Here is a 115,343-nt window from a genome sequence, read left to right as displayed (position 1 = left end):
CCGCTCCACCGAGCATATTCTAGGCACCGCCGGCCATCTGATCGCCCATAATGAAGGGCGTCTCGGCAAGACCCTGTTCACCGAGCGCAGCAGCCCCGACGATGAGAAGGTCGTGGTGCATGCGGCCTGGGATTCCGAAGAGGAAGCCCGCGCCGTCGGTGAAGAAATCGAGCAGCTTCAGCGCAAGAACCACAAGCTGAACGACATGGCCATTCTCGTTCGCGCCTCCTTCCAGATGCGCGAGTTCGAAGACCGTTTCGTCACGCTTGGCCTCAATTACCGCGTCATCGGCGGTCCGCGCTTCTACGAGCGTCTCGAAATCCGCGATGCCATGGCCTATTTCCGCCTTGTCTGCCAGCCGGCCGACGATCTGGCCTTCGAGCGCATCGTCAACACCCCCAAGCGCGGCCTAGGCGACACGACCATCCGCAATCTGCATGATTACGCCCGCGCCCGCGACATTCCGATGCTGGCGGCAGCGACCGACATCATCGAGACCGACGAGCTGAAACCGAAGGCGCGCAAGGCGCTGTTCGACGTGGTGCAGGATTTCCGCCGCTGGCAGGGGCTTCTGGAAAACACCGAACACACCACGCTTGCCGAGCAGATCCTGGACGAAAGCGGCTATACTGCCATGTGGCAGGCCGACAAGACGGCGGAAGCGCCCGGTCGGCTGGAAAACCTGAAGGAACTCATCCGCTCGATGGAGGCCTTCGAGAGCCTCCGCGGTTTCCTCGAGCATGTCGCGCTCGTCATGGATGCCGAGCAGAACGAAAATCTCGATGCCGTCTCCATCATGACGCTGCATTCCGCCAAGGGGCTGGAATTCGACACCGTTTTCCTTCCCGGTTGGGAAGAAGGTCTGTTCCCGCACCAGCGGGCGCTGGACGAAGGCGGCCGCTCCGGTCTGGAGGAAGAACGTCGTCTAGCCTACGTCGGCATCACCCGCGCCAAGAAGCTATGCCATATCTGGTTCGTATCGAACCGGCGTATCCATGGTCTGTGGCAATCCACCCTGCCCTCGCGTTTTCTCGATGAACTGCCGCCAGCGCACGTGGATGTCGCGGCATCCGACAGCAATTACGGTGGTTACGGCGGACGCGGCGGTTATGGCCAGTCCCGTTTCGACAAGGCGGAGCCCTTCGCCAACAACTACTCCACCCCCGGCTGGAAACGTGCCCAGGCCAACAAGTCCGACGCGACCCGCGATAACTGGGGCACACGCTCCGGCCATGCGGTCGAGAGGATTGGTTATGGCGAAAGCGGCCCCCGCGCCCGCACGATCGACGGCGAACTGGTGGCCAAATCGGTTGCCGACACACCGTCGAAATTCGTGGTCGGAGACCGCGTTTTCCATATCAAATTCGGCAATGGCAACATCTCCGCCATCGAGGGTAACAAACTGACCATCGATTTTGACCGCGCCGGACAAAAGCGTGTGCTGGATGGATTTGTGGAAAAGGTTTGATTCGACAACTATGAGTGTGCGAATGCAGTTTTTTCCATAGCCCCCGTCACGCCGTTGCAATAAAGGAGTTGCAACAGGGTGCAGAAACCGGGCGAGGACTGCTTTGCATATTTTACCGAAAAGCGGGCGCAAGCTTGCCGTTTTCCTGATCAATATGGACAGCGCCACCAAGCGCCTCGAGGACATGAACGCACGCCTCGACGCCATCGGGCTGAAGGCAGAGCGGGTCCCGGGCGTCAATGGCCGTGAACTGAATTATCCTATCCCGGAATTCAGCGAGCTTTCCTACATGCTCATGCATGGCCGCCGCACCTCGCCGCCGGAAATCGGCTGCTATCTCAGCCATGTCGCCTGTGCCAACAGGTTCATGGGCAGCGATGCCGATATCGCGCTCATTCTTGAAGACGATGTCGTCTTCGAAAAGGATTTCCTGGAAGCGATCGACGAGGCGATAGTGAACGGGAGCGACTGGGATCTGCTTCGGCTGACCACGGTCAGCAACGGTCGCAAGTTTCCGTTCCGCAAGCTCGTTAGCGGACGCTCACTCGCAATTGCGTTGACGCGGGAAAAGGGTTCGGGCGCATATCTCGTCAACCGCCGTGCCGGCAAATGGATCTCGAAGCTGATCCCCATGCGGCTTGCCTACGATATTGCCTTCGACCTGGAATATCTCGCCGGCCTGAAGGCAGCCTTCATTTACCCACTCTGCGCCACGCAGGATGCGGACGGGGAAAGCCAGATCCAGAACAATCTGCGGATATACCGTCTGCCCCGCTGGCGCTACTTCACCGTGCTGCCCTACCGCACTTTTCTGGAAACCAGCCGTTTCCTCATGCGCAGCCTCCGGTTTGCCGTTGCCAAGCTGACCGTTGCGCTGGAGCGCCGCAAGGGCAAGACCGTTCCCACCGGCAATTGACTGCGCTGGCTTACACTTCGCCGGGCGTGAACCCAACCAGATAGACCGCCGCGATCACAGCTGCGAGAGTGAAAATCGAAATGACGAAAATCGTCATCCGGTTCAAGGGTTTGCGCGTCGTTTTCTTCATGGTGGAATAATGCGAAGCGCGCGTACTGGTTCCCTACGGATTGTCAGCTTTTGCCTGCGGTAACCTGTGAGACAGGTAATCCCGCATCTGCTCCATTGCCTCGTCGCGCGTCAAACCACCGGACTGCAATCCTGAGCGCAACCAGAGGCCGTCGATAAGCGAAGTGATCCCAAGCGCGACAGTTGCGCAGTCTTGCCTCGGCACGAGATGCACCAAAGCCGACAAAAGATTGGAGCGCATCCGCGCATGGATCACCTTCTGGATCCTGGCGAGCTGCGGCTCGCGCGGAACCTCGGCGCAAAGCGACAGCCAGGCGTGGCAGATCGAGGGCTGAAAGAAGCTCTCGTCGAAATTCGCCTCGATAATCGCATCGAGCCGCTCACGCGGACTGACCGCCCGATTGAGGCGCGCCACCACGGCCTCCTTCAGCTTCACATTGGCTTCGCGCATCGCGTGCTCGAATAGTTCCTGCTTGTTGGCGAAATAATGCAGCACGATGCCTTTCGAGGCGCCTGCCTGTGCCGCCACCCTTTCAAGCGTGGCACCCGCCATTCCCTCACGCTGAAGAACTTCGAATGCAGCCCGCCTCAGCTCCGCCCGGCGAATATCGCTTATCTTGGTCAGTCGCATCTTTGTCTCCTTGCGTGAGCAATATTGACAAATTTTCCGTAAAGATCAATTATTGTCCCACCGGTCAATCTAATGACCCAATAGACAAAAAAGGTGGAACAATGAAAAAATGGGCAGGTGTTTTTTCGGCCGCGATGGTTTTGACAACCGTCGGCACTTCCGCGCTCGCATCGGATGCTGAAACTTGCAAGGTTGTGCGACTGGCCGAACCCGGCTGGAACGATCTTGCTTTCACCACCGGCATCGCCATGTCGCTGTTGAAATCACTGGGATATGAGCCGCAAAGCCAGCTTCTCGGGATCGACGTCATCTACACGAGCCTGAAGAGCAAGGATCTCGACGTCTTTCTGGGCTATTGGAACCCGGCAATGGTGAACTACTACAAGCCTTACAAGGAAGACGGATCGGTCGAAAAAGTCCGAACCAATCTGGTGGGCGCCAAATACACTTTCGCGGTTCCGACCTATGTTTGGGATGCCGGCGTCAGGGATTTCTCCGACCTGCAAAAATTCGCGGACAAGTTCGACAGCAAGCTCTACGGCATCGAACCGGGCTCCAACCAGTTGATGCTGGATGCCGTCAACGATCCGGCACTGGGACTGCACAATTGGGAAGTGGTCGAGTCCAGCGAACAGGGCATGCTTTCGCAGGTAACCCGTTTCGCCCGCAACAAGTCCTTCATTGTGTTCCAGGGGTGGGCGCCGCACCCGATGAACAGCAAATTCGACATCAAGTACCTGACGGGCGGCGATAAATTTTACGGGCCCGACTTCGGCGCTGCCACAGTCGATACGCAGGTACGCAAAGGCTACCTACAGGAATGCCCGAATGTGGCGAAGCTGCTCGATAATCTCGCATTCGACGTGGAGTACGAGAACAAGGGCATGGACTATATCATGAACGGTGGAATGTCCCCGGAAGACGCGGCAAAGCAGGCGATCAAGGATGAGCCGCAACGACTGGACGCTTGGCTGAAGGGCGTATCGACGTTCGACGGGCAGGATGGTCTCACTGCCGTAAAGGCGGGGATCGGCCTGTGACGGCAATATTGCAGGATGATTGGGAGAAGCGGAAGCAGTATGTAGAATTGCCCCGCGGTCGCCAGCTGGCTTTCATCGACACCGGCGGTCCGGGCCCAGTCCTGCTGATGCTGCATGGTTTTTCGGACACCAGCCGCAGCTTCTCCATGCTTGAGCCTTTTTTCAGCGAATACAGGCTCATCGTCCCTGACCTGCCCGGACACGGGGTTTCCTCGGCGGGACAGAGCCTGCATGTCGCTGATTTCGCCGAAACGGTCGATCGGTTTCTAACGCTCCTGGGTATTTCACGGCTGTTTCTGCTCGGCCACTCCATGGGTGCGATGACCACTATCGAACTTGCCGCCCGGCGAGGCGACACGATCCGGGCTCTTGCCCTCATCTCGGCAACGCTTGAGCCGGATTTTGGCGCGGAAAGCCAGTTGACCAGAGATATTCTCGCACTTCGGGACCCGATCGGACCCAATAGCGGCTTTCTGCGCGGCTGGTATTCGTGCAGTCAGCCAGTCGACGATGATTTTTTGTCGAAAATGAAACAGGATGCCGCCAACATGCCGGCTGCCATCTGGCATGGCGTCGTTGAGCGCTTTGCGGATACAAACCTGCATCACAGCGCGTCCAGAATAAAAAAACCGGTACTGTGCCTCGCCGGTTTCGAAGACCCCCTTTTCGGCGCGTCGCATCGTCGAAAATTGGCCGCCGCCTTTCCCGAGGCTCAAACCGTTACGCTCGATGGGCATGGCCACAATCCGCATTGGGAAAACCCGAAGGGCGTATCCACGCTGATCGCCGATTTTTTCGCGGATGTTATGTCAGACTGCGCTAAGTAAGAAGGTGGAGTGCGCTGGTTGCACATGTTTCTGGAAACAACTGACAAATCGATTTCGATTCAGGTGCCGATGTTGTAACGCTTCGCTGAATAATCATATTTTGGCTGGCCATGACAGAAACGACCCATCCCCGCCTGAACCCGTTGCACCTTGCCGCCGCCTTCGCAAGCGGCTGTCTTCTGACATTGATGGTGCATTTCAACGGCCAGCTTGCGCATTACGGAAACGCACTTTTCTCCTCCTGGACTGCACATGGCACCGGCACGGTGGCGGCGCTGATCTATCTCGCGATCATGCGCCCGAAGACGGAGGCGGGTGCGCTGGCCAAACCGAAGGCGCCGCTCTGGGCCTATTGCGGTGGGGTGATTGGTGCGGCCATCGTCATCCTCACCTCCACCGCCGTCAATTCGCCGCTTGCCCTCTCCGGCACCATCGCGCTCGGGTTGGGCGGACAGGTGATCTTCAGCCTTCTGGCCGATTTCTTCGGCCTGTTTGGCCTGCCCAAGCGGCGGCCGGATTTGCGTGACATGGCGGCGGTGGCACTGATTCTCTGTGGCAGCGCACTTATTATCCTTGTCGGGAGAACGGCATGATCGTCTGGATAGCCATGGCGTTTACCGGCGGCGTCTTTGTGGCACTGAGCCGTCAGGTCAACGGCCGCCTCAGCCTGTCGAACTCACCGCTGATCGCCTCGTTCTGGAACCATATCGTCGGTTTCGGGGTATTGACCGTCATCGGCCTCATCGTCGGCGGCCTCATTCCGCCGGGCGCGGCCGACGCGCCGTGGCTTGCCTTTATCGGTGGCCCCATCGGTGTTGTCTTCATCGCTTCGGGAAGCTGGCTCATCCCCCGCATCGGCGCGGTCAATACCGCACTTCTCGTCATCAGCGGCCAGATGGTCTCAAGCGTCGTGCTCGACTTTTTCAGCGATCAGCCGCCGAAACTCTGGGCGAGCGCACTCGGCATTCTGCTGATTCTCGCCGGCATGGTGCTGACCCAGCGACGCGGCCGCTAGGGCATTTCTCCGGTAAAAATGTGCAGCGGTTGTACGTCCGGGAAAGCGTAAATCAGGTATCGCTGTCGCGTGAGAACATGCTGAGCAGGGTCTTGCCGCCACTCTTGCCACCGCTGCTTGCGAGCGTCGGGCGACCACCATTCAGCTTCGGCACCACGACCATGCGTTTGACTTCGCCACGTTTGAAGGCCGCAAGGAACCGGGAGTAATCCCGGAACACAACGCAGCCATTCGATTCACCGCGTTTCGCCAGCATGTAGGTGTGGGCGAGAAGACCGTCGCGGCCATGCGGATTGACGCCATTTTCCGGCGTCAGACGGATTGCTTCGACGCCATGGAACCGCGCCTCGCGCATCGTCAGACGATAGCTGGAGGGCGGCGTCGAGCCGCGCATTCTCACATGAACATAGTCGGGGTTGTCGCGCATCTTGCCGATGCCCGAATGTGCCTCGAGCTTTTCGCCGTTCGGCATATGAACCAGGCCGGAGGAAATATCGTAGATCGCCGTGCCGTTGCCGCGATCCGGCCACGGAACCGCATCCATCTTGCTCGGCTCGCGCACCGGATTATCAGGTTTTGCAAAGGCGAGCATGCCGGCCGTGCCCTGCCGCGGCTGCTGGGGTGCACGCGCAGGCACCGGCGCATCGAAAGCAGGTGCGGAAGCAACGGCTGCCGGGTGTTCATCGGTCTTCGCTAGAACGGCGGGGCGGGGTGATGGCTCCACCGTTTCGGCAGCCGCAACCTCGGGCCGGAAGCTTGGCAAAGGGACGTCGTCCGGAAGCAGGCTGCTCGCCTCTTCCTCGATCTGCGGGCGCCCTAATGCCACTTCAAATGCCGGATGTTGCGATGCGGCGCTCTGATATGCGACCTCTGTTGTGCGTCCAAGCGCCGAATCGACAATGGCGGAGGGCCGCAGCGCTGCAAGTTCCTTGACTGTCGCCTGCCCCTTCGCGTTCGTAGCCGCGCCAAAACGCTCGCGGAACTCCTTCTCGCCGATTTCGGGCATGATGCCGGCAAGGCGAACCGCCTTCTGCGGGCCATGGCTGTGGTCGCTCAGACGGGAAAATTTGCGGACGTGGATATCGCGTGCGGCTGCGCCGGAAATCGCAGCCTCGCCAGACTCCAGCCTCGCCACCAGCGTCTTCTCAAACTGCCCGACACCATGCGATGCGGCCGCCATCGTGTGAAGCGAGGCGAAGGCAGCGAAGGCGAACAGACCGGCAAAGGCACCACCGCCAAGCAGAGCGGACATTCGGCCAAGAGAAAAGGATTTGCCTCTCTTGAGGCAAGACGAACCGGCAAGACCGGCGCCATTATAAGCCGCAGCAGAATACGCCATGATACTCGTTACTCGAACCGTTCACGCACACCCGGGCAAAGCCGGAGGGATTTTGGGGCATCCGAACAGCGGGCGGACACCCGGCCGATTTCGGAACTGACTGGTTCGAAGCATGACGAATTATGGTAACCAAAGTGTTTACGAGTCCCTGCAAAAATAATTCGTTAAGGTCTGCGCATTATCGGGCGAAGGCAAAACAATGACTTGCGCGGGCTGGGCATGCATCTGCATCGCCTTTTCCCGGAAAATGCCCCGCAGGGCGTCATCGGCCTTTAAAGTTTACGTCGCCGCATCGTCAGGTAAATTCCGACTTTGCCGGAAATTTGCTGTAAATGCGGCAGGACTGCGACGGAGCAAATCTATGCCATCAGCCGTCAAGCACATACAAAGCTGGTAAGGGCACTTGATCCGTTGCTGCCGGCTTGGCATCCTGCCGGAAATAAGGGAGGCAAATCATGAAGGCGCTGCTGCTCATCGATATCCAGAACGGCTTTTGTCCGGGCGGTAATCTGGCTGTTGCCGATGGCGACCGGATCGTGCCCGTCGCCAATGCCCTGATCGACAATGGCGGTTACGATCTGATCGTCGCCTCGCAGGATTGGCACCCGGAAAATCACGGCAGCTTTGCCTCGCAGCATGTCGGCAAGAAGCCGTTCGATATGGGTGAACTCTCCGGCAAACCGCAGATGATGTGGCCGGACCATTGCGTGCAGGGCACGCCGGATGCGGAATTCCATCCCGACCTCAAGACGGAGGCTTTCGACTATATCCAGCAGAAAGGCGAAAATCCCGCCGTCGACAGCTATTCCGCCTTTCGCGACAATGATCAGGGCGCAACGACAGGCCTTGCCGATTATCTGACGCGCCAAGGCGTAACCCAGCTCGACATATGCGGGCTCGCCACCGATTATTGCGTCAGTTTCTCGGTGCTCGATGCCCTCGACATGCTGCCTGGCGTCAAGGTCCGTTTCATCGAGGATGCCAGCCGCGGCATCGATCCCCAAGGTATACAGGCGTCGATTGCGGCCATGCGGGAAAAAGGCGCGACCATCCTCAAAAGCCGCGACATTTTGCGCGACTGAGGGCCGGTCATCGCAGCCTCGGCTTCTCCAGCACGTCGATATCGCCTGCCGCATCCTCCAGGCGCCGCAGGATCGCGGCATGCGCATCCTTGAGCCCCTGATTGTAAAAGACATATCCGACTTCTTCGGCCAGAAAGTCGACGAAGATTTCCGCCTGCAGCAAGCCGATCTCGGTTTCGGTCTCCCGAGCCAGATACTCCCGAACACGCGCGGCCAGCACTGCCCTGTCCTGCTTCTCCAGCATTGATCCTCCATTATTCAATCGATTGGGCGGGGAGCAAAAACCGGGTGAGGCCTTCCGTCCGACGTCGCGTATAGGCGTTACCGTAACGGAAGCTTCAAGGGAATCAATCGATCCATTCATGCAATTTGTTTGCCAGCCGGCCGGGACGGCGATAGAGCGGCGGGCAAGGAGTTCCTGAACAATGTCCAATGCAGATTTCCGCGAAGGCCTCAAAAGCGGCTTTCCGATAGCCCTTTCCGCCGCTCCCTTTGGCGCGCTGTTCGGCGCGGTCGCGGTCGATAACGGGCTGAGCGTCGCCGAAGCGACGATCATGAGCGGCACCGTCTATGCCGGTGCCAGCCAGCTGGTCGGCATCGAATTATTCGGCCAGAAAGTAGCCCCCTGGCTGATCGTGCTATCGGTCTTTGCCGTCAATTTTCGCCATATTCTCTATTCGGCCGCCATTGCCAGAATGATAACCAACTGGACTTTCCTGCAAAAGGCCATCGGGTTCTTCGTGCTGGTGGATCCACAATTCGCCGAGTCGGTCAGGAAATACGAAAACACCGGCGTGGTCGGTTTCGCCTGGTACATGGGCTTCGCCACGCCGATCTATATTCTGTGGCTGGTGATGACCATTGTCGGCGCATCGCTCGGCAATCTCGTCGGCGACCCGAAAGCCATCGGCCTTGATGTGCTGTTGCCGATCTATTTCATGGGCATGGTTTTGAGCTTCCGCCAGCGGGAGAATTTTTACCCGGTGATGCTGGCAAGCGCTCTTGGCGCAACCGTTGCCTATCACATCGTCGGCTCGCCCTGGCATGTCAGCCTCGGCGCGCTTGCCGGCATTCTCGTTGCAGTCGTCTATCCGCCGAAACCAACCGGCGAGGCCAATTCTGAAAGCAAGGTGGAAACGCCATGAGCGATCTGCTGCACGCCGACACGCTGATCCTGATCGCGCTCGCCACCGTCGCCACCTATCTTACCCGCATCGGCGGTTATGTTCTGATGACGCGGATGAAATCCATCCCGCCGCGCATGGAGGCGGGATTGAACGCCGTTCCCGTAGCGGTTTTGACGACCCTTGTCGCACCCGCCTTTTTTGAAGGCGGATACGAGGTGAAGATCGCCATGGTGGCCGCTCTTCTGGTCTGCCTGCGTTTCCCCGGCCTGACGATGCTGGCCATTGGCTGGGCCATCGTCGTCGCCATCAGGCACTTTTCTCTCCTTTAAGCGTTCCGCGCCAGAGGCTGCGTGGCCGCAACAAGCCACGCTTTCACCTCTTCATCCGCGATCAAAGGCGAGAGCTTTTCCAGAACGCCGGCGTGATAGGCATTCAGCCAGTCCAGTTCGTCGTCGGTCAAAAGTGCCGTGACGACCAGCCTGCGATCGATAGGGCACCAGGTCAGGGTCTCGAAGGACAACATCGGCTGATCGCCGCCCGCGACTTCCGCCGCCTCGCGCACATAGATCAGGTTTTCGATGCGGATGCCAAAAGCGCCGGGGCGGTAATAACCGGGCTCATTCGACAGAATCATGCCCGGCAGAAGTTCCTGCGTCGAAAGCCGAGAAATACGCTGCGGCCCTTCATGCACCGAAAGATAGGAGCCGACGCCGTGGCCGGTGCCATGAGCATAATCCGCACCGGCCTTCCACAGCGCGATACGCGCCAGGGGATCGAGATCGCAACCGCGCGTTCCCTTGGGAAACCGTGCGTCGCTGATGGCGATCACGCCCTTCAGCACCAGCGTGAAGAAACGCCGCTGATCTTCCGGGACATTGCCGATTGCCACGGTGCGGGTGATGTCAGTGGTGCCGTTGACATATTGCGCGCCGGAATCGACGAGAAACATCTCACCATCGCCAAGTGTCCGGTCCGTATCGGTGGTGACGCGATAATGGATGATGGCGGCATGTTCGCCCGCGCCCGAAATCGTATCGAAAGACACGTCCTTCAGAGGATTCTGGAGAGACTGCCCCACTTTGGCGCGCGCAGCCTCCAGCGCCTTCACGGCCGCGATTTCGGTAACGCTGCCCGGTTGCTGACGATCCAGCCAGCACAGATATTCAACCATAGCCGCGCCGTCCTGCACATGTGCCGCTGCCGAGCCGGCAAGCTCCGCCGCGTTCTTGCACGCGCGCGGCAAGCGGACGGGATCCGCCTCCTCGATCAAGGTGCCACCCGCCGCCGTAATCGCCCCTGTCAGCGCCACAGGCGTCAGATCGGCGTCCACCATGACGCGGCCCTTGGCGCTGGCAATGGCGTGCAGACGATCGGCGATATTCGATGGCGGCAATTGCGTCGCCAGCTGTGCCAGATAGGCCTCGGCCTCGATACCGGTCTTGCGTTTGTCGAGAAAAATATCGGCCTTGCCATCCGCATAGATGATGGCGCGGGCAAGCGGATGCGGCGTGTGCGGCACATCGTTGCCGCGAATATTGAAAATCCAGGCAATGGAAGACGGATCTGTCACCAGCAGGGCATCGGCTCCCTTGGCCGACACCGTCTCTGCCAGCGAGGCGATCTTTTCCTTCGCCAGCTTGCCGGTGAAGGCTTCCGGCTGAATGACGACAGGCTCCAGCGGTTCTGACGGGCGGTCATGCCACAGGGCATCGAGTGGGTTGTTTTCGAGCAGGACGACGGAACCGCCCTTCCCCGCAAGCGCCTTTTCCAACCGCTTCAATTCAGCGCCGGTATGCAGCCACGGATCGATCCCGAGCCGAAAGCCCGCAGCCCCGTGCTCCGACAACCAGACGGAAGGCGGGGCACCGACCAGATCACCACCGCTGAACACCGATTGATCGACCTGCGACTTCAACTGCGTGGTATACCGGCCATCGACAAACACCACCGCCTCTGCGCGCGCTACCAGCGCAATGCCGGCAGAGCCGGTAAATCCGGTCAGCCATGACAGACGCTCAGATGATTCAGGTACATATTCGCCCTGATATTCATCGGCACGCGGCACCAGGAAACCATCGATACCAAGGGCGTCGAAACTGGCACGCAGCGCCTCGACGCGGGCCTTGCCGAATTGCGGCGCGGATTTGTTTTCGAAGGTCTGGAACATGGGCATCTTTCGGGAACTGTCATGAGGAAAGCGGTCGGTAACGCCGTCAAATCATTGGCGCGCAACGACAATGCCATGCCGACAAACCCGGTTTCAAGCCATATGTGCCATCAACCATTACGACAGGCGCGCGCGCGCTGCCATTTACCCCAAAGGCCGAGAAAAGACGCCGCTAAATTGAGCAATTTTCCCTAAATAAGTAATATTGAAAAGCCGCAGACATGTGAAAAACGCATACCTACCTTGAGGCAGGCCCCCTAACCAAACAAAAACACATCGCTTATCTTCAAGCCAACACAGCGAGAGACACACTCTCCTGGCAAACAAGGATTTGAAGCAATGGCAAAATCTTTCCTCCGCACCGCTTTCGATCGCGTCATTGAAGCACGCGAGCGTCAGGTCAGCCGTCATGTCAACGCAGCCCTGCTCAACCTCGACGACAAGTCGCTCGAAGCGCTCGGCATGAACCGCGCCGAACTTCGCCGCACCGCAAAGTCCAGCTACGTATTCTGATCACTTCGGGCGCGGCGATCCTCCCTCCACCGCGCAGGAACAGGAATACGTCGACCCGCTTGAGCGATTCTCCTCCAATATGCTCGCGGGTTTTCAGGCGGCGCGAAAGCGCCGCCTTTTCTTTGTCCGGAAACGGATGCTGCTGAAGCGTCAGTCCTTGCGCAGATGCAGCGTGACCCAGCCATTGCGCCAGATGGTGCGGACGTGGGAGAGCCGCGCGCCATTATAGGCCGCAAGCACCTTCCAGCGCTGCGATGCGAGAATTCCCGACAGGATGACGGTGCCGCCGGGCGCCAGATGCGTGACAAGCTGCGGCGCCATCTTGATGAGCGGCCGCGCCAGAATATTGGCGATGATGAGATCGAACGGGCCGTATTTGCGGAAAGCGTCTGAGTGGAAACCCGGAGCGGTTTCAAGCGCCAGCCCGGAGACTATGCCGTTCAGCCGCACATTCTCCCTGGCAACGCGCACCGCGATGGGATCAATGTCCGTTGCGAGTACCGGAATATGGCGCATCTTGCGCACGGCAATTGCCAATACACCGCTGCCGGTGCCGAGATCGAGCGCATTGCGCACGGTCCGCGCCCGCAGAACATCCTCGATCATCTCAAGGCAGCCCGCTGTCGTGCCATGATGGCCGGTGCCGAAAGCCTGACCGGCCTCGATCTCGATGGCCAGATCGTTGGGCTTGATCTTATCGCGATCATGCGCGCCGTGAACGATGAAGCGCCCTGCCCGTACCGGTTTTAGCCCCTCGAGCGATTTGGCGATCCAGTCGATGTCGGGAACGATCTCCTTTTCGATGGCGAGGCCGGGAAAGGCGGGAGCCAGCAAGGTGTCGATGCGCTCGCGGAATTCGTCTTCCTGCTCGGCCATCAGGTAAACCGAAGCTTCCCAGATGTCGCGTTTCTCATCCACCTCGGTGGTGGCGATCGCGACATCCTCCTCGCCGAAATAGTCCGACATGAGATCGAGGATTTCACCGGCCTTGATTTCGGTCGTGGTGACGTAAAGTCGGATTTCGCTCACGGCAGGCTGCTTTCTCTAGCTAAGGTTCTTAAGGCTTGCCTTTGCCACAAAACCTCCGCCAGTCCAATAAGCCAGGCACAATTATGCCGTCTCGTTCAGCCCTTCAGCAGATTCTGGAGCTTCTGCTCGGCAACATCGGGGTTCTCGCCATAGGCGATGGTGCCGGAAAAACGACCATTGGCGTCAAGCAGGATGACGGAAGCCGTGTGATCCATGGTGTAGTCACCATTCGGATCCTTGTCATCGACCGGCACCTTCTTGGCATAGATGCGATAGCCTTTCAGCGTTTCGGCAATCTTGTCGGCCGGACCGGTGATGCCGGTGATCCGCTTCGAGACGTTGGAGACATATTGCTGCATGAGCTCAGGCGTATCGCGCTCGGGGTCTACGGATACGAAATAGGCCTGCAGCTTGTCGCCGGCTGGGTCTACCTTCTCCATCCAGCCGTTCAGCTCGAACAACGTCGTTGGGCAGACTTCCGGGCAATGGGTGAAACCGAAAAAGAGCGCTGTGGGCTTGCCCTGAAACGCCTTTTCGGTGATCGGCTGACCGTTCTGCGCCGTGAGTTCGAACGGCACGCCATAGGCCGTTTCCACCATTTCCTCACGGGTCTTCGTCATTTCGAGCGTCAACCAGCTGACGACACCGACAAGAACGACCACCACGGCCCACAATACGATGCGAATATTTCTCATTGTCCTAATCCTACCCCCGAAGGCCGGCCGCATGACGTGGGCCTCCATCGTCTGATAACGAACAGCGGTGGCGACGGCAAATCAACTGGGCGTATTTGCGTAAACCGCGCTGATTTGTCACAAAGCCGGGACGGGACGGCAGATTACAGACACCAGGCGATGCCGCTTTGCACGGCGGAGAGGAAAATATCCGTGCCGTGTCGCACCCAGCCATCGAAGGCGAGAAGCACGACGGCAAGCGAGGCCGCTACCGCAAGGCTTGCAAGAATAAACTTCAGCGGATTGGCAACGATTGCGTTCATGCGTCTGTTATAACCTGTTTGCACCAGCACGAAAACCGCCAAAATACTGGGTTTTGCGAGCGCGGCACCGCCAATTGTTAGGGAAAGTTTAAAATCTTGCTGTGCAATATGGCCATAGCGGTTTTTAAGTTCCGACATGATGTCTCCCGGTCCATTCCGGCCACCGCATAAAGCTCAATCATGCATGGGCCTGCCTAAGAGCCGCCAGAGGAAACCTGCCGTCATGTCCAACGCCATCAAGCAATCCGGCGCATATCTCGAAATCGTTTCCTTCCATCTCGGCGGTCAGGAATTCTGCATCGACATCATGGCGATCCGCGAAATCCGCGGCTGGGCACCGGTTACCCCGATGCCGCACACGCCGCCTTATGTTCTCGGCCTCATCAACCTGCGCGGCGCCGTCATCCCCGTCATCGACATGGCAGGCCGCCTCGGCATGAAAATGACCGAACCCTCCGAGCGCTCCGCCATCATCGTCACCGATATCGGCGGCAAGCTCGTGGGACTTCTCGTGGAACAGGTCTCCGACATGATGACCATCCGCTCCGAAGACCTGCAGCCCGCGCCCGACATCATTCCCGAAGAACAGCGCAACTTCTGCCGCGGCATCGTGGCGCTGGAAAAGAGCATGGTGTGCTTCCTCAACCTCGACACCGTGATTGCCGACGAGCTGGCGCGCGAAGCGGCTTAATAGAGCCGGTGGGGTTTTGATAATATAACGCGCAGGTTCCACAGCTTGCCCTGAGGGGTACGGCAGGGTCGGAAACCTCTCCTCCGTCATGCTCGGGCCTGTTCCGAGCATCTAAAACCTATCGATTTTACGATACGTGATTGTATCCTCGGGACAGGCCCGAGGATGACGTCGCGGGTGAATTATGGTGTCAGCAGTACCAAGGGCAAAGCCTCAAGGCTTGCCCTTTTCCCACGTCACCTGCTGGTTATAGAGAGGCACCGTCGAAATCGCCATCTTGGCCGAGCCATCCTTCAGCTCGCGCGCATGGACCAGATAGATCAGCGTGTCATTCGCCTTGTCGTAAACGCGACTGACGACCAGCTTCTTCCACACCAGCGACATGCCCTGCCGGAAAACCTCTTCACCGCCCTTCGACAGATCGATATCACCGATTTCGACCGGTCCCGTCTGGCTGCACGAAATGGCGTTGTTGGAAGGGTCCTCAAACCAATTGCCATTTTTCAGCCGGTCGATGACGCCACGATCGAAATAAGTGACATGGCAGGTCACGCCCTTGATCTTGGGATCGGCAATCGCCTCGATGACGATATCGTTGCCGATCCAATCGACACCGACCTTACCGACGACCTCCGAATGCGCAACCGTCACCGGAAACAACACCAGAAAGCCTGCAAACAAACCCGAGAGCGTTTTCATCGTCATCGCATGTTCTCCGTTATGCTACTTCAGACATAGGTGTGGGGAACGGTTACGCAACCCGCGAGACAACACGTTTTTTCATGCTGCAAGGCTGATAGCCCGTGGAAGTGAGACGGCCGGCAACCATGCCGATCTTTTCCGGCAGGTCGCGGATATGGTCAACGCGCAACGCCCTGGCCGCCGCAATCGATGCCGCAGCGCAGACGACAGCATCTTCGGCGGCGTTATGGTGCACGAAACGCAACTGAAGGTGATGGGCAATCACATTCAGCTTGTGCGACGCCAGCTGCGGCCAGACATGGCGGGCAATCTTGACGCTGCACAGATAGGAAAGATCAGGATAGGACTGCCGGTATTTATCGAAGGAAGCCCGCATGACGCTGAAATCGAAGGCGGCATTGTGGGCAATCATCGTGGCGCCGTGGAAATCGTCGATGAATTCCTCCATCACATCAGGGAATTCCGGCGCATCCTCTACATCGGCAGGGCGAATACCGTGCACGGCAATATTGAAGGGCGAGAACCGCATGTCCTTCGGCCGGATGAGCCGTTCCTCGACGCGAACGATCTCACCGTCTTCTATCCACGCAAGCCCGATGGAGCAGGCGCTACCCCGTTCCTCATTGGCGGTCTCGAAATCGATGGCGATGGTTTTCAAGAGTGATTCCCGTTGTTTCATTCCGGCATAGACCGGATTGGCGTCAAAGAGAACCGGCTTCGGTAGATCCCGCTTCCGCAAGCATCCAGTCAAGCAGCCTCACAAGATCGGGATTATCAAGCATGCGCCGTGGATAAACCAGGAAATAGGCAAGCGTGCTGGCAATGTCCGTGCCGAAGGGAGCTATCAGCGCTCCCTCGGCAAGTTCGCGGGAAACAAGCGATCGCCGCGTCAGCGCAACACCATGCCCGGCCTTGGCCGCATCCAGCGCGCCGTTGCTGTCGATGAACACGGTGCCCCCGGAAGCATCGACCTCTGTAGCGCCCGCCGTTTCCAGCCAGCGCCGCCACTCGTTGCGGTTTTCATCGTGCAGAAGCGGCACGCATTTCAGATCACCGGCCACCCGAAGCGGGCCATATTTTTCAAAGAGTTGTGGTGAGCAGACCGGCAAGGTGCTGTCGTCTATGAATCGGATGCTTTCCAACCCTTCATAGCGACCAAAACCGTGACGCACGGCCAGATCGACATCGTCCCTTGAGAAATCCACCAGCCGGTTCGTCACGCTGATACGAACATCCACTTGCGGATGTTGTTGCTGAAAGCCGGGCAATCTCGGCATCAGCCATTGCACCGCAAAAGTTGGCGTGCAGCTTAACGTTAAGACCGTAATCTCTGATCGCGCCGTCAGTTCCGCCGTCGCCTCGCGCATCATCCGGAATGCGGTGCGAAGGGAACCGTAATACCGCTCCCCTTCCCTCGTCAGCTGGATGCTGCGCGGCTTGCGGACAAACAGCTGCACGCCAAGGCGGGCTTCCAGCTCCCGGATTTGCAGGCTGACCGCGCCGGGGGTGACGTTCAACTCGTTGGAGGCAAGCGTGACACTGCGGTAGCGCGCCGCAGCCTCAAAGGCCTGCAATCCTTTCAAGGAAGGGAGTTCTGCAACCATGGTTTAGCTGAGCTCAATTATCCGACGAGAAACTATCGTTTGAAAACAACATAATATGAGGAGTAAATAGATGCAACGGGCGCGGACGGAACCAAGATTGCCAGACGACTGATTGAGGTAAACTCAACCGATATCGGGTGGCTGAACGTGGCGTTCTCTGTGACTATTTCAATTTTCCAGCGGTGGGAGAGACGAAGGTGGCAATACAAAAACAGATGGATGCCAGCGAATGGGGGATGCTTGTGGCGCTCTCGCTGCTGTGGGGCGGATCGTTCTTTTTCATCGGCATTGCCGTCAAGGAACTGCCGCCGGTCACCATCGTCACGCTGCGTGTCAGCCTCGCTGCCACGGCACTGCTGATCGTCTGCCGCATCATGGGCCTTCATCTGCCACGGCAATGGGCCGTATGGCGCGCCTTTTTCGGCATGGGCCTGCTCAACAATATCATTCCCTTCTGCCTGATCGTCTGGGGCCAGACCCATATTGCCAGCGGGTTGGCCTCGATCCTCAATGCGACGACGCCGCTCTTTACCGTCATCGTCGCCCATTTCCTCACAGCCGACGAGAAGATGACGGGCAACAAGCTGGCGGGTGTTCTCATCGGTTTTGCCGGCGTGGCTACGATGATCGGCCCGGCAGCCTTTGGCGGTGCGATCTCCGGCCTCTGGGGTCAGATTGCCATTCTCGGCGCAGCTATCTCCTATTCTTTCGCGGGCATATTCGGCCGCCGCTTCAAGGCCATGGGCGTGCCGCCACTGATGACCGCCACCGGCCAGATATCGTCCTCGACACTGATGCTGATCCCCGCCGCGCTCCTCATTGACAAGCCTTGGACGCTTGCCATGCCGAGCCTCGGCACCTGGGGCGCACTCATCGGTATCGCGCTCTTGTCCACGGCCCTGGCCTACCTCATCTTCTTTCGCATCCTTGCAACTGCCGGCGCCACCAATCTCGCGCTCGTCACCTTCCTCATTCCCGTCAGCGCCATCCTTCTCGGTTCGCTCATTCTCGGAGAACAGCTGGAAATCAAGCACTTCGCTGGAATGGCGATGATTGCCGCCGGCCTTGCCGCGATTGACGGCAGGCTGCCGGCAAAACTAAGAGATTTCCTGCGCAAGGCACCCGCTTGACAGTGACAGTTCGTAAAAGCATTCTCGCCATCATGATCGCTATCAAAACGACGACCACCCGCCATATGACGATGACCGGTCAACCGGCAGGGAAAGGCATGTCCGCGCACTGAGCGATCAACATCCACCCCTGCCGATAAGAGCAGGGGTGTCACGCCTGCTCCGAACGCGCCACAAGGAGACAGGCCTGAACATGAAACCAGCGGATATTACAAACAAGCCATTTGATCTGAAGGACGTTGTCCTGCGTGCGACCCGGCTTGAAGACGTCGAAGCCTTGACGGAAATGCTCAACCTTCCCGGCGTCCGGCACGGCACCCTTCGGCAGCCTTTCCAGACGATTGAAAAGACGAGAAAATCGATAGAAAACCGAGCCCCTACCGACATCGTCATCGTCGCGGAGTGGCACGGAAAACTCGTTGGTAACGCCGGATTATACCGCAGAGCGGGCAGACAGTACCATGTCGCCGATCTTGCGATGTCCGTTCACGACGATTTCGCCGGAAAGGGCGTCGGTTCAAGGCTTCTGACGGCACTCATCGACGCGGCCGACAACTGGCATGATATCCGCCGCATCGAACTGAATGTCTTCACCGACAATCTCGCCGCCCTCCGGCTCTATGAGAAACTCGGTTTCGAACGCGAGGGCACCTTGCGCAACGATGCCTATCGCGACGGCAAATATGTCGACGCCTACGTCATGGCACGTCTGCGCTGATGTTTCAGGCGGACAAATGATCGGCAATCACTTCCCGAATGGTCCGACGTGACCATTCGGCCAGTTTCTCATCACGTCCACGTTGAGCCTCAAGCGTGATCAACGCCTTCCACAGCGCCCAGCCGCGCCCGCGTTGCCATGTGGCATCGTCGAGATCCATCGCCAGGCGAAAGACGTTCCGGCTTTCGGCGTCGAGCACGTTCCATGCCAGAATGAGATCGGAAGAGGGGTCTCCGACGCCGGAACTGCCGAAGTCTATGACGGCTGAGAGGCGGCCATCTCTCACCAGCAGATTGCCTTCGGCAATATCGCCATGCACCCAAACGCCCTGGCCCTGCCAGCTGCTCGAAAGAGCAAGCTGCCATATTTCCATGGCCAGCCTCTGATCGACCTCATCGGCAAGGCGCAACGTCGCCGCCCTCGCCTCGCGGTCATAGACTGCAAGCGACCCACCGCGGTGGAAATTGTGCTCGCCCGCAATTGGACCATCCGTCGCATCGATGCCCTGCAGGGGTTTCAAAAACGCTGCTACGTCGACGGCTATTGTTGCGAGATTTATATGCCCAAGATGCAGGGCGAGAGGCTCGCCATCAAGCCAGCCATAAACGGACCATGGAAACGGATAATCTTGTCCCGGCTCACCAATCGCCAATGGCTTTGGGATCGGAAGAGACAAAAGAGGCGCAAGCTTCGGCAGCCAGCGATGCTCCTTCTCCACCTGTGCCACATAGCGGCCAGCGCTCGGCAGGCGAACGAGCATATCATCACCAAGGCGGAAGCTGCGATTATCCCAGCCGCTCAGTTCCACCGGCCTGAGATCAAGCCCCGCCCATTGCGGAAACTGGCTCGCGATCAGAGCCCGCACCTGCTGCGCCGAGATAACGATGCGGTCATCCATGTCCCGTTCCCCGTTTCAGGATAAGACCCATAGCGGCGCAAAACAACGAGGCGATGACGGTGCTTCAGCCACCGATCAGCGCCAGCCACTCGTCCTCGTCCATGGTCTGAACGCCCAGCTCCGCCGCCTTGGCAAGCTTGGAACCTGCCCCCGGCCCGGCCACCAGAATATCCGTCTTCTTCGATACGGAACCGGCCACCTTCGCGCCCAGACTTTCCGCACGGGCCTTGGCCTCGTCGCGCGTGAATTTTTCCAGAGACCCGGTAAAGACCACCGTCTTGCCCGCCACCGGGCTGCCTTCGGTCGAGGGCTTCTCGGCCTCCTTCGGCCGCAGCTCCCGTATCAGCCGGTCGATGACATCGAGATTGCGCGGTTCCTTGTAGAATTCGATGATGGCGCGCGCCACGACCTCGCCGATGCCATCGATACTGTTGAGTTCGGCCCAGGCATCGCTCGCCGGGTCGGCTGCCGCCTTCATGGCTTCCTCGAAATGCTCATAGGTGCCATAGGAACGCGCCAGAAGCTTCGCCGTGGTTTCACCGACATGACGAATGCCGAGAGCGAAGATAAGCCGATGCAGATCGATCTCGCGGCGGGCATCGATGGCATCGAACAGTTTCTTGACGCTGACCTTGCCGAAACCATCTATGTTTTCGAGCTTGGTAAGATGCGATGCCTCCTGCCGCGCCTTCAGCGTGAAAATATCAGGCGCGGTCTTGATGGAAAAGGCCGGATCCTCGCTTTCGAAGAAGAAATCGATCTGCTTGGTACCCAATCCCTCGATATCGAAGGCATTGCGCGAAACGAAATGTTTCAGATGCTCGACCGCCTGCGCCCGGCAGACGAAACCGCCGGTGCAGCGCGTGACCGAATCGAGCTTACCGGTTTTTTCGTTGCGCTCCCGCACCGCATGGCTGCCGCACACAGGACATTTCTCCGGAAACGCATATTTCACCGCCTCAGCCGGGCGCTTCTCCAGAAGCACATCCAGCACCTGCGGAATGACATCGCCTGCACGCTGCACGATGACAGTATCGCCAATGCGGATATCATGATCCTCGGGCCGAATGCGCTCGCCGCTATTGCCGATACCCTCGATGTAATCGGCATTGTGTAGCGTCGCATTGGTGACGACGACGCCGCCGACGGTAATCGGGGTGAGACGCGCAACCGGTGTCAGCGCGCCGGTGCGCCCTACCTGGATTTCAATGTTCTCGACCGTGGTGAAGGCCTGCTCGGCCGGGAACTTGTGAGCGGTGGCCCAGCGCGGGCTGCGCGAACGGAAACCAAGCCGTTCCTGAAGGTCCAGCCGGTCGACCTTGTAGACCACGCCGTCGATATCGTAATCGAGATCGGGTCGCGCGACGCCGATTTCATTATAATGTTCAAGCAATTGTTCGGCAGAGGTGAATCGCTTCATCAGCGGATTGACAGGGAAACCCCATTCCCGGAATTTCTCGACGATACCATATTGCGTGTCGGCAATCCGCGTCGGCTGGCCGCCATTGGAAACCTCGCCAAGCGCATAGGCAAAGAACCGCAGCTTGCGTTTCGCCGTCACATTGGCGTCAAGCTGGCGCAGCGAACCGGAGGCCGTGTTGCGCGGGTTCACGTAGGTCTGCTTGCCATCGGCCTCCATCTGGGCATTGAGCGCCATGAAGTCGCTCTTGGCCATATAGACCTCGCCGCGCACCTCCACCACATCGGGTACATCGGCAGGCAGCTGGTTCGGAATTTCCTTGATGGTCTTGATATTGGCGGTGACGTTCTCGCCCGTCGTGCCGTCGCCACGTGTTGCCGCCGTCTTAAGCTTGCCGTTCTCGTAGCGGATGGACATGGAAAGTCCGTCGATCTTCGGCTCGGCGGTAAAGGCAATCGAATCATCCGGCAGGTGCCCGAGGAAGCGATAGACCGAACTGACGAAATCGCGCAGATCACCTTCAGAAAACGTATTGTCGAGTGAAAGCATCGGCCGCGCATGCACGATGGGCGCGAAGGTGGGAAGCGGCGTGAAGCCGACTTTCTTCGACGGGCTGTCGGCCCGCACCAGCGCCGGGAAAGCCGCCTCTATGGCATCGTTGCGCCGCTTCAGCGCATCGTAGTCCGCGTCCGAAATTTCCGGCGCGTCCTTGCCATGATAAAGCGCATCGTGGCGGGCAAGCTCGGCTGCCAGAAATGCCAGCTCGGAAGAGGCCTCAAGCTCGGTCAGGTTTTCGACGGGAATCTGGTCTTTCGACATGGAAGAAGCCTCACGGATGAATCTGCAATGCTTTTAGCGAATTATTGGCAAACGCAAAACCATCCTCGCTTTTCAACAGGCGGTAATCCGCTATTCTGAGCATCCGGATGAAACAGAAGCCGGAGCCCCCATGGAACTCACCACCCTCATTGCCTTTGCAGCAGCCTTCTTCGTGTTCGCGGCCAGCCCCGGCCCGGACAATATGACGATCGTCGCCCGCACCATCACCCATGGTGCCGCCTCCGGCCTCGCCTATGGGGCCGGAACCGTGGCAGGAATATTGATATTCCTCACGCTTGCAGCCTTCGGCCTGTCGATCCTCGCCGCCGAAATGGGAACGGTGATGGCGGTGCTGCGCTATGGCGGCGCGGCCTATCTCATCTGGATGGGCTTCAAACTCTGGACAGCGGAACCTGTGGTTCCCGGTCTGCAACCCATGAATGGCCGCCATAGCCTTCTTTCGATATTCGCCACGGGAACCGCGCTCAATCTCGGAAATCCGAAAATGCCGCTCTTTTACGTGGCATTGTTACCGAACGTTGTCGGCGCCTCGCTGACGGTCGATCACCTTCTGGCGCTGGCATCCGTCATCGTCGTGGTGGAGGCGGTTGTGATCGGCGCTCATGTGGTTCTGGCTGTGCGGGCAAGAAAGCTGCTTCGTGAGCCAAGAATCGTCCGCAGGGTGAACCGGGCGGCGGGCGGCGTCATGATCGGCTCCGGCGTGGCGGTGGCCGTCAGCCGTTAATCCTTGGCGGCAAGCAGGCGGGCGGCGGCAGCCCTCGCCTCATCTGTCACCGAGGCACCGGCAAGCATGCGGGCGATTTCTTCGGTGCGATGTTTCGGCTCCATGGTAGCGACACGCGTGGCGATGCGCTCGGTGCCGTCGCCGGAGGGGCCTTTGGAAATGAGAAGATGTGTGGCCGCCCGCGCGGCCACCTGGGGCGCGTGGGTGACGGACAGAACCTGCACGGTTTTCGACAGACGACGCAGCCTCTGGCCAATGGCATCTGCCACAGCGCCGCCAACGCCCGTGTCGATTTCGTCGAACACCAGTGTCGGTGCCGATCCACGATCAGCCAGCGCGACTTTAAGCGCCAGCAGGAAACGGGACAATTCGCCGCCAGAAGCGACTTTCATGATCGGGCCGGGCCGCGTTCCAGGATTGGTCTGAACGTGGAATTCCACGATGTCGATACCGTCAGCCGTCGCTTGCTCCGGGTCGGAGCTGACTTCGACGGTAAAACGTGCCCGCTCCAGCTTGAGCGCCGGAAGCTCAGCCATGACAGCTTCGGAAAGCGCATTTGCCGCATTGCGGCGTTTTTCGGAAAGCGATTTGGCCGCGTGGTCGAAATCGGCTTTCACAACGCCGAGATTGGCTTCAAGTTTGCCGAGCTTTTCTTCGCCCGCATCGAGGTCGGCGAGATCCGCGACCATTTTTTCCGCAAGCGCCGGTAGATCAGGCACCGCGACATTATATTTGCGTCCGGCGGCGCGTAGCGCAAACAGCCGTTCCTCCACCCGCTCCAGCTCGCGTGGATCGAACTCGGTGCGGCGAAGTGCGGCTTCCACTTCCATCTGCGCGTTGGAAAGGCTGTCGAGCGCGGCATCCAGCAATTGCACAGTGTCTTCCAGCAATCCCGGCGCCTCGTGGCTCTTGCGTTCCAGGCGCCGCATCATGGATGCGATCATGGGCACTGGCGAGGCGTTGCCGTTCAGGAACTCGCTCGCTTCGGCGATATCACCGGCAATACGTTCGGATTTCTGCATCACCGCCCGACGTTCGGCAAGCTCCTCCTCCTCGCCGTCGCGCGGCGAGAGCACCTCAAGCTCCTCGACGGAGGAACGCAGATAGTCCGCCTCTCGGGCAGCAGCCTCAACCTTGGCACGATGGGTTTTCAATGCCCGCTCGGCGTCCTTCCATGTGCGGTAGAAACCCTGAACGGCACGGGCATCTTCGCTCAGCCCGGCAAAAGCATCCAGCAGCGTACGGTGGGCATCGGTATCGACAAGGGCGCGGTCGTCGTGCTGGCCGTGAATTTCGACCAGTAGCTGCCCCAGCTGACGCATCATCTGCACGCTGATGGCCTGATCGTTGATATAGGCCTTGGTGCGTCCGTCTGCGGATTGCACGCGGCGGAAAATCAGGTCGCCATCGTCATCCAGACCGTTTTCGCGCAGGAGATGCCGTGTGGGGTGGCTGTTCGGAACTTCGAAAGTGGCAGTGACCTGCCCCTTCTCTTCCCCGTGGCGCACCAGACCGCCATCGCCGCGGCCGCCGAGGGCCAGCGACAGGCTGTCAAGCAGAATGGATTTGCCCGCGCCCGTCTCACCCGTCAACACGGAAAGGCCCGCCTCAAAGCCGAGGTCGAGCCTTTCAATCAGAACGATGTCACGAATCGAGAGCTGGACCAGCATGGCCTATGCCCTGTCTCAGGCGCCGATAAGCTTCTTGCCGGCGCGCGAAATCCAGGACCCCTTGTTTTCACGCGGCTCCAACCCACCGCCCTTCAGCAGCTTGTAGGAATCCGCATACCATTGGCTGTCGGGATAGTTGTTGCCGAGAACGGCGGCAGCAGTCTGCGCCTCGTCGGAAAGACCCATCGCATAATAGGATTCCGTCAAACGGGCCAGCGCTTCCTCGATCTGGTTGGTGTTCTGGTATTGCTCGACGACGATACGGAAACGCGAAACGGCGGCGAGATATTCCTTGCGCTCAAGGTAATAACGGCCGACCTGCATTTCGCGGCCAGCGAGCTGGTCGCGGGCGAAACGGATTTTGGCCTGCGCGTCAGCGACATATTCCGAATCAGGGTAGTCGTTGACCACCTTGCTCATCGCCTCGACCGTGCGCTGCGCGGCGCGCTGGTCCTGCGTCACGTCGGAAATCTGCTTCGAATAGGCAAGACCGATCATGTACTGAACGTAGGCGGCATCCTTGGAGCGCGGATATTGGCGCAGGAAGCGGCTGCCCGACGCGATGGCCACGTCGTTCTTGTTGGTGCGCGTGGCGATGAAGGTCTGCATCACAAGCGCCTTCTGGCCCCATTCGGTGAAGGGATATTGCTTGTCGATCGCCTCGAACTTGCGCGAGGCCTCCGTCATGTTGCCGGCGTTCATGTTGGCAAGCCCCTGCTTGTACAGAACGTCTGGCGGATCGGTCTCGACGCCGAGCTTGGTAATGTCGATATCCGGATCGGACTGGCAGGCCGTGACGGCAACACTCGCACCGACCAACATCAACGAAACGGCGATCCCCCGCATCGTACCCTTCATTGCACCAGACCCTACATGCTTCATTCGACAGTTCCCACTTCCCGCGCAAATACATAAGCATCGGCTTTGCACTGGCGTTTCTAGCCATAAAAGCATCTGCAGGGCAACGCAATGATGATGCATTAACGCATTTTTATGGCATCGGCCCATGCAATCGCATGAATATCAGGCGGTATGACAAAACATCCCGCCCCTCATCGTGAAAAAGCCGCCCCGAAACGGAGCGGCTTTTCCTGTCAATCAATAGCCTGCAAACAAACTCAAGCGGACCAGGGTGCAAATTCCGGCATGTTGACCGGAACGAATTCGCGGGCACGTACCTGGTTGCGGGCGGCCGGAGCCTCCACGATCTCATAGGCCGAGCGGTCGCTCAGCAAAGCCTTCAGCGCGTTGGCATTGACCTTGTGGCCGCCGCGATAGGAGCGATAGCAACCGATGAACTGCGCACCGGCAAGTGCCAGGTCGCCCACGGCGTCCAGCGTCTTATGGCGAACGAATTCGTCCTTGGCATAACGCAGGCCTTCCATGTTGATGACGCTGTTGTCATCGGAGATGACAACAGAGTTTTCAAGCGAGGAGCCGAGTGCGTAACCAGCAGCCCACAGGCGCTCCACGTCACGCATGAAGCCGAAGGTGCGGGCGCGCGAAAGCTCGTTCTTGAACGTATCCGCCGTCAGGTCGCCCTTCCAGGACTGCTTGCCGATTAGCGGCGTGTCGAAGTCGATATCGACCTCGAACCGCGTGCCGTCGTAAGGGCGGAACTCCGCCCAGGACGCACCCGAATCGATGCGCACCGGCTTGATGACGCGGATATAGCGGCGCTTCACACCAAGGTTCTTGATGCCAGCCGATTCGATCGCATCGATAAATGGCGCAGAGCTGCCGTCCATGATCGGCACTTCCGGACCGTCGACCTCAACGACGAGGTTATCGAGGCCCATGGCGTAGATGGCAGCCATGACGTGCTCGACCGTTGCCACTGACTGGGATAGCGAGCGGCCGAGCACGGTGCACAGATCGGTATTGCCGACATTGGAAGACACCGCCTTCAACTCGGTTACGCTGCCATTTTCATGAAGGCGCTGAAACACGATGCCCGTTCCTGCTTCTGCGGGCTGGAACGTCATCGAAGCCGGATTGCCGGAATGCACGCCAATGCCCTTGAGCTGAACAGCATTTGCGATAGTCGTCTGAAATCCGAGCAGTCCGATAGTCATGCGTATATGCCTTGTTTTGAAAACCGCGCCGTATATTCAGCGCCGTTCAAGTTTTTCAAGCCGGTTTCAACAACCGGCGAGGTCAATGTTTTCCCTTACCCAGCCTCATACATACGCACATGAAAGTGCCAGGACAAATCACTGTTCGTTTCGGATTGTTACACGCACAAGCCATTGAAAAGATGAATTAATTTACTGTTAATAACGCACAATAAAACAAAACGCCCGGGTCGTGTGACCCGGGCGTTTGGAGAGGCGAACGGAATCGCTGTTAGTTGGACTGGCGACGCAGGAAGGCCGGAATTTCCAGCTGGTCGTCGTCATGGTGGCTTGCCGAAGAAGGCGTCGCACGACCGTGATCGTCAAGCTGGCCACGACGCGGAGCGTAGAGGCTGGCTTCCGGCGAAAGTGCGCGGCGCTGCTGCGGCGCCATGCTCGGCGCATCCATCATTTCGGAAGGAACTTCTTCCTCTTCGCGTCGGCCAAGCGAGTTGGTGATGCGCTTCAGAAGACCCATCGGACCACGCTCTTCCTGGGCTGCAGGAGCTGCGTGGGCACGGTGATCCATCTCGGCCTTCACGACCGGCGGAAAGTCTTCAACCTTCGGCATGCGGACAGGCTCGGGCTGGCGGGCAACAGGAGCCTGCTCCTGATAGACCGGAGCCTGCGGCTGCTGCAGACGCGGAGCGGCAACCTGTTCCGGCGCGTGATAGACCGGTGCCGGGGCAACCGGTGCCGGAGCAGCCTGCTGAACCGGCTGGGCCGGACGGAGAGCTGCCGGTGCTTCAGCCGGAGCGGATGCAAACAGCTTGCTCTGCGGACGGAAATCCTGAGAGGGCTGCTGGTGTGCTGCGAAACCAAGTTCACGTTCCATTTCGGCTTCCGCCGAACGGATGGTCTGGGCGATCTGGTCTACGGTCTTTGGTGCCTGCGATACTGCTTGTGCAGGCTGAACTGCGGCCGGAGCGGGAGCAACGGCCGCGGAAGGACGGATAAGCGGCTTGGCGGCTGCGGCGCGCATATCGGCAACGTTCTGTTCGCCAACGCCCGCAACGCGGTCGATGCCGGTCGCGACGACGGAGACGCGGATGAGACCTTCAAGTGCCTCGTCGAAGGTTGCGCCGAGGATGATGTTCGCATCCGGATCGACTTCTTCGCGAATACGGGTAGCCGCTTCGTCTACTTCGAACAGGGTAAGATCGCGACCGCCGGTGATGGAGATCAGGAGGCCCTGTGCGCCCTTCATCGAGGTTTCGTCGAGCAGCGGGTTGGCGATTGCCGCTTCCGCAGCCTGCATCGCACGGCCCGGACCGGAAGCTTCGCCAGTACCCATCATTGCGCGGCCCATTTCACGCATGACCGAGCGAACGTCAGCGAAGTCGAGGTTGATGAGACCTTCCTTCACCATCAGATCGGTAATGCAGGCAACGCCGGAATAGAGAACCTGGTCAGCCATGGCGAAGGCATCGGCAAAGGTCGTCTTGTCGTTGGCAATGCGGAAGAGGTTCTGGTTCGGAATGACGATCAGCGTATCGACGGACTTCTGCAGTTCCTCGATGCCCTGTTCGGCAAGACGCATGCGGCGACCGCCTTCGAAGTGGAAAGGCTTGGTAACGACGCCGACCGTCAGGATGCCCTTGTTGCGGGCAGCCTGTGCGACGACAGGTGCAGCACCGGTGCCAGTACCACCACCCATGCCGGCAGTGACGAAGCACATGTGGGTGCCGTTCAGGTGATCGATGATCTCATCGATGCATTCTTCAGCGGCGGCGCGTCCGACTTCCGGCTGGGAACCGGCACCGAGACCCTCGGTGACGTTGACGCCGAGCTGGATGACCCGGTCTGCCTTCGTCATGGTCAGAGCCTGTGCATCCGTGTTGGCGACGACGAAATCGACACCCTGGAGGCCAGCCGTGATCATGTTGTTGACAGCGTTACCGCCACCGCCGCCCACACCGAAAACAGTGATGCGTGGCTTCAGCTCGGTGATATCAGGCTTTTGCAGCTGTATCGTCATTTTACCATTCCTTCTTTCTCTGGCCGCATCGCCCCGCTGGCCGATTCTTGAAAACTCAACTTGGAAACCTCAGGCTCACGCCACGAGGCTACTCAGAAACTCTCTTTCAGCCATTGCCCTACCCGGGCTATCCGGCCGCTACCCGTACCAAACGGCGAGAACATTCCGCCTTGCGCCGCATGAATTTCGATGTCCGCCACCTGCGGATAGATCATCAGTCCGCATGCGGTTGAAAATGCCGGTCCCTTTGCCGCAACCGGAAGACCCGCAACCCCCATGGGGCGGCCGATACGAACGTTGCGGGCAAGAATGCGCCGTGCCGTTTCCGGCAGCCCCGTCAGCTGGCTCGCGCCGCCCGTCAGGACAACACGTTTGCCGACGATGGGACTGAAGCCGGACTTCTGGATACGATCACGGATCAATTCCAGCGTCTCTTCGATACGCGCCCGCACGATGCGGGTAACAAGTGCCCTTGAAACTTGCGATGGTTGATCGCGATCATCTTCGCCAATCGGCGGGATCGAAATCATGTCGCGCTCATCCGCGCCATTCAGCAAAGCCGAACCATGCACCACCTTCAGTCTCTCCGCATCTTCGATTCGTGTCGAGAGGCCTCGTGCAAGATCTGTCGTAACGTGATGACCGCCAAGGCCGATCGCGTCGGTATGAATGAGACGGCCTTCGGCGAAAACCGAGATCGTCGTGGTGCCGCCGCCCATGTCGATGGCGGCACAGCCAAGCTCGACCTCGTCATCGACCAGTGCCGCAAGACCGCTGGCATAGGGCGTCGCCACCATGCCCTCGACCGAAAGATGCGCACGATTGACGCAAAGCTCGAGGTTCTTCAGCGCCGTGCGTTCGACAGTCACCACATGCATGTCGACACCGAGAAGATCGCCATACATCGACAGCGGATCACGAATGCCGCGCTCGCCATCCAGCGAATAGCCTGTTGGCAGCGAATGCAGGATCGCCCGGTCCTGACGCATGGACTGCTGGCTCGCCGCCACCAGAACCTTGCGCAGGTCGCTTGCTTCCACTTCCTGTCCGCCGAGATCGATGCTCGCGGTATAGATGTCGCTTGCCAGCCGGCCGGCGGAAACATTGACGATCAGGCTGTCGACGGTCAGGCCCGCCATGCGCTCGGCCGCATCCACCGAAAGACGGATCACGCCTTCGAGCGCGTCAAGATCGGCGATCACGCCGGATTTCACACCGCGCGAGCGCTGGTGACCAATGCCGATGATTTCCACCTTGTGGGTGCGACCCGGCAGGATTTCGCTTTCCTGGCGCGGCGTCAGCCGTCCGATCATGCAAACGACCTTGGTCGAGCCGATGTCGAGCACCGAGACGATGTGGCTGCGCTTGGAAGACAGCGGCTTCAGGCGAGGCAGACCGAAATGGGAAGAACCAAAAAAGCTCATGTGTTCTTCTCCGCTTTCTTGAGTGCCTTCGTGCGTGCATCTACCGCCGTCTGGCGGCGCTCTGCTGCACCTTCGGTCAACTGGATCGTGGTGCGGTCCGTCAGACGCAGATCGACGGCAGCGACATCACGCGACAGAACCTTTTCCTCGAGATCGAGCCGTGCCAGCAATTGCAGTGCCTGCGGCAGGTTCTCTTCCGGCAGCTTGACGACGATGCCGTTGTCGAGATGCAGATCCCAGCGGCGGCCGGCAATGCGAACATAGGCGCGAACGCGGTTGCGAATTTCCGGCCAATCGGCCAGTTGCGCTACGAAACCGGCAGCACCCGTTTCCGCGTCACGTCCGACGAAAAGCGGCAGGGCGGCAAATTTATTGTCACGCAGCGGCGCGATCACGCTGCCGCTTTTTTCGATCAGCGACAGTTCCGTGCCATGCTGCCAGATGCCGAAAGCTTCACGCTCCTTCAGGCGAACCTCAACCGTCTTCGGATAGACCTTGCGGATATCGACATCTTCGACCCAGGGAAGCTGGACGAGCTTGCGGCGGGCCGCATCGATATCAAGCGCAATCAGGGAGGTGCTGCCGTCTAGGCCGAGAAGCTGGAAGACTTCGATTTCCGATGTCTGCAAATTGCCGGATACCTTGACGTCCTCAACCGCAAAACCGGCGGCCGAGGTCGTGGTCTGGGTGACGATATTCGTATGTCCGCCAAGCGACATGCCGTAAAGCCCGATCACCGCGTAAAAGGCAACAGCCGAGATCGTGCCGGTATGGGCGGGAATGTGGATGCGTCCGGTCGCAAGGCTGACACCGAAACGCACGAAACGACGCAGCGGTCGCGGCAGCACCCTGCGATCGTCGGCATTTGCCGTCGCCACGAATTGCTCGCGCTTTTTTGCCGTCGACTTTTTGCCGGTCACCGCAAACACGAAGCGTCCTCCACCATCCAGCTGACAAGGTTACCAAAGGAGCGGCCAGCATGGGCCGCCATTTCCGGCACCAGGGAGGTCGGCGTCATGCCCGGCTGCGTATTCACTTCAAGCCAGATAACTTCGCCATCTTCTGAGAAGCGGTCGTCGTAACGAAAGTCTGAACGGCTTACGCCACGGCACCCGATCGCCCGATGCGCCATAACCGCCAGTGTTTGAATTTTTTGGTAAATTTTTGGTGAAATTTCTGCCGGAATGACATGCTTTGAGCCACCGGCTGCGTATTTAGCGTCGTAATCATAGAAATTGTGACCCAGCGGCACCACTTCCGTCACACCTAGCGCCTCGCCGTCGAGCACGCCGCAGGTCAGTTCGCGACCATGGATGTAACGCTCGACCATGACGTGATCGCCGTAACGCCATTCGGACGAGGTAAGGATTTGCGGCGGATGCGACTGGTCTTCCTTGACGATCACCACACCGAAGCTCGAGCCTTCGCGCACCGGCTTCACGACGTAGGGCGGCGCAAGCGGATGTTCGCTGGTGAATTCGAACCGGTTCATGACGCGTTCGTCAGCCACCGGAATGCCGGCAGCCGCAGCCACTTTCTTGGCCTGCGCCTTGTCCATGGCAAGTGCAGAAGCGAGCACGCCGGAATGGGTATAGGGAATGGCGAGATATTCGAGAATGCCCTGAATGGTGCCGTCTTCACCGAAGGGGCCATGCAGCGCATTGAAGGCGACATCCGGGCGCAGCTCGCCGAGTACGGCGGCGATATCGCGCCCCACATCGACCCGGGTGACCTTGTACCCCTCGCCCTCAAGGGCGAGCGCGCAAGCGTTCCCGGACGAGAGGCTGACCGGCCGCTCCGACGAAAACCCACCCAAAAGAACAGCTACGTGCTTGCCGCCCATCGATACCTCTGACACCAAATCTCCGCTACGATCCGCACCGGAACCAACCGAATTTGACGAACGGTGATTCTGGCACATGATCCTTGAGATCAGTTAAACGCCATTAAGGTTAATGAATCGTTTACTTTCGTTAACCGCCGCGCCCAACATGCCAGTTCCATTAAAGAATCAGCATCGATCCGAATTACCTCCTTGGAATCAGAGAGTTGGACGGATTGCAACATGCAGGTTTTCAATGATCGGAAATAGAACGAGGGTGCCGCACACTTCTATCCCTGATAAAGACAAGGCGAAAATGTTAACAGATGACGCTTTTCCCCAGCGAAAATTATCTGACGTTTCAGCGTTTTAAATCCGTCGCCTGAATCAGTCTCTCAATCTTGAGACTGCGTCCTCGCACACGCTGCGGTCCCTGTCGCACCAGCCGATCACATTGTGCGCATTATTTCTTTTTTAGCATTCCAAAAGAACAAAAATTGCGTTAACGCAGTCAATGCCTCCCAAGGCATGACATGCAATCATCCAAAAATGGGACCAAAACCATGACTGACGCGATATCTCCGGTATCGCCGACAGCTGGCAATTCGAACGTTGTAAAGACAAATTCGCCTGCACGAGTTCTCACTGCCAGCCTGGTCGGCACGACCATCGAGTTTTTCGATTTTTACGTTTACGCCACGGCCGCAGTGCTCGTGTTTCCGACATTGTTCTTCCCGAACAATGATCCGATGACGGCACTTCTGGCATCCTTCGCCACCTTCTCCATCGCCTTTTTCGCCCGCCCGCTCGGCGCCGTCGTTTTCGGCCATTATGGTGACCGCGTCGGCCGTAAAGCTACGCTTGTCGCCGCTCTGCTGACCATGGGCGTATCGACGGTCGTGATCGGCCTTCTGCCGTCCTATGAGACAGCCGGTGTTCTGGCACCTCTGTTGCTGGCGCTTTGCCGCTTCGGTCAGGGCTTCGGTCTTGGCGGAGAATGGGGTGGCGCGGTCCTGCTGGCCACGGAAAACGCTCCTCCCGGCAAGCGCAGCTGGTACGGGATGTTTCCGCAGCTCGGCGCGCCCGTTGGTCTGTTCCTCTCCTCCGGCGTCTTCTGGATCCTGCTGCACTTCATGTCGCAGGAAGCGCTTCTGAGCTGGGGCTGGCGCATTCCCTTCGTCGCTTCGATCATCCTGATCGCGGTTGGCATGTGGGTTCGTCTGTCGATCACCGAAACGCCAGCCTTCCAGAAGGCGATCGAAAAGGAAGAACGTGTTGCCGTGCCGGTCGTGGAACTGTTCCGCAACCACAAGCGCAGCCTCGCGCTCGGCACTTTCGTAGCGTTGGCTACCTTCGTGCTGTTCTATATCGGTACCGCCTATCTGCTGTCCTACAACGTCAAGGTTCTGAAAATCCCGTTCCTCGACGCACTCGAAGTGCAGATCATGGGCTCCATCGTTTTCGGCATCTTCATCCCGATCGCCGGCAAGCTCGCTGAGCGCTTCGGCCGTCGCGAAATCCTGATCCTGACGACGGTGCTGATCGGCCTGTTCTCGTTCCTGCTTCCTACCCTGATGACAGGCGGCGAAGGCTCGATCTTCATCTTCGCGGCCCTTGCGATGACGCTGATGGGCATGACCTACGGCCTGATTGGAACGGCGCTTGCCGCCCCCTTCCCGACAAGGGTGCGCTACACCGGCTCGTCCATCACCTTCAACATGGCCGGCATCTTCGGCGCATCGCTGGCACCCTACATCGCCACATGGCTGCAGGTGAATTACGGCATGGGATATGTCGGATATTACCTCTGCGTATCCGCCCTCATCACGCTCGCCTGCATTCTTCTGTCCCGCAAGGATGAAGTCTGAGCGACAGGCCACTAAAAGATCGGGGCCGCGAAATTACCTTTCGCGGCCTTTTTTCGTCTGTGATGATCCTCAGGCGATAATTTGACGGCCACCTTTCGCGCCCGACGAACAGATGCGATTACGCCCGCTACGTTTCGCCTCGTAGAGCGCCATATCCGCATTGTGCATGACCTTCTCGAAAATCTCCCTGTTCCCGCGCAAGGCCACACCTATCGAGATGGTGGTACTGATCTGCAAATCCTGAAAATGAACCGTTGTCGTCGCGATCTTCTCACGGACGCCTTCGCACTGTTCCAGGAACCGGTCCGGGGCAAGGGTGTGGACGACGACAAACTCTTCACCGCCCATCCGCGCCACATGAGCGGCTTCATCGAAACCTTCCCGAATTGTCTTGGCAACACTGGAGATAACCATGTCACCAGCCAAATGGCCGTAGCTGTCATTCACGGACTTAAAATGATCAATGTCGATAAATGCGACGCAATACGGCGTGCTCAGGTGAACGCAATTCGAATAAAGACCTAGCCGGTTGTGAAGACCTGTCAGAGCATCAGTCTGGCTGAGCTGCGCAAAACGCTCGTGTGACTGGATCAGTAACTGCATCTGCCTCGCATTGAGCCAGCAAATTAAGAAACCGACGGTGAAAGAGATTGTCGTACTAAGGACCAGGCCGATTGTGAGCCCATTGCTCAAGTCCGAGACCAGGTCCAACTGCGCCATCGTCAGGATCGCAACGACACAGATAACGGCGGCTATGGAAGCGATCAGGCAAGCCAATCGAAATGATGACTGTACCGGGTCAAGCCGACGCCATCCATCCGGTGTCGCCACGGTGAATGTCGTTATCGCGACGAGTTCGCTTAAAAAACGTGACAGCTGTCCGCTTACGCGATCGGCAATGAAAATGCTCATAAATATCACCCAAGCAGTAGAGTGGCGCAACGCTGCCTCTCCCGTAATCTAAATACTGCTTATAGATAAAAACTATTGATCGACCGTTACCCGTCGCCAAGGGTGATATGAAACAAAAACTCCTGGCCGCTTGGTGCTGCCAGGAGAGATATAAAACGGCTAACGCAGTTGCTAATGGCAATCGCGAGGCATCGCAATTTTCAGGCGCCGAGGAAGGGCTCCACTTCACGACCCGGCATGAATAGGCCAAGCCGTTTGATTTCCCACTCCAGCCGAATGCCCGACTTCTCGAACACGCGCTTGCGAATGGTCTCGCCCAGATATTCCAGATCGTAACCGGTCGCATGGCCGGTATTGATCATGAAATTGCAATGCAGCGATGACATCTGCGCACCGCCGATGACCAGACCGCGACCGCCCGCTTCGTCGATCAGCTCCCAGGCGGAATGACCTTCGGGGTTCTTGAAGGTTGATCCACCGGTCTGTTCACGGATCGGCTGCACGGTTTCGCGGTGGTGACGCACGGCGTCCATATCGGCGCGGATCTTCGCGCGGTCTTCCGGATAACCCTCAAACAGGGCGCCGGTGAAGATCAGACCAGCATCGGCGCCGGAGTGGCGATAGCTGTAATCCATATCCGCATTTGAGAGCACATGCTGGTTGCCCTGACGGTCCACCGCATAAACCTCCACGACACGCTCACGCGTTTCACCGCCGTTGGCGCCCGCATTCATGCGCAGAGCGCCGCCGATGGAGCCGGGAATACCGTAATAGAAATGGAAACCGCCAATGCCATTATCCATGGCCATCGCGGCAATATGCTTGTCCGGGCAGATCGCGCCTGCCTTGATGCGGTTTTCACCCGAAAGCTCCACCGAGCCGAAACCTTTGGCGGAAAGACGGACGACGACACCTGGAATGCCGCCATCGCGCACCAGAAGGTTCGAGCCGACACCGACCACGGTCAACGGCACGTCCTCCGGCAGGATTTTCAGGAATGTAACCAGATCGTCGGTATCGTGCGGCTGGAACATGACTTCCGCAAGACCGCCGGCTCTGAACCACGTCACGCGGTCCATGGGCGCATCCGGTGTCAGACGTCCCCGCAATTCCTTTACCCCGTCGCCGAGCCTCCCCAGCAATTTAACCCCATCGACCTGTCTCATTCAGACTTTCCTGATATGCTCTTCAATTCCGAAGGCAGCGCTGCCGCCCATTGCGTGATATTTCCGGCCCCCAAGAGAACCACGAAATCGCCCGGATTCGCAATGCCTGCAACCACTGACGCGAGATCTTCCCGTTTTTCGAGAAAACGGGCATCGCGATGGCCGGCAGCCTTGATTGCGGAGACCAGCGCTTCCGAGCTTGCGCCCTCGATCGGATCTTCGCCCGCTGCATAGACCGGAGCAAGAATAATCGTATCGGCATCGTTAAAACAATGCGCGAAATCATCGAACAGGCTGGAAAGGCGGCTGTAGCGGTGCGGCTGGTGCACGGCGATGATGCGGCCCTTGCAGGCTTCGCGCGCAGCCGCGAGCACAGCCTTGATCTCAACCGGATGGTGGCCGTAATCGTCGAAGACCTGCACGCCATTGGCTTCGCCCGTCAGCGTGAAACGACGCTTGACGCCGGCAAAGGAGGCGAGGCCCTTCTTGATGTCCGCTTCCGAAATACCGAGACGATTGGCGACGGCAATCGCGGCCGCTGCGTTCGAAACATTGTGGCGACCGGGCATCGGCAGGACGAGGTCCGTGAAGGAGAATATCTTGCCGGTGCGGCGCCGGCGAATTTCCACATCGAAGATAGACCGCGTGCCATCGATGCGCACATTCGAAAACCGCACGTCGGCCTGTGGGTTCTCACCATAGGTGATGACCTTACGGTCTTCGATACGCCCAACCAGAGCCTGCACCTCGGGATGGTCGAGACACATGACGCCAAAGCCGTAGAACGGAACATTCTCCACGAATTGCCGGAAAGCAGCGCGCACGGCGTCGAAATTGCCGTAGTGGTCAAGATGTTCCGGGTCGATATTGGTGATCACGGCCACATCGGCCGGAAGCTTCAGGAATGTGCCATCGGATTCATCGGCCTCCACCACCATCCACTCGCCCTCGCCCATGCGGGCGTTGGTGCCATAGGCGTTGATGATACCGCCGTTGATGACGGTCGGGTCGAGATTGCCGGCTTCCAGCAGGGTCGCGACCATCGAAGTTGTGGTGGTCTTGCCGTGCGTGCCACCGATGGCAATGGCGTTGCGGAAACGCATCAACTCGGCCAGCATTTCGGCACGGCGAACGATCGGCAGGTGTTTTTCCCGCGCGGCGATCAGCTCCGGATTGTTCTTCTTGATCGCGGTGGAAACGACCACGACCTCGGCATCACCGAGATTATCCGCCGTGTGGCCGACGAAGACCTCGATGCCCTTGTCGCGCAGGCGCTGCACATTGGCGCTGTCGGCCTGGTCGGAGCCCTGTACGCGATGACCGAGATTGTGAAGCACTTCGGCAATGCCGCTCATGCCGATCCCGCCTATGCCGATGAAATGGACAAGGCCTATGGCTTTCGGCATCTTCATGCCTCAACTCCTTCAATGTTCTTCTTGAATTCCTGTACGGACTTTCCGCTCGCAATCGCCTCGACCAGATCGGCCAGTACATCCGCCGCGTGCGGTTTTCCTGTCGCCTTGGCCGCCGCCGCCGTTGCGGACAACCGATCCGGCTCGGACAGCGCCGAGGACAGAAGGCCGGAGAGCTTCTGCGGCGACAGTTCCGACTGCCTGATAACGCTTGCACCGCCGGCTGCCGAAAGCGCTGCCGCATTGGCCGCCTGATCGTGATCCAGCGCATGCGGATAAGGCACGAGGATCGAGGGTCGGCCGATCACCGAAAGCTCCGATACCGTCGACGCACCCGAACGGCTGATGACCAGATCGGCCTCACCGATGCGGGAGGCCATGTCGCCGAAGAAAGGCGAGACATCCGCCTTCACGCCCAGCTTCTGATACGAGGAGATCACACTGTCCTTGTCTTCGGGGCGCGCCTGCTGGGTCACGACGATGCGCTTGCGCTGTTCGTCCTTCAACAGGCAGATCGCCGCCGGAACCGCGCTGGAAAAGAACTGCGCTCCCTGGCTGCCGCCAAAAACCACGAGCTGGAACGTCTCGCCGGTCTGCGAAGGCGTATAGGGTATCTCTGACGCCGCCAGCACCGCCGGGCGCACGGGATTGCCGGTCGCAACCGTCTTGTCGGAATATTGGCCGTTGGCGGGCGGCAGAAAACCACCGGCAATCGCCTTCACACGGGCCGCCAGCGCCTTGTTGGCTCGACCCATCACCGCATTCTGCTCGTGAATGATCGATGGCACACCAAGCCCGGTCGAGGCAAGCAGCGGCGGCACGGTGGGATAACCGCCAAAGCCGACGACCGCAACCGGCTTCAGCTTCGTGATCAGCCGGCGCGCTGAACGCAGCCCTATCCACAGCTTCCACAGCGAACGCGCCACGGAAATCGGGTTTTTCGAACCGATGGTGGCGGATGGAACGACGTGAATCTCTTCCGCCGGAAACTTGCCCGCATAACGCTCGGCGCGGCTGTCGGTGACCAGATGCACCTGATAGCCGCGCGCTTTCAGCGTGTGCGCCAAGGCCTCGGCTGGAAAGACATGGCCGCCGGTACCCCCGGCGGCGAGCAGAACAATACCCTTGCTCATGATCATTTACTCCGCAGGAACGCCGGAACCGACGCGGAAGAAGCTGCGCTCCTGCGCCCTCTTTTCCGGCCTGTGGCGTGTCAGCGCCAGAAGGAAGCCTGCCGTGACGCAGATCGCCATCATCGACGAACCACCATAGGAAATCAGTGGCAGCGTCATGCCCTTGGCGGGCATCAGCTCCAGATTAACGCCGATATTGATCATCGACTGCATGCCGATCTGCAGGACCAGACCGGCCACGGCAAAGCGGCAGAAATCGTCTTTTTCCCTGAAGGCGTGCGAGAGGCCGCGCAACACGATGAAGGCGAAGATCGCCACAAGGAACATGCAGAAAACAATGCCGAATTCTTCCGCCGCCACCGAGAAGATGAAGTCGGTATGGCTGTCGGGAATGATACGCTTGACGATGCCCTCACCCGGGCCGCGACCGAACCAGTCGCCACGAATGATCGCCTCGCGCGCCGTATCCACCTGGAAGGTATCACCCTCACCGGTCCAGAAACGGTCGATACGGCCGGCGACGTGCGGCAGGAGCAGATAGGCGGAGACGATGCCGAGAACGCCGAGGCCGCCGAGCACGATGATCCAGAACCACGGAACACCGGCCATGAAGAACATGCCGCCCCACACCACCGATGTCAGGATGGTCTGGCCAAAGTCGGGCTGGGCAATCAGAAGTGCCGCCACGATACCGAAGGTGATGATAGCAAAGAGGTTACCGGGAATTTCGGGGTGGCGCGCACGTTCGGCAAACAGCCAGGCGCAGACAATGACGAAGGCGGGTTTCATGAATTCCGATGGCTGGATCGAGAAGCTGCCGATGGAAATCCAGCGCCGTGCACCCTTGACCTCGATACCGAAGAACAGCGCGAAAATCATCATCAGCAGCGACGCGATCAGCATCATCACCGCCACGCGCCGGACCTGACGCGGCGACAGGAAGGAAAGACCGATCATGATCGCCAGCGAAGGCACCATGAACATCGCCTGACGTTCCACGAAGAAGAAGCTGTTGAGACCGATGCGTTCGGCAACCGCCGGCGATGCCGCAAATGACAGCATCAAGCCGATGCCCATCAGCGCGATGAACGCCGCCAGAAAGAAACGGTCGATGGTCCAGAACCATTCCGCGACCGGACCGCGATCAACTCGGCTTACCATGGCCTCAGCCCCCTTTTCCAGAGTGAACGAGCATCGTCACGCCATCGAGCGCCGCAACCTGCGCGACGAACGAATCACCTCTGATTTCAAAGTTCTTATATTGGTCGAAGCTTGCGCAAGCCGGGGATAACATCACAATACTGCCGGCCGTCGCATCTTTTTCCGCATCCGCCGCCGCATGCTGCACCGCCTTGTCCAGCGTGCCAGATATTTCATAAGGCACGGCTTCGCCGAGCGTCGCTGCAAATTCCGCCGCCGCCTCGCCGATCAGATAAGCCTTGGCGATGCGCGGAAACAGGGGCGCAAGGCTGGCAATGCCGCCGGCCTTTGGCAGACCGCCCGCGATCCAATAGATGCGCTCATAGCTCGACAAGGCCGGTGCTGCGGCATCGGCATTGGTTGCCTTGCTGTCATTGACGAAAGTGACATTGCCGCGCCGACCGACCGGCTGCATGCGATGTTTTAGGCCGGGGAAGGACTTGAGACCTGCGCGAACGTCCTCTTCGGAAACGCCGACGGCAAGGCATGCGGCAATTGCAGCCGCTGCATTCTGGGCATTGTGGCTGCCGCGAAGCGTCTGGATGCCGTCGAGATCGACCAGCAGCGAGGACTTGCCCCCATGCGCCCGCAGGATGCGGCTGCCTTCGGCATAAAGACCTTCGGAAACGACATTGCGCTTGGAAATGCGCTCCACCTTCACGCCGGCACGCTCGATGCGGTCGGCGATCAGCGTGGAATAGCTGTCATCAACGCCGACAATTGCCGTGCCACTGCCCGCCACAAGCCGTTCCTTGACATCGGCATAATGCTGCATGGTGCCGTGCCGGTCGAGATGGTCGGGCGTCAGATTGAGCAGAATGCCGGCCGTCGGATTGATCGTCGGCGCCAGATCGATCTGGTAGGACGAGCATTCAACGACATAGAAACGTTGCGCTTTCGGCGGATCGAGGCTCAGCACGGCAGTGCCGATATTGCCGCCGAGTTGTGTATCGCGGCCCGAAGCCTTGAGGATATGGGCAATCAGTGCGGTCGTCGTGGATTTGCCGTTCGTGCCGGTGATGGCGATGAAGGGGCAATCCGGCGCATGTGCCCGGCGCTCGCGAATGAAAAGCTCGATATCGCCGATAATCTCGACGCCCGCCGCCCGGGCAAGATCGACCGACCAGTGCGGCTTCGGATGCGTTAGCGGCACGCCGGGTGCGAGCACGAAAGACGAAAAGGAATGCCAGTCTATCGTTCGAAGATCAGCCGTCGTTATCCCTTCGGCCTCAGCCTTAGCGACGCTGTCGGGATTATCGTCGAAAGCAACGACATCCGCCCCGCCGGCAACCAGCGCCCGGGCCGTGACAAGGCCCGAACCGCCAAGCCCGAAAAGCGCGACCTTCTTACCTCTGAACGACGAGACCGGGATCATCGCTCACCTCAGCTTCAGCGTAGCAAGGCCGAGCAGCGCCAGACCGACGGAAATGATCCAGAAACGGATGACCACCTGGCTTTCCGTCCAGCCTTTTTTCTCGAAATGATGGTGGATGGGCGCCATCAGAAAAACGCGCCTGCCGGTGCGCTTGAACCAGAAAACCTGGATGATGACCGAGAGCGTTTCCATCACGAACAGGCCGCCGACGATGACCATGACGATCTCGTGCTTGGTGGCGACAGCGATGGAGCCGATGAGGCCGCCTAGCGCCAGCGAACCCGTGTCACCCATGAAGATGGCGGCGGGCGGCGCGTTGAACCACAGGAAGCCGAGGCCAGCCCCGACCACCGCGCCGACGATTACAGCGAGCTCACCCGTTCCGGGCACGAAGTTGATCTGCAGGTAATTGGCGAAAACCGCGTTACCGGCGAGATAGGCAATCACGCCGAAGGTGGCGGCTGCAATCATGACAGGTACGATGGCGAGACCATCGAGACCGTCGGTCAGGTTAACCGCATTGCCGGCGCCGACAATCACGAAAGCACCGAACAGCACGAAGAAATAGCCGAGATTGATCACGAGTTCCTTGAAGAACGGAAAGGCGATGGAGCTTCCGAGCGTGCCGCCATGCGGTGCGGAAGCAAGCGCCACCTTCATCATGAAGAACACGGCAATCGCGGCAATCAGGAATTCGATGCCGAGACGGGCTTTGCCGGAAAAGCCCTTGTCGCTCTGCTTCGTCACCTTGAGATAGTCGTCATAAAAGCCGATAGCCCCGAAGCCGAGCGTCACCATCAGAACGGCGACGACGTAGACGTTCGACAGGTCACCCCAGAGCAGCGAACCGCCGAGAATACCGGCAAGGATCATCAGCCCGCCCATGGTCGGCGTGCCAGCCTTCTTGAAATGCGTCTGCGGCCCGTCGGCGCGGATTGGCTGGCCCTTGCCCTGGCGCACGCGCAGCGAATTGATGATCGCCGGTCCGAAAAGGAAGACGATCAACGCAGAGGTGAACATCGCCGCACCCGCCCGGAAGGTGATGTACCGGAAGAGGTTGAAGACTTGAATTTTATCCGACAGTTCGACGAGCCAGATCAGCATAATTGCCCTTTCAAAAGGCTATTTCAGACTTGGCGTTCCGTCTCGGGGAATGCCGGATACTTGTCAAGCAGTGCCGCGACAATCTTGCCGAAACCCAGCCCAAGTGACGATTTTACCATCAGCGCATCGCCCGGTTGCACCCATTGCAGGGCAAAATCGGCAAGTTCAGCTGTCGTCGGGAACCAGATGACAGTTACACTGTCCGGAAGCGCATCGCGAAGGGCGGCCATCGCCTCCCCAGCCAGCCAGACATGTTCGATACCACCGGCTAGCAGCGGCCCCGCCAGTTCCTCGTGTAGCTGGGCTGAGAATTCACCCATCTCCAGCATGTCGCCGAGAACGGCAACGCGACGGCCATAACCCTGCGTTTCTGTTTCCGCAAGCACGGCAATCGCCGCCCGCATGGAGGCGGGGTTGGCGTTGTAGCTCTCATCGATCAGCAGGAAGGAACCGCTTTCAATCGTCAGTCGATGGCGCTGTCCGCGCCCCTTGACTGCCTCGAGCGTTCCGAGCACCTCGAAAGCGCGGTCGAGATTGGCGCCGGTGACGGCAACAGCGCCAAGCACCGCCATGGCGTTGTCGGCAATATGCCTGCCGGGAATGTTCAGGTGCAATTCGCTCGTTTCGCCGTTCAGGATCGCCCAGATGGTCGAGCCCGTGGACGTGCTTTCGAAATCGGCCAGCCGGAAATCGGCCTTGGCATGCTGCCCGAAGGTCAGGATATGCTCGATACCCTGGTCCTGCGCCGCTTCTTCAAGTTGCTCGAACTGGGCGTTGTCACGGTTGAGGATGACGAAGCCGCCCTCCTCCAACCCTTCGAATATCTCCGCCTTGGCGCTTGCGATCTCTTCTATGTTCTTGAAATTGCCCAAATGAGCTGGCGCAATGGTGGTAATGATCGCGACATGCGGACGTACCATCTTGACCAGCGGACGGATCTCGCCGGAGTGGTTCATACCGATTTCGAAAACGCCGAATTCGGTATCGGCGGGCATGCGCGCCAGCGTCAGCGGCACACCCCAGTGATTGTTGAAGGACGCCACCGCCGCATGAACCCGGCCCGAAGGCGCCAGTGCCTGCCGCAACATTTCCTTCGTCGTCGTCTTGCCGACAGAACCGGTCACCGCGATGATCCGCGCCGTGGTCCTTTCACGCGCCGCAATGGCGAGCTTGCCAAGCGCCGCGAGGACATCCTCCACGACGATCATGGGCACGGTCAGGCGGCCGAGGGCCGGCAGCTTACCTTCGGCGACGACCAGCAGGCCCGCACCATTGGCGACAGCAAAACTCGTATAGTCATGGCCGTCGACCCTATCGCCCTTGATGGCGAAAAATGCTTCACCAGCCTTCACAGTCCGGCTGTCGATGGAAATGCCGGTGATACCGGTCGGCAGGTTCCCGACGGGACGCCCTGCCGTGATGGCGATCATGTCGGCGACTGTCCATAACCAATTCAAATCTTCAATCCTTCCAGCGCGGTACGCACCTGTTCATGATCGGAAAACGGCAGCGTCACGGAACCGACGATCTGCCCCTCTTCATGCCCCTTGCCCGCGACGATCAGCGTATCGCCGTTCGAAAGCAGCGACACCGCATGACGGATCGCCTCTGCCCTGTCGCCAATTTCCAACGCACCCGGCGCAGCCGCCATGACTTCGGAACGGATCGTTGCAGCGTCTTCCGAGCGCGGATTGTCGTCGGTAACGATGACGATGTCGGAAAGACGTGTCGCCACTTCGCCCATGATCGGGCGCTTGCCCTTGTCACGGTCGCCGCCGCAGCCGAAGACGGTGATGATGCGGCCGGAGGTGAAGGGCCTGACCGAGGTCAGAACATTTTCAAGCGCATCCGGCTTGTGGGCATAATCCACATAGGCAAGCGCGCCGTTCTTCGTCTGGCCCACAAGTTCCAGGCGACCGGCAGCACCGATCAGCTTTTCAAGCGCCTTCATGGCCGTTGCGGCGGAAACGCCGGTGGACATGGCAAGACCGGCAGCGACGAGAGCATTGGCTACCTGAAAATCGCCGGCCAGCGGAATGTCGACTTCGTGGATCACGCCGTCATGGTGCACTTCGATCAGCTGCTTGTGACGGAAATGCTCTACACGCTTCAGCGTCAGATAATCGCCCTTCCGGCCAACGGTGCGCACATTGAGGCCTGCATCCGCGGCGGCGCGAATGGCCTTATCCGACCAAGGATCGTCGGCAAAAATGACGGCCGGCGCGCCTTTTTCCATCAGCGTGTCAAACAGCCGCATCTTCGCGGCCATGTAGTCCTCGATGGTCGGGTGATAATCCATGTGATCACGGCCGAGATTGGTGAAACCGGCCGCAGCGAGCTTCACGCCGTCAAGGCGACGCTGGTCGAGGCCGTGGCTCGAAGCTTCCATGGCTGCATGGGTCACGCCTTCGGCAGCAAGCTCGGCGAGAAGCGCATGCAGCGTCACCGGATCCGGTGTGGTAAGCGCGCCATAATCTTCGCGGCCGGGAGCGATGACACCCGTCGTGCCGATCTGGGCGGCGGCATGGCCAGCGAAAGCCCAGATTTGTCGCACGAAGGAGGCAACGGAGGTCTTTCCCGCGGTGCCGGTAACGGCGACCATGGTTTCCGGCTGTTTTCCATAAAAACGGGAAGCGGCGAGCGAAAGGTAGAGGCGCGGGTCAGTGACAGCAAGGACCGGCACATCGGCATCCACCGCATGCCCGGAAACGACGGCAACCGCACCCTTGGCGACCGCGTCCTTCACATAGGCCGCGCCATCCGCCTTGGTTCCCGCAACCGCCACGAACAGGCTGCCGGGCGCAGCCTTGCGGCTGTCTGCGGTAATTCCCCCGATTTCGATTGCCCCTACCTCAGACAGGAGCAATTCATTCAATTCCGGAAACGCCGTCCCGGATATATCTCGCAAATTCATCGACTGTGTCCGTCTTGTCCCCCCGGCGCGATTCGCCGGAACACCATAAGCTCTAACAATCAATAAGACACGAGCAAGGCCGAGCCATCCTTGCCGAACTTCGGCTTCACGCCCAGCACTGCCGCTGTGCGGCTGATGATATCGTGCACCATCGGCGCAGCCGAGGTGCCTGCAAGTGCCGCGCCATTGCCCTTGTCCGTCTTCGGTTCGTCGATGAAAGAGAGCACCACATATTGCGGGTCGTCCATCGGGAATGCCGAAAGGAAGGCATTGAAGTTCTTGTCATGCACATAACGGCCATTGACGACCTTGTCAGCCGTACCGGTCTTGCCGCCGACATTGAAACCGTCGACGCGCGCATTACGGCCAGAACCGTTGACACCGTTCCATTCGAACAGGAAGCGCATATCCTTGCTGGCGCCGGGCTTCAGCACCTGTTTTGCGACCTGATCCGCCTGTTCGCGCGTGCGTGGCAGGAATGTCGGCTCGATCAACTTCCCACCATTGACGAGCGCGGCACCGGCAACTGCTGTCTGCAACGGCGTTGTTGAAACGCCGTGGCCGAATGAAATGGTGATCGAGTTGATCTTCTTCCATTCGCGGGGCTGCGAAGGCAGCGCCACTTCAGGCAGCTCGGTCTGCATGCGCGTCAGAAGGCCAAGCCGCGTCAGGAATTCCTTGTGTCCTTCGGTACCCACGGTGTCGGCGATTTTTGCCGTACCGATGTTCGACGAATACTGGAAGATTTCCGGCACCGAGAGCATGCGGCCCTTGCCGTGGAAGTCCTTGATGGTGAAGCCACCGATGCGGATCGGATAACGCGCGTCGAACATATCGCCCAGGCGGACGCGACCCGAATCGAGACCCATGGCAATGGTGAAGGATTTAAAGGTGGAGCCCATTTCGAACGTGCCGTTCGACATGCGGTTGAGCCATCCTTCCTTGGCACCTTCTGCCGGGTTGTTCGGATCATAATCCGGCACAGAGGCCATAGCGAGCACTTCGCCGGTATGCACATCCAGAACCACAGCCCCCGCGCCGATCGCCTGGAACTTGGTAATGGCCGAGGTCACGACTTCACGCACGATGGACTGGACGCGTAGATCGATGGAAAGCTTCACCGGCTCCAGCGGCTGATCGCTGGTCATGCCGAGCGCCGTCAGATCGGCCAGTCCCTGGCTGTCGACGTAACGTTCCATTCCGGCAACACCGCGATTGTCGATATTGACGTGACCGACAACATGGGCAGCTGTTGGCCCGCCAGGGTAGAAGCGGCGTTTTTCCGGGCGGAAACCGACACCGGGAATGCCGAGCGCCAGGATCTGGCTCTGCTGCTTCGGCGTCAACTGACGGCGCAGCCACTGAAAGCGCGAATTGGAGGAAAGCTTCTGATAGGTGCCGCGCTGGTCGAGATCTGGCAATACAGTGCGCAGCTTCTCGATGGCTTCGTCGATATCGACGATGCGATGCGGCTCCGCAAACAGCGACACGGTGCGGATATCAGTCGCCAGAACCTCGCCGTTACGATCAAGAAGATCGGGACGCGACGCCATCAGCCGGTCGGCAGGGGCAATGCTCGAAACCGTTTCCTGCTCTGCAAGGCCATATTGCACCAGACGGCCGCCCACGACGCCGTAAAAGGCGATGAAGCCGAAAATGATGAGACCGACGCGGCTTTTCGCCTGGGCCGCCCTCTTCTTGCGAGCGCCCTCGAAAGCAGCATGGTCAGTATGAATGCCGGTGGTGCTGGCGGAAAAGTGAGCCTTGCTCTTCAGAACCATGACGCGGGAGAGAAAAGACATCAGCGGTCCACCGATCCAGTTATGGTTTCATCCATTTCGCCATCTTCATCGCCTGCGACAGCGGCGACGGCAGGAGCCGGAGCCGCCGTGGGACGGGAAACACGCGCCCGCGGTGTTGGAACAGGAGCGCCATTGGCGGCAATCTGGCCGGCGGGCGGTGATTTCTTCTTGGCAGCTCCGCCAAGCGTAGCGCCCGGCTTGGAGCCGTTGACGGCGGCGGCGATGACATCCGCAACGCTCATGCCTTCCGGCTCGGGCGGCTGCGGCAATTGCGAGCGCAGCATCGGCAATTCCCGCGGCTGCGCCAATTGTGTCGGCAGCGTCGGCGAAAGGCCAAGCTCGTCCTGATAGGCATTCACGAGACGATGAAGGCGGTTCGGCTGCGTCAGCAGTGCCCAGTCGGCCCGCAAAAGATCGATCGTGTCTTTTTCGAGCTTGATTTCGGTCTCAAGCTTGCGGACCTGTTCCAACTTGAGATCGGTCTTGTGCTTGATCGAATAGGTCACCACCGCCGCAGCGACCATGACCCCCATCAACACGACATCGAATGTGCGCAGCATATCAGCCTCCCATCTTTTCAAGGCTGGCGAGATCGGGAAGTTCGAAAATTGAAAAATCTGCCGCCCGGGCAGGTGCCGCCGTGCGCAGGCCGGCGCGCAGCTTGGCCGAACGGGCCCGCGGATTGATCTCCGCCTCCTCGTCGCTTGCAGCGACCATCGGCTTGCCGATATTTTCGAAAATGGCGGGCTTGTCCTCCACCATCGGCAGATGGCGGGAACCCGCCGCCTTTCCGGAACGTTCGGAGAAGAATTTCTTGACGATGCGGTCTTCGAGCGAATGGAACGTGACGACAACCAGCCGGCCGCCGGGCTTCAAAGCCCGCTCGGCAGCAAACAGGGCCTGCGCCAATTCTCCGAGTTCGTCATTGACGAAAACGCGCAGCGCCTGAAACACCCGTGTTGCGGGATGGATCTTGTCTTTAGCCTTGCGCGGCGTAACGATTTCAATGAGGCCCGCCAGATCACGCGTGGTGCGGAATGGCTCTTCCGCCCTCCTCTTCTCGATGGCGCGGGCGATGCGGCCCGGCTGCTTTTCCTCGCCGAGAAAACCGAAGATGCGGATGAGATCGCCGACCTTGGCGCGATTGACGACATCCGCCGCCGAAACGCCGGAGCTGGACATGCGCATGTCGAGAGGACCGTTCTTCTGGAAGGAAAAACCGCGCTCGGCCTCGTCTATCTGCATGGAGGAAACGCCGATATCGAGAACCACGCCGTCAAGACCGCCTTCCGGCGCGTGCCTTGCCAGATCGGAAAATTGCGATTGAATGAGGGTAAGCCTGCCGCCATTTGCAGCAACCATGGCCTGGCCGCCGGCGATCGCGTTCGGATCGCGGTCAAGCGCGATGACATTGGCACCTTGATCGAGAATTGCCTGGGTGTAGCCACCGGCGCCGAAAGTGCCGTCGAGGATGACCTTGCCGGATGCGGGTTCGAGCGCAGCGATCACTTCGCGAAGCAGGACCGGGATGTGACGCTGAGGTCCCTCACCGGCATCAGAAGATCGCCCGCCAGAATTCGCCGCCATTCCGTGTCCCCGTCCTATGCGGGGCGTGCAGCCGAAAAACCGCGCCCCGCTCTTGCTGCCGCCTGCGCCGCCAAAAACGCCTGCGGTTGCCAAAGCTGAAAATGATCCGCTCGTCCAACGAAGGTGACATCCGTGGATATGCCGGTAAATTCCCGGACGAAATCCGTCACCATCAACCGACCTTCCTGATCGAGCTTCATGAAAACGCCGCCGCCGTGTACCAGCAGCGACATTGCGTTCGCCTCCGGCGAGAAGGCATCCATGGACGCGATCTGCCGCTCGTAGCGCTCCAGCAAATCCGGACCGCCGACACTGATTGCCGGAAACGCGAAATCCTGAAGACAATAAAGCTCCTGAATCCCACGCTGTGCCAGCACCGAACGAAACGGAGACGGAACCGAAACGCGCCCCTTGGCGTCGATCCTGTTCGTTACGTTCGATAAAAAGCGGTCCATTACTCAACTCGCCAAAACCGCATTCCGCAAAGCGAATCATCCGCCCCACAGACAACACCGGTACGCACGACACATCGCCAAGCGTCAGGGCGACATGCCCTGCAGCAGCCCGTTGCAGGCTCCTCACTCGTTTCAGCGATTGCGGGTCAAAAACACGACCCAGTGTGGTGTGCATTTGGGATACCATGGGACACTATGGGCGTCAATGGGAGAAGCCGGCACGATACCGACTCCGCATCGGAAATTCATAAGCCGTTAAGTTTAACGAATGGTTTACTTCGCACCCCATGATGCTTTTTCACGGCACACGAAGGCACGGTAAAACCACCGTTTTTCTGTTTTAAAACAATGAAATGGATATTTCCTGCCGCGGCGCTCGCCTGCGGAATGGAAAAGAAATTCGCCAGTTGGCCTGTAAGCCGGGTTCTGTATGGCTCCGGTTTGACCCGGAACGTGGCAGCCATTCATCTGGGACGGCATTTGCATGCCGCCTCTCGCAACCCACCCGGATGACGGGCCCGGAAACCGGCTGTAGACGAAGGCTTTCGCCCGCGCCCCGTGTCATCCCTATTCGGTCTTGCTCCCGGTGGGGTTTACCTTGCCACCACTGTCACCAGCGGCGCGGTGGGCTCTTACCCCACCCTTTCACCCTTACCATGCCAGGCATGGCGGTTTGCTCTCTGTGGCACTTTCCCTGGGGTCGCCCCCGCCGGACGTTATCCGGCACCGTATTTCCGTGGAGCCCGGACTTTCCTCACCTTACCGTCTTTCGACATTGGTAAAGCGCGGCTGCCCAGCCAACTGGCATGGCGTCAATACCCATGTTCTTTGGCGAAAGCCACCGAAAAGCGTAACGGAAGATCAAAGAAATGCAGGCTTGAAATCCGTTGCATAGGCGTCGTTGTAAATTTTTCCATCCCGCAGCAACAGGGCGCCTAACCGCCCGATCTCGTCGGAACTCTTGGCCGCCGTACCGTTGCCGCCAGTCAGAACCGCAATGCGCGGTGACGTCGTAAAGCCGATGGCCGGATAACCGCCCGGCGTTTTGGACACCACGCAGGCGGCCGTGGAAATGCGCGACCGGTCGATGGATGGCACCAAGGTCCCGACGATGGCAGAGAGATGGTCGCGAACGCTTTCGCGCCCGCCGGAACGGAACCATGCGCGAATTTCGGGATCGCTATCGAGCTTCTTATCATCGGGATCGCCGCCGATTTTCAGATAGAACCTGCCATCGGGATAACGGACGGGCGGCAGGAGATAGACATGTTTCGTCGTGTCGCGCGGCTCGTAAATCAACGACGGCATGCCCGCATATTGTCCCAGCTCCGCCTCCTCTACCTCGAAGAAGGCGACGGTGCGCGCATAGACATTGAGAGCGACGGGCTGCGGCAACAAATCCTTCGTGATCGAGAAGCCACCCGCAGCGACCAGCACCCGGTCTGCTGTATAAACCGCACCCGAGGCCGTCTCGACGCGTGCACGGCCAGCCTCTTCCCGCGTCGAGACGACTATATCGTCGATGAGCGTAACGCCGGCTTTGTCTGCCAGAACGCTCTGCGCCTTCACCAGCGCGCGCGGATTGACGTAACCGGCATTGTCCTTTTCGAACACGCCCTCGCAGCCCGGCTCGAAGGAGAAATAGGGAAAGGCGCTTTTCAGACCTGCGTCGTCAAGCATTTCCGTGGAAACCCGCAGACGCGCCGCTGCCTCACAGACGTTGTCGACAAAGGGATTGTCGCCACCGCGTTCAGGCCCAACCATCAGACAGCCGACGGGAGCGTAAAATTCCACGCCGCTCCTTGCCGCGATGTCGGTGTAGCGCGCGATCGAGCGGTTGGCGAGTAGCGCCCAGTCCGCATCACCATCAATGGTGCGGGTAATGCGCGCCTCGTCATAATGGCTGGCGAAAACACCCGGATGTGACTTGATGTCGGCAGGTTCACCGGGCCCGATCAGGGCCACACCTTCGGTGTTTTCCGCCAGATGGCGGGCGGCGGCAGCACCCATCATGCCACGACCGACAACGATATATTTGAAATGTCCCGACATGCCGCCCTCTTCGCCTCAACCCGCTCTAGTACAGCTGCGATTTTGTAGCCGCTTCGCTGCTGAATGTCAGATAAAAACCGGCGACATTTCGGCGGCAAAATCACTCTCGGTCAGCTGGCCATCCAGAAGCAGCACTGCGCCTAGCCGCCCGATTTCGTCGGAAGACTTGGCGGAAACGAAATTGCCACCGGTCAGAACCGCGATATTGGAAGATTGCGTATAGCCGATATATGGATAACCGCTACGGGTAATGGATGCGACGCAGGAACCAGAGGTCACGGGGCAGCCCGCAAGTTCCGGCATGAGCGATAGTGCCCGTTTCGTCAGGAATTCCACTTCGCCCGGCGTGCCGTCGGAATGAAACCAGCCGACTGCTTCGGCCAGCGTTTCCAGCCTGCCCTTTTCGCTCTCACCGCCGATCTTCAGATAGACCTTGCCGTCGGGGTAACGCACAGGCGGCAGAATATAGACGATATCGTCCTCGGTCTCCGCCAGCACGATGGTCGAGGGCATAGAGCCGAAGAGGGCCTGCCTTGCTTCGTCGAGTTCGAAAAACACAATGGTGCGGCCCGTTGCCGCCATATCGACCGGGGAAGGCAGAAGATCAGCCATGTTGGTGAAACCGCCAGCGGCCACTATGACCTTTTCGGCCGTGTGTACGGCCCCTTCCCTGGTGGAAACTTCCACTCCTTGGGAGGTATCGCGAACATGCGCCGCCGTCTCGCGGATCAGTCGCGCGCCCTGCGCAGCAGCAATCGTGCATTGCGCCCTCACAAGCGCACGCGGATTGACGTGGCCGGCATTCTGCGCCTCGAAGTAACCGTCGTGATCCGACGGCAGGGAAAACATCGGGAACCGGGCAGCCAGCGCATCGCTTCCGATCGTTTCCACGCCAAGACCGAGACGGTCGGTCGAGACCAAGGCTCGCGAAACGTAGTCTCCGGCAAGCCCCTTGCCGTTTCCGGTAAACAGACAGCCCGCTTCGGTGAAGAAACGGATGCCGCTTTTTGCTTCGATCTCGGCATAGCGCCGGATGGAGCGTTGCGCCAGCTCCGCCCAGACGGGATCGCCATCGAAACCACGGGTGATGCGCGCCTCGTCATAGTGACTTGAAAACACACCGGTATGGGTCTTGCGATCGGCGGGTTCATCCGGCCCGATCAGCGCCACGCCATCCGTTTGCGCCGAAAGGTGCCTCGCTGCCGCCGCACCCATCATTCCGGCACCGACCACGATATATTTGAAATCCGGCATGTCATGCTCCGCATCAGGTTTGCTCCTGACTACAGCATGCACGCATAAACCGGAATCGATTTTCGTGACGTCCGAAACATGCCGCGCAAGAGCGTGCAGCGGTTTTGCAATAACGAGATGCGATAAAACGAGGACTTAAAGCTTATCGCCAATCTGAAACATCACGACACGCTTGAGCAAAGGACCTCAGCTGGCCAGAAGCGCCTGGACCTTGCCGCAATAACGCTTGGACACCGGGTTCATGCGGGTGGCGCCGTGGCCGGCATTGTAACGCAGGATCGTGCTGCAAACCTCACCGCCGCCAAGCTGGTGTGCGGTTGCCAGATATTGCATGCCCCAGCGAATATTGGTCTCGGGGTCGAAGAGGGCTTTGGTCGTGCCGCGAAAGCCCATCATGCGCGCCGTTGCCGGCTTGATCTGCATCAGCCCGACCTCGCCTGCGCTGCCGCGAGCCCTAGGGTTGAACTTGCTTTCGACAGAAACGACGGCATGGGCCAGATTGGTGGGGACGCCGTAACGCTTGGCATATTTGACGATCAGATCGGAATAGTCGTTCTTGAGCGACGAAGGCAGGCTCTTTTCGGGAACGGGATAACCGGGCGTACGGAAGAAGGTCCCCAGCGTCACGGTTTTGGTCTTGACGTCCTCGTCTTTGGCAAAAGCAATCCCCGCCTGCGAAACGAGCATAGCAACGCCCGCTGCGACAGCAACAAAAACTCTGTTCATCGGTTGAAATAGTCTCCAGATCGGATAACCGGAACAATGAAACGATAAAAACGTCCAGCGCGCGGAAAGTCGATTACGACCTTCTACCGTCCAGTCTCCTTGATTGATATTGACGGCAAGCTCCCCTGAAGAACAGCACCGCGTCCACTGCGGCTCTTAGACTTCCTCAATGCGGATTAACTGTGGCACAACAAAAAAATCGACTTGCGCGACCGGGAAACGGGGAAGGCTTTTCCAGAAACGGCGTTCAAACGGCCGAAAATTTCGGAAGGCTGGCAATCAGCCGATGCAGCGTGTCGATCGTGGAAAAATCCGCGATACCATCCACCAGCGCCGGGCGGAAATGCCGCTGAAAGGCGGCCACGGCACCTTCTGTTTTTTCGCAATATGCGCCTGTTATTTCAACGCCATATCCGTAAATGGATAGCATGGACTGGAGCGCTTCCACTGGCTGGCCGTGATCGCCGCGCTGAAAAAAACGTCCGCCGCGGATCGGCGCTGGCTCTACCCAATGACCGACACCGTGCCGCGACAGGATGTCCCATGGGAATTTTTCACCCGGATCAACCTTGCGGATCGGCGCCACATCGGAATGCGCAAGCACCCTTTCAGGGGAGATAGACCACCGCTGGCCGCAATCGCGACACAATTCGATGACGGCAGCCACCTGTTTTTCCGGAAATTCCGGCAGGCCGCCCGGATGGCCCTGATTGGCGATTTCAATCCCGATGGAGCGGGAATTGATGTCCGCCTCCCCCGCCCAGCTGCTTTTGCCCGCATGCCAGGCGCGGCGAGTTTCCGCAACAAGCTGCATGACACGCCCGTCTTCAAAAACGAAATAGTGGCTGGAGACCTGGCTTTCGGGATTGCAGAGCCACGAAAGGGCGCCATCGGCGGTCGTCATGCCGGTATAGTGCAGGAGGATGATATCCGGGCCTGCCACGCCCTGTCTTTCGCCATGGTTGGGAGAAGGCGCAATGGTTGCGCCCCCGAAATCCGGGTTGAAATCCGGCAGAAATTCACTCATGCGACGCGGCGTTCTTTCTCGATGGCCTCATAGGCGGCATTGAGAGCCGCCATACGCTCATTCGCGGCAGCGTGCAATTCCATCGGCACACCGCGCGCGATGAGCTTGTCCGGATGGTGCTCGGCAACCAGCGAACGGTAACGCTTGCGAATATCCAGAAAGTCGTCCGAGGGCGAAACGCCAAGCACGCGATAGGGATCGCGCCCATCCATATGGACGTGGCGTGCCATGATCGTTTCGAAATGATCTTCGGTAATATGGAAGATTTCCGCGATACGGCCGAGAAACGCCAGTTCCCGCTCGTGGATCAAGCCGTCTGCCTTGGCGATGTGGAACAGGCCATCGATGACGCTTTCCAGCATCTCGCAATTGTCATGGCCGGAGCCGCAAAGACCGGCAAGACGCTCGGCATAGGCCTCGTATCCCGCAACGTCCTGGCGTGCGAGATTATAAAGGCGGGCAACGTTTCTGGCCTCTTCTTCAGGAAAATCGAAAATCTGCCGGAAGGCGCGCACTTCGGCATCGTTCACGACACCATCGGCCTTTGCCATCTTTGCCGACAGCGCGATAATGGCCACGGAAAAAGAAACCTTGCGGCGGGTCTCCGGATCTCCCTCGAAAAGGGTGCGGATCGCCTCTACCACGCGACCGAGCGTGCTGCCTGCCGCGTCACCGATCGCGCCGAGCAGCCGTTCCCACAGGGATGAAATATGCAAACAGGCGAAATCGAACATCATGACGCCAAGCATGACGGCATATCGCCGTGAATGCAATATGCGCGGCGCCGCTGCGGCATTAACTTTTATTCATTTTTGCGACAGTTTTTCTTCAGGAGCAAGGGGGCGGCAAACGGGAGAGCAACGGTTTTCCACAGACGGCGAAGCCTGGTGCAAGGTTGGAGGCGATTGAAACGATTATATTCGGCTTCTTTGCCCAAGCTGCTGAAAAACCGCGAGAAATCGGCATTTTTCGTGATAAATTCACTTTACACCTACACGTGGCTGTCGCATCCCTTTGCCAGACATATCTTTCTATCCAAGCAAAGGAGAGCCACGATGGCCAAACAGAAAGTCGCAATGCTGACCGCGGGTGGCCTTGCTCCCTGTCTCTCTTCAGCCGTTGGCGGCCTGATCGAGCGTTATAGCGACGTCGCGCCTGATATTGACATTGTGGCCTATCGTTCCGGCTATCAGGGCGTGCTTCTGGGCGACCGGATCGAGATCAACAAGGACATGCGCGAAAAGGCGCATCTGCTGCACCGTTATGGCGGATCGCCGATCGGCAACAGCCGCGTAAAGCTCACCAACGCTGCCGATTGCGCCAAGCGCGGGCTGGTGAAAGAGGGTGAAAATCCGCTGCGCGTTGCCGCCGAACGGCTGGCTGCCGACGGCATCACCATTCTCCACACCATCGGCGGCGACGACACCAACACGACGGCCGCCGACCTTGCCGCCTATCTCGGCGCCAACGGTTACGATCTGACCGTCGTCGGGCTGCCGAAGACCGTGGATAACGACGTGGTTCCGATCAGGCAGTCGCTCGGCGCATGGACCGCGGCCGAAGTGGGCGCTTCCTTCTTCGACAATGTCAGCAACGAGCAGAGTGCTGCGCCGAAGACCTTTGTCATCCACGAAGTCATGGGCCGCCATTGCGGCTGGCTGACGGCTGCGACCGCCCGCGCCTACATCCAGAAGACCAACGGCAATGAATATGTCGAAGGACTGATGATGAACACGCAGATGAAGAACATAGACGGCATCTACCTGCCGGAAATGGCGTTCGACATCGAAGCGGAAGCCGAACGGCTGAAGGCGATCATGGACAAACACGGCTACGTCACGTTGTTCGTTTCCGAAGGTGCGGGGCTCGATTCCATCGTTGCCGAACGCGAAGCCGCCGGTGAGGCCGTCAAGCGCGATGCCTTCGGCCATGTGAAGATCGACACCATCAATGTCGGCGGCTGGTTCCAGAAGCAATTCGCCGGCCTCATCGGCGCCGAACGCTCCATGGTCCAGAAATCCGGTTACTTCGCCCGCTCCGCTCCCGCCAATGGCGACGATCTGCGCCTCATCCAGGGCATGGTCGATCTTGCCGTCGAAAGCGCGCTGAACAAGGTCTCGGGCGTCACCGGCCACGACGAAGACCAAAAGGGTAAATTGCGGACCATCGAGTTTCCGCGTATCAAGGGCGGAAAGCATTTCGACCTGTCTGCAAAATGGTTTACCGAAGTGATGGAACACGTCGGTCAACCGTTCACAGCGGCCTAATTTTACGATAGGCTGGATAAAGCGGCGACAGGGAGGGCAAGGAGGAAGAGAATGTCTGGACAGGCGTGGCTGGTTTTTTGTGCAGCATGTGCCGTTGTGTTCGCACTTCCCTCTCCCCTTGTATTCTCTGTCGCCTCCTATGCCGCTATCCGCGGCAGAAAAACGGTGTTTGCCTCTGTCACTGGCGGCGCGCTTGGCATCGTCACAGCTATGACGATATCTGCGATTCCAGCGGCTGGCCTTGCCTATCTGCCGCATGCCTTTGTGGAAATCGTTCAGTGGACGGGTATCGGCTGGCTGATTCTTTTCCTGTTATGGACCTTTGCCACCCCCGCCGCCCAGGCAGCCAATGCAGACAATGACAATCTGCCCGGCAAATCATCCAGCGGCATTTTCCGTGATTGCTACGCCATTGCAGCGTTGCGTCCGCGCTATTTCATGTTCTTCCTGGCACTGTTGCCGCAATTCGTTTCCACCTCCGGCAATGCGGTCGAAACGCTGGCCGTAGCGCAGGCCGCAATCCTGTTGCTGGCACTTGGCATTCTGGCAGCGCAGGCACTCTTTGCCGGCTCCACGCTGGCACTGGTGCGCCGCATGTCCGGCAACAAAAAAATCCGGCCGAAATACCGCACTCACTTCATTTCTGGCCGTGCCGTCAGCGCCGGATACCGCCGCATCGCCGCCTGAAAAACCGCGATGCCACGTCCCGGCTTGCCGCTATCCTTACAATAGGTTAATGAAGGCTCGACGGGACACTGCCTGCTTCGCTCGACGCGGGGGTATCGACAGACAGGCATAACGAAGGCGGCAACATGCGAAATTCGGCAAAATTCCGCGGAAGAAGCGCACTTCTTCTGTCTTCCACGGTGGGCCTTGCACTGGCTTTGGCCGGATGCACCAGCGTCGAATATGCCGCAAAGGAAGGGCCGAACGGCCCGAAAATAGCCGCAGTCAACCAGACCGCACCGGCACAAGCCTCCGCACAGTCGGAAACGGCTGGTACCCCGGCTGATACCGCCGCACCGGCAGTCCATGCCACTGACGTGGCAGCCTCTTCCCAGCCCGAATCGCTTCCAACCGTCGCTGCCGTCAAGGGTGGCCGCGTGGCGCTGCCGCCGGCAGCCGAAATTGCAGCGGCAGTGGCGAGCCCAACCCAAATGCAGCCACAGCAACAACAGACAGAGGTCGCGCAGGCAACGGTAACGACAGCCGCGCCGACGACGGCTGCGGCTCTTGCACCGCACGCCACAACGCCGGCAGCCGCAGCGATCGAAACCGCAAGTGCCGCCGCGAAACCGGCGGCCCACAACTCTGCCGCCGACCTGCCGCAGGTGGTTGCCGTCAAGGGCAGCTTCCCGCCCGCACCGCCGCCGCCCGGAACGCCGTCGATCGGTACCGAACTGACCGCGGAACGGAAAGTCATTCCCCTGCCGAAGCCGGACAGCACGGTTCTGGCCTATGCGGCCGGTCCGACCAACGCCGCCCTTGCCGCTATCCGGCAGAACGAAACGATGACGGCGCCGTACAAATCCGCGCCGGCCGGACGTGAAAAGCTGAGCGGGCTTATTTCGAAATACGCTGTCATGTATAATGTGCCGGAAGATCTGGTGCATCGCGTGGTGCAGCGTGAAAGCAGATACAATCCCGGCGCCTATAATGGCGGCCACTTCGGCCTGATGCAGATCAAGCACGCCACGGCCCGCTCCATGGGCTTTGATGGCCCCGCCTCTGGCCTGTTCGATGCCGAAACCAACCTCAAATATGCCGTCAAATATCTGAGCGGCGCCTGGCTTGTTGCCGACAACAACCGGGACAATGCTGTCAGGCTTTATGCACGCGGTTATTATTACGATGCCAAGCGCAAGGGCATGCTGCACGTTCTGCGCAAGTAAGCCTTTGAGCAGAGCCGGGACTGCAATGCGGCAAAGCGGCTTTTCTTAAAAACGTCGAGCACGTCACTTTTGTCATCCTCGGGCTTGTCCCTGGGATCTGCAAGCTTTTGATTTTACGATATGTGCTTAGATCCTCGTTACAAGCCCGAGGATGACGTCACATCCAAATCTAAGCTTGAGACCTGAGTTGGTTTCACACCGCCTTTTCGATTCGTTACGTCGGCCCACAACCCCTGTCATCAAACTGTAGCGTCGTGACTGTAGACGCCTCTCAATCTATTGAGAGGTGAACATATGACGAGTGCGGCACCCAAGACCGGCTTCAGCAAGAATACGAAACTGAAGTCCGCATTGCTCCAGCACAAGGCGCTCTCGAAAAGCGGTTTTTCCGAACGGTTCTTCGGGGTTCTCTTTTCCGGTCTGGTTTATCCGCAAATCTGGGAAGACCCGGAAATCGATATGGAAGCGATGGAGCTTGCTGAAGGCCACCGCATCGTCACCATCGGCTCGGGTGGCTGCAACATGCTGGCCTACCTCTCCCGCAACCCTGCCAGCATCGATGTGGTGGATCTTAACCCGCATCACATCGCCCTCAACAAACTGAAGCTTGCCGCCTTCCGCCATCTCCCGGCCCATCAGGATGTGGTTCGCCAGTTCGGCCGCGCCAATACGCGCAGCAATAGTCACGGCTACGACCGATTCATCGCCGACCATCTCGACGACACGACCAAGGCCTACTGGTCGAAACGCACCCTATCCGGCCGTCGCCGCATCTCGGTATTCGACAGGAACATATACCGCACCGGTCTGCTCGGCCGTTTCATCGGCGCCGGCCACCTTATGGCGCGCCTGCATGGCGTCAAGCTGACCGAAATGGCCAATAGCCGCACGCTGGATGAACAGCGTCGGTTCTTCGACAGCAAGGTCGCACCGCTGTTCGACAAGCCGGTGGTGCGCTGGCTGACGAAGCGAAAAAGTTCGCTGTTCGGCCTTGGCATTCCACCCCGCCAATATGACGAGCTGGCAAGCCTTTCCAGCGACGGCACCGTCGCCTCCGTCCTCAAGGAGCGGCTTGAAAAGCTTGCCTGCAACTTTCCGCTCAGCGACAATTATTTCGCCTGGCAGGCCTTCGCGCGCCGTTATCCCGAGCCGCATGAGGGTGCTCTTCCCGCTTATCTCAAGCGGGAATATTACGAGACGATCCGCGACAACACCGCCCGCGTTGCCGTGCACCACGCCACCTATACCGAGCTGCTTTCCAAAAAACCGGCAAACGGCGTCGATCGCTACATTCTGCTCGATGCGCAGGACTGGATGACGGACGTGCAGCTCAATGAATTGTGGTCGCAGATCAGCCGCACCGCCGCTCCCGGCGCCCGCGTCATTTTCCGCACCGCTGCCGAAAAGAGCGTGATCGAAGGCCGTCTCTCGGCCGATATCCGCAACCAGTGGATCTATCTAGAGGAACGCTCCAATGAGCTCAACGCCATGGACCGTTCGGCCATCTATGGCGGCTTCCATATCTATCAGAGGGCTCTGGCATGAAAACCATCGGCGAGAATGTCGGCCTTGCGGATGAGGCGCATGCGAGCCTGATGGACCGCATGTATCGCCACCAGCGGCATATCTACGATATTACCCGCAAATATTACCTTCTGGGCCGCGACAGGACCATTTCCGGCCTCGACGTGCCCAAGGGTGGCACGCTGCTTGAAGTCGGCTGCGGTACCGGCCGCAACCTGCTGCTGGCCAGCCGCAAGTTTCCGGAAGCAAGACTGTTCGGTCTCGATATCTCCGCCGAAATGCTGCTGACCGCATCCGAGAATTTTACCGGAAAGACGGAACGCCCCGTTCTGCGCGTGGCCGACGCCACCGCTTTCCGCGCCGCAGAATTCGGTCAGCCGGACGGTTTCGACCGAGTCATGATCCCCTATGCGCTTTCGATGATACCGGACTGGGAAAAGGCGATCGAACAGGCGCTGACAGCTCTCAAGCCCGGCGGCTCGCTGCACATCGTCGATTTCGGCCAGCAGGAACAATTGCCCAAGTGGTTCCGCGCACTTCTGCAGGCATGGCTCACCCGCTTCCACGTCACGCCCCGCGCCAATCTCCGTTACGTTCTGGCCAACATGGCAGGCCGTTTTGACGGTAATCTCGAATTCGAGGAGATTGCCCGGGGTTACGCCTGGCGGGCCATCATCACGCTTCCGGTCGCCGAAGTGCAGCCAAAAGTCAGCCGTATTCTGGCAGACGCCTGATCCTCAAGGGTTAAGGCGCCTCGCCTCTGCAAATGCGGGCGAGACGCTGCCAGCCAGCGGTCCTACAAGTATACGCCACTGGGACTGAAAGACCGCAAATCTCTTGGAATCCAGCGACTTGCGAGCCGAAAAAACGCCACTGCCCCTTGCCATAACGGCTTGTTTACCATGTTATGGGTAAATCGGGAGACGCGGCGCGCCATTTTGCGGCTGCGGATGGGCAACAATAATTCATCAGGGTTCCAATGCGGCTGCGTCTATCGGCACTTTTGTCGGCTATGTTGTTGATCGGCGGCTGTACGTCCACGAGCTATGACCTGCTTGAAACCGCGTCTGTTTCCAAGCCGAAATTCTCCGATACCGACCCGCAGGATTTTGGCACGAACAACCCGCATCGCCACGAGGTGCATGGCATCGACGTGTCCAAATGGAATGGCGACGTCGACTGGCGGACCGTTCGCAAATCCGGCGTTTCCTTCGTCTTCATCAAGGCCACCGAAGGCTCAGACCGCATCGATCCGAAATTCGGCGACCATTGGCGCAGTGCGGCGGCGGCAGATATCCTGCACGCGCCATACCATTTCTACTACTTCTGCTCGACGGCAGACGCTCAGGCCGACTGGTTCATCAGCAACGTGCCAAAGGAAGCCGTCACCCTGCCGCCGGTTCTCGATGTGGAATGGAACCCCTCCTCCCCCACCTGCAAGACGCGCCCGGCCCCTGGCATCGTCCGCGCCGAGATGCAGCGTTTCCTCGACCGCCTCGAGGCCCATTACGGCAAGCGCCCGATCATCTACACCTCGGTCGACTTCCACCGCGACAACCTCGTTGGCCAGTTCAAGAATTACCATTTCTGGGTGCGCTCCGTCGCCGCGCATCCCGCCAAGATTTACGAAGACCGGCAGTGGGCCTTCTGGCAATATACGGCCACCGGCGTCGTGCCCGGCGTCAACGGCCCAACCGACATCAATGTCTTCGCCGGAAGTGAGAAAAACTGGCGGAAATGGATCGCTTCGGCCAAATAATACGGCCAAGAAGCAACACATTCGAAAAATCGGCGTTCTTCTGCACCGGCAGATCGCTGGACCCGTTTTTTTGTCGCAAACATGTGGGTAAAGCGGGCTAACAACCTATCGAGGAAATTCCCATGCCCACTTTTCGGTCGCGCAGCATCATTTTTGCCGCCGCTCTGTCGCTTCTCTCCACCGGCTCCGCCCTTGCCACACCGCCTGTGGCCTCGCCTGACGATCCAAAGCAGGTTGCCTGCGGCGGTGATCTCGGCGCATTTCTCGAGGGCGTGAAGGCTGAGGCCGCTGCCAAGGGTGTTCCGGCGGCTGCCATCGAAAAGGCGCTGGCCGGCGCGCAGATAGACCCCAAAGTGCTTTCACGTGACCGCGCACAGGGCGTCTTCCGCCAGACCTTCCTCGAATTTTCCCAGCGCACTGTCAGCCAGGCCCGTCTCGATATCGGCCGCAAGAAGCTGCAGGAGCTGTCATCGACCTTTGCCCGTGCCGAGAACGAATTCGGCATACCGGCTGGCGTCATTGCCGCTTTCTGGGCCATGGAGACCGATTTCGGTGCCGTCCAGGGCGATTTCAACACCCGTAACGCGCTGGTGACCCTCTCGCACGATTGCCGCCGCCCGGAACTCTTCCGTCCGCAATTGCTGGCGCTCATCGAAATGGTCCAGCACGGCGATCTCGACCCCACGTCCAACACGGGTGCATGGGCCGGTGAAATCGGCCAGGTACAGATGCTGCCCAAGGACATCATCGCCTTCGGCATCGATGGTGATGGCGATGGCCATGTCAACGTCAAGAGCAGCGCACCGGATGCAATCCTCACGGCGGCGAAATTCATCCAGCACCTCGGTTTCAAGAAGGGCGAACCCTGGATGCAGGAAGTTTCCGTACCGGAAAACCTGCCCTGGGAGAAATCCGGCCTCGGCGGTTCGCTCACCGCCGGTGACTGGTTTACCCTCGGCGTGACCCCGCGCGACGGTAACAAAAATTTCGCCTCCCTGCCCGCAGCCCTCATCATGCCGCAGGGCCGCAAGGGACCGACCTTCCTCACCTATCCCAACTTCAACATCTATCTGGAATGGAACCAGTCGTTCATCTACACGACCTCGGCTGCCTATTTCGCCAACCGTCTGATGGGCGCCCCTGTCTATAACAAGGGCAATCCCGATCCGGGCTTCGATGACGCGACGATGAAAGAGTTGCAGACCAAGCTTGAAGCGCGCGGCCACGATGTTGGCAAGGTGGATGGAATTCTCGGTTCCGGCACCCGCGTCGCCATCCAGAAGGAACAGCAGCGTCTCGGAATCCCTGCGGATGGATGGCCGACCCAGGCACTTCTCCAGGCGCTTTAACCTGTGTTAATCGCACCTTCGGGCCTTTAATCTATCGGCCGGAATCAAGGCTTAAACTGTTAATCTCGACCGGATGACTGGGGATAACACCCCGGTCATTTACTTTTTTTAAAGATATGAAGCACTGCGTGATGAGAAAATAATCTTTTATTTTCAATGAATTACAGAATTTACTTTTTTAAGCGGCCACAAAGCATGCTGCACCGCATCACAGAAACCGCTTTTCAAGTGCCACAAAACGGTCATATTATCGAACCTGTCAACAACAGGAGGCACCCATGGGACTTACAAAATCTCTCAATGCCTTGGCAGTCGGTTTGGCGTTTTTGTTCGTAGCGATGATGCTTTTCATCTGACGAGACGTGAAGACCAAACGCAGAAAAGAACCGTAGATGACACGAGTTTGAAAAGCGCAGGTCCTGTAGGGCCTGCGCTTTTTTCCTGTCGTAAATGGGATATCTGAAATCAGGCGGCGCTGCGGCGCAAACGCTCAAGACCGAGGTTCTCAAGCACCGCATCGACCAGCGGCGCACGGTTCATGGTGTAGAGATGGAACTCGTTGACACCGCGCCGTTGAAGATCGGCGATCTGCTCGGCAGCAACTTCCGCCGCAACGCGGGCGCGTCCCTCGAGATCGTCATCATAACCTGCAAAACGCTCATCCAGAAAACTGGGCACACTGGTACCGCAGCGGCCGGCGAAACGCTTGAGCTGGGTCAGGTTCTGGATCGGCATGATACCCGGAACCACCGGAATGGTGATGCCCGCAGCCGTAACCCGCTCCATGTAGCGCTCGAACACGTCATTATCGAAGAAGAACTGCGTCAGCGCCCGCGTTGCGCCGTTGTCCGCCTTGCGCTTCAGCATATCGATATCGACCGCATCGCTGGCGCTCTCCGGGTGCTTTTCGGGATAGGCAGAAACGGAAACCTCGAAATCGCTGATATCGCGTAGCCCCTTCACCAGGGCGGCAGCATTCTCGTAACCTTGCGGATGCGGCCTGTAATCCGTGCCGATACCGGTCGACGGATCGCCGCGCAGCGCCACGAAATGGCGAACGCCAGCATTGCGAAACTCTTCAACGACCTGATGCACGTCGTCACGGCTGGCATCAACGCAGGTCAGGTGCGCGGCGGTCGGCAGATGACTGTCACCGATCATCCGGCGCACCGCATCCAGCGTCGGCGCCTTGGTGGAACCGCCCGCGCCATAGGTGACGGAGACGAAATCCGGATCCCATTTCTTCAGCTCGGCAACCGTTTCCCAGAGCTGGTTCTCCATCTCGGAGTTCTTGGGCGGGAAAAACTCGAAAGATAACCGGATATCCCCCCGGATTTCGCCATTGTGGCGCGCGGTTTCCGACCTCAACATATCATGCCCTCCCGGCAGCAAGTAAAACGGCCTCTTGCACCACATCGTCTGCCATCAGCAGCCGCTGGTCGCGGGCAACCCATATCGTGACGTCCAAGGATTCATCGGACGCCCGTTCAGAATGAAGATCGACGGCGCGGTCGAGCACGAGCCCGGCCTTTTTCAGCCATTCATCCATAAGCGGATGCGAAAAGCCGAGCCGCACATGCGCATGCTCATCACGAAGATGCTCGAAGGAATGCGGTGCAAGATCGATGACGATCAGCCGGCCACCGGGACGCAACATACGGGCGGCTTCGGAAAGCGCGATCTCCGGCTGGTCGAGAAAATGCAGGACCTGATGGATGACGATCAGATCGAAATCCTGGCCTTCCAGCGGCAGGTTGAGAATATCACCATGGCGAACGGATGCATTGACCACGCCCGCCTTGTCCAGATTGGAGCGCGCCACCGACAACATGTCGCGGCTGGCATCGACCCCGATTGCCCGGCGATAGATGCCGCTCAGAAGCTGCAGGATGCGGCCCGTCCCGGTACCGAGATCGAGCAGCGAGTCGATCGGGGTGGTTCCGACCAGCTTCAGCAATGCCCCTTCCACGGCCTCGTCGCTCACATGCAGGCGGCGCAACTCGTCCCAGGCGGAGGCATTGCGGCTGAAATAATCCTGCGCCCGCTCCGCCCTCACCCGCTTGACGGTGGCAAGGCGTTCGTTGTCGCGCTGGAGAACGGCGTCAGAGGGCGATGCGGCGCCCAGCAGCTGCCTGATAACAACGGCGGGCTCGCCATCCTGCCGCAGGCGGAAATAGGCCCAGGCGCCCTCCTGATACCGCTCGATCAACCCTTCTTCAGTCAAAAGCTTGAGATGACGGGAAATACGGGGCTGCGACTGGCCGAGAATTTCGGTGAGATCGGTGACGGTCAGATCGCCGGCCGCCAGAAGCGCCAGCAAGCGAAAGCGCGTCGGCTCGCCGGCCGCCTTCAAGAGATCCACCAATTTATCCAAACCGAACGCCACGTCTGCCGCACCTTGCAATCTAATCAACATATAAAGATATCTTTATGTCGGCGTCACGCGAGATGCAAGCGCAATTTGCCACGCTCTCCCCTCAAGCCCCATTTATTGCATCAAAAAAGGCCCGCTTTTGGGCGGGCCTTTCTGAAGTGATCCGAGAACAGGATTAGCGCGTCAGGCGCTTGTAGCTGACGCGGCCGGGCTTGATGCTTTCCGGGCCGAGACGACGGACCTTGTCCTTTTCATAGTCTTCGAAGTTGCCTTCGAACCATTCCACGTGGCTGTCACCCTCGAAGGCGAGGATGTGAGTGGCCAGACGGTCGAGGAACATGCGATCGTGGCTGATGATAACGGCGCAACCGGCGAAGGCTTCCAGCGCTTCTTCGAGCGCTGCCAGCGTTTCCGTATCAAGGTCGTTGGTCGGTTCGTCGAGCAGCAGCACGTTGCCGCCTGCCTTCAGCATCTTGGCAAGGTGAACGCGGTTACGCTGACCACCGGAGAGGTTGCCGACCTTCTGCTGCTGATCGCCGCCCTTGAAGTTGAAGGCGCCGCAATAAGCGCGGGAGTTCGTTTCGAACTTGCCGAGCTTGATGATGTCGTTGCCGCCGGAGATTTCCTCCCAGACGGTTTTGTCACCCGCCAGCGTATCGCGGCTCTGGTCGACGTAACCAAGGTGCACGGTCTCACCAATGGTCACCGAACCGCTATCGGGCTTTTCCTGACCGGTGATCATGCGAAACAGCGTGGTTTTACCCGCACCGTTTGGGCCGATGACGCCGACGATGCCGCCCGGAGGCAGCTTGAAGGTGAGGTTTTCGATCAGAACCCGGTCACCATAGGACTTTGTGAGGTTTTCCGCCTCGATAACGACGCGGCCCAGACGCTCGGCGACCGGAATGACGATCTGCGCGTCGCCGGGACGGCGATTTTCAGCGGCTTCCACCAGTTCGTCATAAGCGCGGATACGCGCCTTTGACTTCGTCTGGCGAGCCTTGGGGCTGGAAGCGATCCACTCCTGTTCGCGGCTGATGGCCTTCTGGCGCGAGGCATCTTCGCGGGATTCCTGCTGCATGCGCTTGGCTTTTGCCTGCAGATAGGCGGAATAGTTGCCTTCGTAGGGAATACCACGGCCACGGTCGAGTTCGAGAATCCAGCCGGTGACGTTGTCGAGGAAGTAGCGATCGTGGGTGATCATCATCACGGCGCCGGGATAGTCGCGCAGGTGCTTTTCGAGCCAGGCGATGGTTTCGGCGTCAAGATGGTTGGTCGGTTCGTCGAGCAGCAGCAGGTCAGGCTGCGAAAGCAGCAGCTTGCAGAGCGCCACGCGGCGACGCTCACCACCCGAAAGGCCGGTTACTGCCGAGTCGCCAGGCGGGCAACGCAGCGCATCCATGGCCATTTCGACCTGATTTTCCAGATCCCACAGGTTCTGGCTGTCAATGATGTCCTGAAGCTTTGCGCCCTCATCCGCCGTTTCGTCGGAATAGTTCATCATCAGCTCGTTGTAGCGGTCGACGATTGCCGTCTTGCTCGCCACACCTTCCATGACGTTTTCCATCACCGTCTTGTTTTCGTCGAGCTTCGGCTCCTGCTCGAGATAACCGAGAGTCGCACCCTCAGCGAGCCAGGCCTCACCGGTATATTCCTTGTCGAGACCGGCCATGATCTTCAAAACGGTCGACTTACCGGCACCGTTCGGACCGAGGATACCGATCTTGGCATCTGGATAGAAGGAGAGATGGACGTTCTCAAGAACCTTCTTCGCGCCATAGGACTTGTTCAGCCCGGCCATGTGATAGATGAATTGACGTGCCATTGTAGCGAATGCTCCACATCGGATTTTAAAGAGTACGTATCGGGAAATTTGCCGCTATGTAGGGTAAATAGGACCTTGGGGCAACCTCTGGCACGATTATGACCCCATGATTATGACAAGGGATACCATGGCAGGCACGGGCGAAAGCATGAATGAGACGACGGATGACTTGACGTTCAGCCGGATTGAGAGGCTCGACGCTCCATCAGGCGCATCCATCGCCTTTCGCCACCAGCCCTCTGCCCTTTCTCCGGCGCGCGGCGTGCTGATGATCTGCCACGGCCTGGTGGAGCACGCCGGCCGTTACCGCCGTTTTGCCGATGTCATGGCAAAGCAGGGTTTCGAGGTCTATGCCCACGATCATCGTGGCCATGGCCGCACAAAGGCTGCCGATGCGCCGATTGGCCGCTTCGCCTGGAAGGACGGAGCCGAGAAGGTCGTTGCCGATGTCATGGCGATGCGCCGGATGGTCGGCGAAAGACATCCCGGCCTGCCGGTCATCCTGTTCGGCCATTCCATGGGCGGCCTTGTGGCGCTCAACACCGCCGTCAGCCATCCGGATGCCTTTGATGGTCTGTCCATCTGGAATTCCAACCTCAATCCCGGTGTCATGGGCCGTCTTGCACAGATTGTGCTGCGCCTTGAAAAGATGCTGAAAGGCTCTGATGTGCCGAGCGCCATCCTGCCCAAAGCAACCTTCCGTGCCTGGAATGCCAGAATGCCGGAAAAACGCACTCATGCGGACTGGCTGAGCCATGACAGGGCAGCGGTGGACGCTTATGTGGAGGATCCGCTTTGCCAGTTCGAGGCCAGCGTCTCCCTGTGGCAGGATGTTTTTGAATTGTCCTATCGTGCGCCGAGGCTCATCGAACGCCTGCCGAAGACGCTGCCGATTTTGCTTGTCAGCGGCGATCAGGATGCCGCGACCAATGACGGCAAGGAGATCGTCTGGCTTGCCGAACGCTTCCGCAAAGCGGGTTTCGGCCATGTCGAACACACGATCTATCGGGGCATGCGCCACGAAACCCTGAACGAGATCGGCTGGCATGCCGTGGCTGCGGATTTCGCCGCCTGGTGCAGCCGCGTCGTTGGCAACTGACGAGCCTTTGCCGAAACGGAATAAGTCCATGAGATAAAATCACATGCGGCAATGCGGGGAGACGTCTATAAACCGGCAAGCAGAAAACACCGGGGGACAAATGACCGAAACGCCGAACAGGAAACCGCCACTATCAGGCATTCGCGTCATCGAACTGGCGCGTGTTCTGGCCGGTCCCTGGGCGGGGCAGATGCTGGCCGATATGGGTGCGGATGTCATCAAGGTCGAGAATCCTGAAGGTGGAGACGATACCCGCGCATGGGGTCCGCCCTTTGTCGAAAGCGCCGATGGCGAAAACCTCTCCGCCGCCTATTACCATGCTACCAATCGCGGCAAACGCTCCATCGTCGCCGATCTCAAGACGGCGGAAGGCTGTGCGCTGGTGCGGCGGCTCGTGCGAACCGCCGATGTTGTCATCGAGAATTTCAAACGCGGCGGGCTTGCCAAATATGGCCTCGACTATGAGAGTCTCAGGGTTCTCAATCCGAAGCTGATCTATTGCTCTATCACCGGCTTCGGCCAGACCGGGCCCTATGCCGATTTCGCCGGATACGACTATATCGTGCAGGGCATGTCCGGTTTCATGTCGATCACCGGGGAACCCGACGGTCAGCCTATGAAGGCGGGCGTTGCGGTTGCCGATATCTTCACCGGCATCTATTCCGTGTCAGCCATTCAGGCCGCGCTGATCCACGCCATGCGGTCAGGTGAAGGCCAGCATATCGACATGGCGCTTCTGGACGTGCAGTCGGCCGTGCTCGCCAACCAGAATATGAATTACCTGATTTCCGGCAATGCCCCCGTCAGGCTCGGCAACGCCCATCCGAATATTTCCCCCTATGAGGTGGTGCCGACGGCTGATGGTTTCCTGATCCTCGCGGTCGGCAATGACGGCCAGTTCCGCCGTCTCTGCAAGATCCTCGGAATCGAGGCGACCGCCGATGACGAACGTTTCGCCACCAACAAGGCGCGCGTGGCACATAAGGCAGAGGTGCGGCGGATCGTTTCCGCCGAAACGCTCAAATGGCAGAAGCGCGATCTTCTGACCGCTTGCGAGCAGAACGCCGTACCGGCCGGGCCAATCAACTCCATCGAGGAAATGTTCGCCGATCCACAGGTTCAGGCACGCGGCCTGCGTGTTGATCTCGAGGCGCAGGATGGCACCGTCATCCCCGGTGTACGGACACCGATTATCATGTCACAGACGCCGCTGCGTTACGAACGCCCGAGCCCGAAGCTTGGCGAGCATCAGGCGCAAGTGCTGGCCGAACTGGAAAACATCGAAAGGACCACGACGCCATGAAAGCAACCGGAATGAAAAGAACAGGCGGACAACTGATCGTCGAAGCGCTGAAAGCCAATGGCGTCTCCCGCGTTTCCTGCGTTCCCGGTGAAAGCTATCTGGCGGTGCTGGACGCGCTCTATGAAAGCGGCATTGAAACCGTGGTCTGCCGCCAGGAAGGCGGCGCTGCCATGATGGCCGACACCTGGGGCAGACTGACCGGCGAACCCGGCATCTGCATGGTAACACGCGGTCCCGGCGCAACCAACGCCTCTGCCGGCCTGCATATCGCAAGGCAGGATTCCATTCCGATGATCCTGTTCATCGGCCAGGTACAGCGCGAAGCCCGCGAGCGTGAGGCGTTTCAGGAAGTGGAATATCGCCGCGCCTTTACCGAATTCGCCAAATGGGTGGGCGAGATCGACGATGCGCGCCGCATTCCGGAATTCGTCACCCGCGCCTTTGCCGTCGCCACCTCCGGCCGCCCCGGCCCCGTGGTGCTGACGTTACCCGAAGACATGCTGGTTGAAGAGGTTGAAGCCCCCGAGGCAAAGCCCTATACGCCGGTCGAAGCGCATCCCGGCCCGTCGCAGATCGCCGCTTTCTCAAAAATGCTGGGCGAGGCCAAGCGGCCAATCTTCATCATCGGCGGCACACGCTGGTCCGAAGAAAGCGTCGCAAGCTTCACGGCTTTTTCCGAAAAGAACAAACTGCCCGTCGGCTGTTCCTTCCGTCGCCAGATGCTGTTCGATCACTTGAGCCCGTCTTACGCGGGCGATGTCGGCATCGGCATCAACCCGGCCTTGGCGAAGGAAATCAAGGAAGCCGACCTCGTGGTGCTGCTCGGCGGTCGCCTCTCGGAAATGCCTTCCTCCGGCTACACGCTGATCGACATTCCCTACCCGTCGCAAAAACTTGTCCACATCTACCCGGAAGCCGAAGAGCTTGGCCGCGTCTATCGCCCCGATCTCCCAATCTGCGCCTCACCGGATGATTTCGTCGCCGCCCTTTCTTCCGTAACGCTCCCCGATAACGCGGCCTGGGCGGACCGCACGGCCACCATGCATTCGGCTTACCTCACCTGGTCGACACCGCCGCAGACCGGTCCGGGCGCGGTGCAGATGGGTCCGATAATGGACTGGATCGAGGCCAACGTGCCGGATGATGCCATCTTCACCAATGGCGCGGGCAACTATGCCACCTGGGTGCACCGCTTCCACCGCTTCCGCCGCTTCAACACTCAATCGGCGCCGACCTCCGGCTCGATGGGGTACGGCCTGCCGGCGGCCGTGGCCGCCAAGCACCTGTTTCCCGAGCGCGAGGTGATCTGCTTTGCCGGTGATGGCTGCTTCATGATGCATGGGCAGGAATTCATCACCGCCGTGCGGTATGGCCTGCCGATCATCACCGTGCTGGTCAATAACGGTACCTACGGCACGATCCGCATGCATCAGGAGCGGGAATATCCCGGCCGCGTCAGCGGCACCGATCTCGTCAACCCGGATTTCGCGGCCTTCGCCAAGGCCTATGGTGGCCACGGCGAAACGGTCGAAAAAACGCAAGACTTCGCCGCCGCCTTCGAACGCGCCCGGGCAAGCGGCAAGCCCGCCATCATCGAGGTGAAGCTGGATGCCGAAGCGATCACGCCAACCCGCACGCTGACCCAGATCAGAAGCCGGACCTGATATTGCGCATGGACATGGCTCCGGCATGGTGTAAATCCTGACTAGAACATACAGGTTAGGAAACGACATGCCGGATGCAGCCCCTCCCGTCATCACCCCACGTGGCGCAAAGATCGAACCTTCGGCCGGTGCGCCATTCGAGGCCGTGCGCGTGGCACGCGATGTCCTGCACACATCCCGCACTGCGGCGCTCGCGACCCTCGATCCGGTCAGCGGTTATCCCTATACGACCGCCACCAATATCGGCATCGAGCCGGATGGTACGCCTTTCTTCTTCGCGGCGGGCCTGACGCTGCATGCCCGAAACATGGAGGCCGACCCGCGCATCTCGTTGACACTTGCCCCCTTCGGCCAGGGTGACGCGCTGACGCTGCCCCGGCTGACACTGGTAGGCAATGCGGAACTGATCGATCCGGAAGAAGTGCCACTTGCCAGACAGCGCTACATCGACCGCTATCCCAAGGCAAAACTCTACCTCTCTCTTCCCGATACAAGGCTCTACCGGCTGCGGACAGAGGGCGTGCAGATCAATGGTGGCCCTGCCCGCAACGCCAGCAACATCACACCTGCCGATCTGCGCAGTGACCTTTCCGGCGCGGAACAGCTGATGGCTGCGGCAGCGGACGAGGCCGCGCGCCTCAACGCCATCAAGGGTGAGGCATCACGGCTGGCCGCTCTTGCGGGTGCGAAAACCGCACGCTGGAAAATCACTTCCATAGACCCTGATGGTATCGACCTCGCCTCAGCCAACGACCTGGCACGGCTGTGGTTTGCAGAACGGGTGAAGACGTTGAAGCAGCTTGAGAAGGCGCTCGCCCAGCCAGTGAAGTGATGGGCGCAAGCGATTCACAAACCTGGGACAATCGCCTCTCCTCCGTCATGCTCGGGCCTGTTCCGAGCATCTGCTACCTATCAATTTGCGATACGTGATTGGCTCCTCGGGACAAGCCCGAGGATGACAAAACGAGCGTTTCGAATTTTCCCAACAAAAAAGGCCGGGCTGCATTCCGCAACCCGGCCTTTTCTCAAAATCAAACCGTTACTCAGAGAGCAGCGGTAACGATGAACTCAACTTTGTAGTCCGGAGTAGCAAGCGCCGCTTCGCTGGTGGCGCGGGCCGGCGGGTTTGCCGGGTCGATCCAGCCTTCCCAGACGGCGTTCATTTCACCGAAGGTGGACATGTCGGAGAGGTAGATGATGGTCTGCAGGATCTTCGACTTGTCGGAACCGGCAGCGGCCAGCAGACGATCGACTTCAGCCAGCGCCGACTTGCTCTGATCGGTCACGGACACGCCCTCACCGACCTGGCCAGCCAGATAAACGGTGTTGCCGTGGATGACGGCGCCGCTCATGCGCTTGCCCGGTTCGATACGCTTGATGGTCATGGAAAACTCCTGTTGATTGGCTTTAGAAAATCGAATTATCCGCGGAAAATCAGCCGCGCAGGTGGTGGGTCTTTTCGTAGATCGCGGTCGAGCGCGCGCCGGAACGGCAATAGCCGAGCATCGGGCGCTGCAATTCGTCAAGCGCATCCACCATGCCGGTAACCGCATCCGCATCGACGCCGTAGCGGCCAACCGGTACATGCACGATGGTCAGGCCAAGCTGTTCGGCACGCTCGGCAATATCGGCGAAAAGCGGCTGGCCTTCTTCTTCGCCATCCGGGCGGTGGCAGACGATCGACTTGAAGCCGAGTGCCTTGACCTCGTCGAGATCGGCAACGCTGATCTGTCCCGTGACCGAATATTCGTCGTCTATGCGCCTGATATCCATAATAATGCCTCCGCTTAAACCGGCGCCTTGGCGCCGCTGGCACGCTGTCGCCACTGTCTGAAATCCGCATCCGATGTAAGGGCTCAAAACCCTTGCGTCAATGATGCGGCGCCTTCATTCGGTACGCCATTCAGTCCCCTATTCAGAGGATGGAAAAGCGAAGACCATAGGAGCGGCTTTCGCCCGGCTGCAGCATATTGAACTCGCCGGCGGCCTCAAGCTCGCCGCGCCCCACCCAGCGGTGCGAAACCGGTTCGATGCCAAGCACATTGGCCGGATCCTTCTGGTTCCGCCACATCTGCAGATAGGGCAACGTCTCCGTGCCGAAACGTACTTTCAGCGTCTTGCCACCAATTGTAGCAATCGGACCGAGCGCAAGTTCCGCCCATTCGTCCTGACCGGCGGGAACACAGAACACCGTGCCCGGCTCCTCGCCAAAGCGCCAGCCATGACCACCGCCATCGAGCATGGCACCTTCTAGCCGAACGTCCTCGTCAAACAACCGCGCGCCAACATTCATGTGGTGCATCAGAAAGACCGGGATCGGCCGCGAACTCGTATTGACGATCCGGTCATCGAGGCTCACTTCTCCGCTTTCGCCATCGATGCGCCATGTCCGCTCGAGAAGGGCCGTGCCGCCATCGGCAAGGTTCACGGGAACCTCGGCACGCGCCAATGCATTGGACTCATGAACGTCGAAGGCAACTATCTTGGCGGGATGCGCGGAGAAGGACCCATGCAACGGATATCGACGCCCCTCGCCCTCACCGCCGATCGGTTCGGGATGGCGGATATGATCGGGACCGCAGGTGAACAGAAAGCCTTCCAGCGAATGGTCAATGCGCGGATCGCCATCATCTGGAATGGCACGGCCGGGCGCGATGTCGATACCATCGACAACACAGGCGCCAATATCGAAAACGGAGGTTTCATCGAGGAAAATGCGTGGCGATTTGCCGGCCTGAAACGAACGCAAGACAACCTCCCTGTGGCAGTAAAAGCGCAATAATCACGGAAACGCTACTAACCGTGACGTAAATTAAGATTGCTTTAACCGTGAATTCACCTTTTTCACAATAGGGTCAAGATTACGGTGTGTTTATCGGTGAACGAAGTAAGGGATAGCAGAATCGTGAAACAGTTTGTTAACGCAGCTCTGGGTCTGGCGATTGCCTTGGCGGCGGTTTGCGCGCCTCTACAGGCTGGCGCGCAGCAGCGTTATGGCTATCAGGAACAGCCGGTTCTGGTGACGCCGGATGGCCGTGTTCTCGATTTCGTGCCCCAACGTGGCGACATCGTCATCAGTCGCGACAATATGGGCCGCACGGTATTTTATGACCGGTACGGCAACCTGCTGGCCACTGAAATGCCGTCAGGCTATCAGCAGCGGCAACAGGTACAGCAGCGCGACACAACCTATTACCCCCCCGCCCCCGGCGGTGAATATCGTGAGCCGCAGCGCGATTACGGTTATCAGGATAATAGAAGCGTGCGCGATTACCGCGAATATCGCGGCAATGGTTCCGGCGATGATGTCTATACCGGCTCGGTTCCCGGCCCGGGCGCTGTCGAAAGCGCGCCGCTCAACCAGCCGATGCCCGAAGAAAGCACCACGGCTGCCGTTCCGCAGCCGCAGCACCTGATCGAGCGCCACACGCCCGTCACCACACCGGTCAACAGGTCTCGCCAGGAGATCGTGGCACTTCAGACCTTCCTCGACCGCGAAGGCATCTCGCCCGGCGTGATCGATGGCAAGATGGGCGACAACGTCAACAAGGCGATTGCCGCCTGGCAGGACATGACCGGCGAAAAGCTCGACCCGAACAATTCCGAGGACATTCTCGAGCGTCTGCGCGCCTCCGGCGGCATGCCGATCGTCGATTATACGATCACCGCAGCCGATGCAGCCGGCCCCTATGTCGCTTCCATTCCGGATGACTATGCGGAGAAGTCGCAGCTACCCGCCCTCTCCTTCACCTCCACGTCGGAGGCGTTGGCCGAACGCTTCCACATGGACGAGACCTATCTGAAAGAACTGAACCCCGGCATCGATTTTTCCGTGCCCGGCACCATCATCAAGGTCGTCAATCCGGGGGAACCGAAAAAGGGACAGGTGGCCCGCATCGTCGCGCATAAGGGAATCAAGCAGGTCTTCGCTTATGGAGAGGATGGTGCTCTGATCGCCGCCTATCCCGCCACCATCGGTTCTACGGACACGCCTTCGCCAAGCGGCACACACACCGTCGAGCGCGTCGCGCTTAATCCGGGTTACACTTACAATCCGAAGATCAACTTCAGGCAGGGCCAGAACGACAAGATCCTGCAAATTCCGCCCGGTCCAAACGGCCCTGTCGGCACAGTCTGGATTGCCCTTTCCAAACCGACCTACGGTATCCACGGCACGCCGGAACCCTCGAAGATCGGCAAGACCAACAGCCACGGCTGTATCCGCCTCACCAACTGGGATGCGACGGAGCTGGCAAAAATGGTCCGACCCGGCGTCGTGGTTGAGTTCGCGGAATAGGATTGACCGCGAAGACGAATTGCAAAAGCCCGGCGGATGCCATTCCGCCGGGCTTTTTCGTTGATGAATGTTATCCGCGCTTTTCAGTCAGGAAGTAAAGCAGCGCCGCCGCTGGTAAAGCAAAGCCGACCCAGGACGCAGCACCCCATTCCCCGACGGAATAGGCCCAGCCGCCGACGGCAGAGCCAATCGCACCGCCCATGAAAAATGTCGCCATGTAGACGCCGTTCAGACGGCTGCGGAATTCGGCGCCGAGCGTGAAGATGGCGCGCTGACCGAGCACCAGATTGGTGGTGACGCCGAAATCGAGAACGATGGCGGCGACCACGAGAATGCCAAGTGCCAGATGCGATCCTTCGGGTGCAAGATGCGTGACGGCGAATGACAGCGCCGCTGCCACCATCGCGGCAAAAGTAGCGGCATAGGTCCAGCCCCGGTCAGCCATGCGCCCCGCAATCGGCGCGGCGACGGTGCCTGCTGCACCGGCAAGGGCAAACAGCGCAATCTGGCCCTGGCTGAGATTGAAATGCGGCCCGCTCAGATAAAGCGGCGTCGTCGTCCAGAACAGGCTGAAGGCCGCAAACAGGAAGGCGTGATAGATCGCCCGCCGCCGCAGGATAGGCGTATGGGCGGCAAGCCTGCCCATGGAGGCCATCAACGCCCCATAACCCAGCCTTGCCTCAGGCACACGAACGGGCAAAAGGCGATAGAGCACAACGGCGAGAATTGCCATGACGCCAGCCGAAGTCAGGAACACGCCGCGCCAGGAGACCACTTCCGACAGGAGGCTGGAGACCGGGCGCGCCAGCATGATACCCGCCATCAATCCGCTCATGACATTGCCGACCACCCGCCCTCGAACAGCGTGCGGCGCCATGTGCGCCGCATAGGGAACGATAACCTGCACCGCGACCGAACTGATACCCACCAGAAAGGCGGCAATCAGAAAAGGCGCCGCATGCGGAGCGAAAGCCGCCGCGAGGAGCGCAAGCACCGCCATCGAAACGGTGCTGACGACCAGCCTGCGATTCTCGACCAGATCGCCTAGCGGCACCACGAAAAGCAGGCCGACGCCGTAACCGATCTGCGTCAGGGTCACGATCAGACCGGTTGCGCCGGCAGACAGGCCAAGCTCCGCCCCGATGATGCCGGCAAGGGGCTGGCCATAATAAAGATTAGCCGCAATCAGTCCGCAGGCGGTAGCCAGTAGAAAAGTCAGGGCCGGGGAAATGGATGTTTCGTAAACATCCTCCCCTTCAACTACACGCGTCGTCATCATTTTCTCCAATATGGAAACGAATGTTTCCTAAATAGCCACAAAATTAGTCGGCAAGTTTCAGGGCGATATCCACCACGGCCGTCATCTCTTCCAAACTGCGCCCGGTCTTTCCCACCACCCGCATGCCGTACATCATGCACAACATCGCTCTGGCGAGATCATCGGGATCAGTCTTCGACTGCACTGAACCGTCCCTCTGCCCCTCAGCCACAAGCCGGGCAACGATCCGCTCCCTCGCCTTCACCGCCCGCTCGACCACGACAGCGATATCGTCGTCCAGTGCGGCTAGATCGGCGGCGGCGCCAACCACGAGGCATCCATCCGAACCGGTGGCACCGTGCGACCGTTCCGCATAAAACATCAGGCCGGCTCGCAAACGCTCGTAACCGGTATCATAACCGGCAACGGCGGCTTCAAACCGCTCCGTCTGCAAGGTCCTGTAGCGCTCCATCGTCGCGATGAAGATGGATTTCTTGTCCTTGAAAGCCTTGTAGAGACTGCCCTGCGCCAGTTCCATCGCATCTGTAAGATCACCGACAGAGGTGGCGTGATACCCGCGCCTAGAAAAAACACGGATTGCTCCATCAAGCGCGCGGTCGATATCGAACTCGCGCGGCCTGCCGCGATGGCGTTGTTCCGGGGAATTGGTGTGGGTGGTATCGGTCATGATCGCAATATAGGAAATGATCATTTCCAAATCAAGCAAAAATAATGCCCGCACCTCCAGCAGTCCGGGCATTGGCAGTGTTTTCAAGCCGCCTTGCGGGTGAAAAAGCGCGCGGGTTGGGTGCCCAACCGCGACAGGGGTTTCGGCAAAAGGCATAGCAACTCGCTCGCGAATGCTTTCGCATTCTCCACCGCCTTGTCGATATTGCTGACCTTGTCCTTGTCGAGACAGAGAAGCGTTCCGCCATAATCGAAGATATCGCGATAAGCCGCTCTTTCGACAATCGGCGTATTCAGAACCGAAACGTTCTTCTCGGCCAGCAGCATTTTGACAAGCAGCAGCGAGCGGGTCGCCACCATGGCATTGACCCGCGTCAGCACGATGGAGTGGGCGATCGCCTTGCCCATCTTGCGGTTCAGGAACTCGATATGGTCAAGAACCTCGGCAGCCCCACGCGCATCCATGGCGCAGCCCTGCACCGGTATCAGCACATGATCGGAAATACCAAGCGCCATGGTCAGAAGCGGGTTTTTCGCTCCCGGCAGATCGATGATGAAACAGTCGGTATTGGCACTGTTTTCGCGGATATGCCCCTCGAGAGACGCCATCGTCACATGCGAAATTACCGAGAGATTTTCGATCTCGCCTGATAATTCGCGCCAGCGGGAAATCCACAATTGCGGATCGGCATCCAGAACCGTCACACGGTGGCCGCTGCGGGCAAGTTCGGTTGCCAGAAGCAATACGGCAGTTGTTTTTCCCGCGCCGCCCTTGGTGTTGGCAAAAGTAATGACAGGCATGATATCCCCTGATGATCAGAGCTGTTTCATGCTCATTCACGCACCGAACCAATCATGGTGCTTTCCATAACCTTAACGAACATGGTTAAGAAAAGGCTAAGATTGTTTGTGGGGACAACAAAAAGCCCGCGATAATCGCGGGCTTTTGCCATCTGATTGATCACGCCAGCTTTCGGCAGGAACCCACATCGTCCGCGCGCAGGCGGCCGGCTTTTAGATCCTCGTACTTCGGCAAGTTCAGGGAACTGCCCAGCCTTTTCTCAACGGTTGCACGATCAAGCGTAATCATGCGTCCGGCGCTCGTGAAGGACACCATGCCGTTCTTTCCAGAATACGCCATAGTCGCGCGCATTTCACAGAAATAGCGGTCTGAACCCCTGGACAAATTCCATCCCCGGATTCCCGCCTTATTGCTCGACAGAGCTCCGACTTTGTAACCCTGACCGGAAAGTTCCTTGAAAGAAGCGGCCTGCGCCAAAAGGGGCAGGCTTAGAAACGCCACTGCGAGCAATGGCGAAAAAACTGAAAATCTCATGGCTGCCATAACTACCCTTTAAAAGCAGTCCTCAAACAATTTCCTGGTATTCTCCAGCGTCATTGGCACCGGATTGCCGCCGCAGCTCGGATCCTTGATCGCTTCTGCCGCCAGTTCGTCAATGCGGTCAGGCTTAATGCCCATGGCGGTCAGGTTATCAGGCACGCCGAGTTCCTTGCGAAGCTCCAGCACATAATCATAGAAACCATCGAAACCGCCCGAAATGCCGAGATATGCGGCAGCGCGGGCAATCTTGTCTTCGATGGCCGGGCGGTTGAAACGCAGCACGGCCGGCATCACGACCGCATTGGTCATGCCGTGATGGGTGTTATAGACAGCGCCGATCGGATGCGAGAGCGAGTGAATGGCGCCGAGACCCTTCTGGAAGGCAACCGCCCCCATCGCAGCCGCCGCCATCATATTGGTGCGCGCTTCGATATCCGTGCCGTCCTTATAGGCGCGCGGCAGAAATTCCTTGACCAGACGCAGGCCTTCAAGCGCAACGCCGGCGCTCATCGGATGGAAGAACGGCGACGAATAGGCTTCGAGGCAATGGGCAAAGGCGTCCATGCCCGTGCCTGCCGTGATGACCTTCGGCATGCCGACAGTAAGCTCCGGATCGCAGATGACGACGCCGGGCAAAAGCTTAGGATGGAAGATGATCTTCTTCACATGGGTCTGCGAATTGGTGATGACGCTGGCGCGGCCAACTTCCGAACCGGTGCCCGCCGTCGTCGGAACCGCGACGATGGGCGCAATCTTCGAGGCGTCCGCCCGCGTCCACCAGTCACCGATATCCTCGAAATCCCAGACCGGGCGCGTCTGCCCGGCCATGAATGCGATGGTCTTGCCAAGATCGAGGCCGGAACCACCGCCGAAGGCGACGACGCCGTCATGGCCGCCATCGCGATAGGCTTTTACGCCGGCTTCCATGTTGATTTCGTTGGGGTTCGGATCGACATCGGCGAAGATCGCCCGGCCGAGCCCAGCCTCTTCCAGTACATCGAGCGCATGCGCGGTAATCGCCATATTGGCAAGGCCGCGATCCGTGACGAGAAGCGGCTTCTTGATGCCGAGCGTCTTGCAGGCTTCCGCCAGTTCCTTGATCCGGCCACGGCCAAGCTTGACGGCGGTAGGATAGCTCCAGTTGGCGACGATATTCATTTCGTGACTTTCTTCAGATGGTAGGATTTCGGTCGGGTCAGGTTCTGGAAACCGAGAACGGAGAGCGAGCCGCCACGGCCCGTTTCCTTCACGCCTGTCCAGCAGAGCGCGGGATCGAGATAATCCGCACGGTTCATGAACACGGTGCCAGTTTCGATCTCACGGCCGATACGCCCGGCACGCGCTGCATCCTGCGTCCAGAGCGAGGCGGTGAGGCCATATTTGCTGTCATTCATCAGGGCGATGGCCTCGTCGTCGTTCTTCACCTTCATGATGCCAAGAGCGGGGCCGAAGGTTTCTTCGGTCATGAACTCCATGGAATGATCGACATTGACGAGCACTTGCGGAGCGACGTAAGCGCTCTCGCCGTCATCGGCAGGGAAAAGCTTGGGATCGACCAAAGCCTTGGCGCCCTTTGAGACGGCATCAGCGATCTGTGCGCGCACCACCTTGGCGAAACGCTTGTTGGCCATCGGCCCGAGTGTCGTTTCCTGTTCCAGCGGATTGCCGAGCTTGTAGTTGGACACCCACGCCACGGACTTCTCGACGAATGCGTCATAGAGGTTTTCGTTGACGTAGATACGCTCGATGCCGCAGCAGCATTGTCCGGAGTTATAGGTCGCGCCATCCATCAGCGTATCGACGGCAGCGTCGAGATCAGCATCCTCCATCACATAGCCGGGGTCCTTGCCGCCGAGTTCAAGCCCGAGACCGGTGAAGGTGCCGGCAGCAGCGCGCTCAATGACTCGGCCGCCTTCCACCGAACCGGTGAAGTTGACGAAATTGAACAGGCCTTCGGAGATCAGCGCCGAGGTCGTGCCGTGATCGAGGAAGACATTGATGAAGACGTCGTCAGGCACGCCCGCCTCGACGAAAGCCCGCACCATCCGCTCGCCGACGAGAAGCGTTTGCGCCGCATGTTTGATGACGACTGTGTTGCCGGCCATCAGAGCCGGGGCAACGGTATTGATCGCCGTCATGTAAGGATAGTTCCACGGCGCGATGACGAAGACCACGCCATGTGCTTCGCGCTCGATGCGGCGTTCGAAATTGCCGCTTTCCTCGATGACGAGCGGCGCCAGCGCATCCGCCGCAATGGAGGCGACATAATTGGAGCGCTCGTTGAAGCCCTTGAACTCGCCGCCATAACGAACCGGGCGACCCATCATATGCGCCAGTTCCGGCACCACCTCGGCCACCATTTCGTTAAGGCGCGCCACACCTTTGAGAACCAGCTGAACGCGGTCCTCAAGCGGACGTCGCGCCCAGTCCTTCTGCGCCTTGCGCGCTTTCGAAACGGCGGCGCGCGCCGATTCCAGCGACATCGCCTCCCGCTCGGCATAAACCGAGCCGTCGATGGGCGAGATATTCTGGATCATGGTCATGATGTTTTCCCGTAATGATTAGGCTCTCTCGAAACCGCGCGCCACTTCCCAGTCGGTCACGCGGCGGTCGTATTCTTCCTGCTCCCACCTTGCGGCATGCACATAGTGATCGACCACGTCGTCGCCAAAGGCCTCACGCAGCATTTTCGATCCGTCCAGGAAGGCGGTCGCGTCGCGCAATGTCTTGGGTATCTCGCGCACGTCCTTCCCGCCATAGGCGTCACCGACAAAAGCGGGCTCAAGTTCGAGTTTATTTTCAATGCCGTCAATGCCCGCCGCAAGAAGAGCGGCCATGGCGAGATAGGGATTGAGATCCGACCCGCCGACACGACACTCGATACGGATGCCCTTGGTTTCCGCGCCGCAAAGGCGGTATCCTGCCGTGCGGTTGTCGAGGCTCCATATCGCCTTGGTCGGCGCAAAGGTGCCAGCCATGAACCGCTTGTAGGAATTGATATAGGGCGCCAGGAAATAGGTGATGTCGCTGGCATGCGCCAGAAGCCCGGCAACATAATGCCGCATCACATCCGACATGCCGTGTTCGCCATCCTTGTCGAGGAAAGCCGGCTTGCCATCCAGGCTCCACAGCGACTGGTGGATATGCGAGGAACTGCCAGCGGCATTGTAGTTCCACTTGGCAAGGAACGTCACCGCCTTACCCTTCGACCAGGCGATCTCCTTGGTGGCGTTTTTGATGATGGCGTGCCGGTCGGCCATGGTCAGCGCCTCGGCATAACGCACATTGATTTCCGCCTGACCGGGAGACGCCTCGCCCTTGGAATTCTCGACCGGAATTCCCGCACCCTGCAGGCCCTTGCGCAGCGCCCGCATGACGTCCTCTTCCTTGGTCGTCTGGAAGATATGATAGTCTTCGTTGTAGCCGCTGGCGAGGTTCAGGTCCCTGTAGCCGCTGGCGCGTGCCGCATCGAAGGTCTGGTCGAACAGGAAAAATTCGAGCTCGGTGGCCATATAGGCCTTCAGCCCCATCGCCTCCAGCCGCGCCACCTGCTTTTTCAGCAGCGCGCGCGGCGAATGCGGCACTTCTTCATGGGTGTGGTGATCGAGCACATCGCACAGAACCAGCGCCGTACCTTCCAGCCACGGCACCTTCCGCAGCGTCGAAAGGTCGGGCTTCAGCGTATAGTCGCCATAGCCCTTTTCCCAGCTTGAGGATTTGTAACCGGGAACGGTTTCCATCTCCATGTCGGTGGCAAGCACATAGTTGCAGCTATGGGTTTCCTCAAAGGCGCTTTCAACGAAAAACTCCGCCTGGAACCGTTTGCCCATCAGACGCCCCTGCATGTCGACAAGGCAGGCCAGAACCGTGTCGATGCGCCCTTCGGCCACATCCATCTTCAGCGCGTCGAATGTATAGCTCGTCATTTTGTCCATCCCTTTTCATGTGGCGAGCAGGCGGCCGGTATGCGGCCGCCCGTCAGTTCGAGCATCAGGCCTTTGCAGCCGCCGCTGCCATGGCAGCCTGCTTGTGCTCCAGCGCGAACTCCTCTTCCGGCGACAGGATGAGGCGATGGCGTCCGACAAAGGCGAAGTAGGCAATGGCAACCGCAAACCATACGGCTACCCACAGCACACCCTTGGTGAAGTTCGGATCCTGGATCTGATAGAGCAGCGTCACGATGGCGATGATGATTGTCAACACCGCGCCCGGAATGCCGAAGGGCGAGCGGAACGGCCGCTCGATATGCGGCAGATTTTTCCTGAGCAGGATGAAGGAAATCGCCTGCAGGATGTAGGAGAACATCGCACCGAACACGGCCATGTTCAAAAGCACGCTGCCGATGATGCTGCCGCCCTGTTCCGCACCCAGCGAGAACCAGATGACGAGCATGACCGCAAGGCCGACGAGCGCGCCGGCAATATTGGCAACGTATGGCGTCCGGTATTTCGAATGAGTGATTGACAGCACTGTCGGGAAGTAACCCGCACGCGACAGCGAATAGATCTGGCGGCCCTGCGCATAGAGGATCGTATGGAAGCTGGCAATCAGGCCGGTCAGCGCCACGAGACCAAGCAGCACCACGCCGCCATCGCCGTAGATCGCCTTGAAGCCATCCAGCAACGGTTCAAGCGACGAGCTGAGATGAAAGGCGCCGACGCCGGGTAGTGACGGGTTCAGCAGCACGATCATGAAGGCCGAAACCATCAGCGTGATGACACCGAGAATGATACCCTTGGGCATATCGCGTTTCGGATCAACGGATTCTTCAGCCGCCAGCGGCAGCTGCTCGATGGCGAGGAACAGCCAGACCGCAAAAGGCAGCGTGGCAAGAACGCCCGAAAAACCGAATGGGAAGAAGGAACCGTTGCCTTCCGGCAGCTCGACAGCCTTGCCATCGGGTCCGACACCGATATTAAGCGCGTAACGCGAAAAATCCATGTTCGGAATGGCGCTGACCCAGAAGAACACCAGAACGCCGAGTGAAATCAGCGTGATGACAAGGGTGACCTTGAAGGAAAGCTCAAGTCCGAAGACGTTGAGAGCAAGGAAGATCGCGTAGAAGGCTATCCACACGAAGGGTGAATAGGCCGGATCGAGGCCGAGAATGGAGTTCACATAGGCGGTGATAAAGGTAACGACGACCGCCGGCGTCAGCACATATTCGACATTCTCGCAAAGTCCGGTGACGAAACCGCCCCACGGGCCCATGGCCGTGCGGGCGAAGGAATAGGCGGCACCCGTGTGCGGCAGCGCCGGGCTCATTTCCGCAATCGAGAATGTCAGCCCGAGATACATGATGGCAATGATGATGCCCGCCACCAGCATGCCGCCCCAGCCGCCGGTGGAAAAGCCGAAATTCCATCCGGAAAAATGCCCTGATATAACCGCGCCGACGCCAAGCGACCACAGCGACCACACGCCCGCGTATCGGGATAGTCCACGTTTTTCGAAATAGGATGCATCAGCCTTCTTGTAGCTGACGCCTGATGATGAACCGTCCATGCCCTTCTCTCCTTAATAGAAAAAAAAGCCAGCCAGCCGTTATTGGCCGATTGTGCCCCCAGTTTCCGGCATCGCCCGGGAGGTTTCCCGCACTGCGCCGCACGCATCTGCTGTTCCCTTGCCGCTTCATGCCGTTCCGGCTTTTGTCGATTGCGGCAGTCTCATTGACGGTCGGCCGCGGTGTTTTCACCATAAGCCGCCCCATTGCTCCCTCACTCATCGATTGATGAGAGCGCCTTCCCCATAAGCTCGTGGAGAAAATCGGCAATTGCCGATTGGTCTCCTTCATTGGCGATCAGATCGTTGCGGATCTCGATCATGACGTTCAAAAGTCCGTCCGGCAGCGCGTGCAGCCGTAATGTATGCGTTACACCGTCTTCCGGACCGTAGGGATCGTTGCGCTTTACCGTCAGCGCAGAACCCTCGGCGCCCATCAGCATCGCATCGGCCAGCCGGCTGTCAGTATCGTGCAGGATGCCGATCTGCACTTCACGGAACTGACCGTGATAGACCGGCGTGAAACTGTGAATGGTCACCACTACCACCTTGCGGCCGCGGTCCTGCCGCTCGGCAATAATCTCACTGACACGGTCGTGAAACGGCACGTAAAGCGCAGAGGTACGGGCAAACCGCTCCGCCTCGCTCAGATCGAGATTGCCGGGAATATTGTAAATCTCGCTTTTGACCGGCATGGCAGAAGGCGATTCCGGCGGCCGGTTGCAATCATAGACCAGGCGCGAAAACCGCTGATGGACGAGCGTGGCATCAAGCTTCTGCGAAAGCAGCCTCGCAACCGCCAAGGCGCCCGGATCCCAGGCCGCATGGCTCGAAAGCACGTCCGGCGAAAGACCGAGCGTACCGAGTTTTTCCGGGATGGTGGCTGAAGCATGTTCGCAGACGAGAACGACGTCGCCCTTCGCTGCGGCGTTCTCGACGCCGACAGCCTGTCCTTCCGCTTCCGTGAAAAACCGTGAACGCACCGTCATGCACGCATCCCGCCCCGAAACCTGCCATTCCGCCGATGACGAAAAGAATTCTTCACATTATCGCGAGTGTCAAATGGAATTTTGAAATTTTCTCTTCATTTTCCCCATTGACTCGATAGCTGGCACAGATGCTTATATTCGCCAATACACCGGCAAAAAGACCGGAAGGGGAAAGATTTGCGCAGTACGACGGCCACCGTGTCGGATGTCATCCATGCCCACTATGACGCGCTAACCCGTTCGGAAAAACGGCTGGCGGAGAGCCTTCTCGGCAACTACCCCGTCTCGGGTCTCGGCAGCATCACCACGATTGCCGAAAATGCCGGTGTTTCGACGCCGACGGTGGCGCGCATGGTGCAGAAGCTCGGATACAAAGGTTACCCGGAGTTTCAGGCCCATCTGCACCAGGAACTGGAAGCGACGATCTCCGGCCCGGTTGCCAAACATGACCGCTGGGCAACCAATGCGCCGGGTCTGCATATTCTCAACCGTTTCGCCGACGCCATAACGGGCAATCTGCGCGACACTTTGAGCGATCTCGACACCGCGGTCTTCGACAATGCCGCAAGGCTGCTCTCGGACCGCAAACGCAGCATCTATTTCGTCGGCGGGCGCATCACCGGCGCGATTGCCGAATATTTTTTCACGCATATGCAGGTGATCCGGCCGAAGACGACGCTGATGTCGTCCAACTCCAGCGCCTGGCCTCAATATATGTTGAATATGAGCGCCGGCGATGTGCTGGTAATCTTCGACATCCGCCGCTATGAGCACGACATGACGACGCTTGCCGAGGTGGCGAAGGCAAACGGCGTACAGATCATTCTTTTCACGGATCAATGGACATCGCCGGTGGCGCGCCACGCGCTGCACACCTTCCGTGTGAAGATCGAAGCCCCCTCGGCATGGGATTCATCGGTCGTTACATTGTTTGTCGTCGAAGCGCTGATCGAAGCGGTGCAGAGCAGCACCTGGGATGAAACCAAGGAGCGCATGAACGCGCTGGAAGGCCTGTTCGAGCAGACGCGTCTGTTCCGCAGACCGGACCGGACATGAACATTAGTAGCCGGCACAGTGCTTGACGCGGAAACCGCCGGCTGATTGGATACCTGAAATCGCTACCAGCGCGATAAAGCGGGATAAAAACAAGCTGGGGAACATATCTGTCCAACACGAATGATGATGGGATTACCCCGCGATTGCAGGCACAAAGCCGGGTGATGGCGGAAAATGGGCGTAAAGTGACGGAATCCGGATAAATAAATTGCAATCCAGCCGTCACATTAGCTTCATCCAGAATCCGTATCAGCGTCCGTAATACGAGAACACGAAGAGGAGAAAAAAGTGATCTCTCATTGCCGTCGACTGCTTGCTGCCACCACCGCTCTGGTAATGGCCTCCACCGCGATCGCTGCCGCTGCGCCAAGCGCCGAACTGATCGCTGCCGCCAAGAAGGAAGGCATGCTGACCACCGTCGCGCTGCCGCACGACTGGTGTGGTTACGGCGACGTCATCGCCGCTTTCAAGGCGAAATATCCGGAAATCACCGTCAACGAACTCAACCCCGACGCCGGCTCTGCCGATGAAGTTGAAGCGGTAAAGGCGAACAAGGACAACAAGGGCCCGCAGGCTCCTGACGTTGTCGACGTCGGTCTCGCTTTCGGCCCGCAGATGAAGGCCGAAGGCCTGCTGCAGCCTTACAAGGTCTCCACCTGGGACGAAATCCCTGACAACGTCAAGGATCCGGAAGGTTACTGGTACGGCGACTATTACGGCGTGATGTCCTTCTTCGTGAACAAGGACCTCGTCAAGAACGTGCCGAAGGATTGGGCCGACCTGCAGAAGCCGGAATATTCCGGTCAGGTAGCGCTTGCCGGCGATCCGCGCGCTTCCAACCAGGCTATCCTCGGCGTTCTCGCCGCCGGTCTTGCCAGCGGTGCGAAGTCCGGCAAGGAAGCCGGTGAGGCAGGCCTGAAATATTTCGCCGAGCTCAACAAGGCTGGCAACTTCCTGCCAGTCATCGGCAAGGCCGGCACGCTGGCACAGGGTGCTACCCCGATCATCGTCGCCTGGGACTATAACGCGCTCTCCTGGAAGAAGACGCTGAACGACAACCCGCCCACGGAAGTCGTGGTTCCGGAAAAAGGCGTTCTGGCTGGCGTTTACGTTCAGGGCATTTCCGCTTACGCCCCGCATCCGAACGCTGCCAAGCTCTGGATGGAACATCTTTATTCCGACGACGGTCAGCTCGGCTGGCTGAAGGGTTATTGCCACCCGATCCGCTTCAACGCGATGGTCAAGGCCGGCAAGGTTCCGCAGGAACTGATCGACAGCCTGCCGCCGGCAGCAGCCTATGAAAAGGCAATCTTCCCGACGCTCGAAGATGTCGACGCCAACAAGGCCGCCGTTACCGGCGGCTGGGACAGCGTCGTCGGCGCGAACGTGAAGTAACCTTTGAAAAATACACCCCGGCTTTTCAAAAAGCCGGGGTGCTTCTTTGACAGCATTTCAGGTAAAACTCCCTAGGTTTTACCCCCGGAAATTGCACAAAACAAAGATCGAAAGTGCGTCTGACGATTCCGTTTTTACCGGACGTGCGATAATACAGAACTTTATAGACAGACCGTTTGAAAACGGCGTTTGGGGACCAGGCATGCCATCAACCAACACCGGCGGACCATCCGATGCGGGCAGAAAGTTGCCGCTTCATTGGTTAGGCGTCGTACCTTTTGCTGTTTTTGTTCTGCTGTTTCTGATTTTTCCGACGATGAAAATCGTGGTCGGTGCGTTCCAGCGTCCCGATGGCAGCCTGACGCTGGAAAACGTCGCCGGGCTTTTCACCTCGTCCATCCTCGCGGCCTACTGGATTTCGATCAAGATCAGCCTCGCCTCGGCGGCTCTTGGCTGCCTGATTGGTTTTGCCGTCGCCGCCGCCGTGGTTCTGGGCGGGCTGCCGCAGCGCATTCGCGGACCACTCCTGACATTTTCGGGCGTCGCATCGCAATTTGCCGGCGTGCCGCTCGCCTTCGCCTTCATCGCCACACTCGGCCCGGTCGGCCTACTCACCGTGTTTTTGAAGACGCAGATCGGCATTGATCTGAGACTCCTCGGCTTCAACATCCTGTCCTTCTGGGGCCTGACCGTCACCTATCTGTTCTTCCAGATTCCGCTGATGATCCTCATCATCACGCCGGCGCTTGACGGATTGAAGCGCGAGTGGCGCGAAGCTGCGGAAATCCTTGGCGCGACCGGCGTGCAATATTGGCGCATGGTGGCCTTCCCCATCCTCCTGCCATCGTTGCTTGGCACCATGTCGCTGCTGTTTGCCAATGCATTCGGTGCGGTGGCCACCGCGATCGCGCTTACCGGCTCGTCGCTCAACATCGTGCCCATTCTGCTTTTCGCGCAGATCCGCGGCGACGTTCTCGGCAATCCGCATCTGGGTTACGCTCTCGCCTTCGGCATGATCGTCGTCACCGGCATTGCCAATGCGCTTTACATCTGGCTGCGCGCCCGTAGCGAAAGGTGGCTCAAATGAAGAAGTTCTTCGCCTGGGGCGCGCTGATCTTCGGCCTGCTCTATTTCGCCCTGCCGCTGATCGGCATGACCAACTTCTCGCTGAAAATGCGCCGCGGTGAATATTCCTTCGACGCCTATGGCAAGGTGCTCACCGACCCGCGTTTTCAGGAAACCTTCAGCTATTCTGTGGTGATGGCTCTCTTCACCATCGTTTTCGGTGTGCTGCTGGTGGTGCCCACGGCCTATTGGGTCCGCCTCAAACTGCCGGGCCTGCGCCCCTATATCGAATTCATCACGCTCCTGCCGCTGGTCATCCCGGCCATCGTCATCGTGTTCGGTTATATCAGGCTTTACAACACCTCCAGCTGGCTTCCGCTGACCGGCACGACCTTCGGCACCAACCTGCTTTTGATGTTCGGTTATGCCACGCTAGCCTTGCCCTACATGTACCGCGCCGTCGATACTGGTCTGAGGACCATCGACGTCTCGACGCTGACGGAAGCGGCGCAGAGCCTTGGCGCGGGGTGGACGACTATTCTGTCGCGCATCATCCTGCCCAATGTTCTGGTCGCCGTGCTATCAGGTGCGTTTTTGACCTTCGCCATCGTCATTGGTGAATTCACCATGGCCGCCCTTTTGAACCGCCCGGCCTTTGGCCCCTATATGCAGCTGCTTGGCGCCAACCGCGCCTATGAACCGGCTGCACTTGCCGTGATCTCCTTCGGCATCACCTGGGGTTGCCTTGGGTTGATCCAACTCGTTTCACGCTACCAGAAGGGCGCGCCTCCCAAGGCCTGAGGACAAGATTTTCATGAGCTTTTTGACACTTAGCAATATCAAGAAATCCTTCGGCTCCGTACAGGTCGTCCATGATTTCAACATGGCCATCGAAAAGGGCGAGTTCGTCTCCTTTCTAGGCCCGTCGGGCTGCGGCAAGACCACCGTGCTGCGCATGATCGCCGGTTTCGAAATCCCGACCGGCGGATCGATCGTCATCAACGGTAAGGACCAGACGACGCTCAGACCGAACCAGCGCAATATCGGCATGGTGTTTCAGGCCTATGCGCTGTTCCCCAACATGAACGTCTACGAAAATGTCGCCTTCGGGCTCAAAGTCGCCGGCAAGCCGAAAGCCGAAATCGATGCACGCGTGAAGGAAATGCTTCAGCTCATCCATCTGGAGCATCTGGCGGATCGTTACCCCTACCAGATGTCAGGCGGCCAGCAGCAGCGCGTGGCGCTTGCCCGCGCATTGGCCCCGAAGCCGGAAGTGCTTCTGCTGGACGAGCCGCTTTCCGCGCTCGATGCCAAGATCCGCGTATCGCTGCGCGAAGAAATCCGCCAGATCCAGAGAAAGCTTGGCATCACCACAATTTTCGTGACCCACGATCAGGAAGAGGCCCTGTCGATCTCCGACCGTATCGTTGTCATGAATTCCGGCCGCGCCGACCAAATCGGTTCGCCCTTCGATATCTACAACAAACCCGCGACCCGGTTTGTCGCCTCCTTCGTCGGCACGCTGAACCTGATCGACGCAACCGTCGTCGATTCCTCTACCAGCACAATTCGTGTCGGGGAGCAGAACGTGACCCTCCACAAGCCGGTCGATGTTGCAAACGGTGAAAAAATCACCCTGGCCTTGCGCCCGGAAGCAGGAGCTCTCGGCGCTGACGCGAAGGGAGACGTGGCTATTTCCGGTATCGTCACCTCAAGCCAGTTCCTGGGTTCGGTCATCCGAACCCGTCTTGATCTCGGCGGTTCGACCTTGTCTTTCGACATGTTCAACGATCCCGGAACCGCACCGCCCGCCCTTGGCGAACAAGTAACGCTTAAATTCGCGGCTGGTGATCTTATGGTGATCAAAGATTAAATGGCTTTTCTCCAGCGTCGGAAGCAGATAGAGCAGGTATAATTCAAATCTGCTTACCGACGATGTGAGGCCAGGATGCGCGCGCTTTTTTACGAACTGTTCGGCGAGACCCCGATTGTGGCATCCTTGCCTGATCCGGAACCGACCGACGACGGCGTGGTCATCGAGGTGAAGGCGACGGGCCTCTGCCGCAGCGACTGGCATGGCTGGATGGGCCACGATACGGATATTCGCCTGCCGCATGTCCCTGGCCACGAATTCGCCGGCGTTATCGCTGCCGTCGGAAAGAACGTTACCAGGTTCAAGACAGGCGACCGTGTCACCGTTCCCTTCGTTTCCGGCTGCGGCCGTTGCCATGAATGCCGCTCCGGCAATCAACAGGTGTGTGAGACGCAGTTCCAGCCCGGCTTCACCCATTGGGGTTCTTTCGCCGAATATGTCGCCATCGATTACGCGGACCAGAACCTTGTTCATCTGCCTGATACGATGAGCTACGCCACTGCCGCCGGTCTCGGCTGCCGTTTCGCCACGTCCTTCCGGGCTGTGACGGACCAGGCTCGCCTGAAAGGCGGCGAGTGGCTGGCGGTACATGGCTGCGGCGGCGTCGGCCTCTCCGCCATCATGATTGGCGCAGGCCTCGGCGCTCAGGTCGTCGCCATCGACATTGCGGAAGACAAGCTCGAACTTGCCCGCCAACTCGGCGCAACCGCCACCATCAACAGCCGCTCGGTTGCCGATGTTACGGAGGCGGTGCGCGAAGTGACCGGCGGCGGCGCGCATGTCTCTATCGACGCGCTTGGCCACCCGCAGACCTGCTGCAATTCCATCAGCAACCTGCGCCGGCGCGGGCGCCACGTTCAGGTAGGGCTGATGCTGGCCGATCACGCCATGCCAGCCATCCCCATGGCCCGGGTGATTGCCCACGAGCTGGAGATTTACGGCAGCCACGGCATGCAGGCATGGCGCTACGAAGACATGCTGACGATGATCGAGAGCGGTAAGCTCGCGCCTGAAAAACTGATCGGCCGCCACATCACCCTTTCCGATGCCATCACCGCCCTTCCCGCCATGGACCGTTTCCAGGAAAGTGGCATCAGCATCATCGACCGGTTCGAATAACAGTCACAGCCGGAACGTCCCGGAAAATGCCGTTTGTCTAGACGGCATCAGGCATTCCTGCGTCCGAACGGCCGGACTGCCATCCCCGCGCGATTCGGCGCGGCCTCCGGTCTTCTGGTCGGCGGTGCAACCTCATTGAGAGCGGGCGTATAATCCTGGGTAACTGCCGCACGTTGCTGACGTATGGTTGGCGGACGGGGTTCCGGTAATTCGACGACCGCCTCGATATCTTCCCGCTCGAGACGAGCGTTTCTGCTACCCGACCGATAGTACCAGCGAATACCCCTGCGCAGGAGCACGAACAGGCCCACGAGCAGCACAAACCCACCTATCAGTCTCCCTATAGGCTCAGCCGCCTCCGAAGCCGCCGCACGTTTTTTGCGGTCCTCGACGGTAGGGTCAAATCCAAGCATACTGGAAATGCCCTTAAGGCCCACCTCGTCCAACTTCACGTATTGGTCGCCATTATAAAGAACATAAGCGTTGCCACTACTGCTGTTCAGATAGCCGAGGTCAAAGAACTTCCCTTCCACCACGAAAGTCGTTTGATTGGGCAAGTCGTAGACCCTGTCGATCGTCTCACCGCGACTGAAGCCAGGCGCCGCAAAAAACCGAAAACGCTTGGCATCGGCATCCACAGCAGACGCGAACAAAAATATCATGGCGACGTAAACCAGCGCAATCTGATTCATATCTTCCCCGCAATACAAAAATATCGGGATATATTTCTACAATCGCCTTAATATAAAATTTAATCGATAACTATTCATTTAATTACTTTTAAAATACACAGATGTAATTTTGATACTTATAATATACACCAATATAATATACTCCTCTTCCGCCGCAAACGGACGCACAGAAAAAGAAGCATCGATAAAGAGGATTGAAAATGCTGTTTCTCGACAGCGTGACCATGAAGCAAACTCCGGACCGAAGGGACGAATACCCCTTTACCGTTCCGGCGCTGCGCCAGCTGGAACGCCTCGAATTCAAGACGCCGATCACCTTTTTCGCGGGCAATAACGGCTCCGGCAAATCCACGCTGCTGGAAGGGCTGGCGGCCGGAATGACGGCCTATGCCATCGGCAATCATGGACAGGTTGCCGGCGACCTCTATCTTCAGCATGCGGAAACCGTGGCGAAGGCATTCTATTTCGCCCGCAAGAAATACCCGAAAATCCGCATGTTCATGCGCGCCGAAGATGTGCTTGGCTACATCCGCAAGCAGAATGAAGAGACCCTGGATGACTTTCGCTGGGAGCGGGAAAAAGCCCTGAAAAGAGGCGAAGATTTTCCCGAGGAAACGCCGGACACTTTCAGGCATATCGTCAGAAGCAACGTCATAGACCGGCGTTCGCATGGCGAGGGATTTCTCGATATCATGCAGCAGCGCCTGCACGGCGCCGGCCTTTATTTTCTCGATGAACCGGAAAGTCCTCTTTCACCGCAAAAGCAGCTGGAGCTTGCAGCCCTCGTCCGTCACACGGCAGATAGTGGTGGGCAGTTGATCATCGCAACCCATTCGCCGGTGCTCTTAGCCATTCCCGAAGCGACGATTTATTACTTCGACGAGAGCGGCATCACCGAGCGTCTTTATGACGAGCTGGAAAACATCAGTTTCCTGCGGCGCTTTCTTGATCGTCCATCAAAATTCATGAGCGATTAGGAGCTGATAAGGCTTGAAATCGCGCATCGCTTGCCGCATGCCCATTAGCAACATGTGAAGTAGAAAAAGAAGCAGGCTTATGTCTCCCACCACCACACCGGCAGCTGCCCGGCCCCTGAACAGGCAGGACTACAGAACTCTCGGCCTCTCGGCCCTCGGCGGCGCGCTGGAGTTCTACGATTTCATCATTTTCGTGTTTTTCGCCACCGTCATCGGCCATCTGTTCTTCCCGCCGGAAATGCCCGATTGGCTGGTGATGATCCAGACCTTCGGCATCTTCGCCGCCGGTTATCTGGTGCGGCCGCTGGGCGGCATCGTTCTCGCGCATTATGGCGATCGTTATGGCCGCAAACGCGTCTTCGCCTTCTCCATCCTGCTCATGGCGCTTTCGACGCTCGGCATGGCGCTGATGCCGACCTATGCCACCATCGGCGTTGCGGCCCCCATCCTGCTCATCGTCCTGCGCATGCTGCAGGGCGCGGCCATCGGCGGCGAAGTGCCGGGTGCCTGGACCTTCGTTGCGGAGCACGTGCCCTTTCGCCGCGTCGGGCTCGCCTGCGGTTTTCTGACGTCCGGCCTCTCTTTCGGCATCATGCTCGGTTCGCTGATTGCCTTTGCCATCAATTCCCTCTTCTCGGCAGAAGATGTGGCGGCCTATGCATGGCGCATTCCCTTCCTGCTCGGCGGCATATTCGGCCTGATTGCCGTCTATCTGCGCCGCTGGCTGGAAGAGACTCCGATCTTCATGGAGATGAAAAAGTCGAAGTCGCTGACGGACAAGCTTCCGCTTGGCCTCGTGCTGAAGCACCATATGCGCGGCGTGATCATTTCCGCGCTACTGACCTGGGTTCTGTCCGCAGCCATCGTCGTTACCACGCTGATGACGGCAACCTTCCTGCAGAAGCTCTATGGCTACACACCGACGCAGGCGCTGGCAGGCACCAGCTTCGGCACGCTGTTCCTCATCTTCGGCGTCATCATCGCCGGCGCATTGATCGATCGTGTCGGCTCCGGCATTTTCTTCATGGCCGCCAGCATCTTCTTCGGCATCGCCACCTTCACTTTCTACAGCTATGCCGGCACATCGCTAGAAACCATGTTCGTGCTTTACGGCGTCATGGGCCTGTCGGTCGGCATGGCGGGTGCAGTGCCTTATGTCATGGTGCGCGCCTTCCCGGCCTCGGTCCGCTTCTCGGGCCTCTCCTTCGCCTACAACGTCTCCTATGCCATCTTCGGCGGGCTGACACCGATTGGCGTAACGATGGCGCTGGCCGTCAATCCAATGGCGCATGCGTGGTATCTGGTGTTCATCGCCGTCCTCGCCTTCTGCATCGGCGTTTACCTCTATCTGCGCGGCAGCGAGATCGAAAGCCATGTCGGCATAGAGGAACTGGCGGCCTTAAGGTCGTAAGCCCAACGACGACACAAAAAAGCGCGGGCAGGACCCGCGCTTTTTACTGCAACAACGGCGGCCGAAACGTCAGGCCGCGCTGTCGATTTCCTCGGCACCGTTTACCGGTACGTAGTTGAGCACCGGTCCGAGCCAGCGCTCTACCTCTACCAACGGCATGTCCTTGCGACGCGCATAGTCCAGCACCTGATCGCGTTCCACCTTGGCAACACCGAAATAATAGCTCTCGGGATGGCCGATATAGAGGCCGGAGACGGAGGAGCCGGGCCACATGGCATAACTCTCCGTCAGCTCCACGCCCGCCGCGTTGGTGGCGTCGAGCAGGGAGAACAGGGTTTTCTTTTCGGTATGATCAGGCTGGGCCGGATAACCCGGCGCAGGGCGGATACCGGCATAGGCCTCGCCGATCAGCTCATCGCCGGCAAGAGCTTCTTCGGGCGCATAACCCCAGAATTCCTTGCGCACCCGCTCATGCATACGTTCGGCAAAGGCTTCCGCAAAACGGTCGGCCAGCGCCTTGACGAGAATCGACGAATAATCGTCATTGGCCCGCTCGAAGCGTTCAGCAATCGCCACCTCCTCGATACCCGCCGTGACGACGAAGCCGCCGACATAATCGGCAACGCCGCTATCGACGGGCGCGACGAAATCGGAAAGCGCCACATTGGGGCGTCCGTCACGCTTGGAAAGCTGCTGGCGCAGCGTGAAGAAGGTCGCCAGTTCTTCGGAACGGTTTTCATCCGTAAACAGCCTGATGTCGTCTCCCACCGCATTGGCGGGCCAGAAGCCGATAACAGCCCGCGGCCGGAACCATTTTTCCTCGATGATCTTCTTCAGCATCGCCTGCGCATCGGCATAAAGCTGCCGCGCGGCCTCGCCCTGTTTCTCGTCTTCAAGGATAGCGGGATAACGACCCTTCAGCTCCCAGGTCTGGAAGAACGGCGTCCAGTCGATGTAACGGGACAGTTCCTCAAGGTCATAGGTCTCGAACACCTTGGTGCCGAAGAATTGCGGCTTCACGACACTATAGGTCGACCAGTCGATCTTGTGCGCATTCTCGCGGGCGCGGGAAAGCGGTAGACGCTGCTTTTCGCGCTCATTGCGGGCATGCGCCTCCGCCACCTTGGCATATTCAGCCCGGATGCCGTCGATATAGGCTGGCTTCTGCTCGGCGGAGAGAAGTGCGGAGACGACGCCCACCGCACGCGAGGCATCGGTGACATAGATCGCCTGGCCCTGTTCGTAACGCGGATGGATTTTCACCGCCGTATGCACGCGGCTCGTTGTTGCGCCGCCGATCAGCAGCGGGATGTTGAAACCCTGCCGCTCCATTTCCGCCGCCACATGCACCATTTCATCAAGCGACGGCGTGATGAGACCGGAAAGACCGATCACATCGACCTTTTCGGCAATCGCCGTTTCAAGGATCTTCGTCGTCGGCACCATCACGCCGAGATCGATGATCTCGTAATTGTTGCAGGCAAGAACGACGCCGACGATATTCTTGCCGATATCGTGCACATCACCCTTCACGGTCGCCATCAGCACCTTGCCGGCGGCCTTGTTCTGTTCACCGCCATTCAGGCGCTTTTCCTCTTCCATGTAAGGAAGCAGAACGGCGACGGCCTGCTTCATCACGCGGGCGGATTTAACCACCTGCGGCAGAAACATCTTTCCAGAGCCGAACAGGTCACCGACCACGTTCATGCCCGCCATCAGCGGCCCTTCGATAACGTGCAGCGGGCGGGCGGCCTGCTGGCGCGCCTCTTCCGTATCGGCTTCGATGAATTCGGTAATGCCGTTGACCAGCGCGTGTTGCAGCCGCTTTTCGACGGAAAGCTCGCGCCAGGAAAGATCCTGCACCTTCGCCTGTTTTTCACCCGTGCCGCGGAAACGCTCCGCCACGTCAAGCAGCCGCTCCGTTGCGTCGTCGCGGCGGTTCAGCACCACATCTTCGCAGGCCTCGCGCAATTCCGCATCGATGTTGTCGTAAACCGCAAGCTGTCCGGCATTGACGATGCCCATATCCATGCCGACCTGGATGGCGTGGTAGAGGAACACGGCATGCATCGCCTCACGCACCGGCTCATTGCCGCGGAAGGAGAAGGAGAGGTTGGAAACGCCACCGGAAATATGCGTCAGCGGCATGGTTTCGCGGATAGTCTTGGTGGCTTCAATGAAGTCCACGCCGTAATTATTGTGCTCCTCGATACCCGTGGCCACCGCAAACACGTTTGGATCGAAGATGATGTCTTCCGGCGACAGGCCCGCCTTTTCGGTCAAAAGCTTGTAGGCGCGCGTGCAGATTTCCACCTTGCGCTGATAGGTATCCGCCTGCCCGACCTCGTCAAATGCCATGACCACGACCGCAGCACCGTAATTGTGGACGAGCCGCGCCTGCTGGAGAAACTTCTCCTCGCCTTCCTTCAGCGAAATCGAATTGACGATCGATTTGCCCTGCACGCATTTCAGACCGGCTTCGATGATTTCGAACTTGGATGAGTCGATCATCACAGGCACGCGGGCAATATCAGGCTCGGCGGCAATGAGGTTCAGGAACTCCACCATCGCCTTTTGCGAGTCGATCAGGCCCTCATCCATGTTGATGTCGATGATCTGCGCACCGTTTTCCACCTGATCGCGGGCGACAGCCAGCGCCGCCGTGTAATCGCCGGCGGTGATCAGCTTGCGGAAGCGGGCCGAGCCGGTGACGTTGGTACGTTCGCCCACGTTGACGAAGGGAATGTCCTTGGTCAGCACGAAGGGTTCGAGACCCGAAAGCGACATGAAGGGCTTGTGCTCGGGAATGGGGCGCGGCTTGTAATCCTTGACGGCTTCGGCAATCGCCCGGATATGCTCGGGCGTCGAGCCGCAGCAACCGCCGACGATGTTGACAAGACCGTCGCGGGCAAAACCCTGTACCTGGCGCGCCATCATCTCGGGTGTTTCGTCATATTGCCCGAATTCGTTCGGCAGGCCGGCATTCGGATAGGCGCAGACGAAGGTGTCGGCCACATCCGAAAGCTCCTGCAGATGCGGACGCATGGCATCTGCACCAAGAGCGCAGTTGAGGCCGATGGTGAAGGGGTTGGCGTGTCGCACCGAGTTCCAGAAAGCAGACGGCGTCTGGCCGGACAGCGTGCGGCCGGAAAGGTCCGTGATCGTGCCTGATATCATCACCGGCAGACGGATGCCCTTGGCCTCGAAGCGCTCCTCACAGGCGAAGATTGCGGCCTTGGCGTTCAGCGTATCGAAGATCGTCTCGATGAGGATGATATCCGCGCCGCCATCGATCAGCCCGTCGATCTGCTCGCCATAAGCGATGCGCAGATCGTCGAAACTGACGGCACGGTAACCAGGATTGTTGACATCAGGCGAAATCGAGGCGGTGCGGTTGGTCGGACCGATAGCGCCCGCAACGAAGCGGCGGCGGCCATCTTCGCGTTCAGCTCGCTGGGCAGCACGGCGGACGATCTGCGCCCCTTCGCGGTTGAGATCGTAGACGGCGTTTTCCATCTCGTAGTCCGCCTGCGCGATGCGCGTCGACGAAAACGTGTTGGTTTCGAGAATATCCGCGCCCGCCATCGCATAGCGATAATGGATTTCTTCGATGGCATCCGGCTGGGTCAGGATCAGAAGGTCGTTATTGCCCTGCTGGTGACAGGCGCAGCCGATAAAACGATCACCGCGAAAATGATCTTCATCAAACCCCAGCCCTTGAATCTGCGTGCCCATTGCGCCATCGAGAATGAGGATACGTTCGCTGGCGGCCTGGCGCAGCGCGCGCAAAATTTCCGCGCCGTCGCGCTTTGCCCCTTCAGGGCCGAACAGATCGTCAAACACCGGCGCACTCCTCATTTCGATTTGCAAGATCGCAAGCCGTCAAGTCACATAAAGATATGTTTATGTCAATATATCTTCAAGGTATAGGTATGGCTTTGCGTCGTTGCGGCAGACTACGAAATTTCACTGACAGATGACAGGTTTATGCAGCAAGGATATAAGCCGAAGCAGCAAACCGCATGGAGGACGAAATGCCCGAGGACGACCACAACAACCGGAACTGGAACACCTTGCCATGGCATCGCCAGTGGCTGGTCAAACAGGCCGATGGGCTTTTCGACTTCTTCCAGTACCGCGCCGTCAATCCGGCCGGTGGCTTCTTCGATCTCGACGCCAAGGGTGCGCCGCTGCAGAAAAACGACCCCGTGCGCGGCATCCATGCCTCCGCACGCATGGTGCATTGCTTCTCCATCGGCCACCTGCTCGGACGGCCGGGCTGCGGCGATATTGTCGACCACGGCATGACCTACCTCTGGAACAATCATCGTGACAGCGAGCACGGCGGTTATTTCTGGCAGGTCAACGATGGCGGCCCGGTGGACGCCACCAAACAGGGTTATGGCCACGCCTTCGTGCTTCTGGCCGCTTCCTCCGCCAAAACTGTCGGCCACCCGCTTGCTGACAAGATGTTGGCCGACATCACCGAGGTTCTGGAAACGCGTTTCTGGGAAGAAAAACACGGCGCTATCGCCGAGGAATTCAACCGCGACTGGTCACCCATCGACAATTATCGCGGCCAGAATTCCAACATGCATCTGACCGAAGCGCTGATGGCCGCCTACGAGGCGACCGGCGACAGCCATTACCTGACAAAGGCCGAACGCATCGCCGATCTCGTCATCCGCCGCCGCGCCGGTGAGCTGGATTTCCGCGTGCCGGAACATTTTGACGAGAACTGGACACTCGACAAGGAGTATCGTGGCAACGAAATGTTCCGCCCCTCCGGCTCCACTCCCGGCCACTGGCTGGAATGGGCGCGCCTCATCCTGCAATTGTGGGTGCTGGGCGAACGCCGCCATGACTGGATGCCGGTGGCGGCAAAATCGCTCTTCGTGCAATCCATGGCGCTTGGCTGGGACCGCGAAAAAGGCGGCTTCTTTTATACGCTCGACTGGCACGACAATCCCGACAAGACGGCAAAGCTCTGGTGGCCCATGTGCGAGGCGGCGGGTGCAGCCCACTTCCTCAACGAAAATCTGCCGGCGGACGAATTTTACGAAGACAGCTACCGCCGCATCTGGAGCACGATCGCCGACAATTTCATCGACCACGACAATGGCGGCTGGCACGAGGAGCTGACGGAAAATCTGATTCCAGCCAACACGCTTTTCCCCGGCAAGGGCGACATCTACCACGCGCTTCAGGCCTGCCTGATCCCGCTATTTCCGGCAACGGGAAGTTTGACGAAAGTGATCAAGGAAGGCGGCGGCTCCTATTGAGGCCGCTGCAAGAATGAAGCATCTGACACGCTCCGTCATACCGGACGTGATCATGCCGACACCCCGGATCAAATCCGGGGTGTCGGCATATAGAGGCGCCTCAAAATCCGATAGTTTCCTCGAAATCATCCCAGGACTGGTACATTTCATAACGGCCGATACCCGGGATCGGCACATGTCCGTAATAGGGTGAAAGCTGGAACTCGGCGGCAGCCTCGCTTTTGCCGGCAACGGCGCTCACATAGATCGCGGAGGCGAGCCCGGTTCGGTTGGCGCCGTGTTCGCAATGGATGAGGATCGGTTTTTCAGCGTTGCGCAGCACGGCGACGAGCGTTTCCGCTTCCTCCACCGAGACCTTCTCGCTTGAACTCAGCGGATAATCGACAAGCCGGACACCGTTGTTTTTCGCTGCCTGGCTTTCGGCGTCATACCAGCCTTCACGCTTTTCATCGCGCAGATTGATGATCGTCTTGATGCCGTAGGCCTTGGCATAGGCCGTGATGTCCTTACCGCTCGGCTGGGCCGAACGATAAAGTTCGCCGGGGATGACCTCGTGAAAATTTCCGGTCAGCTGGCCAATGCCCATATGCGCGCCGGCCAGAACCGGCAGAGCCACCAGGCCAATGGCGGCAATTTTCAGAAACTTCAGAACTATACGCAAAACCTAAACCCGCAACATTCATCGGACGGGTGGGCAGGTGGCATTGCAAATCGGCGAAAACAAGTCCCGCAGCGGCGAAAGCGGCCTCGGCGTGGCCGGCAACGACGCGGGCACCTTTACGAACCCCTTGCGAAACAAGGGGTTCAGGCGACAGCACGAAAATGTTCAAGAAACCGTGAGGGTCGGAAGCAGCGACAGCCGTTCAATCGAATTCCGCAGAAACGATGGTGACGCGCCATTCCAGCCGTTGCGGATCTACCGTTTCATTGTTGCGCAGTCGGAAAGAGCGGCACGCGGCAAAGGTCTCCCCGGCCTCGATCCGCCTTTCACTCACCTGATAGGGATCGAAGGCGACGGAGGCGCGGAAGGCAGGCTCGAACCCTTCAAGCGTATAGGTCAGGCGCTGCACGGCAACATTATTGTCGTTGCGGAAGCTGACGCGGATCGGCAATGCCGCATCCGTGCACGCCGCATCGAAGCTAGCCGTCGCAATCACATGGTCGAGCCGCTGGCTACCGCGCTGCCAGTCGTAAATGACAAAGGCGGCAGTGGTTCCCCAGATCAACAGCAGGCAGATGACGACCGGTTTGAGGTGCCGCGGAAACGCGATGAGGGTGAGAAGAAGAATGGCACTGAGAACGGCTCCGACAATCACGTCGCCCCTCCCCCATGAAAACTAACCCGCATGCGATCCTGTCCTCCCTTGCCCATTCCTGCCCGCAACATCAGCCCTATCCAGGTGCCGAAGCACCGGCGTTGCCGCAGACAGCCACAACTCTATGGTCGTGCCCCCCGCTGTCAAGACAACCAAGCGTGACCCCTCTCCCGTCGCTTTGACAAGGCGGCGAAAGGAACCAAACGCCGTTGAAGGCGTTCGCCGCATCAGAACAGCATGACGGGGCGGTAAAAAACGTCGCGATTTGGGCAAGGAAGGCCGGCAACTCGAGGGAACAATCTGCCCCTTAGAACCGCCGATCTCCAACCCATATTAAATGCACCTAATATATGTTATAGAAGTCAATCAGCTCAGGGAGAAAAACGATGAAAACGCTGATCGTAACGTCACTCTTGGCCCTGTCCGCCAGCACCGCGATGGCTGCGGATGCCGTCTACGAAACCCCGGCGCCTCCGGTCGCGCAGGAAACCCTGCCGGTATTTACCTGGTCTGGTCCGTATCTTGGTATTCAAGGCGGCGCAGGCTGGGCGAACGGCGATTTTTCGGCTGGCGGCCCCGTCGCGTCGGATAGTTTCGATGGCGGCATTCTGGGCGCTTTTGCCGGTTACAATTACCAGTTCGATAATAATTTCGTCCTCGGTATCGAAGGCGATGTCGATTACAACTGGAACGACAATGACTATGCCGGCGTGAACATCGGCACCGACTGGCAGGGCTCCGTTCGTGGCCGTGTCGGTTACGCTTTCGACCGTGCCTTGATCTATGGTACCGCCGGCTGGACAGCGACGCGCGGCTTCATCGAAACGCCTGGCGCCGGAAAGGATAGCACGACGTTCAACGGTTACACCGTCGGCGCTGGCCTGGACTATGCCTTCACCGACAATGTGTTCGGCAGGATTGAATATCGCTACAATGACTATGGCGACAAGGACATCTTCGGCGTCAACACCGATTTCGACCAGAGCACCGTCAAGGTCGGCCTTGGTGTGAAGTTCTGATAGAGTCGACAAACGTCAGCAAAAGAGCCCGGCCAAGTGCCGGGCTTTTTCTTTGTCGGAACGCCGCACCAGCTTCGCCCTGAGACTGTAAAAACGTGGAAAATGTGAACATCGCAAAAATGAGATATTCACGGACCGTTCAGCCGGCCCGTGCCATCATGCGGGCATAATGAGCCTCTATCTCCCGAAGCAGGCTTATGGAGTAGCCCTCGATGAAAAAGATCATTCTTACAACCCTTGCCGCGCTGGTTGCCACCGGCAGCGTCTTCGCGTCCTACGGCACCGCTGCCGCGCAGGACTATCCCTATCGTCCGCGCTACGATCGTGGCGGCCCGCCCCCACCGCCCTATCGCGAACACCGCCGCCACAATGATGGTGCTGCGATTGCCGGCGGACTGGCTGCAGGCGTTATCGGCGGCCTGATCGGCGGCGCAATCGCCAACGGCGGCAACAGCGGTCCCCGCTACTACGAGCCACCACCGCCGCCCCGCCCACGCTGCTGGTTCGAAGACCGCCGCGTTCCCAATTCCTATGATGGCGGCTGGCACACCGAAAGCATGCGGGTCTGCGACTGACCCCATAGCTGAAAATCCGTAATGAACAATCCGATCAGTCTGAATGGCTGGTCGGATTTTTTGTTGGATGAGCAAAATCCAAGGAATGCGCAATGATCGATGATGTATCGACTTGCTATACGGAATCGCACCAACTCGTTCAAAATATAAGGAAAATGGTGGGCCCGGAGAGACTCGAACTCCCAACCAAGCGGTTATGAGCCGCCGGCTCTAACCATTGAGCTACAGGCCCTTTCGGAAAAATTATCCGAAACACCGGCTTCGCAATGGTTCGAATCCGGTGGGTCACGCTCTAACGTAATTTTTACGGCCCGACAAGCCATTGATGCTATCGCAAGCTGCCGTTGCCGTATTAGCTTCACAATCTAAGGCAATACCCTGCAAAGGGACACAATCAACGAGGAAACACCATGACGACGACAAAGGCCCGCCTTTTCGCACTTAGTGCATTGACCGCAGCAGCAATGATGCCGCTTGCCGGTAATGCCCTTGCGCAGGATGCCACTCCGCGCGAAGCAACCATCAGTGTTTCCGGCGAAGGCCAGTCGGCAATCGCGCCCGATATGGCGATCCTGTCATTCAGTGTCGTCAAGCAGGCGGAAACGGCGGCTGCGGCTCTGACAGAGAATTCCAAGGCGCTCGCCGAGGTTCTGAAATCGCTGAAGGCGTCCGCCATCGAAGACCGCGACCTGCAGACGAGCAATTTCTCCGTGCAGCCGCTTTACAAGCATTATGAGCCGAAAGACGGCGTTTACGTTGCACCGGAAATTACCGGCTATCAAGTTTCCAACGGACTGACCGTGCGCGTACGCGACCTGAAGAAGCTGGGCGAGATACTCGATACCTCCGTCAAGCTCGGTATCAACCAGGGCGGCGATATTACCTTCACCAATGACAAGCCGGAAGCAACCGTAACCGAGGCCCGCAAGCAGGCCGTTGCCGATGCGCTGGCCAAAGCGAAAACGCTGACGGAAGCGGCGGGCGTGAAGCTTGGACGCGTGATCCAGATAAGCGAGAACATGCAGCGCCCCATGCCGGTGCCGCAGGCCATGATGCGCGCTTCGATGGCGAAGGAGGCCGACAGCGTGCCGATCGCTTCGGGTGAGAACAGCTACAGCGTGGTGGTCAACGTCACCTTCGCCCTGGGCGAATAAAACAGTCGGAGCGGCGGCATTGCCCGCCGCCCGCATTTGCCGAACGGCTGCGCGTAACCGCCACCCGAGAGGCCACAAAAAGAAACGCCCCCCGCCTGTCATGACAAGCGAGGGGCATTTTTTTTGATCCGCGCGAAGGGCGGGGGATTTCCGCGGATCAATATCAGCCGTTTAGCGACGGATCACCGGGCAACCACGCTCATTGGCGAAGAAGATGCGGTCAGGACCGCGACGGTCGAAGCCTGCAACCACGACACGGCGCGGCGATACATCGACAACGCGCGCGCGGCGAAGACCCATGCGGCTAGCCTTTTCCTCCGCAAGCCGCGGCGAGCAACCGTAACGCGGGCGGTCAGGACGGCCCCAACCCGGACCAGGACGATCGGGACGACCCCAGCCCGGGCCGCGGCCTCTGTCATGACCGTATCCATCCTGAACCTGAACTCTGAGCTGAACATCCGGGCCAGCCGAGGCAGCTGGAGCGGTGACGGAAATTCCGCCGAGGGCGATGAGGGCAGCCAGGCCGGCTTTTGCGAAGGTGCTGAACATGAACTCACTCCGTTTGTTTCTGCGCCGGCAGGGACGTCCCCCGGCGATTGACGAGACCCTAGACCCGCCCGCCTGAACGCCGACAGAACCGCATGTTCAGCAGACGTTCAGAGACATTAACGGGAAAACGAAAGGAAAAGTCGGGGCTTTTGACGGGAATCATGGGGAGATATGCAGAACGATTTCACGGCGGTGCGGCCGGTCGCGATGTTCGAAAAGATAAAGGCCCTGCCATGTGCCAAGGGTAAGCCTGCCATCGCTGATCGGTACTCCGATGGAAACCGCGGTCAGGGCCGATTTGATGTGAGCAGGCATGTCATCAGGGCCTTCGAGCGTGTGGACGACCCAGCGCATGGAGACATCGTCGGAAGGTGGCACGAGGCGGGAAAAAAATACCGCCAGATCACGCCGGACATCCGGATCGGCATTTTCCTGGATAAGCAGGGAGCAGGATGTGTGCCTGACGAAGACGGTCAAAAGGCCTTCGTCCACGCCTGCCTCCTTCACAAAGCGCTCGGCCTCGGACGTAAATTCGTAGAGCCCCTGCCCGTGGGTGGTGGTAATGGTCATTTTCTTCTGCGGCACGTTATTTCCTTTAGAAAATTCGGAACAAATTAGGCACTGCAAACGTTGGACCATGTCGAATTGTAACTGATGGCGAAAAGGCGTGCTTCCATGACATGGCGGCTGCCTTTAATAGAACGGAATACCGGCGTCACGGTTGCAAAAAACGGGGAAGGATTGGCACTATCAGAATGAACCATTCAGGCTTTCCCGTCTGCGGACGACTAAATTATTTTCAGTGCAAGACAGGCAGAGGGTGCGAGAGATAGGTTCATGGCATCCACTGATTATAATGTCGACCTGACAAATTGCGACCGCGAACCCATCCACATTCCAGGTTATATTCAATCGCACGGCTGCCTGATCGCTTGCGACAACGCCATGCGCATGGTCCTGCGACATTCGGAAAACTGTCGCGAGATTTTGCGCGTCGATGGCGATATCAACGGCAGGACCGCCGAAGAGGTGCTTGGTAAAAATCTTGTCCATGACCTTCGCAATGCACTCACGGTAACCGGCAGGACCACCCGCCCTGCCATGCTGCCCAATATGGAACTGCGCGATGGTCGCAGCTTCGATATTGCGCTCCACCGCTATAAATCCACGACGATCATCGAATTCGAACCGTCAGGGAGCGAGACCCAGCCGCTTGGTACCGCACGCAAGATGGTGGACCGCATTCGCGAGGCGGACACGGTCGAAAGCCTGATTTCGAGAACAACCCGCTTGGTGAAGGCGACCTTGGGTTACGACCGGGTGATGATCTACCGTTTCGAGGATGACGGTGCAGGCAAGGTCGTGTCGGAGGCAAAGCAGCCGGAACTGGAAAGCTTTCTTGGACAATATTTTCCGGCAAGCGACATACCGCAGCAGGCCCGCACGCTCTATCTTAAAAACACACTGCGCATCATCTCCGACGCCAGCGGAATACGAGTTCCCGTATTGCCCGCCATCGATGTGTCTGGTGAACCGCTTGATCTGTCATTCGCGCATTTGCGCAGCGTTTCTCCCATCCATTGCGAATATCTTCGCAATATGGGCGTTGGTGCCTCCATGTCGATTTCGGTGATCGTCGATGGCGCCCTGTGGGGCCTTATCGCCTGCCACCATTATTCGCCACGCGTTCTGACGATGTCGGTCAGGATCGCCGCAGAAATGTTTGGAGAGTTTTTCTCCATGCATTTGCAGGTCCTTAAGCAGAAGCGCAAACTCGATACCGTCAACCACGCCCATGCCGCTCTCGACCGCTTCCTGCGGCTCGCCGCCCATCACGCGCACATCGAGGAACTGCTGATCGACAGTTTCCAGGATTTTGCAGATCTGATGCCATGCGACGGCGTCGGGCTTTGGGTGGACAACAACTGGCACGGCCACGGCGCAACGCCGCCCGCGGATGCCATTCCGAGGCTGGCGCGCTTCGTAACCTCTGTCAGTGAGGGAAGGGTCTGGGCAACCCATGCCATCTCGCAAGCCATACCGGAAGCGGAGATTTATGCAGATATCGCAGCAGGAATGCTCGCCATTCCGCTGTCACAGGTCAAAAACGACTATCTGCTGTTTTTCCGCAGGGAGATCGTGCAGAACCTGAACTGGGCCGGCAACCCGGAAAAATCCTATGAGACCGGTCCGCTCGGCGATCGTCTCACCCCGCGCAAGAGCTTCGCGATCTGGAAGGAGACCGTGCGCCTGCAGGCGCAGCCATGGTCCGATGCGGACCGGGAAATTGCCGAAGCCGCAAGAATAGCGTTGGTCGAGGTCGCATTTCATCACAGCGAGCTGATGGCGGGCGAAAGGGAGCGCGCGGAAGTGCGCCAGCGCATGCTGAACGAGGAACTCAACCACCGCGTCAAGAACGTTCTCGCCATTATCAAATCGCTGGTCGGCAATCCTTCGCAAGAGGGTAAAACGCTGCAGGAATATGTCGGTGCGCTGAAGGGTCGTATCCAGGCATTGTCCTTTGCCCATGACCAGATCATTCGCGGTGAAGGCGGCGGGTCGTTGCGCGACCTGCTGGACGCCGAATTGTCGCCGCACCGTTCAGCCGAGGCTATTGTTGATCTTGCCGGACCACAGGTCACGCTCGATTCGCGCGCATTTTCCGTCATGGCCCTCGTACTGCATGAACTGGCGACGAATGCTGCCAAATACGGCGCGCTTGCGCAGACCGGCGGAAAACTGGATCTGCGCTGGGAAGTCGACGAAAACCGCGATTGCCTGATACATTGGCGCGAAACTCTGCCTACCAAGCTGCCCACACCATCACGCTCTGGGTTCGGCACGGCGCTCATCAGCCGCAGCATCCCCTACGATCTGGGTGGACGCAGCACCATCCGGTATTTGCCTGATGGGCTGGAGGCGGAAATTCTCCTGCCCTCCCGCCATATCTCAGCAGTCATGACAGCTTCCGAGATGAAGACGGAGGATGACACCGTACCGCAACCCAGACGGTCCAACCGGGAGGAAACGTTGAAAATATTGCTCGTAGAAGACCAGATGCTGATCGCCATGGATGTGGAGAACATGCTGGAAGACAACGGCATCAAGACAATCGAAACCGCGACCTCCTCGGCAATGGCCATCGAGAAGCTGAAGAGCTACGTGCCGGATGTGGCTATCCTCGACATCAATCTCGGCTCCGACACCTCCATCGCCGTCGCACGCGAGCTTCACCGCCGCGGCATCCCCTTCCTGTTCGCCACCGGCTATGCCGATGCCAGCATGGTGCCTGACGACTTCGGCAACGTGCCTGTTATCAGGAAGCCTTACGACGAAGATGCGCTGATGGCGGGTATCGGGCTGTTGGTCGGTGATACGGAGAGGGTGTAAGCTCCTAGCCCTGCTGACCGACACATTTCCAGACTGGAAGTCATCCTTGGGCTTGTCCCAAGGATTTAAACACGTCTACGAGATCAGTCGGTTGCATATCCTCGGGACAAGCCCGAGGACGACGGAGTGGCGTACGGAAACCTTCGTCAGCAAACCGAAAGTTTAAAAAACTAGCCTTCATTGAAATCGGGTGAAGCCCCGCTTTTTCGCCTCATCCGGTGTTAAGGCGTTCCCAATTTTAAACCGGAAGGCCGTAACGGCGTAGTTATCCAGATCGACCTCGCACTGAAAAGACACATCGTGCCAGCTATTGCCGGTGTTGAATGCGCCGCCGGAAGCATCAATCGAATTCCCCGATATCCTCCCGCCCGTATCCGAATAGGGTATCATGCCACGGGCGGCAAAACCCGCGCCCTGAATTTGCGCCAGAGCCTCCGTGCTGCAAAGCTGAACAATGCGGCGGCGGGGCGGCAGATCACCAAACATCTGGCGTCTTTGGGCCGGAGAAAGCAGCGACGAAGACAATAATTGTTTGGCGGCCGGAAGTTTCGCGGGCTTCTCCTTTGCCACCTCGGCAGGTTTTTCGTCAGCCGGTTTCTCCTGCGGCACAGGCGCCTTTTCCGGCTCAGCCTCTTGCTTGACGGGTGAAACCGCAATTTCTCCCTGCTCGGCGGACGCCTTGAGATCGCCGTTGGCGGCAGATGGCGCGGGCTTATCCTCAGCCGTCTTTTCAGGCTGGCTTTCAGGCTCCTTGGAAGGCTCGGTCTTGTCCGCTTCCTCCGCCTTACCTGGCTTGTCCTCTGGGTCCGCCTGCGTCTCCTCCGGCCGCATGGCGATCGCCGGCAGCGTCGCCTGCAAGGGCGGCGAAGGTTTCGGCTCCTCTGCCGGCGGAGCGGGCGGCGGCGGTGGAGGCTGCGGCTTTTCTTGCTTTGCCTGCTCGGCGGCGGGAGGCTTGGCTTCTTCCGGCTTCTTTTCCTCAGGCGGCGGCACCAGATCGACGCTGATGCTTTCCGGCTCCTGCGGTTCGGCTATGCGTTCGGGCAGTTCAAAAAGAAAGATCGCGACCACAGCCAGATGCAGCAACACGGAGACGGGCACCGCCCATCCCTTCCCTCGCCATCTGCTTGCCGAAACCTGTTGCATGTTATCGAGCCAAATCGAACCTGAGCATTTCCGAAAACGCGGAACGCTTTGTTTTCACACATAAGGCTTGTCGCAGAGATCGCCAGTGCGGGAAACAAAAAACCCGGCCAGAGGTGACTGACCGGGTTCAATTTTAAAGCAGGCAAAGGCTTAGCTGTCGAGGAAGCTTCTGAGCTTTCTGGAGCGGCTCGGATGCTTCAGCTTGCGCAGTGCCTTCGCCTCGATCTGGCGAATACGTTCGCGCGTGACCGAGAACTGCTGGCCGACTTCTTCCAGCGTATGGTCGGTGTTCATGCCGATGCCGAAACGCATGCGCAGAACACGTTCTTCACGCGGCGTCAGCGAGGCGAGAACGCGGGTCGTCGTCTCGCGCAAGTTGGCCTGAATGGCGGCGTCGATAGGCAGCAGCGCGTTCTTGTCTTCGATGAAGTCGCCGAGATGCGAATCCTCTTCGTCACCCACAGGGGTTTCGAGCGAAATCGGCTCCTTGGCGATTTTCAGAACCTTACGCACCTTTTCAAGCGGCATGGCCAGCTTTTCCGCCAGTTCTTCCGGGGTCGGCTCACGGCCGATCTCGTGCAGCATCTGGCGCGAGGTGCGAACGATCTTGTTGATCGTCTCGATCATGTGAACCGGAATACGGATCGTGCGCGCCTGGTCGGCGATCGAACGGGTGATCGCCTGTCTGATCCACCACGTCGCATAGGTCGAGAACTTGTAACCACGGCGATATTCGAACTTGTCCACCGCCTTCATCAGGCCAATATTGCCTTCCTGAATGAGATCGAGGAACTGCAGGCCGCGGTTTGTGTATTTCTTGGCGATGGAGATCACGAGACGCAGGTTGGCCTCGACCATCTCCTTCTTGGCGATACGCGCTTCGCGCTCACCCTTCTGTACCATGGAAACGATACGGCGGAATTCGGCGATGGAAATACCGGTTTCCGTCGACAGATTCTGGATTTCCTGACGGATCTCGCGGATCGTGTTGCTTTCCTCGCGGGCGAATTCCTTCCAGCCGCGGGCGGCCAGATTGGCAATCGACTTCATCCAGTTCGGATCGAGTTCCGCACCGTGATACTGCTCGAGGAAGCTGTCGCGCTTGACGCCATAGGATTCGGCAAGGCGCAGCAGCCGGCCTTCGTTCTGCATCAGACGCTTGGAAATATCGTAAAGCTGCTCGACAAGGCTGTCGACACGGTTCTGGTTCAGCGACAGCGACTTCACAGCCGTGATCAACTGGTCCTTGAGATCCTTGTAGCGGCGCTCCTGACCGGAGGACAGGGTCCCCGTGCAGGCAAGGCGAGCCTCGACCTGCTGGTCCTGAAGCTTGCGCAGCTTCTTGTAGGTGTCGGCAATGGTGTCGAGCGTTTCCATGACCTGCGGACGCAGCTCGGCTTCCATCGCGGCAAGCGAAAGGTTGGACTCGTCGTCGTCCTCTTCTTCCTCTTCCGGCGGCAGGCCATCGCCACCCACATCAGTCACATCCTCGTCACCGGAGGGCGCACGCAGTCTGCGGGTCTTTTCCTTCTCTTCGGCGGCCTTGCGGTCCGCCTCGATCTTTTCCGGGCTCTGGAACTGCGGGGCAGCCTTGGCTTCCGGGCCGGAATAAGTGGTTTCGAGATCGATAATCTCGCGCAGCAGCGTCGTGCCTTCGTTGAGTTCGTCGCGCCAGATGATCAGCGCCTGGAACGTCAACGGGCTTTCGCAAAGGCCGGAGATCATCGTTTCGCGGCCGGCCTCGATGCGCTTGGCGATGGCGATTTCGCCTTCGCGCGACAGAAGCTCTACGGAACCCATTTCGCGCAGATACATGCGCACAGGATCGTCGGTACGGTCGGTCGGTTCTTTTTTCTTCGCGGTCGCAAGCGCGGTACCGCCGGAAGGTGCCAGTTCGCCGCCTTCGGACTCTTCGTTATCGGAATCGTCGCTTTCGGCTTCGCCCGGTGCTTCCTCGGCATCCTCGTCCTCGATAACGTTGATGCCCATATCGGACAGCATCGCCATCGTGTCTTCGATCTGCTCGGACGTCACTTCTTCGGACGGCAGGACGGAATTCAGCTCGTCCATCGTCACATAGCCGCGCTTCTTGGCGGCCTTGATCATCTTTTTGACCGCGTCATCCGAAAGATCGAGAAGCGGACCGTCCGTCGCACCGTCGCGTTCGTTTTCTGCTTCTTCGTTTTCTTTGACTTTGGTTGCCATCTATCTCGTCGCTTTCCCTGACGCTAACACCTGTTCCGCCGCATAGCCGTTCGCCTTGAGAGCATCCGGCTGATAACAGCGAATCACTGTCAGACACCTAACGGAGTGATCTTTAATTGCCGATTAACCACGGCAGCCTCAGGCAGAATGCAAAGACAGTGCACCCGAAAATGCTTGCTCATGCAATTTCTATCCGCCAAGGCTCATTCCACCTTACTATTCCTGAATTGGTGATTCCCGCTATTTCCCGCCCCGTCAAGCCTTTGAGGGCGAGACAGCCACGGAAATTCATAAAAAGGGCCGCATTTTGCGAGTTATCACCAGACTACCCCCTATTTAGGGCGCTTGCAGCAAAAGGCAACCCCACACGTCTTTCTATTCTTGGCCGCAGTCCTCAGCCATGGCCGACAGCCGGACCCTTTACCCGGCCGGACATGACGCCGAAACCATCGATGATCGCTTCCTGATTTTCCATTCGGCCGATTTCCAGCTGAACTTCGGCCAGCGCCCGCACCAGAAGCGTGCCGCGTTCATCGTCCGTCGCCTCGCCTATTTCCCGTTCCAGCTCGCGCTTCTGCCAGAGCAGGGATTTCGTCCTCTTGTGCAGTGAAAGCGCCTGCACATATCCCTCACGCGCATCTTCCAGCGCCGCCTGTTCCGTGGCCGTCCACAGGCGCGCATTGCGCACCTGCTGGTCCATGGTTTTCAAAAGCACCTCGAAACCCTGCTGCGACAGGCGCTCGATCAGCCCTGCCCGCGAAATCTCGGCCGCACTTTCCGCAGCAAAGGTCAGCACAGTCGACCACAGGCGTTGCAGATCGCGGTTTTCGTAATCGATCGCGGCGATCTCGTCATATTCCTCAAGCAGCAGTTCGGGATGGTTGACGATGGTGATGGCGAGAACGCTTTCACGAAGTGAAGGCTTGGTCTGGTGGCCCCTGACCAGACCCGACTGGGTAAGACGGTCGGAAATGTTGCTGGCCGGCGCAGCCATGGCTCCACCCCGTCCGGAAGCGTTCCTCTGGAACCCGCGCCCATTACCCTGCTGGCCATCGCGACGGAAATTTCCACCCTGCGAACCGCCCTGCTGAAAACGCGGCTGGAAGAAGGCATTCAGCCTGTCGCGCATATCCTGCTGGTAAAAACGCCGCACGGCCTCGTCGCCGATCACGGCAACGATCTGCCGCAGCCGGCTTTCAAGCTGGGCACGCTTTTCAGGCGTATCGAAAGTCACCGAAGACGTCTCGCGGCTCCAGATCATCGCCGCGAGCGGTTTTGCCTCAGAAAGCACACGGTCAAAAGGCGCACGCCCCTCCAGCCGCACGAGATCATCAGGGTCTTTTCCGTCGGGCAAAAGCGCAAAGCTCACCGAACGATCAGGCTTGATATGCGGCAGGGCGAGATCGGCTGCGCGGTTGGCGGCACGAATGCCGGCGCCGTCGCCATCAAAGCAGAGGATCGGCTGCGGCGACATTTTCCACAGGAGCTCAAGCTGGCTTTCCGTCAGCGCCGTGCCGAGCGGGGCGACAGCATTTTCGACACCCGCCTGATAAAGCGCAATGACATCCATATAACCTTCGACGGCAATGACGGTGCCGCCGGAAGCCTGCGAGGCGCGCCGCGCGCGGGCGAAATTGTAGAGAACATTGCCCTTGTGAAAAAGCTCGGTCTCGTTGGAGTTCAGATATTTGGCCACTGCATCCGCCGCCATGGCGCGGCCGCCGAAAGCGATCACCTTTTCGCGCGACGACAGGATCGGGAACATGATGCGGTCGCGGAAGCGGTCATAGGAAACCGGCACGTTTTCATGCACCACCAGCCCGCAGGCTTCCATCTGTTCGCGCGCCACACCCTTGCTCGCCAGATGCTCCTTTAGCGCATTGCGGCTATCTGGTGCAAAACCGAGCCTGAATGTCTCGATGGTGCGCCCAGTCAGCCCGCGATCGCGCAGGTAAGCCCGCGCCCGCGCACCAAGCGCGGTCTGCAACTGATCCTGAAAGAACAGCGTCGCCATTTCCATGACGTCCTGCAAAGAGGTGCGCTCGCGCTCGCGCTTCTCAGCCTGCGGATCGGGCTGCGGCATGGAGATGCCGGCCATGTCGGCGATCTGCTGAACCGCTTCGGGGAAACTCAACCCCTCGAGATCAGTGAGAAACCGGAAATGATCGCCGGAAACACCGCAACCAAAACAATGGTATCGCCCCTTGCGATCCTCGCAATGAAAACTCGGGCTTTTTTCGCCATGGAACGGGCAGCAGGCCCAATAATCGCCCCGCGGCGTATTGGTCTTCTTCTTATCCCAGGACACACGTCTGCCGATCACATCGGAGATGTTCACGCGGTCGCGTATCTCATCGAGAAAAGAATTGGAAAATCGCATGGGTTACCTGTTCGAGGCCAGTCTTTCATATAAGCGCAGAAAGGGGTCAGTACCAAACCCAAAGAACCGGAATACCCGATATTCACAGGCCATCGCACTAAAACCGCATCGCCGCTGTCGCCCGCTTCGGGCAAATTTATGGCAGCGCATCATCACAAAAAATTATGTTTTTGTAATTTGAGCCAACCGTCGCCGAGGTATAAAACATATTCAAAGGCAGCGCCCGGACATTCTCATAAAGCTGCTGACGCCCGCAGGCACGTCCCCCGAAAAACGCCTGCGCGTGACCGCATTTTGATCCGCCGAAATGCGCCTTCGTCGGCAGCAAAAAGGCAGGGCAGCCATGGCTGCCCTGCCTTTACTTTTTCCGAACGGGCGACACCTACTTCAGCAAATCCTTGACGACGCCGGAGGCTTTCGCGAAGTCGATCTGGCCGGGATAGCGCTCCTTGAGCGCATTCATGCACTTGCCCATGTCACGCAGGCCGGAGGCGCCGGTTTCGCTGATGACGGCCTGACACAATTCGCGCACCTTTTCGGCCGGAATCTCTTCCGGCATGAATTCCTTGATGATGACGATTTCCTCGCGCTCCTGAGCGGCAAGCTCGGCGCGACCGGCACCATCATAGATGCTGGCGGACTCTTCCCGCTGCTTCACCATCTTGGTCAGGATCTGCATGATCTCGTCGTCGGTGACGGGGTCCTTGCCCACGCCGCGATTGGCAATATCGCGATCCTTGATGGCTGCCTGGATGAGACGCACGGTCGATGTACGCCGGGCGTCACGAGCCTTCAGCGCGTCTTTCAGAGTATTAGCGAACGTGTCGCGCATCATTTCTTCTTCTCCTTGGGAAAGTGCATTCCGCAGCTTCTCGACACGGAAACTTTCCACCTTATTTTTCGAAACGACATAACCGAGCAAACCCGCTCAAGCAAATCAAATGCATAAGCCCTTGAATGTGCGAAGGTTTAATTCCGCGTAAATCTTGAGCCTGCGGTTGACCGTTTAAGCAGCTTTCGTTATTTTCCGGCACCTGCACGAGATTTTAACGAAGGGTCAAAACGCGAGTTTTTCGCGCGCCCCTTTATGTCACGAAGCCTGCGACAAAAAATGGCCCCTCTCCCCCTGCCTTTCAAGAGGCGGGGTGCGAAGCGGCAGAAACGGAACGAGATGACCGAGACAGCGCCCTGGACTACCCGCAAACCGACCGCAATGCTTGTTCTTGCCGATGGCACAGTGATCGAGGGAACGGGGATCGGCGCAACCGGCAAGGTACAGGCGGAAGTCTGCTTCAACACCGCACTGACCGGTTACGAAGAAATCCTGACCGATCCGTCCTATCTCGGCCAGATCGTCACCTTCACCTTCCCGCATATCGGCAATGTCGGCACCAATGAGGAAGACATCGAAGACCTGACGCCAGCCGCCCGCCGCGGCGCAGTCGGCGTCATCTTCAAGGCCGACATCACCGACCCTTCGAACTTCCGCGCCGCCAAACATCTGGATGCCTGGCTGAAAGCCCGCGGCGTCATCGGCCTTTGCGGCATCGACACGCGCGCGCTGACGGCATGGATACGCGAAAACGGTGCACCGAACGCGGTGATCGCC

103 protein-coding genes, 1 tRNA gene and 1 other RNA gene (2 of these 105 cut by a window edge) are annotated in these 115,343 nt (G+C 58.9%); 41 read left to right on the top strand and 64 right to left on the bottom strand.

Annotated features, from left to right (window positions below):
* Both FB593_RS14540 and FB593_RS14535 read left to right on the top strand, forming a co-directional pair.
* On the top strand, positions 1–1,468 hold the 3' portion of the coding sequence (locus tag FB593_RS14540) for an ATP-dependent helicase (protein WP_025594016.1). Its footprint begins 1,007 nt before the window's first position; the window shows 1,468 of its 2,475 coding nt (coding positions 1,008–2,475); its start codon lies off the left edge, out of view; its stop codon occupies positions 1,466–1,468.
* 103 nt (positions 1,469–1,571) lie between these two features.
* Complete coding sequence (locus tag FB593_RS14535) at positions 1,572–2,384, top strand: glycosyltransferase family 25 protein (RefSeq protein WP_145166704.1); 813 nt, start codon at positions 1,572–1,574, stop codon at positions 2,382–2,384.
* Between the two features lie 163 nt (positions 2,385–2,547).
* Here FB593_RS14535 and betI read toward each other — a convergent pair whose 3' ends face one another.
* A complete protein-coding gene (gene betI, locus FB593_RS14530; RefSeq protein WP_111790711.1) occupies positions 2,548–3,144 on the bottom strand; it encodes a choline-responsive transcriptional repressor BetI in 597 nt (198 codons plus the stop codon).
* 101 nt (positions 3,145–3,245) lie between these two features.
* Between betI and choX the strand changes: the two genes are divergently transcribed.
* The 4 genes from choX (at position 3,246) to FB593_RS14510 (ending at position 6,026) form a co-directional block, all read left to right on the top strand.
* Positions 3,246–4,184 (top strand): choline ABC transporter substrate-binding protein, encoded by a 939-nt coding sequence (choX, locus tag FB593_RS14525; protein ID WP_038491579.1) that lies wholly within the window; start codon positions 3,246–3,248, stop codon positions 4,182–4,184.
* The gene (locus FB593_RS14520) at positions 4,181–5,011 is read left to right on the top strand and encodes an alpha/beta fold hydrolase (protein WP_038491582.1); all 831 of its coding nucleotides are present in this window, start codon (positions 4,181–4,183) and stop codon (positions 5,009–5,011) included. The genes choX and FB593_RS14520 overlap by 4 nt, the downstream gene beginning before the upstream one ends.
* Positions 5,012–5,121: 110 nt before the next feature.
* Positions 5,122–5,604: a DMT family transporter gene (locus FB593_RS14515; protein WP_003513161.1), complete on the top strand. Its 483-nt coding sequence runs from the start codon at positions 5,122–5,124 to the stop codon at positions 5,602–5,604.
* Positions 5,601–6,026: a DMT family transporter gene (locus FB593_RS14510; protein ID WP_003513163.1), complete on the top strand. Its 426-nt coding sequence runs from the start codon at positions 5,601–5,603 to the stop codon at positions 6,024–6,026. The genes FB593_RS14515 and FB593_RS14510 overlap by 4 nt, the downstream gene beginning before the upstream one ends.
* 52 nt (positions 6,027–6,078) lie before the next feature.
* Here the strand turns inward: FB593_RS14510 and FB593_RS14505 are convergent, their stop codons facing one another.
* Entirely contained in the window at positions 6,079–7,365 is a 1,287-nt protein-coding gene (locus FB593_RS14505; RefSeq protein ID WP_112673591.1) for a DUF2778 domain-containing protein, read from the bottom strand.
* Between the two features lie 455 nt (positions 7,366–7,820).
* Between FB593_RS14505 and pncA the strand changes: the two genes are divergently transcribed.
* Positions 7,821–8,447: a bifunctional nicotinamidase/pyrazinamidase gene (pncA, locus tag FB593_RS14500; RefSeq protein WP_013636493.1), complete on the top strand. Its 627-nt coding sequence runs from the start codon at positions 7,821–7,823 to the stop codon at positions 8,445–8,447.
* Between the two features lie 7 nt (positions 8,448–8,454).
* Here the strand turns inward: pncA and FB593_RS14495 are convergent, their stop codons facing one another.
* On the bottom strand, positions 8,455–8,691 hold the full coding sequence (locus FB593_RS14495) for a DUF2164 domain-containing protein (RefSeq protein ID WP_003513169.1): 237 nt from the start codon (positions 8,689–8,691) through the stop codon (positions 8,455–8,457).
* 181 nt (positions 8,692–8,872) lie between these two features.
* Between FB593_RS14495 and FB593_RS14490 the strand changes: the two genes are divergently transcribed.
* Both FB593_RS14490 and FB593_RS14485 read left to right on the top strand, forming a co-directional pair.
* On the top strand, positions 8,873–9,592 hold the full coding sequence (locus FB593_RS14490) for an AzlC family ABC transporter permease (RefSeq protein ID WP_025594025.1): 720 nt from the start codon (positions 8,873–8,875) through the stop codon (positions 9,590–9,592).
* Entirely contained in the window at positions 9,589–9,903 is a 315-nt protein-coding gene (locus FB593_RS14485; protein WP_019565298.1) for an AzlD family protein, read from the top strand. The genes FB593_RS14490 and FB593_RS14485 overlap by 4 nt, the downstream gene beginning before the upstream one ends.
* Here FB593_RS14485 and FB593_RS14480 read toward each other — a convergent pair.
* Entirely contained in the window at positions 9,900–11,741 is a 1,842-nt protein-coding gene (locus FB593_RS14480; RefSeq protein WP_145166703.1) for an aminopeptidase P family protein, read from the bottom strand. The two genes, FB593_RS14485 and FB593_RS14480, sit on opposite strands and share 4 nt — an antisense overlap.
* Before the next feature lie 339 nt (positions 11,742–12,080).
* On the opposite strand from FB593_RS14480, the gene FB593_RS27550 reads away from it, so the two are divergent.
* A complete protein-coding gene (locus FB593_RS27550) occupies positions 12,081–12,254 on the top strand; it encodes a hypothetical protein (RefSeq protein ID WP_003513176.1) in 174 nt (57 codons plus the stop codon).
* A gap of 150 nt (positions 12,255–12,404) precedes the next feature.
* On the opposite strand, the gene FB593_RS14470 is transcribed toward FB593_RS27550, so the two are convergent.
* From FB593_RS14470 to FB593_RS14460, 3 genes are all read right to left on the bottom strand, one after another.
* Positions 12,405–13,283, bottom strand: coding sequence for a 50S ribosomal protein L11 methyltransferase (locus FB593_RS14470; protein WP_003513177.1), 879 nt, complete (start codon positions 13,281–13,283; stop codon positions 12,405–12,407).
* Between the two features lie 95 nt (positions 13,284–13,378).
* On the bottom strand, positions 13,379–13,978 hold the full coding sequence (sco, locus tag FB593_RS14465; protein WP_003513179.1) for a cytochrome oxidase assembly protein Sco: 600 nt from the start codon (positions 13,976–13,978) through the stop codon (positions 13,379–13,381).
* A gap of 143 nt (positions 13,979–14,121) precedes the next feature.
* Positions 14,122–14,418, bottom strand: coding sequence for a hypothetical protein (locus tag FB593_RS14460; RefSeq protein ID WP_236742452.1), 297 nt, complete (start codon positions 14,416–14,418; stop codon positions 14,122–14,124).
* 85 nt (positions 14,419–14,503) lie between these two features.
* On the opposite strand from FB593_RS14460, the gene FB593_RS14455 reads away from it, so the two are divergent.
* Complete coding sequence (locus tag FB593_RS14455) at positions 14,504–14,971, top strand: chemotaxis protein CheW (protein ID WP_003513183.1); 468 nt, start codon at positions 14,504–14,506, stop codon at positions 14,969–14,971.
* 213 nt (positions 14,972–15,184) lie between these two features.
* Here FB593_RS14455 and FB593_RS14450 read toward each other — a convergent pair whose 3' ends face one another.
* From FB593_RS14450 to gcvA, 3 genes are read right to left on the bottom strand one after another with little or no spacing between them, the layout of a single operon-like run.
* On the bottom strand, positions 15,185–15,676 hold the full coding sequence (locus tag FB593_RS14450; protein WP_003513184.1) for a CreA family protein: 492 nt from the start codon (positions 15,674–15,676) through the stop codon (positions 15,185–15,187).
* A 46-nt stretch (positions 15,677–15,722) separates the two neighbouring features.
* Entirely contained in the window at positions 15,723–16,331 is a 609-nt protein-coding gene (locus FB593_RS14445) for a 3'-5' exonuclease (RefSeq protein ID WP_013636498.1), read from the bottom strand.
* 43 nt (positions 16,332–16,374) lie between these two features.
* A complete protein-coding gene (gene gcvA, locus FB593_RS14440; protein ID WP_003513188.1) occupies positions 16,375–17,277 on the bottom strand; it encodes a transcriptional regulator GcvA in 903 nt (300 codons plus the stop codon).
* Between the two features lie 197 nt (positions 17,278–17,474).
* Between gcvA and FB593_RS14435 the strand changes: the two genes are divergently transcribed.
* Both FB593_RS14435 and FB593_RS14430 read left to right on the top strand, forming a co-directional pair.
* Entirely contained in the window at positions 17,475–18,407 is a 933-nt protein-coding gene (locus FB593_RS14435) for a DMT family transporter (RefSeq protein WP_025594031.1), read from the top strand.
* 193 nt (positions 18,408–18,600) lie between these two features.
* Positions 18,601–19,125, top strand: coding sequence for a GNAT family N-acetyltransferase (locus tag FB593_RS14430; protein WP_113291175.1), 525 nt, complete (start codon positions 18,601–18,603; stop codon positions 19,123–19,125).
* A 4-nt stretch (positions 19,126–19,129) separates the two neighbouring features.
* Here FB593_RS14430 and FB593_RS14425 read toward each other — a convergent pair whose 3' ends face one another.
* Entirely contained in the window at positions 19,130–20,023 is an 894-nt protein-coding gene (locus FB593_RS14425; protein WP_113472953.1) for an aminoglycoside phosphotransferase family protein, read from the bottom strand.
* Between the two features lie 64 nt (positions 20,024–20,087).
* Positions 20,088–22,262, bottom strand: coding sequence for an NAD-dependent DNA ligase LigA (ligA, locus tag FB593_RS14420; RefSeq protein ID WP_112682112.1), 2,175 nt, complete (start codon positions 22,260–22,262; stop codon positions 20,088–20,090).
* Between the two features lie 130 nt (positions 22,263–22,392).
* Between ligA and FB593_RS14415 the strand changes: the two genes are divergently transcribed.
* Positions 22,393–23,007: a LysE family translocator gene (locus tag FB593_RS14415; RefSeq protein ID WP_013636505.1), complete on the top strand. Its 615-nt coding sequence runs from the start codon at positions 22,393–22,395 to the stop codon at positions 23,005–23,007.
* On the opposite strand, the gene recN is transcribed toward FB593_RS14415, so the two are convergent.
* The 7 genes from recN to FB593_RS14380 form a co-directional block, all read right to left on the bottom strand.
* Positions 23,004–24,677 carry a DNA repair protein RecN gene (gene recN / locus FB593_RS14410; RefSeq protein WP_112290509.1) on the bottom strand — a complete coding sequence of 558 codons (1,674 nt, stop codon included), beginning with the start codon at positions 24,675–24,677 and terminating at the stop codon, positions 23,004–23,006. The genes FB593_RS14415 and recN overlap by 4 nt on opposite strands.
* Positions 24,678–24,692: 15 nt before the next feature.
* Positions 24,693–25,559, bottom strand: a complete 867-nt coding sequence (locus tag FB593_RS14405; protein ID WP_003513201.1) for an outer membrane protein assembly factor BamD — start codon at positions 25,557–25,559, stop codon at positions 24,693–24,695.
* 236 nt (positions 25,560–25,795) lie between these two features.
* Positions 25,796–26,752, bottom strand: a complete 957-nt coding sequence (gene lpxC, locus FB593_RS14400) for a UDP-3-O-acyl-N-acetylglucosamine deacetylase (RefSeq protein ID WP_003513204.1) — start codon at positions 26,750–26,752, stop codon at positions 25,796–25,798.
* 271 nt (positions 26,753–27,023) lie between these two features.
* Positions 27,024–28,769, bottom strand: coding sequence for a cell division protein FtsZ (ftsZ, locus tag FB593_RS14395; RefSeq protein ID WP_003513206.1), 1,746 nt, complete (start codon positions 28,767–28,769; stop codon positions 27,024–27,026).
* A 92-nt stretch (positions 28,770–28,861) separates the two neighbouring features.
* A complete protein-coding gene (gene ftsA, locus FB593_RS14390; protein ID WP_003513208.1) occupies positions 28,862–30,193 on the bottom strand; it encodes a cell division protein FtsA in 1,332 nt (443 codons plus the stop codon).
* Positions 30,190–31,122: a cell division protein FtsQ/DivIB gene (locus FB593_RS14385; RefSeq protein WP_003513210.1), complete on the bottom strand. Its 933-nt coding sequence runs from the start codon at positions 31,120–31,122 to the stop codon at positions 30,190–30,192. The genes ftsA and FB593_RS14385 overlap by 4 nt, the downstream gene beginning before the upstream one ends.
* A complete protein-coding gene (locus FB593_RS14380; protein WP_003513211.1) occupies positions 31,110–32,036 on the bottom strand; it encodes a D-alanine--D-alanine ligase in 927 nt (308 codons plus the stop codon). Before FB593_RS14380 ends, FB593_RS14385 begins: the two co-directional genes overlap by 13 nt.
* 542 nt (positions 32,037–32,578) lie before the next feature.
* Here FB593_RS14380 and FB593_RS14375 point away from each other — a divergent pair.
* Entirely contained in the window at positions 32,579–33,883 is a 1,305-nt protein-coding gene (locus FB593_RS14375) for an MFS transporter (RefSeq protein ID WP_003513212.1), read from the top strand.
* A gap of 69 nt (positions 33,884–33,952) precedes the next feature.
* On the opposite strand, the gene FB593_RS14370 is transcribed toward FB593_RS14375, so the two are convergent.
* The 19 genes from FB593_RS14370 to FB593_RS14280 form a co-directional block, all read right to left on the bottom strand.
* Positions 33,953–34,795, bottom strand: coding sequence for a GGDEF domain-containing protein (locus FB593_RS14370; protein WP_245260779.1), 843 nt, complete (start codon positions 34,793–34,795; stop codon positions 33,953–33,955).
* A 200-nt stretch (positions 34,796–34,995) separates the two neighbouring features.
* On the bottom strand, positions 34,996–35,961 hold the full coding sequence (gene murB / locus FB593_RS14365; protein WP_003513214.1) for a UDP-N-acetylmuramate dehydrogenase: 966 nt from the start codon (positions 35,959–35,961) through the stop codon (positions 34,996–34,998).
* Complete coding sequence (gene murC / locus FB593_RS14360) at positions 35,958–37,373, bottom strand: UDP-N-acetylmuramate--L-alanine ligase (protein WP_145166702.1); 1,416 nt, start codon at positions 37,371–37,373, stop codon at positions 35,958–35,960. Before murC ends, murB begins: the two co-directional genes overlap by 4 nt.
* A complete protein-coding gene (gene murG, locus FB593_RS14355; RefSeq protein WP_145166701.1) occupies positions 37,370–38,506 on the bottom strand; it encodes an undecaprenyldiphospho-muramoylpentapeptide beta-N-acetylglucosaminyltransferase in 1,137 nt (378 codons plus the stop codon). Before murG ends, murC begins: the two co-directional genes overlap by 4 nt.
* A 6-nt stretch (positions 38,507–38,512) precedes the next feature.
* Entirely contained in the window at positions 38,513–39,667 is a 1,155-nt protein-coding gene (ftsW, locus tag FB593_RS14350; protein WP_003513223.1) for a putative lipid II flippase FtsW, read from the bottom strand.
* A gap of 4 nt (positions 39,668–39,671) precedes the next feature.
* On the bottom strand, positions 39,672–41,081 hold the full coding sequence (gene murD, locus FB593_RS14345) for a UDP-N-acetylmuramoyl-L-alanine--D-glutamate ligase (RefSeq protein ID WP_145166700.1): 1,410 nt from the start codon (positions 41,079–41,081) through the stop codon (positions 39,672–39,674).
* A 3-nt stretch (positions 41,082–41,084) separates the two neighbouring features.
* Positions 41,085–42,185, bottom strand: a complete 1,101-nt coding sequence (gene mraY / locus FB593_RS14340; protein ID WP_003513226.1) for a phospho-N-acetylmuramoyl-pentapeptide-transferase — start codon at positions 42,183–42,185, stop codon at positions 41,085–41,087.
* A 23-nt stretch (positions 42,186–42,208) separates the two neighbouring features.
* Complete coding sequence (locus tag FB593_RS14335; RefSeq protein ID WP_026330779.1) at positions 42,209–43,642, bottom strand: UDP-N-acetylmuramoylalanyl-D-glutamyl-2,6-diaminopimelate--D-alanyl-D-alanine ligase; 1,434 nt, start codon at positions 43,640–43,642, stop codon at positions 42,209–42,211.
* A complete protein-coding gene (locus FB593_RS14330) occupies positions 43,639–45,099 on the bottom strand; it encodes a UDP-N-acetylmuramoyl-L-alanyl-D-glutamate--2,6-diaminopimelate ligase (protein WP_112290501.1) in 1,461 nt (486 codons plus the stop codon). The genes FB593_RS14335 and FB593_RS14330 overlap by 4 nt, the downstream gene beginning before the upstream one ends.
* Positions 45,100–45,158: 59 nt before the next feature.
* A complete protein-coding gene (locus FB593_RS14325) occupies positions 45,159–46,901 on the bottom strand; it encodes a peptidoglycan D,D-transpeptidase FtsI family protein (protein WP_003513230.1) in 1,743 nt (580 codons plus the stop codon).
* Positions 46,901–47,461 (bottom strand): hypothetical protein, encoded by a 561-nt coding sequence (locus FB593_RS14320; RefSeq protein WP_003513232.1) that lies wholly within the window; start codon positions 47,459–47,461, stop codon positions 46,901–46,903. The genes FB593_RS14325 and FB593_RS14320 overlap by 1 nt, the downstream gene beginning before the upstream one ends.
* A gap of 1 nt (position 47,462) precedes the next feature.
* The gene (gene rsmH, locus FB593_RS14315; protein ID WP_013636514.1) at positions 47,463–48,488 is read right to left on the bottom strand and encodes a 16S rRNA (cytosine(1402)-N(4))-methyltransferase RsmH; all 1,026 of its coding nucleotides are present in this window, start codon (positions 48,486–48,488) and stop codon (positions 47,463–47,465) included.
* 14 nt (positions 48,489–48,502) lie between these two features.
* Positions 48,503–48,943 (bottom strand): division/cell wall cluster transcriptional repressor MraZ, encoded by a 441-nt coding sequence (gene mraZ / locus FB593_RS14310; protein WP_003513235.1) that lies wholly within the window; start codon positions 48,941–48,943, stop codon positions 48,503–48,505.
* A gap of 399 nt (positions 48,944–49,342) precedes the next feature.
* Positions 49,343–49,748, bottom strand: an RNA gene (gene rnpB / locus FB593_RS14305) — RNase P RNA component class A.
* A 56-nt stretch (positions 49,749–49,804) separates the two neighbouring features.
* Entirely contained in the window at positions 49,805–50,995 is a 1,191-nt protein-coding gene (locus FB593_RS14300) for an NAD(P)/FAD-dependent oxidoreductase (RefSeq protein ID WP_145166699.1), read from the bottom strand.
* A 66-nt stretch (positions 50,996–51,061) separates the two neighbouring features.
* Positions 51,062–52,249 (bottom strand): FAD-dependent oxidoreductase, encoded by a 1,188-nt coding sequence (locus tag FB593_RS14295; protein ID WP_145166698.1) that lies wholly within the window; start codon positions 52,247–52,249, stop codon positions 51,062–51,064.
* A gap of 186 nt (positions 52,250–52,435) precedes the next feature.
* Positions 52,436–52,975: a lytic transglycosylase domain-containing protein gene (locus FB593_RS14290; RefSeq protein ID WP_003513258.1), complete on the bottom strand. Its 540-nt coding sequence runs from the start codon at positions 52,973–52,975 to the stop codon at positions 52,436–52,438.
* Between the two features lie 247 nt (positions 52,976–53,222).
* Positions 53,223–54,002 carry an N-acetylmuramoyl-L-alanine amidase gene (locus FB593_RS14285; protein ID WP_065702347.1) on the bottom strand — a complete coding sequence of 260 codons (780 nt, stop codon included), beginning with the start codon at positions 54,000–54,002 and terminating at the stop codon, positions 53,223–53,225.
* A complete protein-coding gene (locus tag FB593_RS14280) occupies positions 53,999–54,739 on the bottom strand; it encodes a J domain-containing protein (protein ID WP_013636520.1) in 741 nt (246 codons plus the stop codon). Before FB593_RS14280 ends, FB593_RS14285 begins: the two co-directional genes overlap by 4 nt.
* Positions 54,740–55,057: 318 nt before the next feature.
* Between FB593_RS14280 and FB593_RS14275 the strand changes: the two genes are divergently transcribed.
* The 7 genes from FB593_RS14275 (at position 55,058) to FB593_RS14245 (ending at position 62,793) form a co-directional block, all read left to right on the top strand.
* Positions 55,058–56,269, top strand: coding sequence for a pyrophosphate--fructose-6-phosphate 1-phosphotransferase (locus FB593_RS14275; protein WP_003513264.1), 1,212 nt, complete (start codon positions 55,058–55,060; stop codon positions 56,267–56,269).
* A gap of 51 nt (positions 56,270–56,320) precedes the next feature.
* Entirely contained in the window at positions 56,321–56,956 is a 636-nt protein-coding gene (locus tag FB593_RS14270; protein WP_025594056.1) for a LysE family translocator, read from the top strand.
* Between the two features lie 125 nt (positions 56,957–57,081).
* Complete coding sequence (locus tag FB593_RS14265; RefSeq protein ID WP_145166697.1) at positions 57,082–58,161, top strand: lytic transglycosylase domain-containing protein; 1,080 nt, start codon at positions 57,082–57,084, stop codon at positions 58,159–58,161.
* A gap of 294 nt (positions 58,162–58,455) precedes the next feature.
* Entirely contained in the window at positions 58,456–59,706 is a 1,251-nt protein-coding gene (locus FB593_RS14260; RefSeq protein WP_065659182.1) for a DUF3419 family protein, read from the top strand.
* Entirely contained in the window at positions 59,703–60,419 is a 717-nt protein-coding gene (locus tag FB593_RS14255; RefSeq protein WP_013636524.1) for a class I SAM-dependent methyltransferase, read from the top strand. Before FB593_RS14260 ends, FB593_RS14255 begins: the two co-directional genes overlap by 4 nt.
* Positions 60,420–60,664: 245 nt before the next feature.
* The gene (locus FB593_RS14250) at positions 60,665–61,444 is read left to right on the top strand and encodes a GH25 family lysozyme (protein WP_013636525.1); all 780 of its coding nucleotides are present in this window, start codon (positions 60,665–60,667) and stop codon (positions 61,442–61,444) included.
* A 122-nt stretch (positions 61,445–61,566) separates the two neighbouring features.
* Positions 61,567–62,793 (top strand): lytic murein transglycosylase, encoded by a 1,227-nt coding sequence (locus FB593_RS14245; RefSeq protein WP_003513276.1) that lies wholly within the window; start codon positions 61,567–61,569, stop codon positions 62,791–62,793.
* A gap of 465 nt (positions 62,794–63,258) precedes the next feature.
* On the opposite strand, the gene metF is transcribed toward FB593_RS14245, so the two are convergent.
* From metF to ettA, 3 genes are all read right to left on the bottom strand, one after another.
* Positions 63,259–64,164: a methylenetetrahydrofolate reductase [NAD(P)H] gene (metF, locus tag FB593_RS14240; protein ID WP_162633713.1), complete on the bottom strand. Its 906-nt coding sequence runs from the start codon at positions 64,162–64,164 to the stop codon at positions 63,259–63,261.
* Between the two features lies 1 nt (position 64,165).
* Positions 64,166–65,179 (bottom strand): ArsR/SmtB family transcription factor, encoded by a 1,014-nt coding sequence (locus FB593_RS14235; RefSeq protein WP_112673569.1) that lies wholly within the window; start codon positions 65,177–65,179, stop codon positions 64,166–64,168.
* A gap of 163 nt (positions 65,180–65,342) precedes the next feature.
* Positions 65,343–66,992, bottom strand: coding sequence for an energy-dependent translational throttle protein EttA (ettA, locus tag FB593_RS14230; protein ID WP_003513287.1), 1,650 nt, complete (start codon positions 66,990–66,992; stop codon positions 65,343–65,345).
* A gap of 127 nt (positions 66,993–67,119) precedes the next feature.
* Between ettA and FB593_RS14225 the strand changes: the two genes are divergently transcribed.
* The 4 genes from FB593_RS14225 to FB593_RS14210 all read left to right on the top strand — a co-directional run bounded on the left by FB593_RS14225 (position 67,120) and on the right by FB593_RS14210 (position 71,890).
* Positions 67,120–68,091 carry an alpha/beta fold hydrolase gene (locus tag FB593_RS14225; RefSeq protein WP_174075427.1) on the top strand — a complete coding sequence of 324 codons (972 nt, stop codon included), beginning with the start codon at positions 67,120–67,122 and terminating at the stop codon, positions 68,089–68,091.
* A 100-nt stretch (positions 68,092–68,191) separates the two neighbouring features.
* Positions 68,192–69,394 (top strand): CaiB/BaiF CoA transferase family protein, encoded by a 1,203-nt coding sequence (locus FB593_RS14220; RefSeq protein ID WP_145166696.1) that lies wholly within the window; start codon positions 68,192–68,194, stop codon positions 69,392–69,394.
* The gene (locus FB593_RS14215; protein WP_162760785.1) at positions 69,391–71,058 is read left to right on the top strand and encodes a thiamine pyrophosphate-binding protein; all 1,668 of its coding nucleotides are present in this window, start codon (positions 69,391–69,393) and stop codon (positions 71,056–71,058) included. The genes FB593_RS14220 and FB593_RS14215 overlap by 4 nt, the downstream gene beginning before the upstream one ends.
* A 67-nt stretch (positions 71,059–71,125) precedes the next feature.
* Positions 71,126–71,890, top strand: a complete 765-nt coding sequence (locus FB593_RS14210) for a HugZ family protein (RefSeq protein WP_113472947.1) — start codon at positions 71,126–71,128, stop codon at positions 71,888–71,890.
* Between the two features lie 211 nt (positions 71,891–72,101).
* Here FB593_RS14210 and FB593_RS14205 read toward each other — a convergent pair whose 3' ends face one another.
* From FB593_RS14205 to FB593_RS14195, 3 genes are all read right to left on the bottom strand, one after another.
* The gene (locus FB593_RS14205; protein WP_003513295.1) at positions 72,102–72,443 is read right to left on the bottom strand and encodes a RidA family protein; all 342 of its coding nucleotides are present in this window, start codon (positions 72,441–72,443) and stop codon (positions 72,102–72,104) included.
* Positions 72,444–72,492: 49 nt separating this feature from the next.
* Positions 72,493–72,831 (bottom strand): TIGR01244 family sulfur transferase, encoded by a 339-nt coding sequence (locus FB593_RS14200; protein ID WP_003513297.1) that lies wholly within the window; start codon positions 72,829–72,831, stop codon positions 72,493–72,495.
* Positions 72,832–72,973: 142 nt separating this feature from the next.
* Positions 72,974–73,807 carry an aldose 1-epimerase family protein gene (locus FB593_RS14195; protein ID WP_145166695.1) on the bottom strand — a complete coding sequence of 278 codons (834 nt, stop codon included), beginning with the start codon at positions 73,805–73,807 and terminating at the stop codon, positions 72,974–72,976.
* 156 nt (positions 73,808–73,963) lie between these two features.
* Between FB593_RS14195 and FB593_RS14190 the strand changes: the two genes are divergently transcribed.
* Complete coding sequence (locus FB593_RS14190; RefSeq protein ID WP_065702338.1) at positions 73,964–75,355, top strand: L,D-transpeptidase family protein; 1,392 nt, start codon at positions 73,964–73,966, stop codon at positions 75,353–75,355.
* Between the two features lie 70 nt (positions 75,356–75,425).
* Here FB593_RS14190 and FB593_RS14185 read toward each other — a convergent pair whose 3' ends face one another.
* From FB593_RS14185 to FB593_RS14145, 9 genes are all read right to left on the bottom strand, one after another.
* Entirely contained in the window at positions 75,426–76,631 is a 1,206-nt protein-coding gene (locus FB593_RS14185) for an MFS transporter (RefSeq protein WP_019565262.1), read from the bottom strand.
* Between the two features lie 46 nt (positions 76,632–76,677).
* Positions 76,678–77,325 carry a TetR/AcrR family transcriptional regulator gene (locus tag FB593_RS14180; RefSeq protein ID WP_210246037.1) on the bottom strand — a complete coding sequence of 216 codons (648 nt, stop codon included), beginning with the start codon at positions 77,323–77,325 and terminating at the stop codon, positions 76,678–76,680.
* Between the two features lie 59 nt (positions 77,326–77,384).
* Positions 77,385–78,101, bottom strand: coding sequence for a ParA family protein (locus FB593_RS14175; RefSeq protein WP_145166693.1), 717 nt, complete (start codon positions 78,099–78,101; stop codon positions 77,385–77,387).
* A 160-nt stretch (positions 78,102–78,261) separates the two neighbouring features.
* Positions 78,262–78,645, bottom strand: coding sequence for a hypothetical protein (locus FB593_RS14170; RefSeq protein WP_145166692.1), 384 nt, complete (start codon positions 78,643–78,645; stop codon positions 78,262–78,264).
* 9 nt (positions 78,646–78,654) lie between these two features.
* Positions 78,655–79,800, bottom strand: coding sequence for an iron-containing alcohol dehydrogenase (locus tag FB593_RS14165; protein ID WP_003513312.1), 1,146 nt, complete (start codon positions 79,798–79,800; stop codon positions 78,655–78,657).
* Positions 79,797–81,185 carry an aldehyde dehydrogenase family protein gene (locus FB593_RS14160; RefSeq protein ID WP_145166691.1) on the bottom strand — a complete coding sequence of 463 codons (1,389 nt, stop codon included), beginning with the start codon at positions 81,183–81,185 and terminating at the stop codon, positions 79,797–79,799. Before FB593_RS14160 ends, FB593_RS14165 begins: the two co-directional genes overlap by 4 nt.
* 18 nt (positions 81,186–81,203) lie before the next feature.
* On the bottom strand, positions 81,204–82,568 hold the full coding sequence (locus tag FB593_RS14155) for a glutamine synthetase family protein (protein ID WP_013636540.1): 1,365 nt from the start codon (positions 82,566–82,568) through the stop codon (positions 81,204–81,206).
* Between the two features lie 64 nt (positions 82,569–82,632).
* Positions 82,633–84,147 carry an amino acid permease gene (locus FB593_RS14150; protein WP_003513319.1) on the bottom strand — a complete coding sequence of 505 codons (1,515 nt, stop codon included), beginning with the start codon at positions 84,145–84,147 and terminating at the stop codon, positions 82,633–82,635.
* Between the two features lie 212 nt (positions 84,148–84,359).
* Positions 84,360–85,133, bottom strand: a complete 774-nt coding sequence (locus tag FB593_RS14145) for an N-formylglutamate amidohydrolase (RefSeq protein WP_145166690.1) — start codon at positions 85,131–85,133, stop codon at positions 84,360–84,362.
* 177 nt (positions 85,134–85,310) lie between these two features.
* Between FB593_RS14145 and FB593_RS14140 the strand changes: the two genes are divergently transcribed.
* The 6 genes from FB593_RS14140 to FB593_RS14110 all read left to right on the top strand — a co-directional run bounded on the left by FB593_RS14140 (position 85,311) and on the right by FB593_RS14110 (position 91,641).
* Positions 85,311–86,189, top strand: coding sequence for a MurR/RpiR family transcriptional regulator (locus FB593_RS14140; protein WP_003513323.1), 879 nt, complete (start codon positions 85,311–85,313; stop codon positions 86,187–86,189).
* A 288-nt stretch (positions 86,190–86,477) separates the two neighbouring features.
* Positions 86,478–87,584, top strand: a complete 1,107-nt coding sequence (locus tag FB593_RS14130) for an ABC transporter substrate-binding protein (protein ID WP_003513325.1) — start codon at positions 86,478–86,480, stop codon at positions 87,582–87,584.
* A gap of 202 nt (positions 87,585–87,786) precedes the next feature.
* Positions 87,787–88,671 carry an ABC transporter permease gene (locus FB593_RS14125; RefSeq protein ID WP_003513327.1) on the top strand — a complete coding sequence of 295 codons (885 nt, stop codon included), beginning with the start codon at positions 87,787–87,789 and terminating at the stop codon, positions 88,669–88,671.
* Positions 88,668–89,450, top strand: coding sequence for an ABC transporter permease (locus FB593_RS14120; protein WP_003513330.1), 783 nt, complete (start codon positions 88,668–88,670; stop codon positions 89,448–89,450). The genes FB593_RS14125 and FB593_RS14120 overlap by 4 nt, the downstream gene beginning before the upstream one ends.
* A gap of 13 nt (positions 89,451–89,463) precedes the next feature.
* Positions 89,464–90,522: an ABC transporter ATP-binding protein gene (locus tag FB593_RS14115; protein WP_003513332.1), complete on the top strand. Its 1,059-nt coding sequence runs from the start codon at positions 89,464–89,466 to the stop codon at positions 90,520–90,522.
* A 75-nt stretch (positions 90,523–90,597) separates the two neighbouring features.
* Positions 90,598–91,641, top strand: a complete 1,044-nt coding sequence (locus tag FB593_RS14110) for a zinc-dependent alcohol dehydrogenase family protein (RefSeq protein ID WP_145166689.1) — start codon at positions 90,598–90,600, stop codon at positions 91,639–91,641.
* Positions 91,642–91,688: 47 nt separating this feature from the next.
* Here FB593_RS14110 and FB593_RS14105 read toward each other — a convergent pair whose 3' ends face one another.
* Entirely contained in the window at positions 91,689–92,333 is a 645-nt protein-coding gene (locus tag FB593_RS14105; protein WP_035198630.1) for a hypothetical protein, read from the bottom strand.
* A 200-nt stretch (positions 92,334–92,533) separates the two neighbouring features.
* On the opposite strand from FB593_RS14105, the gene FB593_RS14100 reads away from it, so the two are divergent.
* Positions 92,534–93,310: an AAA family ATPase gene (locus FB593_RS14100; RefSeq protein ID WP_112752133.1), complete on the top strand. Its 777-nt coding sequence runs from the start codon at positions 92,534–92,536 to the stop codon at positions 93,308–93,310.
* A 79-nt stretch (positions 93,311–93,389) separates the two neighbouring features.
* Positions 93,390–94,721 carry an MFS transporter gene (locus FB593_RS14095; RefSeq protein ID WP_113472943.1) on the top strand — a complete coding sequence of 444 codons (1,332 nt, stop codon included), beginning with the start codon at positions 93,390–93,392 and terminating at the stop codon, positions 94,719–94,721.
* Between the two features lie 69 nt (positions 94,722–94,790).
* Here the strand turns inward: FB593_RS14095 and metH are convergent, their stop codons facing one another.
* The gene (gene metH / locus FB593_RS14090) at positions 94,791–98,564 is read right to left on the bottom strand and encodes a methionine synthase (RefSeq protein WP_019565253.1); all 3,774 of its coding nucleotides are present in this window, start codon (positions 98,562–98,564) and stop codon (positions 94,791–94,793) included.
* A gap of 179 nt (positions 98,565–98,743) precedes the next feature.
* Between metH and FB593_RS14085 the strand changes: the two genes are divergently transcribed.
* Entirely contained in the window at positions 98,744–100,003 is a 1,260-nt protein-coding gene (locus FB593_RS14085; RefSeq protein WP_186447921.1) for an AGE family epimerase/isomerase, read from the top strand.
* Positions 100,004–100,103: 100 nt separating this feature from the next.
* On the opposite strand, the gene FB593_RS14080 is transcribed toward FB593_RS14085, so the two are convergent.
* Positions 100,104–100,664 carry a dual specificity protein phosphatase family protein gene (locus tag FB593_RS14080; RefSeq protein WP_003513343.1) on the bottom strand — a complete coding sequence of 187 codons (561 nt, stop codon included), beginning with the start codon at positions 100,662–100,664 and terminating at the stop codon, positions 100,104–100,106.
* A 202-nt stretch (positions 100,665–100,866) separates the two neighbouring features.
* Positions 100,867–101,319 (bottom strand): hypothetical protein, encoded by a 453-nt coding sequence (locus tag FB593_RS14075; RefSeq protein ID WP_003513344.1) that lies wholly within the window; start codon positions 101,317–101,319, stop codon positions 100,867–100,869.
* 386 nt (positions 101,320–101,705) lie between these two features.
* Between FB593_RS14075 and FB593_RS14070 the strand changes: the two genes are divergently transcribed.
* A complete protein-coding gene (locus FB593_RS14070) occupies positions 101,706–102,338 on the top strand; it encodes an outer membrane protein (RefSeq protein ID WP_003513345.1) in 633 nt (210 codons plus the stop codon).
* A gap of 212 nt (positions 102,339–102,550) precedes the next feature.
* On the top strand, positions 102,551–102,913 hold the full coding sequence (locus FB593_RS14065; protein ID WP_003513347.1) for a hypothetical protein: 363 nt from the start codon (positions 102,551–102,553) through the stop codon (positions 102,911–102,913).
* Positions 102,914–103,069: 156 nt separating this feature from the next.
* Here FB593_RS14065 and FB593_RS14060 read toward each other — a convergent pair.
* Positions 103,070–103,145: transfer RNA gene (locus FB593_RS14060), tRNA-Ile, on the bottom strand.
* Positions 103,146–103,323: 178 nt separating this feature from the next.
* Between FB593_RS14060 and FB593_RS14055 the strand changes: the two genes are divergently transcribed.
* A complete protein-coding gene (locus FB593_RS14055) occupies positions 103,324–104,067 on the top strand; it encodes an SIMPL domain-containing protein (protein ID WP_112154043.1) in 744 nt (247 codons plus the stop codon).
* 171 nt (positions 104,068–104,238) lie between these two features.
* Here the strand turns inward: FB593_RS14055 and FB593_RS14050 are convergent, their stop codons facing one another.
* Positions 104,239–104,616, bottom strand: coding sequence for a hypothetical protein (locus tag FB593_RS14050; protein WP_003513350.1), 378 nt, complete (start codon positions 104,614–104,616; stop codon positions 104,239–104,241).
* 159 nt (positions 104,617–104,775) lie between these two features.
* A complete protein-coding gene (locus tag FB593_RS14045) occupies positions 104,776–105,201 on the bottom strand; it encodes a secondary thiamine-phosphate synthase enzyme YjbQ (RefSeq protein ID WP_026330776.1) in 426 nt (141 codons plus the stop codon).
* A 252-nt stretch (positions 105,202–105,453) separates the two neighbouring features.
* On the opposite strand from FB593_RS14045, the gene FB593_RS14040 reads away from it, so the two are divergent.
* Entirely contained in the window at positions 105,454–108,006 is a 2,553-nt protein-coding gene (locus FB593_RS14040; protein WP_003513355.1) for an HWE histidine kinase domain-containing protein, read from the top strand.
* Between the two features lie 177 nt (positions 108,007–108,183).
* On the opposite strand, the gene FB593_RS14035 is transcribed toward FB593_RS14040, so the two are convergent.
* The 4 genes from FB593_RS14035 to FB593_RS14020 form a co-directional block, all read right to left on the bottom strand.
* Positions 108,184–109,104 (bottom strand): DUF930 domain-containing protein, encoded by a 921-nt coding sequence (locus tag FB593_RS14035; RefSeq protein WP_038491710.1) that lies wholly within the window; start codon positions 109,102–109,104, stop codon positions 108,184–108,186.
* Positions 109,105–109,299: 195 nt separating this feature from the next.
* Positions 109,300–111,354, bottom strand: a complete 2,055-nt coding sequence (gene rpoD / locus FB593_RS14030; protein ID WP_003513359.1) for an RNA polymerase sigma factor RpoD — start codon at positions 111,352–111,354, stop codon at positions 109,300–109,302.
* Between the two features lie 394 nt (positions 111,355–111,748).
* Complete coding sequence (gene dnaG / locus FB593_RS14025) at positions 111,749–113,734, bottom strand: DNA primase (RefSeq protein ID WP_003513370.1); 1,986 nt, start codon at positions 113,732–113,734, stop codon at positions 111,749–111,751.
* Between the two features lie 382 nt (positions 113,735–114,116).
* Positions 114,117–114,566, bottom strand: a complete 450-nt coding sequence (locus tag FB593_RS14020; RefSeq protein WP_026330775.1) for a GatB/YqeY domain-containing protein — start codon at positions 114,564–114,566, stop codon at positions 114,117–114,119.
* A gap of 339 nt (positions 114,567–114,905) precedes the next feature.
* Here FB593_RS14020 and carA point away from each other — a divergent pair, with 339 nt between their 5' ends.
* A protein-coding gene (gene carA / locus FB593_RS14015) for a glutamine-hydrolyzing carbamoyl-phosphate synthase small subunit (RefSeq protein ID WP_003513375.1) crosses the window boundary here: on the top strand, positions 114,906–115,343 show its 5' portion. 768 nt of this gene lie beyond the right edge of the window; only the first 438 of its 1,206 coding nucleotides appear in the window; the start codon lies at positions 114,906–114,908; its stop codon lies beyond the right edge, outside the window.

The sequence above is a fragment of the Rhizobium sp. SJZ105 genome, assembly GCF_007828365.1.
GTDB lineage: Bacteria > Pseudomonadota > Alphaproteobacteria > Rhizobiales > Rhizobiaceae > Agrobacterium > Agrobacterium tumefaciens.
The sequence above is the reverse complement of the archived record's forward strand: the minus strand, read 5'-3'. Positions and strand labels throughout refer to the sequence as shown.

Coding starts and splice junctions, on each gene's coding strand:
- betI (WP_111790711.1), bottom strand. CDS start 3,144: ATGCGACTGACCAAGATAAGCGATATTCGCCGGGCGGAGCTGAGGCGG.
- choX (WP_038491579.1), top strand. CDS start 3,246: ATGAAAAAATGGGCAGGTGTTTTTTCGGCCGCGATGGTTTTGACAACC.
- FB593_RS14515 (WP_003513161.1), top strand. CDS start 5,122: ATGACAGAAACGACCCATCCCCGCCTGAACCCGTTGCACCTTGCCGCC.
- FB593_RS14510 (WP_003513163.1), top strand. CDS start 5,601: ATGATCGTCTGGATAGCCATGGCGTTTACCGGCGGCGTCTTTGTGGCA.
- FB593_RS14505 (WP_112673591.1), bottom strand. CDS start 7,365: ATGGCGTATTCTGCTGCGGCTTATAATGGCGCCGGTCTTGCCGGTTCG.
- pncA (WP_013636493.1), top strand. CDS start 7,821: ATGAAGGCGCTGCTGCTCATCGATATCCAGAACGGCTTTTGTCCGGGC.
- FB593_RS14495 (WP_003513169.1), bottom strand. CDS start 8,691: ATGCTGGAGAAGCAGGACAGGGCAGTGCTGGCCGCGCGTGTTCGGGAG.
- FB593_RS14490 (WP_025594025.1), top strand. CDS start 8,873: ATGTCCAATGCAGATTTCCGCGAAGGCCTCAAAAGCGGCTTTCCGATA.
- FB593_RS14485 (WP_019565298.1), top strand. CDS start 9,589: ATGAGCGATCTGCTGCACGCCGACACGCTGATCCTGATCGCGCTCGCC.
- FB593_RS14480 (WP_145166703.1), bottom strand. CDS start 11,741: ATGTTCCAGACCTTCGAAAACAAATCCGCGCCGCAATTCGGCAAGGCC.
- FB593_RS27550 (WP_003513176.1), top strand. CDS start 12,081: ATGGCAAAATCTTTCCTCCGCACCGCTTTCGATCGCGTCATTGAAGCA.
- sco (WP_003513179.1), bottom strand. CDS start 13,978: ATGAGAAATATTCGCATCGTATTGTGGGCCGTGGTGGTCGTTCTTGTC.
- FB593_RS14460 (WP_236742452.1), bottom strand. CDS start 14,418: ATGTCGGAACTTAAAAACCGCTATGGCCATATTGCACAGCAAGATTTT.
- FB593_RS14455 (WP_003513183.1), top strand. CDS start 14,504: ATGTCCAACGCCATCAAGCAATCCGGCGCATATCTCGAAATCGTTTCC.
- FB593_RS14450 (WP_003513184.1), bottom strand. CDS start 15,676: ATGACGATGAAAACGCTCTCGGGTTTGTTTGCAGGCTTTCTGGTGTTG.
- gcvA (WP_003513188.1), bottom strand. CDS start 17,277: ATGGTTGCAGAACTCCCTTCCTTGAAAGGATTGCAGGCCTTTGAGGCT.
- FB593_RS14430 (WP_113291175.1), top strand. CDS start 18,601: ATGAAACCAGCGGATATTACAAACAAGCCATTTGATCTGAAGGACGTT.
- FB593_RS14425 (WP_113472953.1), bottom strand. CDS start 20,023: ATGGATGACCGCATCGTTATCTCGGCGCAGCAGGTGCGGGCTCTGATC.
- ligA (WP_112682112.1), bottom strand. CDS start 22,262: ATGTCGAAAGACCAGATTCCCGTCGAAAACCTGACCGAGCTTGAGGCC.
- FB593_RS14415 (WP_013636505.1), top strand. CDS start 22,393: ATGGAACTCACCACCCTCATTGCCTTTGCAGCAGCCTTCTTCGTGTTC.
- recN (WP_112290509.1), bottom strand. CDS start 24,677: ATGCTGGTCCAGCTCTCGATTCGTGACATCGTTCTGATTGAAAGGCTC.
- FB593_RS14405 (WP_003513201.1), bottom strand. CDS start 25,559: ATGAAGCATGTAGGGTCTGGTGCAATGAAGGGTACGATGCGGGGGATC.
- lpxC (WP_003513204.1), bottom strand. CDS start 26,752: ATGACTATCGGACTGCTCGGATTTCAGACGACTATCGCAAATGCTGTT.
- ftsZ (WP_003513206.1), bottom strand. CDS start 28,769: ATGACGATACAGCTGCAAAAGCCTGATATCACCGAGCTGAAGCCACGC.
- ftsA (WP_003513208.1), bottom strand. CDS start 30,193: ATGAGCTTTTTTGGTTCTTCCCATTTCGGTCTGCCTCGCCTGAAGCCG.
- FB593_RS14380 (WP_003513211.1), bottom strand. CDS start 32,036: ATGGGCGGCAAGCACGTAGCTGTTCTTTTGGGTGGGTTTTCGTCGGAG.
- FB593_RS14375 (WP_003513212.1), top strand. CDS start 32,579: ATGACTGACGCGATATCTCCGGTATCGCCGACAGCTGGCAATTCGAAC.
- FB593_RS14370 (WP_245260779.1), bottom strand. CDS start 34,795: ATGAGCATTTTCATTGCCGATCGCGTAAGCGGACAGCTGTCACGTTTT.
- murB (WP_003513214.1), bottom strand. CDS start 35,961: ATGAGACAGGTCGATGGGGTTAAATTGCTGGGGAGGCTCGGCGACGGG.
- murC (WP_145166702.1), bottom strand. CDS start 37,373: ATGAAGATGCCGAAAGCCATAGGCCTTGTCCATTTCATCGGCATAGGC.
- murG (WP_145166701.1), bottom strand. CDS start 38,506: ATGAGCAAGGGTATTGTTCTGCTCGCCGCCGGGGGTACCGGCGGCCAT.
- ftsW (WP_003513223.1), bottom strand. CDS start 39,667: ATGGTAAGCCGAGTTGATCGCGGTCCGGTCGCGGAATGGTTCTGGACC.
- murD (WP_145166700.1), bottom strand. CDS start 41,081: ATGATCCCGGTCTCGTCGTTCAGAGGTAAGAAGGTCGCGCTTTTCGGG.
- mraY (WP_003513226.1), bottom strand. CDS start 42,185: ATGCTGATCTGGCTCGTCGAACTGTCGGATAAAATTCAAGTCTTCAAC.
- FB593_RS14330 (WP_112290501.1), bottom strand. CDS start 45,099: ATGAATTTGCGAGATATATCCGGGACGGCGTTTCCGGAATTGAATGAA.
- FB593_RS14325 (WP_003513230.1), bottom strand. CDS start 46,901: ATGTCTTTTCTCTCCCGCGTCATGGTTCTGAAGAGCAAGGCTCACTTT.
- FB593_RS14320 (WP_003513232.1), bottom strand. CDS start 47,461: ATGCTGCGCACATTCGATGTCGTGTTGATGGGGGTCATGGTCGCTGCG.
- rsmH (WP_013636514.1), bottom strand. CDS start 48,488: ATGGCGGCGAATTCTGGCGGGCGATCTTCTGATGCCGGTGAGGGACCT.
- mraZ (WP_003513235.1), bottom strand. CDS start 48,943: ATGGACCGCTTTTTATCGAACGTAACGAACAGGATCGACGCCAAGGGG.
- FB593_RS14300 (WP_145166699.1), bottom strand. CDS start 50,995: ATGTCGGGACATTTCAAATATATCGTTGTCGGTCGTGGCATGATGGGT.
- FB593_RS14295 (WP_145166698.1), bottom strand. CDS start 52,249: ATGCCGGATTTCAAATATATCGTGGTCGGTGCCGGAATGATGGGTGCG.
- FB593_RS14290 (WP_003513258.1), bottom strand. CDS start 52,975: ATGAACAGAGTTTTTGTTGCTGTCGCAGCGGGCGTTGCTATGCTCGTT.
- FB593_RS14285 (WP_065702347.1), bottom strand. CDS start 54,002: ATGAGTGAATTTCTGCCGGATTTCAACCCGGATTTCGGGGGCGCAACC.
- FB593_RS14280 (WP_013636520.1), bottom strand. CDS start 54,739: ATGATGTTCGATTTCGCCTGTTTGCATATTTCATCCCTGTGGGAACGG.
- FB593_RS14275 (WP_003513264.1), top strand. CDS start 55,058: ATGGCCAAACAGAAAGTCGCAATGCTGACCGCGGGTGGCCTTGCTCCC.
- FB593_RS14270 (WP_025594056.1), top strand. CDS start 56,321: ATGTCTGGACAGGCGTGGCTGGTTTTTTGTGCAGCATGTGCCGTTGTG.
- FB593_RS14265 (WP_145166697.1), top strand. CDS start 57,082: ATGCGAAATTCGGCAAAATTCCGCGGAAGAAGCGCACTTCTTCTGTCT.
- FB593_RS14260 (WP_065659182.1), top strand. CDS start 58,456: ATGACGAGTGCGGCACCCAAGACCGGCTTCAGCAAGAATACGAAACTG.
- FB593_RS14255 (WP_013636524.1), top strand. CDS start 59,703: ATGAAAACCATCGGCGAGAATGTCGGCCTTGCGGATGAGGCGCATGCG.
- FB593_RS14250 (WP_013636525.1), top strand. CDS start 60,665: ATGCGGCTGCGTCTATCGGCACTTTTGTCGGCTATGTTGTTGATCGGC.
- FB593_RS14245 (WP_003513276.1), top strand. CDS start 61,567: ATGCCCACTTTTCGGTCGCGCAGCATCATTTTTGCCGCCGCTCTGTCG.
- metF (WP_162633713.1), bottom strand. CDS start 64,164: ATGTTGAGGTCGGAAACCGCGCGCCACAATGGCGAAATCCGGGGGGAT.
- ettA (WP_003513287.1), bottom strand. CDS start 66,992: ATGGCACGTCAATTCATCTATCACATGGCCGGGCTGAACAAGTCCTAT.
- FB593_RS14225 (WP_174075427.1), top strand. CDS start 67,120: ATGGCAGGCACGGGCGAAAGCATGAATGAGACGACGGATGACTTGACG.
- FB593_RS14220 (WP_145166696.1), top strand. CDS start 68,192: ATGACCGAAACGCCGAACAGGAAACCGCCACTATCAGGCATTCGCGTC.
- FB593_RS14215 (WP_162760785.1), top strand. CDS start 69,391: ATGAAAGCAACCGGAATGAAAAGAACAGGCGGACAACTGATCGTCGAA.
- FB593_RS14210 (WP_113472947.1), top strand. CDS start 71,126: ATGCCGGATGCAGCCCCTCCCGTCATCACCCCACGTGGCGCAAAGATC.
- FB593_RS14205 (WP_003513295.1), bottom strand. CDS start 72,443: ATGACCATCAAGCGTATCGAACCGGGCAAGCGCATGAGCGGCGCCGTC.
- FB593_RS14200 (WP_003513297.1), bottom strand. CDS start 72,831: ATGGATATCAGGCGCATAGACGACGAATATTCGGTCACGGGACAGATC.
- FB593_RS14185 (WP_019565262.1), bottom strand. CDS start 76,631: ATGACGACGCGTGTAGTTGAAGGGGAGGATGTTTACGAAACATCCATT.
- FB593_RS14180 (WP_210246037.1), bottom strand. CDS start 77,325: ATGATCATTTCCTATATTGCGATCATGACCGATACCACCCACACCAAT.
- FB593_RS14175 (WP_145166693.1), bottom strand. CDS start 78,101: ATGCCTGTCATTACTTTTGCCAACACCAAGGGCGGCGCGGGAAAAACA.
- FB593_RS14170 (WP_145166692.1), bottom strand. CDS start 78,645: ATGGCAGCCATGAGATTTTCAGTTTTTTCGCCATTGCTCGCAGTGGCG.
- FB593_RS14165 (WP_003513312.1), bottom strand. CDS start 79,800: ATGAATATCGTCGCCAACTGGAGCTATCCTACCGCCGTCAAGCTTGGC.
- FB593_RS14160 (WP_145166691.1), bottom strand. CDS start 81,185: ATGACCATGATCCAGAATATCTCGCCCATCGACGGCTCGGTTTATGCC.
- FB593_RS14155 (WP_013636540.1), bottom strand. CDS start 82,568: ATGACGAGCTATACATTCGACGCGCTGAAGATGGATGTGGCCGAAGGG.
- FB593_RS14150 (WP_003513319.1), bottom strand. CDS start 84,147: ATGGACGGTTCATCATCAGGCGTCAGCTACAAGAAGGCTGATGCATCC.
- FB593_RS14145 (WP_145166690.1), bottom strand. CDS start 85,133: ATGACGGTGCGTTCACGGTTTTTCACGGAAGCGGAAGGACAGGCTGTC.
- FB593_RS14125 (WP_003513327.1), top strand. CDS start 87,787: ATGCCATCAACCAACACCGGCGGACCATCCGATGCGGGCAGAAAGTTG.
- FB593_RS14120 (WP_003513330.1), top strand. CDS start 88,668: ATGAAGAAGTTCTTCGCCTGGGGCGCGCTGATCTTCGGCCTGCTCTAT.
- FB593_RS14115 (WP_003513332.1), top strand. CDS start 89,464: ATGAGCTTTTTGACACTTAGCAATATCAAGAAATCCTTCGGCTCCGTA.
- FB593_RS14110 (WP_145166689.1), top strand. CDS start 90,598: ATGCGCGCGCTTTTTTACGAACTGTTCGGCGAGACCCCGATTGTGGCA.
- FB593_RS14105 (WP_035198630.1), bottom strand. CDS start 92,333: ATGAATCAGATTGCGCTGGTTTACGTCGCCATGATATTTTTGTTCGCG.
- FB593_RS14100 (WP_112752133.1), top strand. CDS start 92,534: ATGCTGTTTCTCGACAGCGTGACCATGAAGCAAACTCCGGACCGAAGG.
- FB593_RS14095 (WP_113472943.1), top strand. CDS start 93,390: ATGTCTCCCACCACCACACCGGCAGCTGCCCGGCCCCTGAACAGGCAG.
- FB593_RS14085 (WP_186447921.1), top strand. CDS start 98,744: ATGGAGGACGAAATGCCCGAGGACGACCACAACAACCGGAACTGGAAC.
- FB593_RS14070 (WP_003513345.1), top strand. CDS start 101,706: ATGAAAACGCTGATCGTAACGTCACTCTTGGCCCTGTCCGCCAGCACC.
- FB593_RS14065 (WP_003513347.1), top strand. CDS start 102,551: ATGAAAAAGATCATTCTTACAACCCTTGCCGCGCTGGTTGCCACCGGC.
- FB593_RS14055 (WP_112154043.1), top strand. CDS start 103,324: ATGACGACGACAAAGGCCCGCCTTTTCGCACTTAGTGCATTGACCGCA.
- FB593_RS14050 (WP_003513350.1), bottom strand. CDS start 104,616: ATGTTCAGCACCTTCGCAAAAGCCGGCCTGGCTGCCCTCATCGCCCTC.
- FB593_RS14040 (WP_003513355.1), top strand. CDS start 105,454: ATGGCATCCACTGATTATAATGTCGACCTGACAAATTGCGACCGCGAA.
- rpoD (WP_003513359.1), bottom strand. CDS start 111,354: ATGGCAACCAAAGTCAAAGAAAACGAAGAAGCAGAAAACGAACGCGAC.
- dnaG (WP_003513370.1), bottom strand. CDS start 113,734: ATGCGATTTTCCAATTCTTTTCTCGATGAGATACGCGACCGCGTGAAC.
- FB593_RS14020 (WP_026330775.1), bottom strand. CDS start 114,566: ATGCGCGACACGTTCGCTAATACTCTGAAAGACGCGCTGAAGGCTCGT.